Below are 115,343 nucleotides of genomic sequence, written 5' to 3' on the forward strand. Positions count from 1 at the left end.
CTGCCGGAAATAAATATTTAGACATATGATACACCTCCTTAAGTGTATTATTTTCATTTAGATGCAGGATTATTTCAACCCTGCATCTTTTAAAATGCTTTTGAGAGTGCCGCCGGCAACTTCAGTGTTATGCCTTGGCACAGGGAAGGTCTTATTAGTTATGGGGCTATAATAAATAAATATCATGCTTTTTCCCATGACGGTAAAGACGAATTCCATTACTTTTAAGTAGTTTTAACAATTCACTTGTTTTTATTATCTTCCCTCACTCTCTATAAATATTAGAACACGTATTAACACGTATGTAAAGAAGAATTTATAAATTATTTAAATTAATTTTGGAGGCGGCAGATTGGAACAGCAGCTTTTCAAATTGGCAGCAGGCAACGGTATTTGGTCTGCGTTATTTGTGTTTCTCTTTTTATATGTACTGTATGACAGTAAAAAGAGGGAGAGCAAGTATCAGGAGACCATAAAGGAAAATCTGGATATTATAAAGGAATTATCTCAGAAATTCGGAATAGTGGAAGATATTCAAAATGATGTTACCTGTATAAAGGATGAATTAAAAAATAAATAAAGGAAAACTAAAGGAATTCTATAATTTTTGATTAAATTAATCTATATTGACTATAAATCGAGAGGGCTTCTATTAAAGCAAAATACGTTAAGAAAGCCTTGTTGAAATTTATTTAAGGTTAAGCTTTTATTAATGCAAAATTTTCTTATGTTTTATAAAAAAATTTTAAATTAAGGATAGTAAAATTTAATTTTAATATCTATTTATATATTGCAGGGTAAAATAATCCTGAAATAAAAAAGGGGGATTTATTATGGCGAAAGTATTTTTGGATGCAGGTCACGGAGGCAGAGATCCTGGGGCAGGAGGAAACGGAATACAAGAAAAAAATATAACACTGCCGGTGACGTTAAAAATAGGCGATATATTAAAGAATCATGATGTAAATGTAGGTTACTCAAGAACTACAGATATATTCGTGGAATTAGAGGACAGAGCTTCACTGGCAAACAACTTTGGAGCAAATGTATTTGTTTCGATTCACTGCAATGCTTTTACGGATTCTTCGGCTAAGGGAATGGAAACTTACAGCTATCCTGGGAGTACTTCAGGGGGAAAATTATCGAAAGATGTACACGACAGTATAATTTCGGAAGGGGTATATACTGTGGACAGAGGGATGAAAACGGCCAATTTTGCGGTTCTAAGGCTGACAAATATGCCGGCGGCTCTGATAGAAACAGCGTTTATAACAAACTCTCAGGATGCCAATATATTAAAAAACAGACAGGATGAATTGGCATTAGCCATAGCAAAGGGTATACTGAAAAATTTGGGAATACCCTACAGAGGAACGACTCTTTATAAAGTGCAGGCAGGGGCTTTTGCAATAAAATCAAATGCAGATAATCTTGCCGCTGAGCTTCAGGAAAAAGGATACGATGCTATAGTAGTTTATGTGGGAGGATTATATAAAGTACAGGTGGGGGCATTTAGCATAAGAGAAAATGCGGATAATTTAGCAGCAGAGTTAAGAAGTAAAGGCTATGATGCTATAGTAGTATCATAAAATGAGTGCTGATTAAGAGCCTATGTTTTAGATTGCAGGAGGGAAATAAATATGTATAATGATTTTATGACTTTAGAGACTTTGGGGACCTTTGCCGGTCTGGTAGCGGCGGTAACTTTAATAGTTCAGTTCTCAAAATCAATAATCAAAAATAAATTTGGAGATGCTTTTGTAAGACTTTATACTTTCTTGATTGCCCTTGTACTTGCCTTTGTATTTGCAAGAACGGGACAGGGGATTCAAGGAGTTGTTCTGACAATAATAAATGCTGTCATTATTTCTGTATCGTCTATGGGAACCTATGAGATTATAACAGATCCGAAATCAGAAAAGACAAGAGTGAAGTCGAACATAAAATTTTAATATAAGAAATAAATTATATAGCTGAAAGACGAGAAAAGCTGGTCAGGATTAATTCCTGGCCTTTTTTTATAACTCATAGGAAAATCATAATTTTCTTAAATGTATTTCCCGCAAAATGGGTTTCAAAAAAGGCCTTCTTAATTTATTAAAGGCGGTTTAACATAAAAAATTTATTTAATATTACTTGGAATATGATGTTAACTTAGTATATAATTTGATTGAAGAGTTCGAGGACAGGTATTCGAAGATGCTGATAGAAAATTAAGCTTGTCAGATTTGAGTTTAAATCAAAGGGGGAGAACATGGATATATGAGAGATATTCTATTCGGCGACAAGAAAGGAATTATCAAATTTTTTATCGGAATTGTTTTTTCCGCAGTAACTACGATTCTTTTGCAGTTGATCTTTACCGTCGTACTTTATGCTGTTTCGCCTGCTTCACAATTGAGCTTGAAGGCGGTTCTTTTTATTTTAATCACAATAAGTATTTTGAATCCGATACTTTATCTTATTTCAAGGATTTTCAGGACCGGTTTCATTCGTGATGCGTTAAGTGAAATCCGAAAGAAAATTTTTGAAATCGTTTTACATAAGAGTTACAAAGAATATTTCGAACATCCAACTTCCGAATACCTGTCAAGGCTTACTAACGACATTTCTCAATTTGAAAGCAATTTTTTTCCTGTGCTGCTTGAAAACATTTCGGCAATTCTTGTTTATATCTTTTCATTCGGAATAATTTTTATAAATAACAGAAAAATCGCATTGGGTTTGTTCTCAGCGAGTATGCTTTTTTTAGTCCTTACCTTCTTCTTAAGGAAATATACAAAAGAATTACAGTTAGGAGTAAATAAAACGAACTCAAAGCTTATGACAATCTTCTCCGATTTTTTAGGCGGACTTCAGGAATTGAAGATGAATCTTGTTGAGAAAGCTTATGCTGACAGGATTAATTGGAATGTGGAACTTAATGAAAAAGTCAAGTTTAATCAACAATTTCTCTATTCTATCCTAAGGATTGGCAAAGAGTTTTTCAGTATTGTCACTCCGATTATTATATTCTATATTGGGATAATACATTTTGACTTAGAAATCAGTTCAAAACTTTTGTCTATAGTTTTACCCTTTTCAATTTCAATGTTTTCGTCAATTTCCGAAATAGGTTTTTCATACAACAGAATGAAGGCTGCATATGACATTTTAGACGGATATATTTCAGAAAAAACAGCAGATGATTATGATATCGGAAGGGATTTCAGATTTGAGAAGGAAATTGAAATCAAGGATTTTTCATTTGCTTACGACAGCAGAAAAATATTACAGTCCTCCGATTTTGAAATTGAAAGGGGAAAGAAATACCTTCTTCTGGGGAAAAGCGGTTCGGGGAAATCTACATTTTTAAAGTGCATATCCGGTATGAATAAATCTTTTTCAGGTGAAATCAAGTATGACGGCTGTGATATAAGAAAAATAAGCCTCAAAAAATATTTTGAAAACATATCCTTCCTCATCCAAGATGTCTTTTTATTCAATGATACCGTTGAAAATAACATTAAGCTCTATAAATCTGAGAGTGAGGAGCTGTATCAGAAAATCATCCGATTGATGGGTATAGAAAAAATCACTTCGGACAATAATCCGTATTTAACATTATCAGGAGGGGAAAAAGAGAAGGTCTCACTGGCAAGAGAATTGATAAAAGAACCGAAATTGATTCTCCTTGATGAAATGACAAAAGGCCTTGATGAGGAGAACTCAAGAAGAATAGAGGATATTATTCTGTCGGGAGATTTTACCGTAATAAATGCAACCCATAAACTTATAAAGGATATTCACATTAAATATGATTATGTAATTCAAATTGTTGATGGGAAAATACGGCTAATGGATTCGGCTTCATATTGGAGGGATAGAGATGAAAAATAATAAAAAGATAATTTTATTCCTTGTCATTTATATTATTTTTATTTTAATCCTCAATATAGTTAAATACAAAGCATTACTTTTCATGGGGGATTCCGTTGATTTTTTGATTGGCAGAAGCTCAAGGGTACTCAAGACGGTTAGAAATTTTCTCCTGTTGGAGATTATGGTGCTGATAATTTCCATGGCTGCTGATTACTTCAAGCTGAATGTGAAGAAAAATACAATGAAATTCTTAAAGTCCGGTTATCTGAATATGATATTAGAATCTGATTCCTTCGGCTTAAAAGAAGCCGGTATAGGAAAGTTTTTATCCAATTTTACAAACGATATGGCTGCCGTAGAATCAGATTTTTGCGGAAATCTTCTTGATATGATTTATCATATTTCAAATTTTGTATTGGGGATTGTAATTCTTATGAAGATTGATTATAGATTTCTGATTGCAATTTTGTTTATATCCGTCGGAATTTCCGTTTATATAATAAAAACCGCATCATTCCTTCAAGAGAAATATGGTGAAAAAAGCGAGATATTTGGCCAATATACCTCTTACGTCAAAGAAATACTTTCAGGTTATACGATCATCAAAAATAACAACTTATTTTCAAGGGTTAAATCCGACTTCGAAACCGTCAATAAAAACGTTCAGGATAAGGGCTATGAAATAGACAAATTCCTAACATACATATCAGCCATATATCAGCTCATATACATTTTGAGCTTTTCAGTACTCCTTGTCATGTCACTTTATATGTATAAGATCGGTTTGATTACGATAGGAACGATTATCATAATTTCGAACTCCTCCGACAAAATCATATCCCCTACGGTAATGGTAACAGTTTCAATTCCGAGATTAAAGGGAGGGTATTCGATTCTAAAGAGAATAACCGCAAAATTCGGAGTAAAAAATGATGTTACTGAAAAGAAAAAACTTAGGGGTAAAGTAAAAAGCGTTGAATTTAAAAATGTTCAATATGATGCCGGAGGCAAGGAGATAATCAAAAATTTTACCTATACTTTCAATACCTCCTTGAGCTATTTTATCTATGGGCTTTCCGGGTCGGGAAAATCAACAATAGTCAAGCTCTTAACCGGATATATTTCTCCCGATTCAGGGGAAATACTGATTAACGGAGATTCCATTTCGGGTATTCAAACAGATGATTATTACGGCAGGATTCAATATGTCCCTCAGGATATCTTCCTGTTTGAGGATACGGTTTTAAATAATATTACAATGTTTTCTAAGTGTGAACAGGAGAAGCTCAATAAGGCAATTGAAATGTCGGGCCTTAACAAGTTTATTTCCGAATTGCCTGCCGGATTGAATACTGTTATTACGGAAAACGGAACAAATATTTCCGGAGGGGAGAAAAGGAGAATAGGGATTGCAAGAGCGATTGTAAAAGATCCCGATTTGATTGTTCTCGATGAACCCTTTGCGGATTTGGATTCTGACATTGTTGAAGGGATCGACGGTGCTTTATTGAAGCTGAAGGATTCGGGGCTTATAGTTATCAGTCACATTCGGTCTTCCCATTTCAATTCTTATAATAAAAAAATTGAGATCCTCAATGGTATGATTTCGAAATAAAGTGCTTTTTATAGCTTTAAAAAATAAATTCTAAATATTGGAGCAATATCGGTTTTTATGGTACTATGTATATGAATAAGCATAATATCATATCTGTAAAAAAATTCAAGAATGATTATATAAACTGTGAGGAAAAAAGCAATAAAACTCTATGAGAATCAAGATTAAGGAATGTATAGAAATAGGGAGGAAGTTAGATGAATAAGGTATTGATTGTAATTGATATGCAAAATGACTTTATAGATGGAGCATTGGGAACGAAAGAGGCAATGGGTATTCTTCCGGATGTAATTCAAAAGATAAAGGATTTCGAGGGCAATATTATATACACCAGAGATACTCATAAAAAAGATTATTTATCCACTCAGGAAGGCAAATATCTGCCCGTGGAGCATTGTATAGAAGGCACATACGGATGGGAGCTGCAAAAAGATATTAAACAATTAATGGAAGATACGAAAAGTACCGTATACAACAAAAATACATTTGGTTCAAAAGAACTGGCTCAGCAGTTGGTAAAAATGAACGAAAATAAGCCAGTGGAAGAAATAGAATTAATAGGACTTTGTACCGATATTTGCGTGATTTCCAATGCATTAACAATAAAGACATTCCTGCCGGAAGTAAAAATATCGGTAGATGCAAAATGTTGTGCGGGAGTGACTCCGGAAAGCCATCAAAATGCTTTAAATGCAATGAAGATGTGTCAGATTCAGATTATAGATTGATTTTGAAATATATGTAGTTAGCGGAGCCGGTTTTCTGACCGGCTCCGTAACTTTGATAACTTTAATTATATGCTTCTATACATTTTTGTTTATCTTTATTTTTGAGAAAATAGTCTACAGAACAATTTAACAATTCCTTTTCGAAGGCTGCAGAAGAATAGCAGTGGTCCGCATTTTCAATTATATGAACTGAACTGTTGGGAAATACCATATTATAGCAGTATGAATTTATCGGCAATACGTCGCAATCTCCGCTTCCTTGAATTATCAAAACCGGATTCTTATAGTTTTTGGCATATTCCAAAGGATTAATATACAATAATTCGTTGAAGAAGTCTTTGCCTACCACATCTCCTAAATAGTCTATATCATTACCCTTAATTCCTTTGAGAAATTCATCGTGGCTAAGTAGATTATAGAAGTTCCAAAAGGGATTAGACACCGGTGACCATAATACAAGCCCGTCACTATTAACTTTAGATGCCAATATTGAAGCTACACAGCCGCCCATGCTGAATCCTAAGATATATAGTTTTTCTGTATTGAATTCTTTTTTATAATATTCTATAACGTTTATTCCGTCTTCTATTTCTCCGCTTATGGTCATATTTTTGAAATCGCCTTCACTATCCCCTGAACCTACAAAATCGAATCTTACGACGGAGTATCCTATTTTTGATAATCTTTCCGAAAGTTTTTTGTACATCCTATGAGGTTCTATTTTTGTGCCGACAAATCCGTGAATTAAAACTACCAAATTTTTTCCTTTATTTTCATCTTTATCATATTCTAAAATGCTTAATATTTTATATCCTCTGCTTTCAATCCAAGTACTTTCTTGCATAATATGCCTCCTTCATAGATGATTAATATAAATTATATTTACCCTATGTGTCAGGATAGTTGTCATATGAAATAAGACGATAGGCAGGAGGTGGAAATTTTCCACCTCACTGTTCTATTCAATTATCTGTTATTTAATATCTATACTATTTTTGCATCTTCGCGACTAAAATATTCCTTGGTTTGTGCACGTACTACCTTTATTAACAAGAGCACGGAAACCAAATTTACTAAAACGGCGAAACCGTTTGCAGTATCGGTTAGTGCAAATAAGAAATCAGACCCTAACAGTGAGCCTATAAAGCACAATATTAAGCTTACAATTTTGTATGGCAGAATGCCTTTTGTACCTGCCACATATGCCATACCTGTCTGCCCGTACCAGCTTCCTCCGAAAATTGTTTTAACAGCAAATGATGCAATGGTTATGGCTACTATAGCTTCACCCACAAACCCCAAATTTTTAGAAAATGCATGGACAACTAAAGTTACCCCGTCTTCGCCGGTTTTCCAAACACCTGTTACTAATATAACAAGTGCTGTAAAAGTACATACTATATAGGAAACGATAAATACTTCGGATATTCCGTATAGTCCTTGCTCGCAGGGATGTTTTGCCTTTGCTGTAGAGTGAGCCATAGGCGCACTTCCGCAGCCCGCTTCGTTTGCAAGTAAACCTCTTGCTACTCCGTATCTGGTTGCCGCCATAATTGTCGATCCTGCAAAGCCTCCGACAGCAGCTTGTCCGGTTAATCCGGATTTAAATATAAGAGCAATTGCACCAGGTATCTTTGTAATATTTAATATTAGTACAATCAATCCACCTGCAACGAAAAATGTGGTCATTACGGAAACCGACGCATAAGCAGCTTTGCTTAAACGATCCAATCCGCCTAAAATAACCAGAGCCACAATTATTGTTGCAATTATTCCTGTTACTATAGGAGGAATATTGAAGGCTGTTTTTAAAGAACTTGCTGCGGAACCTATTTGAACCATATTTAAACTTATTAATGATACCACCGATATAATAATAGCAAATATATAACCTGCCCACTTAGCGTGTAGTCCGTTTTTATATACATACATCGGACCACCTCGATATATTCCATTTTCATCTTGTTGTCTGTAAACAAGAGAAAGCACTACTTCCGCATACTTTAATCCCATTCCCAATAATCCTGAAATCCACATCCACAGTACGGCACCGGGACCACCCATGGCAATAGCTGTACCGACTCCGACAACGTTACCTACTCCAATGCTTGACGATAAAGCCGTAAATAATGCTTTTACCGGAGATATGTTTCCTGCTACTTCTTTTTGGTCTTTCTCGGCTTTTGTACCTTTAAAATAGGATTTAAAAGTCTTTTTTAATGCTAAACCTAAATATTTTTGGATGCCGCTCGTAGCAAATAATACAATTATACCGGTGCCTAATAATGCTATTAAAACCCATTTACTCCATAATTCGTTGCCCAATGCATAAATAAAATTTTCAAATGCCACAATCATCATCTCCCTAAATTTTTTATAATTTATAGGTCAGTATAATATTTTTTTAAATCTATAGCCGAGGCAAAGATGTAAATTTTAAACTTTGTTTTCAATAATTATTAAAAACGTTTGCTCATGAAAGGATAATTTTTGATATAGACATTACTGTACCGACGAATCATGTCCGCTACAGCAAAGTTTTTGCAAACCATTCTTCAGTTGAATCAAGGAGCTGTTTTTCATGTTCAAGTTTGTCATATGTGTGGCCAGCTCCTTCTATAAAATGAACCGTGCTATTTAAGTTAGTAAAAGATTCCCTGTATCTATATGCGTTTATTGGAGAAATAGCTGTATCGGAAGTGCCCTGAATCAATAGAATAGGGTTTTGATAAGTTTTTATTTCTTCAACAGGGTCAATTTGGGCTAATTCTTTAAAGAAATTTCCCTTTAACGCATCACCGTCGGGTATACAAATCGTTTTCCCATCCAGTCCTTTAAGAAATTCTTCTTCTCCTATATAATTTAACAAGTTCCAGTATAGGTTAGAAACCGGTGACCATAATACCAATGTTTTGATTTCTTTTATTCTTGCGGCCGTACAAGCAGCCACGCAACCTCCTAAACTGTATCCCAGCAATCCTATATCTTTAGCGTTTTTATTATGTTTCAGCCAATCTATACATGTGATTACCTGGTTTATTTCTTCGGAAACAGTTATATCTTCAAAATCACCTTCACTGTCTCCATATCCCAGGAGGTCAATTCTCAAGGAATTTATTCCTTTGTTTGCTAATCGTCTGCCAATTTTTATAAACATTCTATGTTTTTCTGCTTTAGCGTCTCCGATACCTTGAATCATGATAATCCAAGGAGATGTTTTTTTATCGGATGTTTCGTGTAACATTCCTATCATATTTTGATTGTTATGAGTGATAACTACCGGCTTTTCCATATCAACTCTCCTTTATATAAGATTATAATTATGCTGTATCGCATTATTATACATGGATACGTTAAATTCGCACAAACATACTACAACATAGTACGGCATACTGTAATATAGAACGTATATATTAATATAATATTAGCATGCTTATTTCTTAAAATCAATAGTTTTAAAAAAATAAATTTTGTAAAAATTTCGTATATTTTTTAAATTTGTCCTATTGATTAATAATTATATTCATGATATAATTTTGGTACTATATAATAATACGGCGTACTATATAGAAGAACACACTATATATTATTTAAATGGGAGAAACAAAATGAAAAGCAACAGCTGAAAAATTATTTAATCAGCGGGGAGGGTTATGCAGAGAACAAAGAGGAATTGGGTTATATTGTATCGAGTCTATCATCTTTTGTTTCAAGAATGAAAAAGGACTTGGCTGAAGATGGGGAATACTCTTGTAGAACTGACTGATAAAATATCAGAAAAATCTGGGTTTCAGTTAAATTTAGCGTATGGTTATAATAATATATTTTAGGAGGAGAATTAATATGAGTAAGAAAAAAACAATATTAGATTTTTATCAGATGAAGAAAAACGGTGAGAAAGTATCGTGGGTAACTGCCTATGATTTTCCGATGGCATCTTTCGCTGAGCAAGCGGGGATTGATATGATACTTGTGGGGGATTCTTTAGGTATGGTTGTATTAGGATATCAAGGAACTATTCCGGTTACAATGGATGATTGTATTTCTCACTGTCAAGCAGTTAGAAGAGGTGCACCAAATACATTTGTTATAGGAGATATGCCTTTTGGATCTTATCAGATATCAGATGAGGACGCAGTTAATAATGCATGTGGATTTTTAAAGGAAGCGAATGTAGATGCAATTAAATTAGAGGGCGGAAGAAGAGTTATTAGTAGAATTAAAGCGATTTCCGATGCTGGGATTGTCGTGTTCGGTCATATAGGTCTTACGCCTCAAAGTTCCGGACAATTGGGAGGATTTAAAGCACAGGGCAGAACAATTGACAGCGCCAGAGAGCTTATTAAAGATGCTTTGGCAATTGAAGAAGCCGGAGCAAGGGCATTATTGTTAGAAGCGGTTCCGCCTGAAGTTACAGAGTATATAAGTAAAAAACTCAGCATACCGGTTTATTCCATAGGAGCAGGAGCTCCATGTGATGGGCAGTTGATTATTTGTGGGGATATGTTGGGGTTGTTCCAAGCGTTTACACCAAAGTTTGTAAAGAAATATGCAAACGTTGCAGAGATTATAACAGAAGCTTTCAAGGAATATATAAGTGATGTAAAAAATGTGAAATTCCCGGAGGACAAGCATGTATATCATATTAAGGATAGCAAGGAGCAGTTCGAGGCTTTATTCAAAGAATTTGAACAATAAAAGAAACAAAGTTTTATATAAGATTAATCTGCCATTTTACCTATATAGGTAAAATGACAGATTAGTATAGGCAAAGACAATGCACAAATTGGAAAATATAATTGAGGATGGTGAATGAGAATGACAGCTAACATATTTGCAGATAGAGCAGGAAGATTAAAAGGGGAAGCGGCCTTTGAAATTCTTGCTAAAACGAAGGAATTGGAGGCGCAAGGGAAAAATATTATTCATTTTGAAATAGGGGAGCCTGATTTTGATACACCGAAAAACATCGTAGAAAAAGGGAAGGAAGCTTTGAATTTAGGATATACCCATTATGCAACGACGCAAGGATATCTTCCTTTGAGAGAAGCAATTACAAAATATGTAAAAAAACATAAAAATATAGATACAAACCCTAAAGAAATAGTTGTTACACCCGGTGCAAAGCCCGCTATATTTTATACATTTTTAGCCCTTGTAAATCCCGGAGATGAAGTTATTTATCCTGATCCCGGATATCCCACGTACGGCAACCTGATTTATTTTTTGGGAGCTGTTCCCGTTCCTATACAGATAAAAGAAGAAAAAGGATTCAGATTGGATATAGAGGAGCTTAAATCAAAGATAACAAATAAAACAAAACTTATTGTGATTAATTCTCCTGCAAATCCTACAGGAGGAGTCTTGACTCCTGATGACATTGATGAAATTGCCAATGCAATAAAAGGGAAAGGAATATATGTATTATCGGATGAAATATATGACAGGATAGTATATTCGGGCGAAGTAAAATCCATAGCCTCCATACCTGAGTTGAAGGATTGGACAATAGTAGTTGATGGGTTTTCTAAAGCTTATGCCATGACCGGCTGGAGGTTAGGATATGGCATAATGAATGAAGAGTTAGCAGAAAAGATGAGCAAGCTAATGGTTAACAGCAATGCTTGCGTCGCAACCTTTACTCAAGTGGCGGGAGTTGAAGCGCTTTTGGGGCCCCAGGATGAAATAGATAAAATGATTGAAGAATTCAGGAGAAGAAGAGATCTGATAGTAGACGGCTTAAATTCCATAAAAGGATTTAAATGCCTGAAACCTAAGGGAGCATTTTATGTATTTCCTAATATCACGGGAACCGGAAAGAGCAGCAAAGAGCTGGAGAATTATTTATTATATGAAGCAGGGGTTTCTGTGTTGGCAGGAACCGGCTTCGGGGAAGTGGGGGAAGGTTACCTGAGATTGTCCTACGCCAATTCAATTGAAAACATACAGATAGCCTTAGAGCGTATAGATAAGGCAATGAAGTCTATATAATTAATGACTCGACAAAACGGTGAAAATTCAGTAACTTAAATTTAAAAGATATAAAACTTCCTTTTCAGTTTATGTTTATTTAGCTGAAAAGGAAGTTTTATATATAATGGATTTGGATTATGCTGCTTTTATCTAATTTAGTTATAGGGATTGTAGAACAATTGAAAAGAATTTTTCTATAACTTTGATTTTTTGAATATGTTGACATTAAATATTTTTTCATATAAACTATAACTACTAATCAGTTCAAAAGTTAATTTCAAATTTAAAGTATAATAAGGAAACATTTGTAAAGATGGTGGTATGATAAATGTTTAATGAAAAGTTTGTTAATGAATTAAAACATTTCGGCATATTTTTAGTTATATATACTTTAATTTTTATTCTGTTTGTTAAAACAATTTCTTATACTTTTCCTTTTTTTATATCATTTGGAATAGCCTTTTTAATTCAGCCTTTAGTCAGATTTTTTAGAGACAAATTAAAATTAAAAAAAGGGCTACCCTCTTTTTTAGCATCCCTTATAATATATTCGTTATTTTTTTTAATTGTATATTTATTTTTTTCTAAGGCAATAAACGAATTAAAACTTCTTCTGATAAATATTTCTGCAATAGATATAGATAAAATTTTAAAACCAATACAGGATTTTATTTCAAGAGTAGGTGTATATTTTGAAGATATAGATCCGTCCTTTGTGGAAGAAAACAGCGAAAACATATCCAATATTGTTAAAGGCGGCTTTAATATATTGGGAAAGGGCTTAAACGGCTTAGTGTCCATTGCTATGCGTGTGCCTATGGGAATTACAGCATTATTTGTTATCATTATTTCCACTTATTTCTTTTCAAGGGATATGGATAAAATAAATGAAAAGGTAAAATCTATTTTTTCAGAGAAAGCTAAAATAAAAATGAGCAACATTAAGCATGAAGGAATTGACATGATTACTAAATATGTTAAATCTTATTGTTTAATTTATTTTTTAACCTTTTTGCAAACCCTTATAGGTTTTTCCATATTTAGAATCAAATATGGATTAGTCTTAAGCATTGTCTGTGCAATAGCCGATATTTTGCCGATATTAGGGCCTGGGTTAATATATATACCTTTAGCAATCATATATTTTATTATGAAAGAATATTTTGTTGCATTGGGAATTATAATATTGTATTTGATAATAAGTGTAGTCAGACAAGTGATAGAACCCAAAATCGTGTCTGTTTCTCTTGGGATACATCCCGTTTTAGTATTGGCGATTATGTTTATTGGATTAAAAGCCTATGGATTTTGGGGATTAATTTATTTAACAATGCTTGTTGTTTCTTATAAAGTATTAAAGGCATCCAATGTATTTTAATAAAAATAGAATGTAATATTTCTTATGGGAGGGAAGATTATGCAAGAAATATTTAACAGAAGAAGTATTAGGCGATATGAAAATAAGACTGTGACAGATGAACAAATAGAGCAATTGTTAAGAGCCGCGATGTATGCTCCTTCAGCAGGAAATGAGCAGCCATGGCATTTTGTTGTAATAAAAGACAGAGAAACGTTGAATAGAATAATGAAGATTCATCCTTATACTCAAATGTTAAGGGAAGCATCTTTGGCCATAATACCATGTGCAGATACAAGTAAGGTAAAATATAATGGTGTATTTTGGCCTCAGGATATGGCAGCTTCTATACAAAATATTCTTCTTCAGGCAAATGGCATAGGGCTGGGTACCTGCTGGTGCGGAGTATATCCAAGAGAGGAGCTCATGAATCCCATCTCTGAGATAATAGATTTGCCAAAAGGTGTTAACCCCTTTGCAGTGGTCGCAGTAGGTTATCCTGCAGAAAAGGGGATGGCAGGAGAGAGATTTAAGAGAGAAAAAGTACATTATGAAAAGTGGTAATATTTTTGCTGGACGATCTTCATTAATATAGACTAATTTCTATCTTAGTCTATATTTTGTTTATAGGATACGAACTTTAAAAGAGATATTTTATTATAAATAGACATATATTAGTAGAACATTATATTAAAAACGTTTTCAATTTTGAACAGCATATTTTCGTGATAAATGGTATAATAAAAGAGTAAACTCTTTATAAGGGGGATTGATTTTAATGAAGAGCAAGAATGTCATGGTTTGCGTGACCCAGCAAAAAAATTGTGAAAGGCTGATTCTAAGCGGATATAGCATGATCAATAAAGATAAAGATAGGTTATATGTAATACACGTTGTTAATGAAAAAGAAAATTTTTTAGAAAGTCAAAATGATGGAGAAGCCTTAGAATATTTATTTAATGTATCCAAAAAGGTAGGCGCAGATTTGACTGTTTTAAGGTCCAAGGATATCGTAAAGACCATGGCGGAATTTGCTAAAAGAAATGATATTACTCACATATTAATGGGGCCATCCCCGGATATTGATGCGGCTGACAGCCAGAGCATTAATTATAAACTGAGGAGGGCTTTGGATAAAGTAGAGTTTATAATATTATAATTATAAAATGTTATAATATTATTCTTGATTTCTAAACACAAGAAATAAATTAATAGAGTATATATTAGGTTATGGAAAAAGGCCTCTATTAAATATAAATACATATTAAGGAGGCCTTTTTTGTACACTAAGGTAAATCATATTCCTTCCATAATTAAGTCAAATGCCATGTCTAAAATTTCATCTGCTTTTTCAGGAGCAGATCCTCCCTGAACGGTCTGACTGTTTCCTCCTCCCTTAATTTCCGGAATACTATTTTGTATAGCTTTTAGAATTCTTTGCATATTTACTTTAATCAATTTGTTTCTGCTGAATATAAATTGACACTTTTCTTGATTTATAACTGTAAATAGCGTCAGCACATTTTCGTTTTCCTTTAAATAAGAGGATATAAAACTTACCTCCTTAAAATCTGTATCAATAAATATTTTTTTGATTATTCTTACGCCATTTTTTAATTGGCTCTCTTTGAGCAAGTTCTTCGCTTTATATATGAGGAGTTCTTCCCTTAAATCCCTGTTATCTTTTTCTAAATTTTCGTATTCCGTAAATAATTTTTCAAATTTGTGTAGGACATCTTTATCCTTTGTGGACAAAATATTGGAAATTTTGTTGATATAGCTGTTTTTCCATGAATAATCGTTTAATGCTCTAAATCCGCATGAGAACTCTATCCGAATGTTTCTTTTCTGCTTTTCCCACTTTCTTATTTTGACAATCCCTATTTCTCCGGTGGCCTTACAGTGGGTACCGCAACAAGGACAAAAATCAAATCCGTCTATTTCTACAATTCTGATATTTGAATCAACTGTAGGCTTTTGTCTTACAGGTATTTTGCTGACATCATCCTTTAGAATTTCATAAGTTTTTATGGGAAGATTAGAATATATGACTTTATTAGCAAAGGTCTCCACTTTTTTTGCTTCTTCTTCATTGAAATCGGAAATATCTATATCAATATATGAATATTCACTTCCTATATGAAACCCTAAAGTCTTTCCGTTATATAATTTATAGAATACCGCAGAAAGAAGATGTTGTCCGGAGTGTTGTTGCATATAATCGAACCTTAAATTCAGATCGATTTTCAGGTGAACTTTATCGCTATTAATATTTTTTTCTATGACATGAACTATATCTCCGCCCTCTTCAAATACATCGATTACGTCTATATCATTTATTTTTCCTTCGTCCTTAGGTTGTCCTCCCGCCAAATTCGGGTAAAAAATTGTCCTGTTAAGCTTAAGATAAAATTTATTTTTTAAGTATTTTTTCTCTGTTATTCTTGCATCAATTTCACTTAAATATGGATTTTCCAAAAATATTTTTTCAGTCATCGTATTCACCCCTACAGTATTGTTTAAAAACATTTTACCACTATATTTGATATAATAACAATAACAGATAAATTATAATTTCCATTTTAAATATGATATAATATATGAAATATGAATGAAGGGGTAATGATATGGGTAAATCAAACGGATATTATTTTGTTATATTAGGTTTAATACTTATGATATGGGCTTTAAACAGAATTCATAGAGACAGAAAAAAATAATTTTAAATATGGTTTTTAGGGGATCAAAGGATGAAAAGACCATTTGTTTTTATTGCAGTTTCCTTCGCCTGCGGAATAGTATTTTCCTATTTTTTTAATCTTAACTTTACGACATTAAAAATAATATTTGGAATATTGATACTGATACTGCTCTTTTTTATAAAGTTTGATAAGAGGAGTTTAATTATTATTTTCATTTTATTATTTATTGCCGGAGCTTTTAATACATATAACAAGCTGAATAGCAGCTATTTATTAAATTATGTTGGTTCTCAGATAAATATAAGAGGAATTATAAAAGAAGTAACTTTAAGCTCTGATGAAAAAAAGCGATATATTTTAGATACTGAAGAAATAAGGATTAAAGGCCAAAGACATCTTATAAAAGAAAGAATGTCTTTAAACGTCGTCGGTAAAAATGAATTAAGTCCCGGAGATGAAATATATTTTCCATGTGACTTAAAGGAAGTAAAAAGAAATACAAATCCTAAATTATTTAATTATAAGCTTTATATGATGACGCGAGGCATATATGTTACAACTACCGTAAGAGATTATAACTTGGCTGAAACAGGTAAGGAAAAGCTCAACAGGATGGAATACCTATCTTTGAAATTTAAGGATAAAGTGGAAGATACATTCCAAAGAACCCTTTCCCCTTCTAATGGAAACTTAATGAAATCCATATTATTAGGAGAATATGATTATCTGAAGGAAGATGAAATTTTAAAGTACAGGGAATTGGGACTGGCTCATATTTTAGCTGCTTCCGGACAACATATAGGAATTATATCCTTTATAATAATTAAGATTCTTGCTTATTTGGGAGTTGAAAGAAAAATTAATATTTTAATTACGTCTTTTATTGTATGGATGTATGGCATGTTTATAGGGTTTCCTCCGTCCATATTAAGGTCCTTAATAATGTTTTCAATCATTTTGTATTCCCAGATGTCTTTCAGAAGATATGATAATATCAATACGTTGTTTTTTGCTATGCTTGTAATTCTTGGATATAATCCTTTATTCCTGTTTGATATAGGGTTTCAGATGTCATTTATCGCTACCTTATCCTTATTTGTTTTCACATCAGCCATAAGACATAAATTTTACCCTTTCAGCAGAGGGTTGTTATCTTCTTTATCCGCCATTTCAGCAATTCAGGTAGGCATTATCCCCGTTAACTCATATTATTTCAACAATATATCTCTTGTCAGTATCCTTGCAAATTTTATATTACTACCACTGTTTTCACTTATATTAATAGGAGGATTTTTTCTTCTCATTTTTTCTTTCATTAATATGAATATCGCCGTTTACGCAGGGAAGTTACTTGAAGCAGTGATGAATGTTCAAAACTGTATTTCAGATGTTTTGATGGAAGCTTCTCCAAAGCCCTTTAAAGTTTTTTCCCCGAATGTATCGGAGATGATAATATATTATTTTTTATTATTAAGTATTTTTAGGATAATAAGATTAGATGTCTTTGATTTCAGAATAAGAAAGGCAATCTTCTTTTATTCCCTAATTTTAATATTATTTTCTTCTATTCTTGATTTTACAGATAAAAGTATGAGAGTGGAGTTTATAGATGTGGGACAGGGAGATTCCATATTGTTGCGAACAAATAACGGAAATTACTTAATTGACACGGGAGGAAATATCTTTGGGGATTTTGATGTGGGAGAAAGAGTAGTCCTTCCATACCTTGTTAAAGAGGGAATATTTAATTTGTCAGGGGTATTTATTACTCATTTTGACGAGGATCATTGCAAAAGCCTTCCTCTTCTTATGGAAAATATGGATATAGATAAAATTTATATAAGCCATTGTCCGGAGGATAATAAGATATTTAATGATATGAGCAAAAAGGCGGCAGAAAAAAAGATTCCTCTTATAGAGCTTAAGGGAGGAGACAATATTTATATAGATGATAAAATTTATATAAATGTTATCAGCCCTAAAGGGGATTTAAGCAGCAGAACGGATAAGGAAAATAATTTTTCTTTGGTGTTTTTCTTAAATTATTATAATAACAAGATTCTTTTTACGGGTGATATTGAAAAAGAAGTAGAGGAGCTTATAATCGAAGACTGTACTCCTGCAGATTATTTAAAGGTCCCTCATCATGGAAGCATGACTTCCTCTACAGACGAATTTATTAAAAAATTAAGTCCCAAATATGCTTTTATATGCGTAGGGCAGAATTCATACAATCACCCCCATGAGGTAGTATTGGAAAGGTATAAAGAACTGGGAACGAAACTGTACAGAACTGATGAAATGGGACTTATAACTTTAGAAATGGATAGAGCAAATGTAATCATAGATTATTTTTTGAAAGATAAAATGGATCTATGGGAATGTATAATAAAATACGAAAGGGAAATTAATTTTGGTATAATATATATATTATTGGAGTTTATATTCTTAAAGATTTATGTTTCTTTGGAAAAGGAGTTAAAATATTATGAATTATGAAGAGTTGATGACGGATATTAAAAGCAGGAAATTAAAAAGGTCATATATATTTTATGGGGAAGAAGAATATTTGATGGACTATTCCCTGAAATTGCTGAAAAAAGAGTTTGTTGATAAAGACTTGGAATCATTGAATTATGTTGTTATCGAAGGGAAGGAAGCGGATTTTGATATGATATTTAATGCCTGCGAGACCCTTCCATTTATGTCGGAAAAGAAGATTGTGGTAGTTAAGGATTTGAATATTTTTTCACGAAAAAAATCGGATGAGGGTAGAACCGTTAAAAATAGTTCCTTTGCGGAATTAGGAGATTATATTCAAACTTTGGACAATTATGTATGTTTAATATTCATAGAAAAACAAAGTGGAGTTGATAATTCGTTAACTTTGGTAAAAAAAATAAAAAAAGTTGGAGATTCGGTTAACTTCTCACGATTGAAAGGAAAGATTCTCAACGATTTCGTAAAAAAAGTTTTTGAAGAATATGGCAAGGTTATTGATTTATCGAATATCAGATATTTTATAGATTCATCTTCATATTTTGGAATGAATACGGACAAAAATTTATACGATTTAAAAAATGAAATTGGAAAGATATCAGAATATGCCGGGAATAAAAAGAAAATTTTAAAGGAAGATATCGATGTAATAATGAGCAGGACTTTAGAAAACAATATATTTAAGCTTCTTGACAATATTGCTCAAAAAAACACGGATGATTCTCTGAGACTTCTCAATGAAATGTATCTTGCCGGGGAGCCGATACTTAGAATTCTTTATATGATTATAAGACAAATAAGGTTTATGCTTATGTATAAATTGTCGAAGAAAATGGGATATGATAATAAGAAGACTTTGGAAAAGCTTAATATAAAGGAGAGAGAATTTGAAAATATCAGAAAAAAAAGTGAGAATTTTTCTGAAGAACAGCTAAAAAAAGCATTAAATTTTTGTGCTGACGGAGACAGAAACATAAAAACAGGAATAATGGAAGAAAAATTGGCGTTGGAAATGCTGGTAGTTCAATTATGTGTTTATAATCAATAAAACTTCGGATCTTCCGAAGTTTTATCTTTACACTGCTTCATTTACTTTCTCATTTAATCTTCTGCTTAATCTGCTGACTTTTCTTGATGCAGCATTCTTATGAATAGTGTTTTTTATAGCTGCTCTCTTTAACTTTTTATCTATAAGTTTAAGTAATACTCTTGCTTCTTCTATGTTATTATCATTAAGAGCTTTATCAAATTTTTTGATATATGTTTTAATTTCGGATTTTCTGCTTTTATTTATAGCTGTTTTATTTTTAGTGACCTTTATTCTTTTGATTGCGGACTTAATATTTGCCAATGATTTCACCTCCTCTTAATCTAACAAAAAACATTTTACCATGAAGAAGTATAAATTGCAAGGATATTTAACTTTACAATACATAAATATGAAAATTAAACTTAAAATAAGGAGAGGAAAAGATAGGAGGGATTTTGTGTTTCAATTCAGAACAGATTTAGCCGTAGAAGACAGAGAATTTTATAGAGAAGGCAAAGATGGAGAAGTGCCGGGAGTGGAATTTAAACAATACGAGAAGAAAAACTACAGCATAACAAAAGTAAAGATATTGAATTCTCAGGGAGAAGAGAACATGAGAAAACCTAAGGGCAATTATATAACTGTGGAAGTACCCGAACTTAAAAATTCTGATGATGAATTAAAGGAAGAAATCAGTTTTTTAATTTCGAGGGAAATAAAATCTCTTTTTAATATCAATGAATTGACTAAAACTTTAATTGTAGGTCTTGGAAATTGGAACGTAACTCCGGATGCTTTAGGGCCTAAAGTAGTTGAGAAGATAATAGTTACCAGGCAGTATTTTGTAACATATGAAAAGGAAAAGGACGAAGCACTCTCCAACGTATCGGCAATATCTCCCGGAGTTATGGGAACTACGGGAATAGAAACAGGTGAAATAATTAAAGGGATAGTTGAAAAAACAAGGCCTGATTTGGTAATAGCAATTGATGCCTTGGCCTCAAGAAGAATGGAAAGAGTCAGTACCACCATTCAAATATCCGATACCGGAATAAATCCCGGAAGCGGAGTAGGAAATATGAGAATAGGATTAAACAAGGAATATTTAGGTGTACCCGTCATAGCTATAGGAGTGCCGACAGTAGTAGATGCGGCCACTATGGTAAACGATACCATGAATCTGATTATTTCTTCCATGAAAAAGGAAGCAAAGGTGGGAGAAGAGTTTTATAATCTCCTTGAAAATGTTTCAAAGGAGGATAAATATAGTCTTATAAGGGAGGTATTAGAACCTTATATGCCAAATGTTTTGGTTACCCCAAAGGAAATAGATTCTTTAATCACTAATTTGTCCTTTGTTTTGTCTAACGGAATTAATTTGGCTGTTCATCATGGGTTGACCTTTAAGGATTTGAATTCATATATCAGTTAATCTAACTTAATTTCATATATTGAATAAATGGAGAATATAATTTGTTAAGATACTAAAGGAATAAGGGGTGCTTAATTATGAATACCAAAAGGACAAGAACAGATTATATTCTCTATGCTTTTTTTCTTATGCTGATCTTTTTTATTGGGGCGAGTATAATCAATAATTTGTTTGTTATTTCAGATAACAAATCTGAGGAGATTTCTCCTAAAACTGTTAAAACATCTGATCTAATCATAGACCTTTTTTCGAAATCAAATTCATGGTTTAAATATTATTTGGAAAAAGAAAATAAGGAAAGTTCATCCATATATGAATATGTAAGGGGAAAATATTTTAATGTATCCATCGATATAAATAATTTTGTTAAATCTCAGTTTCCAGCACTGTTTTCTTTAGCAAATGATAAATTCACAGTATCCGACAACAAAGGGGAAGATAAAAGTAAAAGCCAGGAAGAAAAAACAAATGCGGAAACATTGGAAGATTTAATTCTCATAGAAGATGAACTGGAAAAAGAAGAAGGAAAACTGATGGAGGAAGACTCCAGTGCCAGTGTGGACGTAAGTAAGATTTCAAAGCCTTCTAACATTAATCCCATAAAAGTAGATAAAAGTAAGCCATACATAGTAATATATCATACTCATGGAACCGAAGGATATTTGCCAATAAAGGAAAATCAGTATCATACAACTGAAAGAAAATATAATATGCTTACTATAGGTGATGTGATGTACGAGACGTTGAATAAAGATGGGTATAATACTATACATATAGATACATACCATGATATTCCGTCTTACGGCCAGTCTTATTCCAGAAGTTTAAAGACCATTACTTCCAAATTGAAGGAAGAACCTAATCTCAAGGTGGTATTTGATGTTCATAGAGACGGAGTTTCTGAAGATGCCGCCTATATTGACAAGGCAAAATCCGAAGCCAAGGTAAAAGTTAATGGTGAAGATGTAGCGACTTTTTCTTTAGTTATAGGGCCTGATTCCCCTAACGTAAAAGAGGTCACGGAATTTGCAAAATATATAAAAAATGTTTCTGATAAAATGTATCCCGGATTATGTAAGGGAATAATAATAAAACCTACAGGAAGATTTAATCAGTTTGTAACGAATTATTACGCTCTAATAGAAGTGGGAAGCAATCTTAATACTATTGATGAAGCCAAGGCATCTTCCAAACTAATAGCAAAGATAATAGGGGTTGTTATGTCCAACATTATATCGGAATAATTTTTGCTTTTAATAATTTTTAAAAATGATATAATATATAAAGAGAATTGATGGGAGGAATATATGATGGAAGAAGAGAGGAAAAACAATAAAAACGATAAAAAGAGTGAAGCCATGGAATGGATAAAAAGCATAGTTTTTGCAGTAGTTATAGCACTGCTTATAAAGTCTTTTGTTTTTAACACTACTTATGTGTTGGGAAGTTCTATGTATCCTACTTTATATGAAAAAGATAGATTATTTACCGATAAAGTCTCTCTGTATTTTAAATCTCCGAGAAGGGGAAATATTATAGTACTTAAAGCTCCGGATGTTGCAAATAAGGATTATATTAAAAGAGTAATCGGAATTGCAGGAGATACGGTTGAAATAAAGGATGGGAAAGTATATTTAAATGGTAAGGTCCTTAAAGAAAATTATATATTAGGAGATTCTTATACTCTTACTTATGATAAGAGTAAGTGGGAAGTGCCAAAAGGGTATGTATTTGTCTTAGGAGATAATAGAGAACAGGGAGCAAGTAAGGACAGCAGATATTTTGGATGTATTCCCGTCGATTCGATAAAGGGAATTGCTAACTTTAGATATTTTCCCTTTGATGATAGGTTCGGAAAATTAAATTAGTATAAAAATTCTAAATTTACCCAATAATAATTTGGGTGATAAATTTGGAAACGAGGATGAGCAGAAGTAAAAGTAAAAAGAAAAATAGATCTTATTTTATTCTAAAGATGAGTCTAATTTTATGTGCTTTTGTATTTTTGTATTTCGGAGTTAAAGCTGTTAATATTTCTTTTTCTCAATTAAGGGGAGAGAAAAGTGATATTTTTTTTATTGGAAAAGAAGAGGGAAAAATTGAAATTCATTTGTTTGGAAAAGAATATTATTTAACATTAAAATGACCAATGAAATTGGTCATTTTAATTTACATGAATTTAATTCTTTGCTATAATTATTTATGATTATTTCCAAAGATTGAGGAGGAAGTTTATATATGGATAGGCAAAAGAGAATAAGAAATTTTTCAATAATCGCACATATTGATCATGGAAAGTCCACTTTGGCAGATAGGCTTATTGAAACTACAGGACTTTATACTGCAAGGGAAATGCATGATCAAATGCTTGATAGCATGGATTTGGAAAGAGAAAGAGGAATTACAATAAAACTAAAAGCAATAAGACTTATTTATAAAGATAAAAAAGGAGAAGAATATATTCTTAATCTAATAGATACTCCGGGTCATGTGGATTTTAATTATGAGGTATCGAGAAGCCTTGCAGCCTGCGAAGGTGCCGTACTTGTAGTAGATGCAACTCAGGGAATCGAAGCTCAAACTTTGGCAAACGTATATTTGGCTTTAGACCAAGATTTAGATATTATTCCCGTTATAAATAAAATAGATTTGCCAAGTGCAAGGCCCGAAGAAGTTAAAAAGGAAGTGGAAGACGTGATAGGGCTGGATTGCGAAGAAGCCCCTCTGATTTCTGCGAAGGAAGGTATTAATATTGACAAGGTATTAGAACAAATAGTAAAAAATATTTCTCCTCCAAAGGGAGATGAAGATGCTCCTCTGAAAGCTCTTATATTCGATTCTTATTATGACAGCTATAAAGGAGTGGTCGCATATGTAAGAGTATTTGACGGATGCATAGAGTCGGGAATGAATATAAAAATGATGTCTACGGAAAAAACTTTTGAGGTAGCGGAAGTGGGAGTTACCGGTTCGAAACACATTCCTGTTGAAAAACTGAGAGCGGGAGATGTAGGATATGTAACGGCGAGTATTAAAAATGTGAAAGATGCAAGAGTAGGAGATACCATTACGGAAGTTGAAAATCCAACTTTAAAGCCCCTTCCGGGATACAAAAAAGTTGTGCCCATGGTTTATTGCGGGATTTATCCGTCGGAAGGAGAAGATTTCAATACGATAAAAGATGCCTTGGAAAAGCTTCAGGTCAACGATGCAAGCCTGACCTTTGAACCTGAGACTTCCCAAGCTTTAGGCTATGGTTTCAGATGTGGATTTTTAGGGCTTCTTCATATGGAAATAGTCCAAGAGAGGCTTGAGAGGGAATTTAATTTAGGGCTTATAGCTACAGCTCCGAGCGTTATATATAAAATTAAAAAGAGCGACGGAAAGATGTTGACTATCCAGAACCCCACTAATCTTCCCGAACCGTCGGAAATTGAATACATGGAAGAACCCATTGTAGATGCATCCATTATGACTCCCGACGAATATGTGGGAGCAATTATGGAATTGTGCCAGAACAGAAGAGGTATATTTAAAAATATGGAATATATAGAACAAAACAGAGTGGTTATGCATTATGAAATGCCTCTGAACGAAGTAATATATGATTTTTTCGATGCTCTAAAATCAAGAACAAAAGGATACGCTTCTCTTGATTATGAATTGAAAGGATATAAGGAGTCCCAACTGGTTAAATTGGATATATTAATAAATTCGGAACTGGTAGATGCCTTTTCTATTATCGTCAACGAAGATAAAGCATATGAGAGGGCAAGATATATTGTGGAGAGACTTAAAGACGTTATACCGAGGCATCAATTCGCCATACCGATTCAGGCAGCAATCGGTTCTAAAATAATCGCCAGGGAAACGGTAAAGGCTTTGAGAAAAGATGTTTTAGCTAAATGCTACGGAGGAGATATTACAAGGAAGAAAAAACTTCTTGAAAAGCAGAAGGAAGGCAAGAAAAGGATGAGACAAATAGGTTCGGTGGAAATACCTCAGGAGGCCTTTATATCTGTGCTAAAATATGATGAAAAAAAATAAATTTATAATTTTTAAATGGAATGTATGGCTGATACGTTCCATTATTTTCATCAATTTATGCTTTTCGTAAAATGAATTTCAAGAAAGGCTTTCTTACTATAGTTTAAGGGGGTAAATAGATGGATGATTTAGCGTTATATGTACACATTCCCTTTTGTTTAAAGAAATGCAATTATTGTGATTTCATTTCTTTTCCCAATAAATTTGATTATGTTGAAAAATATACAGATGCTTTAGTAAAAGAAATTCGGCTTTATTCCTCTGTTGGCAAAAAGTTTAAGCTAAATACCGTATTTATCGGCGGAGGGACTCCTTCATCAATTAACAGTATATATATTGAAAAAATAATGGATGGCATATATAAATATTTTGATACAAATGAATTAAAGGAAGTTACGATAGAAACCAATCCTAAAACCCTTGATAAAGAAAAATTAGTAAGATATAGGGAATCGGGTATAAATAGGATAAGCATGGGAGTTCAGACTTTAAATGATAATTTGCTGAAAATATTAGGCAGAATTCATAATACAGAAGACTTTTATAAAAATTATGATTTAGTAAGGAATTTAGGTTTTAATAATGTGAATCTGGATTTAATGTTTGGATTGCCCTTTCAGACTTTAGAAGATGTCATATATACTCTGAAGGAAGTAATAAAATTAGAGCCCACTCATTTATCCTTTTACGGACTCATTGTTGAAAAGGGAACGAAATTTTATGATTTGAATAATAGGGGAAAGCTGAATTTGCCGGATGAAGATTTGGAAAGAGCAATGTACCATAAGGGAATGGAGTATCTTGTTTCCAATGGATATGAACACTATGAAATATCCAATTTCGCAAAAAAAGGGTATGAGTGTAAACATAATCTTTTTTATTGGGAATTAAAACCTTATATAGGACTTGGAATAGGAGCTCATTCCAATATTTTTGGAAAAAGATATTGGAATTTTGCTGATATTAAAGAATATATATCTTCTTTGGACAACGGAAGTTTTCCCGTGTCAGGAGAAGAGGTCATAGATAAAGATATGGAGATGGCTGAATATTGCATATTAGGGTTAAGGCTCATTAGAGGAATAGATAAAAAGAATTTTTTGGGCAGATTTGGAATTGATATAAAAGAAATATATGGGAAAATTATTGAAAGACACGTAAAAGGCGGATTATTATACGAAAATGAAAATAGAATTTATCTCACTAAGAGAGGATTGGATTTATCAAATATTGTAGAAGTAGATTTTCTTCCATAAACAACAATAAGTTTTTGAAAACCTATTGACAAAATGTATAAGTAGTGATAATTTTAAATCGTAAGTATTAGCACTCAACAGATAAGAGTGCTAATAAATATTAATATCTTAAAAATATTTGAGGTGGTAAAATGTTAGATGATAGAAAGCTTAAAGTACTTTATGCCATTATTAGCAGCTATATCACTAATGGAGAGCCTATTGGTTCAAGAACGATTTCAAAAAAATATAATCTTGGAGTCAGCTCTGCCACCATCAGGAATGAGATGTCAGACTTAGAAGAACTGGGATATTTGAATAAACCCTATACTTCTGCAGGGAGAATTCCGTCTGATAAGGCTTATAGATTATATGTCGATACTTTGATGAAAAATATAAGATCTGATATTGATTCACGGGAAAAAGCGGAAATCAAAAATAATTTAATGAAGGAAGTTATGGAAATTGATCAACTGATTCAGAATTCGGCAAAAATATTATCTAAAATAACTAACTATACTTCAATTGCTATAACACCTCAGATCAATCAAAGCACTTTAAAGCATATTCAATTAATTCCAATAGATAACAATGAAATACTGATTATAATAGTAAATGATTCTGGGATTGTTAGAAACACTATTTTTAAAATGGATGAAAATATTTCGGAGGAACAGTTGACAGCTATATCAAATTTTCTGAATTCAAAACTTAAAGGATTAACATTAGATAAAGTTTCCAAAGAAATAGATACTGTTATGCTTAAAGAATTATACGATTTCAGAAATGTGGTAGGAAATATTATACCTATTATAAATCAGTCTTTAGACGAAATTGAAGACGTGGAGATTTTTGCTGATGGTATGATGAATATATTTAATTTTCCGGAATACAAGGACATAGCAAAAGCTAAAACACTTTTGTCTTTTATTGAAGACAAGGATTTGATGGTGGATATATTGTTGAAAGATTTCTATAACGATATTGAAATTACAATTGGTGATGAGAATTCTTATGATGAGCTTAAAGACTGCAGCTTGATTACGGCTACTTACAAGTTTGATGGAAATACCGTTGGAAAAATAGGCGTTATAGGGCCTACAAGAATGGATTATATTAATGCAATAAATGCTGTAAATCTTTTATCCCTTAATATAAGCGAAATACTCGATAAGTATTTTCAAAAATAATTAAGGAATTTTTGTATTATTGATATATAGGAAGAGGTGATCTGATGGAAAAAAATGAGAAAGCTAAGGAAGATGAATTAATTCAGAAAGCGGTAAACGAGGATGAAGATAATTTAAAAGAAGAAAAAGCGGAGGAAAAAGGAAAGAAAAAACATGAGGAGAAAGAACAAGGGAAAAAAATATTGCAGGATATGAAAAAGGAAATCGAAGAAAAGGATAAAGGCATTCAAGAAAGGGATAAGAATATTAAAGAGCTTACTGATAAATTTATCAGACTTCAAGCAGATTTTATGAATTACAAAAAAAGAAGTGAAAAGGAGAAAGAAAGTATAATTTCTTATGCCGCTGAAGATATAATAACAAGTATTCTTCCGGTATTGGATGATTTTGAAAGAGCCTTGGTTACTATAGAAAATAAAGAGGATTCTTTTTATAAAGGAGTTGAAATAATTTATAATGAACTGTTAAAGATTTTGAAAAAAAATGGATTAAAGGAAATTTCCTGTTTAAAGGAAAAATTTGATCCCAATTATCACCATGCAGTTTGTCAAGAAGAAAATGAAAATTATGAAGAAGGAAGCATAATTGAAGTATTTCAAAAGGGATATATGCTAAATGATAAAGTCTTAAGACCAAGTATGGTTAAGATAGCTAAATAAACGAAATCAATTTAAGGAGGTAAATAATACATGGGAAAGATAATAGGAATTGACTTAGGAACCACAAATTCATGTGTAGCGGTGATGGAAGGAGGAGAAACAGTAGTAATAGCTAATGCCGAAGGAAACAGAACAACTCCCTCTATAGTTGCATTTACAAAAGACGGAGAAAGATTAATTGGTGAAACAGCTAAAAGACAGGCTATTACAAATCCGGACAGAACCATAATGTCTATAAAGAGAAAAATGGGGAGTGATTATACCGTTAATATCGATGGTAAAAATTATACCCCTCAGGATATATCGGCTATGATTTTACAAAAATTAAAAACAGATGCAGAAAATTATTTGGGTGAGAAGGTAACGGATGCAGTAATTACCGTTCCTGCATATTTTACGGACAGCCAAAGACAGGCAACAAAGGATGCCGGAAGAATTGCAGGATTAAATGTTAAGAGAATTATAAACGAGCCTACGGCTGCAGCTTTGGCTTATGGAATGGATAAAGAATTAGAACACCAGAAGATAATGGTATTTGACTTAGGTGGAGGAACATTTGATGTATCCATATTGGAACTTGGAGACGGAGTGTTTGAAGTTATAGCAACGAGAGGAAATAATCATCTCGGCGGAGACGATTTTGACCAGATTTTAATGGATTATATAGCAGAACAATTTAAAAAGGAACACGGCATTGATTTAAGAAATGACAGAATGGCATTACAAAGATTGAAAGAGGCTGCCGAAAAAGCGAAGAAAGAACTTTCAAGCGTAGTTACTACCAATATTAATCTTCCGTTTATTACTATGTCTCAATCGGGACCTCTTCACCTTACTATGGATATAACAAGAGCTAAATTTGACGAGCTGACCAGAGAATTAGTTGAAAAAACTCTTGAGCCGACAAGATTGGCATTAGAGGATGCTAAATTATCTCCCAATGATATAAATAAAGTTTTATTGGTAGGGGGTTCGTCAAGAATACCTGCTGTTCAGGAAGCAGTTAAAAAGCTTATAGGAAAAGATCCCAGCAAAGGAGTAAACCCTGATGAATGTGTAGCTGTAGGAGCTGCTATACAAGGTGGAGTGTTAAGCGGAGATGTTAAAGACTTGCTTCTTTTGGATGTTACCCCCTTATCCCTTGGAATTGAAACAATGGGAGGAGTATCAACCAAACTTATTGAAAGAAATACAACGATACCTACGAGAAAAAGCCAGGTGTTTACTACGGCCGCAGATGGGCAGACTGCTGTAGATATTCATGTTCTGCAGGGAGAAAGACCTATGGCAGCAGACAATGTTACATTGGGGAGATTCCAATTAAGCGGTATACCTCCGGCACCAAGAGGAGTTCCTCAGATAGAAGTTACTTTTGATATTGATGCTAACGGTATTGTAAATGTCAGCGCAAAGGATTTGGGAACAGGTAAAGAACAGAGAATTACCATTACCGCCTCAACTAATCTTAATGAAGATGAAATAAAGAAGAAAGTAAAAGAAGCGGAAAGGTTTTCGGAAGAGGATAAGAAGAAAAAGGAAGGAATTGAAATTAGAAATAATGCGGATAGCTTAGTGTACCAGACAGAGAAAACCATGAAAGATATGGAAGGAAAGATTTCTCAAGATGAAAAAACAAAAATAGAAGGAAAGTTACAAGAACTTAAAAAAGCCCTTGAAGGAACCGATAATGATGAGATAAAGAAAAAATCAGAAGAATTGACTACCGCATTTTATTCAGTGTCTCAGAAGATGTATGAGCAAGCTTCCAAAAACCAGACCAATCAAGGAACACAGAGCAATAGCGGCGACGGTGGGAAAAAGGATGATGTAGTTGACGCTGATTATGAAGTAGTGGATGATGATGATAAGAAAGATAATAAAAAATAATTTTCAAAAACCAAAGCTAAATGGTATCATTTAGCTTTGGTTTTTGATACAATATTTAAGATAAAGCTGTGAAAGTTGGTGAAGATATTTGGCAAAAAAAGATTATTATGAGATATTAAATGTATCAAGGGATGCTACTCAAGATGAAATAAAGAAATCCTTCAGAATATTGGCAAAAAAATATCATCCTGATTTAAATCCGAATAATAAGGAAGCAGAACAAAAATTTAAAGAGATAAATGAAGCATATGAAGTTTTAAGTGACCCAAACAAAAGAAGCAGATATGATACCTTCGGGGAAGAAGGAGTAAACGGACAACAAACAGGAGGTTTTGGGCAAGGATTTGGAGGATTTGAGGATATATTTGGAGATATATTTGATGCATTTGGAGGAGGATTCACATCTTCTACCAAACGGCAAGGGCCCAGAAAAGGGGCAGATCTTAGATATAATTTGGATTTAGATTTCTTGGAAGCTGTATTTGGGACTGAAAAGGAAGTTAAAATCAGGAAAACCCAAAAGTGTTCCAATTGTAACGGTACAGGTGCCAAACCTGGTACAGGTAAGGAGACCTGCCATAAATGTCACGGAACGGGGGAAGTTAGATTTACTCAAAGTACTCCTTTTGGACAGTTTGTGAGAGTAGCTACCTGTGATGAATGCGGAGGAACGGGAGAAATAATCAGAGAAAAATGTAATGTTTGCGGAGGAACAGGAAAAGAGACAAAGACAAAGAAGATAAAGATAAAAGTCCCTGCAGGTGTAAATACAGGGTCTGTAATTTCCATTAAAGGCGAAGGAGAAGCCGGGGATCGGGGAGGACCTGAAGGAGATCTATATGTTTATTTAAATGTCAGAGAAGATAAGCTTTTTACGAGAGAAGGAAATGATATTTTCTGTGAAATACCGGTATCCTTTGTCCAATCTGCATTGGGAGCAGAAATAGAGGTTCCTACTTTAGAAGGAAAAATTAAATATGTTATCCCGGAAGGCACTCAGACCGGAACTCAGTTTAAGTTGAAAAATAAAGGGGTTCCTAATGTAAGAGGATATGGAAGAGGAGATTTTTATTTTAAAATTAAAGTGGAAGTTCCGAGGAAACTTACGGAAAAACAGAAACAGATTTTAATGGAATTTGCAGAAGAATCAGGAGAAAATATTCGGGGAGAGAAAAAAGGATTTTTCGACAAAGTAAAAGATGCTTTCGGTAATTGAAAACAATATAACCAATTCCAATATAGGGGTTGGTTATATTTAGTTGACGAAAGAGTTAAATATGGATATAATAAGGGAAGATTTATCTGTGATCAAAGGATGTGAGATGATGAAATGGACGGAAGTTCAAATTAAAACTACTACGGAAGCTCAAGAGGCAGTCTCAAATATTTTATACGATTTGGGAGTTGGTGGGCTATCCATTGAAGACCCTCAAGACGTTTTAGATTTCATGAAAAGTGATGAGGACTGGGATTATATTGATCCGTCACTTATAAAAGATGATTTTGAAGGAGTTATTATTAAGGGATATTTTCCTGAAAGTGAAGATTTAATTGATAAAATCGAATTGATAAGACAAAATATTGAGAAAATTCCCCAGTATAATTCAGACAAAATTTTAGGAGAAATGACAGTAACGGAGGTATATGAAAAGGATTGGGAAGATGCATGGAAAAAATATTATAAACCGAAAAAAATAGGTGAGAAAATAGTCATTAAACCAACCTGGGAAGAATATAAGAAACAAGGACATGATATAGTTGTTGAGATGGACCCGGGAATGGCTTTTGGTACAGGGACACACGAGACCACAATTATGTGTGTTAAAATGTTGGAAAAGCATATAAAGAAAGACTGTAAGGTATTTGATATAGGTTGCGGCAGTGGTATTCTTAGTATTGTCAGTGCAAAATTGGGAGCTTCTAAAGTAATCGGAGTAGATTTGGATGAGGTATCCATTGAGTCATCAAATAATAATATTTTACTTAACAATGTGGAAAATATTGTAGAAATAAAAAAAGGAAATCTTTTAGATGGAATAAATGGAAATGCAGATATTATAGTCGCTAATATTGTTGCTGAAGTAGTAGTGACGTTGTCAGAAACAATTAAGGATTACCTGTCTAAAGACGGAATATTCGTTGCATCGGGAATAATAGGCGAAAAAATGGAATATGTAGAGAAAAATTTCAAAAAAAACGGCCTTGAAATCATCGAAACGGAAAAAACAAATGATTGGATTTGCATAGCTGCAAAGATAGGTAAGGATGAGATAATTGAATAGATTTTTTATTAAAAACGAACAGGTATCGAAGGATATTTTATATATTGAGGGAGAAGATGTAAAACATATAAGAGATGTTCTTAGATTAAGAACAGGAGATAAAATAGAAGCGGTATGCGAAGGATTTATTTATATAGGGAAGATACTCCGGATCGAAAAAAATTTAGTTACGGTAAAAATAGCGGAAATATTTAAAGGAAATGGAGAACCTTCTTTTAATATTATTTTATATCAAGGCATACCTAAAGGCGAAAAGATGGATTTTATAATTCAAAAATGTACAGAATTGGGAGTAAAAGAGTTCTTTCCTCTTTTGACCGAGAGAACAGTAGTTAAGGTAAAGGATAAAAACAAAGAGAAATCTAAAATAACAAGATGGACGAAGATTGCCAAAGAAGCTGCACAACAATCAAAAAGAGATTTATTCCCAAAGATTGACGATATTATTTCATTTGACGATATGATTGAACTTATAAAGGGAGAAAATATCATAGTTCCTTATGAAGAAGAAAAAAATAATAGAATTAGAGATGCAATAAAGAGTATAAAAAATGGAAGGGTTAATTTGATTATCGGACCGGAAGGCGGATTTGCACAGAAAGAGATAGAGACTTTAAGAGGGATTGGAGCCAATACGGTGACTTTAGGGCCGAGAATACTTAGAACTGAAACGGCAGGAATTGTAGCAGCATCTATATTGTTATATGAGCTGGGAGATATATAGGAGTGGTTATATGAAGAGAGTGTCCATATTCACTTTAGGTTGTAAAGTAAATCAATACGAAACAGAGGCAATGGAGGAACTTTTTCAGCAAAGGGGATATGATATTGTTGAAAATGGAAAAGAAGCTGAAGTATATGTGATAAACACTTGTACTGTTACTAATTTGGGAGACAGAAAATCCAGGCAGTTTATAAGAAGGGCCAAAAAGCTCAATGAAAATTCGGTAGTAGCAGTAGTAGGTTGTTATGCTCAGATGTCACCGGGAGAAGTAGAGAATATGAAAGATGTAGATGTAGTAATAGGAACTGTAGGAAGGGAAAAAGTGGTGGATCTGTGCGAAGAGGCCATGAAAAATAAAAAAAAGATAAATATAGTGGGAGATATAAAAAATTTTAGAAAATTTGAAGATTTAAATATCGACGAAGTTAAGCTTAGGACAAGAGCATATATTAAGATTCAGGATGGTTGTAACCAGTACTGCAGTTATTGTATTATTCCTTATGCAAGAGGGCCTGTAAGGAGCAGATCCTTAGAGAGTATATTAAAAGAAGCGGAAAGGCTTAGAGATAAGGGATTTAAGGAAATTATCCTTACGGGAATCCATATAGCGAGTTATGGTAAGGATTTGAAAGATGTTGATTTATTAAATGTATTGGAAGAATTAGATCAGATTGAAGGCATAGAAAGAATAAGATTAGGCTCTTTGGAGCCTACTTTAGTGGATGAGAAGTTTATGAATAAAGTTTCTTCAATGAAAAAAATCTGTAATCATTTTCATATTTCTCTTCAAAGCGGAAGTGATTCGGTACTGAAAAGGATGAATAGAAAATATAGTGGAGAACAGTATAAAAAAATAGTTAATATCATTAGATATTATATGAAGGATGTAGGAATAACTACCGATATAATAGTGGGATTTCCCGGAGAAACGGAAGAGGAATTCAAAGAAACCTGTAATTTTGTTCGGAAAATCGGGTTTTCAAGAATCCACGTGTTTAAGTATTCTCAGAGAGAAGGAACTCCCGCAAGTAAATTTAAAAGCCAAATTGACGGCTATGTTAAACACGAGAGAAGCGAGATACTCATTAAAATAGGAAATGAAATGAGAGAAGATTTTGAAGAAAAATTTATTGGAAAGTCCATGCCTGTCCTTTATGAGGAGGATGCTAAGGATAAAAAGGGCTATGTTGAAGGCTATACGACAAACTATATGAGGGTTATATCAAAAAATAGAAAAAGCTTAAAAGGAAAAATCGTTTCAACTAAAATAATTAAATTGGCCGGAGAAAAATTAATTGGAGAAATAGAGGAATTTTAAGCTGAATGTAGAATATAATTATTATTCAATTTTTTAGGGGAGGTGAACGGGGTGAAAAACTGTATATTTTGTAAAATAGCGAGTGGAGAAGTTCCTTCGGATATTATATATGAAGATGATAAAGTAGTGGCTTTTAATGATTTAAACCCACAATCTCCTGTACACTTTTTAGTTATTCCTAAAGAACATATTTCTTCAATTAAAGATATAAATGAAGAAAATATATCCATAATAAGTCACATTTTTCTTGTTATTAAAAAAATTGCTCATGAAAAATTATTGGATGAAAAAGGATACAGAATAGTTAATAATTGCGGAGAATTTGGAGGTCAGAGTGTCGATCATCTTCATTTTCATGTATTAGGAGGCAGAGAAATGTTATGGCCTCCGGGCTAAAATATTGTTGCAGAAGTATTAAGAATAATGTATAATATATTAGTGCCGAATTCCGCTTATACTTATAAAGTATAAGCACTCTTGGTGTAGCAGAGGGGAGGGAAAAGTAAATGGCAGAGATAAGAGTAGGAGAAAATGAATCATTAGATAATGCCCTAAAAAGGTTTAAAAGGCAATGTGCCCGTTCTGGCGTTTTAGCTGAATACAGAAAAAGAGAACACTATGAAAAACCAAGTGTAAGACGTAAGAAAAAATCAGAAGCGGCTAGAAAGAAGAATAGGGGTAGATTTTAAGAGGGTGATATTTTGTCATTAAAAGAAAAACTTATGGAAGACTTTAAAGATTCCATGAGAAATAGAGATGTTGTAAGAAAAAATACCATTACTATGATTAGGGCAGCTGTTAAGCAAAGAGAAGTAGATGAGAGAATCCAATTGAAAGATGAAGATATAATAGATATAATATCGAAGCAGTTGAAAGAAAAAAAGGAAGCTATAGAAGAGTTTCAAAGAGGTAAAAGGCAAGATTTAGTTGATCTTACAGAAAAAGAAATGAATATTCTTTTGAAATATTTGCCTGCTCAATTGACGGAAGAGGAATTAGAAAAAGTTGTTAAACAAACTATAGATGAAGTTGAAGCAAAATCCATAAAAGATATTGGGAAGGTGATGAAGTCGGTAATGCCTAAGATAAAGGGTAAGGCTGACGGAAAAGAAGTAAATAGAATATGTAAGAAATATTTGGAATAACCCAGGTTTTACCTGGGTTTATTTATGCTCAGATAAAATTTAATATTTTTATTGTATTTTGTTTGGGTAATAATATAATATAAATAACTGGAGGTGATAAATTGAAAAAATGGAAGATGATATTTTTTATAATTATGGCATTATTGATAATAAGTTCTTTTGTTTATGGTGAAGGATATTCAACAAATGTTAATGAAGGATTCAGAGATAAACTTGCTTCAATTATTTCTAATCCGTTTATAAGTACATTATTTTTAACATTGGGATTTGTAGGAATGGTTATAGAAATATTTACTCCGGGGTTTGGAATTGGAGGAGTTATTTCCATTGTTTTTTTCGGATTATTTTTTGGAGGCAATATTATTGCCGGAAATTCCCATTGGGCAAGTTTACTTTTTTTTATAATAGGTCTTATTCTTCTTGTTGTTGAAGCAATGGTTCCGGGGTTTGGATTGCCGGGAATCAGTGGAATAATTATGTTGGCAGTAGGGATAATTATGGCTACCGGAGATATTTCCAGTGCTGTAATGAGTTTAAGTGTAGCTTTAATGGTTACGGTCGTAGTCGCCGTAGTATTTATTAAAATAGGATACAAAAGCCCTTTATTTAATAAAATAGTGCTTGAGACTAAATTTACGAAAGAAAAAGGATATAACAGTTCATCTTTGCAGGAACAACTTTTAGATAAAGAAGGAGTGGCAATTACGGATCTTCGTCCATCTGGAATAATTGAAATTGATGGAACAAGAATAGATGCTCTTTCAGAAGGAAACTATATTGATAGAGGAGCTCAAGTGAAGATATACAAAGTAGAAGGCTCTAAAATATTTGTGAGGAGGTTGTAATATGTCAGGATTTGTTGTTACGTTAAGTATAGCGATTATTATTATTCTTTTTGTTATTTTGTTTTTTACTTTTATACCTGTTGGATTGTGGATAACAGCCTATTTTTCCGGAGTTAAGATAAGTATGGGAACTCTTATAGGAATGAAGTTGAGGAGAGTAGTGCCTTCCAGAATAGTAAATCCTCTTATAAAGGCTACAAAAGCAGGATTAAATTTGGGAGTTGATCAGTTAGAGGCTCATTATCTTGCAGGAGGTAATGTGAACACTTTAATAGATGCGTTAATAGCAGCAGAGAGGGCAAATATACCCCTTGGATTTGAAAGAGGGGCGGCAATAGACCTTGCGGGAAGGAATGTATTGGAAGCCGTACAGGTAAGTGTAAATCCCAAGGTAATAGAAACTCCTCAAATCTCGGCGGTGGCTAAGGATGGAATAGAAGTAATGGTAAAAGCAAGAGTTACGGTTAGAGCTAATATTGAAAGGTTGGTAGGAGGAGCAGGTGAGGAGACGATAATTGCCAGGGTAGGAGAAGGAATAGTTACTACGGTTGGCAGTTCTGTTTCTCATAAAGATGTACTGGAAAATCCTGATAGCATATCTCAAACTGTTCTTGAGAAAGGGTTGGATTCAGGTACTGCTTTTGAGATACTTTCCATTGATATTGCAGATGTGGATATAGGAAGAAATATAGGTGCCAAGTTGCAGACAGATCAAGCTGAAGCAGACAAGAGAATAGCTCAGGCTAAGGCAGAAGAGAGAAGAGCAATGGCCGTTGCAAGAGAACAGGAAATGAAGGCCGAAGTTCAGTCAATGAAAGCAAAGGTAGTGGAATCGGAAGCGGAAGTACCTTTGGCTCTTGCCAATGCATTAAAAGAAGGCAAATTAGGTGTGATGGATTATTATAATATGAAAAATATATTGGCAGATACGGAAATGAGAAACGCCATATCAAAAATTCAAACGGAAGATAAACCTTCCAACGAATAGGATGTGAGCAAATGGGATTTGAAGCATTGATATTTGCATTTTTTATTTTTATAATTCCCGCATTGCTAAAGAGTTCACAGGAAAAGCAAAAAATCGATAGGGAAAGATTAGATCGTCAAAGAAGGAAAAGAATACCTAACCAGGTTTATAAGAAAGAAACTGATAATTATCAAAAAAGTGTGGAAAATGTGGAAGAGGAAGAAGAATTTCAAAGTAACGATATAGAAGAGTATACTCAAAGTACGGTTGAAATAGAGAAATCCGAAAATGCGGAAGTTATGCAACAGGAAGAGAAAAAACCTAAAATAGAAACAAAAACTGAAAAGTTAAGCAGGAGAAATTTTAAGGAAGATGTCATCCGGGGAATTATATTTTCGGAGATTTTATCTAAACCTAAAAGTTTGAGATAACAAAGAGCAGTCTTAGAAGAGAATCTGAATTCTCTTCTGAGGCTGCTCTTCTTTTGTGTAATACCTTTAAAAAATAGAGCATAAATTTTAGTATGGAGGAGGGTTTAAAAAAATGAAAGAAAAGATTAAAGATATGAAGCTTAACATGTCCGAAGCACTGGAACTACCGAAAGATATCGTCATGGATCTTCCCAAGATTACAGTTATAGGAAATATAGAATTATCCCTGTTAAATCATAAAGGGATAGTGGAATACACTCAAAACGTTATAAGGATTAATACAAACAGCGGAGTAGTTAAAATTACAGGAGAAGAATTGGTAATAAAGACTATATTGACAGAAGAAATAATAGTGACAGGATTAATTGACAATATAGAATTTTTAAGTTAGGGGTGCGGGCATGTTAGCTATTAAGATATGGAATTATTTAAGAGGATATGTTATTATTAGAATTGAAGGGTTGACATTAGAGAAGTTTCTGAACTTGGTCGCTCAAGAAAACATATATATTTGGGATATAAGAAGAATTGATTATACAATAGTAGAAGCGAAGGTAAGCATAGAAGGTTTTAAGTCCTTAAGAAATATTGTAAGAAAAGTGAAATGCAAAGTATATGCCTATGAAAAAAGAGGATTACCTTTTTTAATGGGTAAAATGAAAAAGAGGAAGATGCTGGGAATAGGATTTATAATATTTTTAGGAATTATATTTTTTTTAACCTCCTTTATATGGGAAATTGAAATTTTAGGGAATGAAAAAATTGATGACACGAAAATTAAAAATATACTTAAGGAAGAAAATATATATGAAGGGGTTTTAAGATATAAGATAGATGAGGATAACGCAAAGAATGTTCTTTTGGAAAAGATTAATACATTTTCTTTTGTTTCAATAGATATAGAAGGAACAAAGCTGATTGTTGAGGTGAAGGAACAAGATATTCCACCAGAAAACATAAGCGACGATACACCATGCAATATTGTGGCTGATAAGAAAGGAATAATAAAAAAGGTAATTGCAAAAAATGGCAAAAGCGTAGTCAAGGAAGGGGATGTGGTAAATAAGGGACAAATTTTAATAACAGGAATAATAAAAAATGATAGATTTGAAGGAGAAATGCTTGTTCATGCGGAAGGAGAAGTATATGCAGTTACACGGTATACTCATACCGTAGAAGAACCTATAGAAAAGTCAATTAAGGAAGAAACGGGCAATTCCTATGAACATAGAGAATATAAATTTGGCAAAAAGATAATTAAATTTGGCTCGGCTGATATTCCTTTTAAGGAATATATAGAAGAAGTGGAAGAAAACAATGTTTTTACTATAGAGCCTTTCAATTTTCCTATATCGATTATTACTCATAAATATAAGGAAGTAGAAATTAAAAAAGTCAAACAAAATGTAGATTCCTTAAAAGAATCCTGTCAAGTATTGGCTGTAAAGGAAATAAATAAAGTTTTGCCTGAGGATTCAAAAATAGTCTCAAAAGATGTAAAATATATTGAAAACGAGGATAAACTTACAACCATAGTCATAATAGAGGTAATGGAAAATATTGGTAAAAAACAAATTATAACTTACTAGGGAGGGTAAGATTTGAACAAAGAAATTGTTGAAAAGAGCTTGGCGATAGATAATAATTCTCTTATTCCAGAGTTGTTCGGAAAGTTTGATGAAAATATTAAAGTTATTGAAAAGGAATATAATGTAGAGATTTTATTAAGAGAAGGGCAACTGAAAATAATCGGAGAAAAAATTTCAGTTGATCTTACCGAAAAATTGCTGTTTAAATTAGTCGAGATGTTAAAAAAACAAGGAAAGATTTCCAATCAAGAGTTATCTTATGCCATGCAATTGGTATACGAAGGAAATGAAGATAAAATACAAGAATTGTTAGATGATATTATTTGTGTTACAGCTCAGGGCAAGAGTATAAGGCCTAAAACTTTAGGGCAGAAAAAATATATCGATTCTATAAGAAAAAATGATATTGTATTTGGCATAGGCCCGGCAGGTACGGGTAAAACATATTTGGCCATGGCAACAGCCGTTAATGCTTTTAAGAATGGGGAAGTTAACAGGATAGTCCTTACAAGGCCGGCGGTGGAAGCAGGAGAGAGCCTGGGATTTTTGCCGGGAGATTTACAGGAGAAAGTTGATCCTTATCTAAGGCCTATATATGATGCATTATTTGATATTCTGGGATTTGAAACATACGGTAAGTTTGTGGAAAAAGGCCTTATAGAAGTGGCACCTTTAGCTTATATGAGAGGAAGAACTCTTGATTCTGCTTATGTGATATTAGATGAAGCTCAGAATACTACAAATGAACAGATGAAGATGTTCTTAACAAGATTGGGATTTGGGTCAAAAGCGATAATCACGGGAGATATTACTCAGATAGATCTTCCAAAAGGGAAATCTTCCGGATTAAAGATAGCATCTAAGATACTGACCGACATTAAAGGATTGGAGTTTGTTTATCTCGGTAAAAATGATATTGTACGCCATCCTTTAGTTCAAAAAATTATATCTGCCTATGAAAAATTTGATAAGAGTGAGAACTAAGGTCAACAGGGAGGTATCCCAATGGAAAAGAAAAACATAAAAATTTCGATAAGAAATATATTTTGTAATACACTAAAGAGTAGTAAAATCACATATATTATATTGCTAATGGTATTTACTTTTCCAATGCTTTTAATAATTATAGGGAAAATAGAACCCCAAAAATTAAATATTTCTATAGGGGATGCAGCCCCTTATGATATTAGATCTCCTAAGGATGTTGTAGACGAGCTTACTACGGAAAGGCTGAAGAAGGAAGCTTCGGACAACGTAGAGCCCGTATACAGAGTCAATCCGTCAGTTCAGATGAAGATGAAAAGTGATATACAAGATTTTTTTAATATTATAAGGGATGTTAAGTCCTATGAGAATATAAGTGTAAGCAAGAAAGCAAATTTAGTGAAAGATCAAGGAAATATAGAATTGTCTCAGAGAGAATATTTAACAGCAGTCAGGATGGATAATAAGACATTAAATTCTTTGGAAAATAATATTTATGATATAATCAATCAGATAATGAGTCTTGGAGTAAAAGAAGATGCATTGGATTATGAAAAGCAAAATGTAATTGATGTATTTAAATCTTTGGATATGGGAACAGATGAGATGAATCTGGGGATAGCTATTGTAAATAACACAATGAAACCCAACAAATATTTGGATGCCGAAGAAACTCAGAAGGCAAAAGCTGAAGAGGCTGAAAAAATAGAGCCTATAGTAGTTAAAGAAGGGCAGATAATAGTCAGAAAAGGAGAAAAAGTAAGTCAAAATGCCTATAATGTAATTAAAGAAGCAGACCTTCTGAAAGAAGAAGGGAACTTCCAAGTTAGTACTATAATGGGAACTTTGCTTTTAATTCTTCTTATGGAAGGAATAATTGGCATATACCTTTATTATCTTGACAAAGATGTGTTGAATACTTCCAAGGGGTTTATTTTAATATTAATAATAATATTAACAGTAATAATCTCAATGGGAGTCAACAATATCTCCCCTTATATTATGCCGGTGGCCACTGCCGCTATGCTTATAGCAATAGTTATAAACTCCAGGTTGGCCTTAATAGTTAATTTGCTTCTTTCATTTCTTATCGGGTTAGTAATGGGGACTGATGAAAGCATAATGTTTATGTTTATGATTGGGGGAAGTGTGGGAGCATTCAGCGCCATGAAACCTGCTCAAAGATATAATATATTTTTAAGCGGATTGATAATAGGTGTAGTTAATATATTAGCAATTGTATCCTTTTCCTTGATTAAGAAAGTTGAAGTTATAGATATTATTATAAGATGCGGCTATGGGCTTTTAAATGGGATACTTTGCGCGATACTTACGATCGGAACTTTGCCCATATGGGAAAATGTATTTAAGATATTGACACCTCTTAAACTATTGGAACTTTTAAATTTAAATCAGCCTTTATTGAAAAGGCTTCTTATGGAAGCACCTGGGACTTATCATCATAGCATAGTGGTTGGCAATTTAAGCGAAGGGGCTGCGGAAGCTATAGGAGCAAATGGATTGTTAGCAAAAGTAGGAGCTTATTATCATGATGTGGGAAAACTTAAAAGGCCTTATTTTTTTAAGGAGAATCAAATAGGGATGGATAATCCCCATGATAAACTGAATCCCACATTGAGTACCATGATAATAACGAACCATACGAAGGACGGTCTTGCCTTAGCTGAAAAATATAATATTCCTAAGGAAATAAAGGATATTATACTTCAGCATCATGGAGATACTATAGTAGCATATTTTTATTATAAGGCATTAAAAGAAGGAGACCCTAAGAATGTAAAGGTTCAAGATTTTAGGTATAAGGGGCCAAAACCCCAGACTAAAGAAGCTGCCATTGTGATGCTGGCTGACTCCTGCGAGGCTGCCGTAAGATCCTTAAAGGAACCTAATAAAGGAAAAATTGAAGAGATGGTGAGAAATATAGTAAAAGGGAAATTAGATGATGGGCAGTTAAGAGAATGTGATTTGACATTTAAGGATCTAAACACGATTACTAATACTTTTTGTAACATACTTTTGGGAATTTTTCATGACAGGATAGAATATCCCGATATAAAATTAAAGGATATTAAAGGAGCGGAGTAAATGAAAGTATATATTGATAATAGACAAGATACTCAAGAAATTGATGAAAAAACAATAGATTTATTGAAAGATGTAATTGAAAAATGTTTAGTAGTAGAAGGCAGAGATTTAAATTATGAAATAAGCCTTTCTTTTGTGACTAATGAAGAAATCAAAAATTTAAACAAAGAGTATAGAAATGTGGATGCTGTTACTGATGTTCTTTCTTTTCCCATGGAAGAAGACAGCAACGGATTTTATACTCCTATGCTGGGGGATATAGTAATCTCCACAGACAGGGCATTCCAGCAATCCAAAGAGTACGGACATTCCTTTTCAAGAGAAATATCATATTTAACAGCTCACAGCATGTTTCATCTTATGGGATATGATCATGAAACGGAAGAAGAGAAGAAGACTATGAGAGCTAAAGAAAAAGAAGTAATGAGATCCTTAGGGATATTTAAAGAAACCAAAGAAGAATAAGGTGGATATAATGAAATCAAAGAGTCTGATAAGTAGTTTTAATTATGCTGTTCAAGGTATCATCCATACTTTAAAAACCGAAAGAAATATGAGGATCCATTTTTCTATTGCAATTTTGGTACTATTTATAAGTTTATTTTTAAATATAAGCAGAATGGAAATGATTCTGCTGTTTTTTACCATAGCATTAGTTATAATATGTGAACTGATAAATACTGCCGTTGAAGCAACTGTGGATTTAATCACGAAGGAATATAATTGGCTGGCCAAAATAGCCAAAGATGTGGCTGCAGGTGCAGTGCTTATTTCAGCCATAAATTCCATAGTAGTGGGGTACCTTTTATTTTTTGACAGATTGAATCCTTATTCTCATAAATTGATTTTAAGAATTAAAAATTCTCCTGTACATCTTACTTTTATTGCTTTGGTAATCACAATAATTATAATTGTGGTGATAAAGACAAAGACAGAGACAGGTACGCCGTTTCAAGGAGGAAAAGTCAGCGGACATTCTGCTGTTTCCTTTTTATGCGCAACAGTGATTTCCTTTCTTGGAGATAACGTACTGATTTCCGCTTTGTCTTATTTCATGGCGGTTTTAGTGGGAGAAAGCAGAGTAGAGGGGAAAATACATAGTCCTTATGAAGTAATCTCAGGGGCAATATTGGGGATTTTTATAGGTATAATTATATTTCAAATCACATAAGGGGGATATTTTATGAAAAGAAATTGGTTAATAGCAGTAACGATAATCCTTTTGGTCTTTAATATGATAGGATGTGGCAAAGATGATCCGGAAATTGGGAAAAACAATAAGGATGAACAAACCGAAAAAGACGAATATGTTAAAAATGGAATACCGTCTCCCCTAAGCGGAATATATTCTTCTGAAGAAAAAGTTGACAGGAGACCTGTAGCGGTAATGTTTGACAATCATCCCGGCGCTAGGTGGCAGTCTGGATTGAAGGATGCGGAGATAGTATATGAGATGGTAGTTGAATATCCTTATACGAGATATATGGCAATATACTTGATTAATGATCCTGTTCTTTTAGGGCCTATAAGAAGTTCAAGACCTTGTTTTGTTACAACTCTTTTAGAATATGATCCTTTATATGTAAGGGTGGGAGGAAGTGAACAAGCAAAAAACGATATTAAAAATTTAAAAGTTGCAGATATAGATGGTCTTACAAGTTCTAATGAAGTTTTTTACAGATATTCTAAGACTAATAAAAAATCTCCTCACAATTTATATTCAAATATGGATATAATAAGAAAAACGGGAATAGAAAGAGGATATCGTGAAAAAGGAGATTTTGAAGGATTTAAATTTAATGAGAATGATACAGATTTAAATGGAAGGATTGCTAAAAATATTTTAATAAAATATAATAAGGATAACAGTACGAATTATGTATATGATGAAGGTGAAAAGAATTATATAAGATATAAAGACGGGAAACTTCATGTTGACGAATTTGACAACTCTCCTATTACTGCTAAGAATATTATTATACAAGAGGCTAAAACTAAAACTATAGATGATGCAGGGAGAGTTGAAATAGATTTAGTGGGAAACGGAAAGGGAATTTATATTACAAACGGGGAAACTGTTGATATTACTTGGTCTAAGAAAAACAGAAGTTCCAAAACTTATTTTTATGATGAAAAAGGCCAAGAACTTGTTTTAAATACTGGAGTTACATGGATACAAGTTGTTAATACCAATCCGGATATAACTATAGAATAGGAGTGATTTTTTGATAAAAGAGGAATTAATCAGGCTTGCATTTGAAGCTAAAAAAAATGCTTATGCTCCCTATTCTCATTTTCATGTCGGAGCTGCGGTTCTTACTGAGGACAATAAAATATACACCGGTTGTAATATAGAGTCTGCTTCATATACTCCTACCATATGTGCGGAAAGAACAGCAATATCAAAGGCTGTATCTGACGGTCAAAGGAAAATAAAGATAATAGCTATTGTGGGAGACGCGGGATTTACATATCCCTGTGGGGTATGCAGACAAGTTATTAAAGAGTTCGGAGAAGATGCTATTATTATAGTTGCCAAATCGGAGAAGGAGTACAAGGAATATTCACTGGAAGAACTCCTCCCCTATAGTTTTGGACCGGAAAATTTGTTTAATGATAAAAAGATGGAGTGATGAAATGTATAAATCAGGATTTGTAACAGTTATAGGAAGACCAAATGTCGGTAAGTCAACATTATTGAATACCATCTTGGGTGAAAAAGTATCTATTATTTCTGATAAGCCTCAAACAACAAGAAATAAAATTCAATGCGTTTATACTGAGGAAAACCTGCAGATTGTTTTTTTAGATACCCCGGGAATACACAATCCTAAAAATAAATTGGGAGAATATATGGTTAAGATGTCAAGGAGTACGTTAGAGGAAGTGGATATCATTACATTTATGGTTGATGATAGTAAATATATCGGCTCTCTTGATGATAAAATAATAAAGGATATAAAGGATATTTCTACTCCCAAAATTCTTCTTATAAACAAGATAGATAAAATTAATAAAGAAGAATTAGGGGATATAATCAATACTTATGATAAAATGGGCCTTTTTCAGGAAATAATTCCAATATCGGCTTCTGAAAATTTAAATGTTTCCTCATATCTGGATGCTGTTAAAAAATATTTAAAGGAAGGACCTCAATATTTTCCTGAGGATATGATTACGGATCAACCCGAAAGGCTTATAATTTCTGAACTGATCAGAGAAAAAGTTCTTTATTATTTAGATGAAGAAGTTCCTCATGGAATATTTGTAGCAGTTGATATGATTAATGAAAGAAAGGAAAAGAATTTGATTGATGTTTATGCTACGATATATTGTGAGAAGGAATCACATAAAGGAATAGTAATAGGGAAAAACGGAAGAAAATTGAAGGGTATAGGGAAATCTGCCAGAGAGGATATTGAAAAACTTTTGGGCAGCCAGATCAATCTTCAACTATGGGTAAAGGTAGAAAAGAATTGGCGGGATAAGGAAAATAAAATTAAATATTTTGGATATCAATAGTGTATAGGAAGTGAATAAATGTTTGTAAAATCCGAGGGCATAGTGCTGAAAGAAATCAGGTTCAGAGAAACAAGCAAGATAGTTACTATTTTTTCAAAAGAATACGGAAAAGTACATGGCATGGCCAAGGGAGCCTATAGGCCGAAAAATAATCTTATAAGTATTACTCAGCCTTTCTCCTATAGTGATTTTTCATTTTTTAAGGGAAAAAACTTTTATCATATAAATCAGGGAGATTTAAAAAATTCCTTTTATCCTTTAAGAGAAAATATATATAAGCTCTTTTACGGTTCATATATGTTGGAATTAGCAGATTCTTCAATAGTCGAGGATGAATCAAACGAAAAATTATTTCAGCTTCTTTTAAAAGGCTTGACTGTTCTTTCAGATTTGAAGGGAGATTATTTAAAGTTTATATTGGCTTATGAAATTAAATATATTTCTTTTTTGGGATATAAACCATATTTAGATAAATGTGTACTGTGTGGACAAAAATTGGAAGGAAGGGATATGATATTCAGTATAATTTCCGGCGGGATATTGTGCGGAAATTGTGTTTATGAGGATTTGAACGGTTTTCGTATTAATCTTTCCATGTTAAAGACTTTAAAATTGTTGTTGTACACCCCTCTTGACAAGCTAACGGATTTTAAAATTAACAAAGATATAATGTTTATTTTACATGATATTATGGTAAAATATATACTGTATAGTATTGAAAAAAATAGCTTTAATTCTCTAAATTTATTTAAATCTATTGAAAATAGAGGAGGAAATTAGATGGAAATTACCCTTGAAAAAATCGACTCTGTAGTGGAAAGAACAGGAGTAAGTTTTAAGGAAGCTAAGGAAGCATTGGAATTAAAAGATGGAAATGTAATAGAAGCTGTTATATATCTTGAAAGTAACAAAAAGACCATAGGAGAAGATGTGGCAAGTAAGGGAGAACAGATACTTGACAGGATAAAAGAAGTATTAAAAAAAGGAAATGTAATTAAAATAATTGTCAGGAAAGACGGGAATGTAATTATGAATATCCCCGTTACTGCCGGAGCAGTAGGAACTATTCTTTCGCCTCCTCTTGCAATCTTGGGGGTAAGTGTTGCTTTGCTTTCCAAGTGTACCTTTGAGATTATAAAAGAAGACGGAGAGATCGTAAATATAAATGAAGAAGTAGAAAAGAAAGTAGATAAGGTAAAAGATAATTTAAAAAATAACTGACCTTAGTTTTTTTATTGACAGATTAATGATTTTTTGCTAAATTATTAATCATAGAATATTTTATAAACTACAGGAGTACCTAATTATTTAATAGGTGCCTAATAGTTTACGAAAGGCACTTCTTAGTAATCTATTGTGGGTAAGAGTTATAGTAACATAGCCGAAAGCCTACTGCTTTAGCTGTGGATGAAGGCTTATTCTGCTTAGTATCAGAGTGCTGAAGTAACCTTTCGTCTCTAAAAGGGATGTAAAGGTTTTTTTTTGCTCTTTGTTATATGATGAAATTTAAATTTTAAGGAGGTAAACAAAATGTATTTTCAGGATTTAATACTGAAATTACTTGAATATTGGGGGGGAAGAGGTTGTCTTATTTCGCTGCCCTATGATGTAGAGAAGGGTGCGGGGACTATGAATCCGCGTACGTTTCTGAAATCTTTGGGGCCTGAACCTTGGAGAGCTGTGTATGCAGAGCCTTGCAGAAGGCCGGCAGATGCTAGGTATGGAGAAAATCCCAACAGAGTATATCAGCATCACCAATTACAAGTTATATTAAAGCCATCTCCCGAAAACGTTCAGGATTTATACCTGGACAGTTTAAAAGCCATGGGGATAGATGCTCTGAAACATGATATAAGATTTGTAGAAGATAATTGGGAAGCGCCTACTCTTGGAGCATGGGGGTTAGGATGGGAGGTGTGGCTTGATGGAATGGAAATTACTCAATTTACATATTTTCAACAGATAGGAAGCATAGATTGTGAATTGGAGTCCGCAGAATTAACCTATGGACTTGAAAGAATTGCTATGTATCTGCAGGATGTGGACAATATATTTGATATCAAATGGAATAAAGACATAAACTATGGAGATTTATTCAGGACTGCAGAATATGAACATTCTGTCTATAGTTTTGAATCCGGTGATGTGGATGCTTTGCTTAACCTATTCAATATATATGAAAAAGAAGCTACTAAAATATTGGAAGCGGGATTGGTTTTGCCAAGTTATGATTATGTATTGAAGTGTTCTCATGTTTTTAATATTCTTGATGCTCGGGGAGCTATAAGTGTTACCGAAAGAACTCATTATATGAGCAGAGTTAGAAATCTTGCCAATTCGGTGGCTTCTCAATATTTAAAACAGAGAAAAGAAATGGGCTTTCCTTTTCTAAATGAAGGAGGAAATTCAAATGAATAATAAATATCTATTGGAAATAGGAGTAGAAGAGCTGCCGGCAAGGTTTGTACAGATAGGATTAAATCAACTTAATGATGAAGTATTGAATATGCTTAAGAATAAGAAGATTGAATTTGAAAAAATTAGTCTTTATTCTACTCCAAGAAGACTATCTTTTGTATTGGAAGGATTAAAGGATAGGCAGGAAGATTCCGTTGAATTGATTAAGGGGCCTTCAAAGAAAATTTCTTTTGATGAGGAGGGAAAACCCACTAAAGCCTTTGAAGGATTTCTTAGAGGACATAAAGCCAAGATAGAGGACTCCTTTGTAAAAGAATACAATGGAGAAGAATACATGTATTTGAATAAAAAAAGTGAAGGCAGACCGGTAGAGGAAATACTTATTGAAACTATTCCAAATATAATAAGAGGAATAACTTTTCCCAAGTCCATGAAATGGGGAGGGAAAAATTTGAGATTTGCAAGACCTATAAGGTGGATTTTATCAATTTTTAATGATAATATTCTTTCCTTTGATTTAGAGGGAATTAAAGTTTCTAATATCACAAGAGGTCATAGATTCTTGGGAAGCAGTTCTATAGTTATCAATAACGTAGATGAATATGTTGACAAACTTAATGATAATTATGTAATAGTTGATAGAAATAAGAGAAAAGAGATTATAGAATATGGCTGTGAAAGATTAGCAAGAGAAAAAGGAGGCAATATCCTTCCGGATGAAGGACTGTTGGATGAGATTACCGACATAGTGGAATACCCTACTCCTCTGATAGGTAAAATAAAGGAAGAATATTTGAGATTACCAAGAGAAGTTATCGTCACTCCAATGAAGGACCATCAAAGATATTTTCCGGTGGTCGATGACAAAAAAAGATTGCTGCCTTATTTCATTACAGTGAGAAATGGAAATGAAGATTATATAGATGTGGTGGCAAAAGGTAATGAGAAAGTTCTTGGAGCCAGACTGGAAGATGCCAAATTCTTTTACCAAGAGGATGTAAAAAAACCTTTAGAAAGTTATGTAGGGGAATTAAAGGGAATAGTTTATCAAGAAAAACTGGGGAATTTATATGATAAAACCTTAAGGATACAGAAGTTAGCCGTAAAAATAGGGGATTATCTGGAAGTAGGAGATGAAACTCAGAAAAATATTGAAAGAGCAGGTTATCTTTCAAAAGCGGATTTGGTAACTAAAATGGTTGGAGAATTTACAGAGCTCCAGGGATTTATGGGAAAAGAATATGCCGCTTCTTCCGGGGAAAACGAGATTATAAGCCTGGCAATATACGAACAATATCTTCCGAGGTTTGCAGGAGACGAACTTCCCACTACTACAGCAGGAGCAGTTTTAAGTATTGCTGATAAACTTGATAATATATCAGGTTGTTTTGCTATAGGAGTTCAGCCCACAAGCTCGCAGGATCCTTACGGCCTGAGAAGACAAGCAATTGGGATTATAAACATTATTTTGGATAAAAAACTTAATTTATCTTTAAAGGAATTAATAGATTTTTCTCTTTATGTATATGTTGAGGAAAATGGATTGGCCTTTGATTATAAAAAAGTTAAAGATGAGATAATAGAATTTTTTAATGGAAGAATTAAAAATATGTTTATCGATATGGGAATTAGATATGATATAGTGGATGCAGTACTGGGCACAGGAATTGACGATGTGTATGATTTAAGAATTAGGGCAGATAAGTTGAATAACTGGATTAAGAAGGATAATTTTGAACAAATGCTATTTGCGTTTAACAGAATTTCTAACTTGGCTGAAAAAGCTGTATCTAAGGATGTAAAAAGAGATTTGTTTACAGATGAGGAAGAAATACAATTATTTGAAAAATTTAATAGCATTGAAGACAATGTTAAGAATTTCTTAAGAAAAAAAGAGTATGACAAAGCTTTGGAACAATTAAGTGTTTTGAGAGAGCCCATTGATAATTTCTTTGATCATACTATGGTTATGGTTGAAGATGAAAAAATAAGGAATAATAGATTGGGTCTGATAAAGCGTATTTCTGATACGATGCTTACTATATGTGATTTATCCAAGATTGTTTATAAATAAATTTCCAAATCGGAAATTTATTTATAAACAATGGGAAAATCGTAATTTATCTTAGTTTATATTTTCCGTAATGGATTTCAAAAAAGGCTACCTTAATTTATTAATATTTTAATAGAAGCCTTTTTTATATATATTAATGGGTGTGTATCTTGATGGGTGGTGGTTTATATCCAATTAAATGAAAGACAAGAAAAGATAATAGATATCGTGAAAACAAGTCAGCCAATAACTGGGGAGGCAATAGCAAAAAGATTAAAGCTTACAAGGTCTACTTTAAGACCTGATTTATCCATACTTACTATGTCAGGAATATTAGATGCACGCCCAAAAGTCGGGTATTTCTATACGGGGAAAACTGCGTTGAATTTTATATCTGAAAGAATAGAAAAGATCAAAGTATCGAAAGTGAAATCCGTTCCTGTGGTAGTTGATGAAAATACAAGTGTATATGATGCTATAGTTACTCTTATGGTTGAAGATGTTGGAACATTATTTGTTACTTCCGACGGATTTTTATCCGGGATAATATCAAGAAAGGATTTTTTAAAAAATGCAATAGGGGGAATTGATTTAAACAGGATACCTGTAGGAATGATAATGACTCGAATGCCTAATATCATAGTGACTTTTTCAAATGATAGCATATTGGAAGCGGCGTCAAATATAATAGAACATGAAATAGACTGTTTACCGGTGGTTGAAGAAGTGAGGACTGAAAAGGGAGAAAAGAAATTTAAGGTTGTGGGAAGAATATCTAAGACAACAATTACAAGGATTTTTGTTGAACTGGGAAAGGATATTTAGGAGGAAAATTAATGGAAAATAATATAGTTCTGTATGTCTTGTCAGATTCCGTAGGAGAGACGGCGGGGCAGGTGGCAAAGGCAAGTATAAGTCAATTTAGTCCGGTAAAATATGAAGTGAGAAGATTTCCATATATAAATGACGAGGATCAAATAAATGAAATAATTGATGAAGCGAAATCAGAAAAAAGTGTTATTATTTTTACTATTGTCATCGAAAGATTAAGAAAATTTGTAATGGAAAAATCGGCTGAAAATAATATTCCTGCAGTGGATCTGATGACCCCTGTTTTGGATTCTATTGAAGATGTATTGGGATACAATCCGAAAAGACAAGCGGGATTAATACGTAGGTTAGATGCAGAATATTTTAAAAAAGTAGAAGCAGTGGAATTTGCAGTCAGATATGATGATGGAAAAGATACCAGAGGAATTAAAAAAGCCGATATAGTACTGATTGGAATTTCGAGGACATCGAAGACTCCTTTAAGTATGTATTTGGCTCATAAAAATTTCAAAGTTGCAAATGTTCCTTTAGTTCCTGAAGTACCTCCACCTGATGAATTATTTGAGAAGGATCCAAGAAGAGTATTTGGACTTATTGCAAATCCGGAAAAATTGAATAAAATTCGCCAGGAAAGATTAAAGACTTTAGGCCTCAATAATAATGCCAATTACGCCAACCTTGAGAGAATAAAAGAAGAACTTGAATATTCTAAGAGGATAATGGGAATGATTCAATGTAAAGTAATAAATGTTTCCGATAAAGCAGTAGAAGAAACATCAGGCTTTATAATTGATATAATGAGAAAAAATTTTGGAGAAGAATTAGAGCAATGAAGTGCTGAAAAAATCAGCACTTCATTGTTTTTTTAAAAAAATTTACATTAAAATGGTATAAATAATAGAGGATTATGGATAATTATGTTGTATATATTTATATAATATAATCTTAAAAATATTTATAAATGAGGTATATAATTTTATGAATATTAGAATGGAAACAGAAAATATTGAAAAGAAAATATTATCTCAATATGCAACTCTTAGCATTAACACAAAAGGAAGAAAATATGAAGAAAAGAAATGTGAGATAAGAACGGATTTTCAAAGGGACAGGGATAGAATTATCCATTCGAAGTCTTTTAGAAGGCTTAAACATAAAACTCAAGTGTTTATAGCACCGGAAGGAGACCATTACAGGACAAGACTTACCCACACTTTAGAAGTTTCCCAAATATCGAGAACTCTTGCCAGAGCGTTAAGATTAAACGAAGATTTGACAGAAGCTATTGCATTGGGTCATGATTTAGGGCATACCCCTTTTGGTCATACAGGAGAGAAAGTGCTGAATTTTCTTCATCCTAAAGGATTTGAACATAACGTCCAAAGCCTCAGAGTGGTAGACTATCTGGAACATGAGGGAAAGAAAATAGGATTAAATTTAACTTTTGAAGTAAGAGATGGGATACTACATCATACGGGAGAAGAATTGCCTATGACTCTTGAAGGAAAGACGGTGAGGTTTGCCGATAGAATTGCTTATATAAATCATGATATTGACGATGCCATAAGGGGAAATATCATATCGGATGAAGATTTACCGAAAGATGTTATTGATGTTCTCGGTAAAACCCATGGAGAAAGAATAAATACTATGATTGTGGATATTATTAATAATAGCATTGGTAAAGATGAGATTTCTATGAGTAAGAATATAGGGGAAGCTACCGAAAAATTGAGAAATTTTATGTTTCAAAGGGTATATTTAAATAAAGATGCTAAATCTGAAGAGAATAAGGTAGAATATATAATTACTCAAATATATAGATATTATTTAAAACATTCGGAAGAACTTCCAGAAGATAAAATGGGAATATACCAGAATAGCCTAAATCCCATAGAGGACAGAGTATGTGATTATATTGCCGGAATGACTGATAAGTATATATTGAATGTGTTTTACAGTATTTTTATACCGAAACCTTGGGAAAAACTTTAAAAAAGAAGGAATATAAATCTTTATGTCGAATATAAATAAGGGTTTTTTGCTTTTCCACGAAAAATCGGAAAATTAGGGTGATAATTATGTCAGATTTCATAAATGAAAATATATTAGAAAAGATAAAAGAAAATAATGATATATTAGATGTGGTTTCTCAATATGTCCATCTAAAAGGGACAGGCTCTAATTATGTAGGACTCTGTCCCTTTCATAGCGAAAAGACTCCATCTTTTACAGTATCTCCATCTAAAGGAATCTTTCACTGTTTTGGGTGTGGGGAAGGGGGAGATGTAATCAGTTTTATAATGAAAATAGAAAATCTGTCTTTTGTTGAAGCGGTAAAATTCTTAGCTGACAAATCAGGAATTTATATTGAAGAAAAAGATAAACCAATGGAGAAGGAAAGGAATAGATTATTTCAAATAAATAGGGAATCTGCTTATTTCTTTTACAGAAATTTAATGAATAACACCGATGCCAGGAAATATTTATATAAAAGATCCATATCTGACACTACTATTAATTTATTTAAGTTAGGCTTTGCTCCTAAAAGCTGGGATAGTTTAGAGAAGTATTTAAAAAGCAAGGGGTATAAGGAATATGAAATTGAAAAATCGGGTTTAATAATTAAAAGAAAAGATAAATCAGGATACTATGATGAATTCAGAAATAGAATAATCTTTCCCATATATGACAGAAAAAATAGGATAATAGGCTTTGGAGGAAGAGTTATCGATGACAGTCAACCTAAATATTTAAATTCTCCGGATTCTTTAATATTTTCCAAAGGACATAATTTATTTGCAGCAAATCTGTTGGAGAAAAAATCACATAATGAAAGGATAGTATTGGTTGAAGGATATATGGATGTTGTTTCTTTATTCAATAAAGGAATTTTTTATGCTGTAGCAAGTTTAGGAACAGCCCTGACGAAAGATCAAGGAAAGCTATTATCTAAACTTGGGGATAATATATATATATGCTACGATGGAGATGAAGCAGGTCTTAAAGCAGCAGATAGGGCTATAGATATATTGAAGCAAGAAGATATAAAGGCAGAAGTAATTGTCCTTGCCGATGGAAAAGATCCAGATGACTACATTAAAAGTTATGGAAAGGAAAAATTTGAATCTTTGTTTGAAAATGCTTTGGACTATATTGAATATAAAATATTTTTTTATGAACGAAAATATAATTTAAATGATACCGAAGAAAAAATAGCTTTTACAAGGGATGTAGGAAAATTTTTAAAGGATGTAAAAAGTCCCATTGAATTGGATGCTTATATGGAAAAAATATCTCAAAGGACCGGTATATTAAAAGAAGCTATTAAAAAAGAAATTTTTGGATACAATTTAAATATTGAGAACAAATCAATTGTTAATAATAGGTATATTAATAAAAAATATAAAAATAATAAGGATAATATTGTTCCTGTTGTAAGTATGCTTCAACCAGCTCGTTTAGAAGCTGAGCGTACTATTGTCAAATTAATGGTTAATAATAGAAAGGTATATGAAAGAGTTAAGAATTTTTTAAAACCGGAAGATTTTGTTGATGAAGATTGCAAAAAATTAACTTTTTTCTTATTTGAAGTTTATGAAAAGGAAAAGGATATAAATACCAAAGAAATTATTAAAAAATTAGAAGGAAAAACGGATGTTCGTATAGAAAATATACAAAAGATAATTCATATGGACCCTAAGATTTTACCTGAAAACATGGGAACGATAGTTGAAGATTTAATTGAAACTATTGTTACTTCTAAATTAAAAATGAGAAGAAGTTATTTAATAGAAAGGATTAGTAAATTGGATTCTAAAAATGATAAAAAAGAAAATGATAAAGAGATAGTGAAAAAATTATGCAAAGAATTATTGGAATTGGACAGGGAATTGAAGCTACATCAATAGTTTTGTTGAAAGGAGGGAATTGCGATGAATCATTTAGAAAAGGAAGAAAACAAAAAAAATGGCTTGGAAGCTGTTAAAAAATTAGTAAGAAAAGGTAAAAAAAATGGGATGCTCACTTATAAGGAAATAATGGATAGTTTAGAAGATATAGATATAGATACGGAGCAAATTGATGAGATATATCAAAGATTAGAAGATATGGGGATAGATATAGTCGGCGATAAAGAAGCAGATTTGCTCTTAGAAAAGGATGATGTAGGAGAAGATGCTGAAGAACTGAAAGAAGAAGATTTATCCCTTCCCAAAGGAGTTAGCGTAGATGACCCTGTGAGAATGTATTTAAAAGAAATAGGTAAAATTCCTCTTTTGACTGCGGAGGAGGAAATAGATTATGCTAAGAGAATGGCAGAAGGAGATGAAGAAGCTAAGAAAAGGCTGGCAGAAGCTAATTTGAGGCTTGTAGTAAGTATAGCCAAGAGATATGTAGGAAGAGGAATGTTGTTCCTTGATTTGATACAAGAAGGCAATCTGGGCTTAATGAAGGCAGTTGAAAAATTTGATTATAGAAAGGGATTTAAATTCAGTACCTATGCGACCTGGTGGATTCGTCAAGCTATAACACGTGCTATTGCCGACCAGGCAAGGACTATCAGGATACCTGTTCATATGGTAGAAACCATAAATAAACTGGTAAGAGTTTCAAGACAGTTGGTTCAGGAATTGGGGAGAGATCCTCTTCCAGAGGAAGTAGCCAAAGAAATGAATATGGATGTGGAAAAGGTAAGAGAAATTATGAAAATTGCTCAAGAACCTGTTTCATTGGAAACTCCTATAGGGGAAGAGGAAGATAGCCATTTAGGCGATTTTATACCGGATGATGAAGCACAAGCACCAGCCGAAGCGGCTACTTATACTCTTTTAAGAGAACAATTGGTAGATGTTTTGGATACTTTGACGCCGAGAGAGCAAAAAGTCTTAAGATTGAGATTTGGGTTAGATGATGGAAGAGCAAGGACTTTAGAAGAAGTGGGAAAAGAATTTGACGTTACAAGAGAGAGAATAAGACAAATTGAAGCCAAAGCTTTAAGAAAATTAAGACATCCCAGCAGAAGCAAAAAATTGAAGGATTTTTTGGAATAATTGAAGATTCGCTATAGCGAATCTTTAATTTTATAACTAGTGAAAGGAGAAAAATATGAAATTATCCCCAAGACTTACTACTATATTAAACTTTGTTCCCCATAATTCAATAGTAGGGGATATAGGCACGGATCATGGATATATACCTGTGTATTTGATTTATAACAGAATAAGTAAGAAGGTGATAGCTACAGATATAAGTAAGGATTCCCTTGATAAGGCCAAAGATTATTCAAAGAAATGCGGACTCGAAAAGGATATTGAGACCAGGGTAGGAGATGGGCTGGAAATATTAAAACCCTTTGAAGTTGATACTTTAATAATAGCAGGTATGGGAGGGCTTCTTATAAATGAGATATTGGATAAGGGAAAGAAGATAACGGATAGTGTAATAAATTTTATATTTCAACCTATGGGTGCTTCTGATGAACTGAGAAAGTATCTGATCAATAACAATTTTAAGATAATAGATGAAAGATTGGCAAGAGAAGGAGATAAATATTACGAAATAATATTTGCGCAAAGAGGCAAATCTTATATTAGCAAAGATATATATTATGAAATAGGAGAAAAGCTTTTTATAAATAAGGATCCCTTGTTAAAAGAATTTATAATAAAAAAAATAGAAGAATATGAAAAGATAATTAAATACTTGAATTTAGGGTCCTCTGAAAAAAGTCGGGAAAGGGAAAAATTTCTTCAAAATAAAATCGAAGATTATAAGGAAGTGATCAATTATTATGAAAGCTTATGAAATAATTAATCTGATGGATGAATGGGCGAAACCTTACTATATTGATAAATGGGACAATACCGGATTTCAAATCGGAGACGGGAATAAAGAAATAAAAAAAATAATTTTATCCTTGAATATAGATGATGTTCTTTTGGAAAAGGCTCAGAGTGCAGGGGCAGACATGATAATAACTCACCATCCGATTATTTTTAAGCCTATAAATAATATAATTTCTTCAGATTATAAAGGAAGATTAATAATGAATATAATTAAATCAGATATAGTTGTATATAATGCTCATTCAAATTTGGATATTTGTAAAAACGGAGTAAATGATAGACTGGCAGGTATTCTTAACTTAAAAAATTCTGAGGTGCTGTCTTCTTTATATCAAGAAAAATTTTATAAATTAGTTGTATTTGTCCCCGAAGGGTGTGAGGAAAAAATAAGGGATGTCTTAGGAAAGGCAGGAGCAGGATGGATAGGGAATTATAGTAATTGCACTTATAATATTGACGGTATGGGAACTTTTTTACCCTTAGAAAATACTCATCCCTTTATAGGTCAGAAAAATGTTTTGGAAAGGGTTAAGGAAAAAAGAATAGAGACAATAGTAAGGGAAAGAGAAGCTGACAGGATAATTGAAGAGATGATTAAAGCACACCCCTATGAGGAAGTTGCTTATGATTTGTATCCTTTAGAAAACAAGGGAGCGGATTATGGTTATGGAAGAGTAGGAGATATAGAAGAGATATCAATGAAGGCGTTAATTGAAGAAATTAAAAGAAAACTGACTGTGAAAAATATCAGAGTATATGGAGGTGAAAATAAGAAAATAAATAGAATTGCAGTATGCGGAGGAAGTGGAGGAGATTTTATCTATGATGCCTATAGAAAAAATGCACAGGTTTATATAACGGGAGATATTAAATATCATGAAGCACAGCTGGCAAAAGAATTGGGATTGATTTTAATAGATAGTAATCATTATGATACTGAAAAAATAATACTCCCCGTTATAAAAGAATATATTTTAGAACATACAAATGAAAAAATAGAAGTTGATATTAGTGATATTAACAGTTATGGTTTTCAAGAGTATTAAATATGGAGGTGAAATGTATGAAACAAATTGAATTTTTGTGGGAATTACAACAGCATGAACATAAATTTAACTCCATAAAGAAGAAATTGGAGGATTTAGCGAGAAAAGGCCATATTAATAATATAATAATTGAACTAAAGGGTATAGAATCAAGCTTAAAGGAAAAGAAAATTACCATATTTGAAAATGAAAAAAGAATTAATAAGAGCAATAATCAGTTAAAAGAGCTGACTTTTAATCAAGATGAAATTGAGAAAAATTTGTATAACGGAACTATTACCGATTTAAAGCAACTTCATTATATGGATATGGAAAGCAAAAGAATAAGGGAAGAAATTAATAAATTGGAAACGGATACTTTGGAAATGATGGAAGCCATCGAAGAATTTAAGCAAGATATAAAGAATATGGAGGACCAATATGCGTCAGTTAAAAAAGACTTTGAAGAAAAGGTTAAGGAATATAATGCTGCAACTGATCAACTAAGAAAAGAAGCTAAGGAAGAAATGGATATTATATATAACATAACATCAAAAATTGAAAAAAATATTTATGATCAATATGCTTTGATAAAGAAAAATAAAAAGTATGCAGTAGCAAAGGTTTCAAAAAATGAATGTAGCGGATGTCATATGATAATCCCCTTTTATATATTGGAAGAACTTAAAGGTGAAATAAACATAGTTTGCTGTGAAAATTGTGGGAGAATACTGTATTATAACGGAATTAACGAGGATATATAAAGAATAAAAAATAAAAATTTCCATATATTATATTTGCATTAAGCATGATTTTGTGCTATAGTGTTAATGCTAATAAATTAAATAATTTGAGTAAGTCAGATAGTCGCGTGTAATTTACATGAGGAAAGTCCGAGCTCCTTAGGGCAGGATGCTGGGCAATACCCAGTGGGGGTGACCCCAAGGAAAGTGCAACAGAAATATACCGCCAGAGCCCTTTTTCGGCAACCATACTGAATTTGTGGTGAGAGCAGTGAAATGTGAGACTGACTGGCAAGGATGGAAAGGCGAGTTAAAAGCTTCACCAGCAATTAGGCGACTAATTGGCTCTGTAAACCCCATCTGGAGCAAGACCAAGTTAAGGATAAATAGAGCAGTGGCCCGCTGCTTTCCTAATGGTAGGTCGCAAGAACCTATTGGCAACAATAGGTCATAGATAGATGGCTATCTAATACAGAACTCGGCTTACAGACTTACTCGAATTATAAAACACAACACAAGGGGACGGTTCTCTTGTGCTATTTTTTTGTTGTATAACACAAAGGGACTATTCTTTTTGTTTGATTCTAAGTATTTTTTTATGCTGCTCCATTGAAGTCCAAAGTGATTAGAGAGCTAAATAGACATGATAATTCCGGTACTGCTTATAATTCTCATCTATCTTAGCGTGCAATCATTTTCATATGGAATACGGAATAGATCATCTTTATTAAATATTGTCAAACCGTCTCTCTTATATAATGAATTGTATTTATATTCCCTTGCTGAATTTATTATATTCTTCATATATTCCAGTCTTCTTCCTATGAATCCATTAATTTATTTAAAACATATTATTCTATTAAAACTAATCCATAGCAGTTTTTTTCACCTTCTCTATCTTTTAAAACACCAATCGGAAAGCCGTTCATCTTTACGGTTTCATATACATCTATGCCACAGGATTCCATTGAAGGTCTTGCTTCTGAAGGATGCTTACATTTTTCCATATTACATTTTTCACATAGTTGACAAGGACCTGCGCCGAATCCCAAAGCCTTGTAATATCCCGACAAGAAAAATTTTTTTTCTAATTCCACTATAATTTTGGCTGTGGAAGAGAGGTCAGATTTACATTGAACGAGTATTGCCCAATCATAACAATCGACTATTTCTTGCATTTTCTTATAGGTTGGAGTATTTGGGGGACAACAGAGATTTGAATTGTAATTACTGCAGCCGTATTTACATTTCATTATGGTCCATGGAGCAGTTTTTATGGTATTTGTATTAATTACCTTTGCATCATAGGCCCCCAGTTCTTTTGCATCTTCAATATATCGAAATAAGTTTATTCCCATATAACATGCCTCCTAAAATAAAATAACTACTATCATATTAACATACTAATATTTAACCATGCAAGAAGGGTGTAAAGACAATCTATATTGATACATATCAGGAATTGTGTTATTATTTATATGCTAATAAACTGAAATCATAATAGACGTAAGGAGTTGTAATTATGTTGAATTTGTTTTCCAGAACGGAAATGCTTATAGGAACGGAAGGAATAAAAACACTTAAAAATAGTAAAGTAGCTGTGTTTGGTATAGGAGGAGTCGGTTCCTATACGGTGGAAGCTCTTGCACGATGCGGAGTTGGTAATTTAGTACTTATTGATGACGATGATATTTGTTTAACCAATATAAACAGGCAAATTCATGCAACTATAAAGACGGTAGGAAAAGCAAAAGTAGAAGTTATGAAGGAAAGGGTTCAGGATATAAACCCTAAAGCCAATGTTACGGTTTATAAGGAACTGTATAATAAAGATAGCAGTGAAAAACTTCTTAAAGAGGATTATTCCTATGTAGTAGATGCTGTAGATATGGTTTCGTCAAAATTGGATTTGATTGAAAACTGTAAAAAAAAGGGTATAAATATAATAAGCTGTATGGGAGTAGGAAACAAATTAAATCCTACAATGTTAGAGGTCAGTGATATTTATAGTACTTCGATATGTCCTTTGGCAAAAGTAATGAGGCGAGAACTTAGAAGAAGAAATATCGAAAGCTTAAAGGTGGTTTATTCTAAAGAAATTCCTTTAGTTCCCAGAAATGAGGGGGGAAATTGTAAAACGGAATGTATATGTCCCAATAAGAAAAGAACTTGTGCAGCAAGAAGACAAATTCCTGGGAGCATATCTTTTGTTCCGTCGGTAGCAGGACTGATTATTGCTTCCGAAGTGGTAAAAGATATTTTGGGAATAATAAAAGAAGATTAAACAAACTTTATATATAGTGGCAGGGGTGATTTTTTGAATAATAAGGATGAGAATAGAAAGAAATTTGTTTTTAAAGAAATTATAGAAGGTCCTAAGGGGAAACTTTTAAAAGGTTTATTTGCTGTGACAATATTGGTGGTATTGATATATGAACTTAAGGGAGAAATAAGAAAAATAAATTTTCTTCAAACTCTTAAAATATTAAGGAACCTTGATGATTCGGCGATAATATTAATTTTTTTGTCCGGTGTGGGAGCTATTTGTTTTACGACTTTATACGATTTTATGGTAAATAAATATTTTTCCTTAGGAATAAATTTTAAGAAGATGTTTGAAATAAGTTGGATTTCCAATTCAATAAATTTGTTCATAGGGATGGGCGGATTACCGGGAATGAGCGTAAGAAGCGTATTATATAAAAAAGAAGGTATAGAAACAAAGAAAATTATAAAGTCAAATGCTTATATCCTTATATCTAACATAACGGGACTTTCAGTGTTGATTCTTCCGGGAATTTTCAAAGTTTATGATTTTTCTCAATTTTTAGAGGGAAGAAAGTGGTATTTTTTAATTTTATTAGCCTTTGTAATGTACATACCTTTATATTTTTTTATCGATAAAATTCCTTTTTTAAAGAAAAAAATATTTGAAGATAACGAACCAGTTTCAAATAAATTTAAATTTCTTATGATATGTTCTTCCGTAGTAGATTGGATAGCAGCCACAGTTTTTTTCTGCGGAATTAATATGTATTTTTCAAGAAATATTTCTATGATGAAGATAGTTCCTTTGTATTTAATCGGAATAACCGTAGGACTTATCAGTTTCTTGCCAAGCGGAGTCGGAACATTTGATTTAACGGTACTTGCCGGATTAAAACAGATTGGAGCAAGTCCTGAAAATGCCTTGGCAGCAATATTATTATATAGACTATTTTATTATGTATTGCCCTGGGCTTTTTCCACTTTAGTATTTATAACAAGGATTGTTCCAAATAAAAGAAAGGATAAGAAGAATGGAACAAAAAAAATTGGAGGAGATCTTGGAGTAAAAGCTTTATCGGGTATGGTTATTTTTTCAGGTATGGTTTTGATATTATCTGCGGCAACTCCCGCAGTAATGACCCGATTTAAAATAGTCAGAAGTTTTCTGTCTATGCATGTTCTCAGATTTTCTAAAGAAACATCCGTAACCATCGGCATTATACTTTTAGTACTTTCCAGGGGAATAAAGGATAAAGTGAAAATTTCATATAATCTTACCCTTTCTTTTTTGATATTAGGAGCATTGATGACTTTCATAAAGGGGTTGGATTATGAAGAGGCTACAATATTGATTGTCATAACTGTAATGCTTTATTTGTCCAGAGATTGTTTTTACAGAGAAACTGCTCCGGTAAAATTTAAAGAAGTTCTTGGCTTATTTATCGGAACTGTGGTTGTGAGTTTTATATACGTATTTATAGCCTATTCTTTCCATAGACATCTTCCTTTTATTCATAGAGTATATAAATTCAGAATACTTTTTGAAACAGCAGTCATTCTTTCTGTAGCATGGGTTATATTGGGAATTTATTTACTGACCAGAGTTAAAAGAAGAAAGTTTTATTACCCTACAGAAGAAGACCTGGATAATTTAAAAGAATTTTTAAAAAATCATAAAGGAAATATAATGACTCATTTATTGTTTTTAAAGGATAAATATTTTTATTATACAACAGATAGGGAGATGCTTATACCATTTGCCGCGGCTAAAGATAAGCTGGTAGTGTTGGGAGAACCTATAGGTAATCAGGATAAACTGAAAGAATCCATAGTGGAATTCCGAAAATTTGCGGATACTTACAAATTAGTTCCTACTTTTTATGAAATATCCGATAGAAATTATTCCGTTTATCATGATTTAGGATATGAGTTTTTTAAACTTGGAGAAGAAGCGACTATCGATTTAATTAGCTTCAATCTCTCAGGAAAGAAGAAAAAGGATTTAAGAATTGCTAAAAATAAGGTGGAAAACGGAGAACTGGATTTTCAAGTGATCTATCCTCCATTTTCCCAGGACTTTGTTGAAGAACTAAAAGAAGTATCGGATGAATGGCTTGGCCGTAGAAAAGAGAGAGGGTTTTCTGTGGGATGGTTTGATGAAGAATATTTAAACCGTACTCCTATAAGTATTATAAAACGTGAGGGAAAGATTATAGCTTTTGCTAATATTATGCCTCTTTATGATGATGAGACTATATCCATTGATTTAATGAGATCTAAAAATGATATTCCCTCGGGAACCATGGATGCTTTATTTATATATCTTTTTCAATGGGCTAAAGATAATAATTATAAGAAGTTTAATTTGGGAATGGCTCCATTGTCCGGAGTAGGCACGAATGTATATTCCTTTAATGAGGAAAAACTGGTAGGGCTTCTTTATCAGCATGGAAAGAAATTTTATTCTTTTGAGGGATTAAGAAAATATAAAGAAAAATTTCAGCCAAATTGGGAAAATAGGTATTTAGCTTATCCTAAGGAATTAAATATTACAATATTTCTTCTTGAGCTTGTAAAGTTAACTTCATATGTAAATAAAAATAGAACCAAATAGATAATTTTGCATAATATATATTATGTATTTTTCTTGATATCTTTAAGATTTTGTAATATAATATTTTTAATAAACAAAAATTAAGGATGTGATGCTAATGCAAGGGAAAAGGAATTATCTTTGGATTTTAGTATTAATCGGTATGATTTCTATTTCCAGTTTGGCTGACACAGGGATTTTTGTAAAGGACTTTTTTACGAATGATAATAAAAATAATCCTTTATTTGCTGAGGCTGAAGAAGTAGAAATTAAAGAGGAAAATGAAAGTACATATATAATTGAAAAGAATTCTATAGGTTATGAAATTCCAAGAGAATATATCCTTAAGGTTCCTGTAAATAAAAATTACATAGTTATTGATAATAGTATAAATATAGTGGACAAACCTGACATTAACGGAAAAGTGTTAGTTTCTTTGAAAAAAGGAGATATTGCATATCTTGAAAGAATATCTGGAGATTTTGGATATTTCAGCCTTAATAGCGGTACAAAAGGATTTGCTTTATTAAAAGGGTTTGAATTGTATAATAATGAACAAAAAGCAGATGCCTTATTGGGGATTTCAAAGGTTTCAACAGTGCTAAAGAGCAATAACGTTTATTATGTTCTTGCAAAGGGCGAAGAAGTTTTACTAAGGAAAAACGGAGATAATAGTTTCGTTGTTGTTGATGAATATGGGAATGAATTTAAGGCTCCGGAAGGTTCCGTTGAAATTTCTCAAAAAGCAAATATTTCTTCCAGATCTATGATTTCAAGAAGGAGTTCAAGTTTAAGTAAAATCGTTTCCACTGCATATAGTTTGGTGGGCAGCCCTTATGCCTATTCAGGTACAGGTGAAAGAGGATATGATTGTTCGGGATTTACATATTCGGTATATAAGAAGAGTATAGGAATTGAACTGCCCAGGTCCTCAAGAGATCAGGTAAATATGGGATTATCTGTAAATAAAAGTGATTTGATTCCGGGGGATTTACTATTTTTTAATACTTCAGGAAGTGGTATATCTCATGTAGGATTGTATGTTGGTGACGGGAAGATGATCCATGCATCCAGTGGTGCAAAGAAGGTTCAAGTCACATCAATATCTGAAAGCTATTATGTCAAAAGATATATTTCTGCCAAAAGGATAATAACCAACTGATTTTAGTTATAGGTTATAAAAATTTTTTTAAATAGAGTCAATTATGACTCTATTTTTTATTTTTATACAAAATTAGTCTTTTTTCTTTGAAGGAAAAAAACTGTTTAATATAGAATAAACAAAAGAAAAATGAAAGTCTTGGGAGGGGAGATATTGTGCAGTTATTATTTGATTCCTTTAATGAATTTCTGATAATCAAATTTAAGGGAGAATTAGACCACCATAGCACGGAGGAAGCAAGAAAGATAATAGATGACCATTACTTTAAGGATAATAAAAAAAAGGTAATATTGGATTTAAGGGATGTGGTATTTATGGACAGTTCAGGAATAGGGCTGATAATGGGTAGATATAAATTATTTAAGGAAAGCGGAGGAGAAGTATTTATTGTCAGCTCTAATCCTTATCTGGACAGAATACTTCAGATGTCGGGGATCTTTAAGATAATGAAGATTTATTCGTCCATAGATAGTGCTATAGATAATAATTAGGGGAGTGAGAATATGGAAAGAAAAAACTTTATGAAATTAACTTTTCTTAGCAAATCTACTAATGAAGCTTTTGCGAGGGTATCCGTAGCTTCTTTTGTGGCTCAGTTGGATCCTACCCTTGAAGAGATTTCGGATATAAAAACGGCAGTATCGGAAGCTGTAACAAATGCCATAATACATGGATATGAGAACCAGGAAGGGATAGTTTCTATAGAGACCACTATAGAAGAAAATAAGATCGAAATAGTTGTTGAAGATTATGGGAAAGGAATTGAGGATGTAAAAAAAGCCATGGAACCTTTCTATACTTCAAAACCGGAGCTTGAAAGATCAGGCATGGGTTTTACGGTTATGGAAACATTTATGAATAGCCTGGAAGTATATAGTGAAACCGGAAAGGGTACAAAAGTAATCATGACTAAAGTGCTCAATAATTCTATTAATAAGGAGTAGATATTATGGAAAAGGGTAATAAAGGGAATACTTTGCTTAGTCATGAAGAATCTGTTAATCTTATTAAACTGGCTCAAGCAGGAGATGAAGAAGCAAAATCCATCCTTATAGATAAAAATATTGGGCTTGTAAAGAGTGTATTAAGGGGGTTTACCAATAGAGGATATGATACGGAAGATTTATTTCAAATAGGATGTATCGGACTTCTAAAGGCCGTGAATAAATTTGATTTGTCTTATGATGTGAAGTTTTCAACTTATGCCGTACCAATGATAATAGGAGAAATAAAAAGATTTTTAAGAGATGACGGAATTATAAAGGTCAGTAGATCTTTAAAACAGATTTCCATGAGAGCAAGAATAGCCCAGGAAAAATTATCTAAAGTTTTAGGAAGAGAACCTACAATTCAGGAAATAGCCTGTGAAATTTCTGTAGATAAGGAAGAAATAGTAGAAGCTTTGGATTCTACATATCAACCGGAATATCTCAGTGATGTTATACATGAAAAAGATGGCTCACCTTTGTATTTAATTGACAGAATAAGTGACGATTCTGATGATGAAAAGGAACTAATAGATAAAATAGTATTGAAAGAAGCTCTTAGAGAATTAAAACCAAGAGACAGACAAATAATAATATTAAGGTACTTTAAAGACAAAACTCAGGTAGAAGTAGCTGAAATTTTGGGGATTTCTCAGGTGCAAGTATCGAGGATCGAAAAGAAGATATTAAACAATATGAGAGAGATGTTGGCTAAGGCATAATTTTATGCCTTATTTTTTTTGAATTAAAAAACAAATAATGCAAATAATAAATATTGAAACGGAGTGATGAAAATAATGAAAATAATCTCAAAAAAATTCATATTTATCCTTTTGATAATAATTTTTTCCTTATCTATATTAGGAATTACAATGTATAAGGCAAAGGATTCGGATAAGGGAACTCCTAAAAAAGCTACTTTTGTTAAAAGTGAGGAATATATTTATGGATAAGGAACAGGCATTTATAAAGCTGGAATCAAAATGTACTGTCGATTTAAATACCCATGTTTATTTAAGAGATGTAGCAGAAGTATATTGTAAAAATGCCAGTATCCAAAAATATCTGGAAGGATTAAAAATTTATGATGGAAGAGACAGAGAGGTTTCTGATAGTGTTTCCGCAATTGATATAACTAAAAAGATTATGGAAGGGAAAGATAATATAGATGTAGTTATGTTAGGAGAACCGGATGTGCTGATTAAAATTATAAACAGCAAGACAAATGTCCTGTTAGATTATATAAAAGTCACCATGTTATGTATAATACTTTTTTTAGGAACTGCTTTTACTATAATTAATTTTCAAGAAGACGTTAACATGGATGAAACAATGGAGAAAATATATTATTTTTTAACGGGAAATCATAATGAAAGTCCTCTTATGCTGTTAATTCCCTATTCTTTAGGTACAGGATTAGGAATGGCGGTTTTTTTTAGCAGGATAATCAGCCACAGTAAGAGAAAAAAAGATGAACCGGGGGCCATGGAAGTGGAAATGCATCTGTATGAAAAAGATATAGATGACTATGTTTTAGAAGATATAAAAAATAAAAAGTAATTTAAACTGATGGGGGAATATCGATGCAACTATGCTTACTAATTGTTGTAGGAATTTCTTCAGGTATTGTAGTGGGAGGTGCTTTTGCTGCATTACTCTCTTTGCTTAAGATTATACCGAGGTTTTGCCAACTATCCGGAACGGAAAAACACATAAAATTATATCAATTTATTTTAAGCGTATCTACCGGAATATTTAGTTTTATGTATTTTTTGGAAATTGATTTTAAGTTACATAAATATTCTATTGTCTTTTTTAGTGCTGTATTTGGTATTATATTTGGAATTGTATTGGGAATATTTGTAGGGGCTTTAGCCTCTGCTCTTGCCGAAACATTAAATGTAATTCCTGTTGCAACAAGAAAACTCAGGGTAAAAAATTATATGTTCTATATAATTACCTCAATGGTACTTGGAAAAATATTTGGTTCTTTGATATACTGGTTATTTTTAATATAAAAGGAGAGGAGAATTTTAAAATGGATAAATTAAATAAAAAGGAATATAAAAAATATGTAAAGGAAAAAGTACCGAAACCTACATATGCCAGAAACATATTTTGGGCTTTTATAGTAGGCGGATTAATATGTACATTGGGCCAGGTAATTACAAATTGGTTTTCTCATATGGGTGCTAGTGAGAAAATTGCAGGTTCGGCTACTTCCATAACCCTTATATTTTTGGGAGCTCTTCTTACAGGAATAGGAGTTTATGATAAGATAAGCAAAAAAGCTGGAGCCGGCGCAGCCGTTCCTATTACTGGATTTGCTAATTCTATAGTTGCTCCTGCAATGGAATTTAGAAGGGAGGGTTTAATTTTTGGTGTAGCGGCCAAGATGTTTATTATAGCCGGACCGGTACTTGTATATGGAATAGGAACTTCCGTTGTAGTGGGATTAATATATTTATTACTTACAAAGGGGTTGTAGAAATGGAAAACAAAAGAATGGGGAAACGCACAATCAAACTTGTCAATTCTCCTTCAATTATTAACACTGCTACTATAGTAGGACCTAAAGAAGGAGATGGTCCTTTAAGAGAATATTTTGACATAATATTGGAGGATGATTTGTGGGAACAGGAGTCCTGGGAGAAATGTGAAAAGAAGATGCAAGAGGAAGCAATCAGACTTGTGTTAACTAAAGCAAATCTTACCGAAAATGAAATAGACTATCTTTTTTCCGGTGATCTGTTAAACCAAATCATCTCATCTGCTTATGCTGCCAGACAGATTTCCATACCGTTTTTCGGACTTTATGGTGCATGTTCGACTATGTCCGAATCTTTAAGTTTAGGAGCAATGTTAATAGACGGAGGCTTTGCAAACAATATTATATGTTCTACATCAAGCCATTTTAGTACAGCTGAGAGGCAATATAGATTTCCGCTGGAATATGGATCTCAGAGGCCTTTCTCATCTCAATGGACCGTAACCGGTTGTGGCGCCAGCCTTCTTTCTTCTTCAGGAGAGGGTCCTTATATTAATTATGTTACAACGGGGAAAGTCATAGATCCAGGGATTAATGATGTCAACAATATGGGGGCGGCAATGGCTCCGGCGGCAGTAGACACAATCATGCAACATTTTAAGGATACCGGTTTTAATCCTGATGATTATGATATGATTCTTACCGGAGACCTGGGAGCAGTGGGAAAGAGCGTTTTATTGGATATTATGGATAGCCAAGGCTATGATTTATCAAAGGTATATGATGATTGCGGAATGAAAATATTTGATAATTTAAGACAGGATGTTCATGCCGGAGCCAGTGGATGTGGATGTTCAGCTTCTGTATTTAACGGATATATATATAGTGAATTGAAATCAAGAAACATAGATAAATTACTTCTTGTATCCACAGGGGCTCTTCATTCATCTACCAGTACTCTTCAGGGTGAAACTATCCCGGGAATTGCTCATGCCGTATCTATAAGTAATTTTAAGAATTAGGAGGTTAAATCAAATGGAATATATAAGAGCTTTTATTGTGGGGGGGCTTATATGCGTCGTAGGTCAAATCATATTAGATACAACACGGCTTACAACGGGACATATTCTCGTCATGTTTGTTACGTCGGGGGTAATTTTAACTGCAGTGGGTTTATATGAACCCTTAATGAAGTTTGGAGGAGCCGGTGCTTCTGTTCCTATTACCGGATTCGGTTACTCTTTATGTAAAGGAGTGATGGAAGGAGTGGACAAAAAAGGTTTTATTGGAGCTTTTACAGGAGGAACAGAGGCTACGGCAGGAGGAATAGCAGCCTCTATAATATTTGGGTATATTATGTCTATAATATTTACTCCCAAAACGAAAAGCTAAGGAAAATTAATTTTCCTTAGCTTTTTTTCTTAAGGAGATACATTATTTTGATCGGTATTGCCGTTATTGTTCCCATTATTGCCGTTATTATCATCATCATCCCAATTATTGTTATCGCCATTTCCATTCCCGTTGTTGTTTTCATTATTGCCGTTATTGTTGTTCTCATTGTCGTTATCATTACCGTTATTATCATCATTTCCATTATCATTATTGTCGTTTCCGTTATTAAACCAATCATTCAACCAATCATTTACACTGTTTTCCTGATTATGGACATCACATACTTCCGTCGGGGCAGTATATTTATAATCATTAGGAAGAATTCCACCGTGTTCCGCAGGTTTATACGGAGGATTTCTTTTTATGAAAACTCTTTTTTCTACATTTCCGGGAGGACAATATTTGTTAGCAATTTTATTTGTTACGGTATCAATGTCTAACTCTACGTGGACATCGCACTGCTCGGTAGGCACAGTCCCCTTTACGAAAATTTCACTGCGGACGGTACTGCCTCTTGGATCCCGGGCACATAAACTTGTAGGCAATTTTCCCGATTGGGTACATATTTGAGCGGTCACTATGCTATCAGGTTTTTCAAAATTCTTTTTTTCCAAGCCTTCGTGAACATCGGTCATTATTTTTTGCCACAATGTTGCTGCCATGGAACTTCCCTTTGTTAAAGTTATTTGAGGAGAATCATTTCCGATCCACACCCCCGCCACATAGTAGGGAGTAAAACCTACAAACCAAATATCAGCTTGGTTTTGAGTAGTACCGGTTTTGCCGGCAGTAGGCATATTAGGAATTTGTGCCCTTCCGGCTATTCCGTTAGTAACAGTTGTCCTCAATATATCAGACATTACGAACGCTACACCTTCTGATACTACCTTATTTCTTTGAGGAGTATTTTCTATAAGCACATTGCCATCCTTATCCAATATTTTAGTAAAAGATAGGGGCTTTGTATAAGTACCTCCGTCTGCAATAGCTCCATAAGCCGCGGTTAGCTCCAAGGGAGTAAGACCTTTCGTCATTCCGCCCAGCCCTAATGCTGATAAATTTTCATCATTATTTTTTTTATTTTCAGCACTTGAAACGAAACTGTCATTTTTAGGATCATCCGGGTTTATAATCCCCAATTTCGTTAAATATTCCATTGAAGTTTTTATTCCTATATCAGACAGTGTTTTTACAGAGTTTACGTTAATAGATTGTTCTACGGAAGCTCTTAAGGTAGTTATTCCTTTATATCCCTTATAGGAATTTCTAGGCCAAATATTCCCGTTATGATCATAATATGGAACATCATCGATAGGAGTAGCCGCAGTATAACCGTTATCTAAAGCAGGAAGATACACTGCAATTGGCTTAATGGAAGAACCGGGCTGTCTTCTGGAAGAAGTAGCTCTGTTTAACAATTTTGCTCCTTCGATATCCCTTCCGCCAACTAAAGCCTTTATTTCTCCTGTCCTATAATCCAATATAACCGTTGCGGATTGAGGCTGTACAACTCCATCGCTGCTTCTGAAAAAGTATTTTGAATTTATTAGAAGGTTTCCTTTTTCATCAATGGAATAAAAATCTTTATTTTCATTTAAAAATTCCTTTGAAATCAGAAATTCTTTATTGTCACCTTTAGTGAGACTTTTTTCAGGTACAGATAAAGCCCCAACATTATGAGTCACGAGATTTTTCTTTTCATTAATATTGTAATAATCAGAGATGGTGATGCTATTGTTGTAAACGGAGAACTTTTTATTATTTATTTTTAACCCTGTATCTCCTAATTCAAAAGTTCCTTTTTCAACTATTAAATCATAATTTTTATTAAATAAATTTTCTTGTTTATAATATATGATGTTATTATTTTCGCCTAAAATGTTTTTATTTTTATCGAGTTTCCAATCAATAAGTATGGGTGCTTTAGCACTTTTTACATTGAAAAGTTCTTCAGTAAAATTCTTATATATTTCCTCTAATTTATGCTGCATGTCGACATCCATAGTTGAATATATTCGTAATCCTCCGGTAAATAACTCATTCTCGGCGTCTTCCTTTGAATACCCTAATTCATTTACTAATGCATCGATTACCTGGGATTTTACATAATCAGTAAAATATGAAGAGATGCCGGTGATTTTTTTTCTTCCTGGCTTGAGCTCGGTTTTTATGTCCTCCTTTAATGCCTCTTGATATTCTTCTTCACTTATATAGCCTAATTCTTTCATTTTCATGAGGACAATTTTTTGCCTTTCAACTGCGTCTTCGTTATATACGGCAATATATTTCTCGCCTAAAATATCCAATTCTCCAACTTCGTATTGAGTTGAGCTGTCGAAATTTTCCGGCTTTACTGTTTTGTATGGGGGATATTTATAAGGGCTTTTAACTACTCCCGCAATTAATGCACATTGGGCAAGTGTCAGGTCTTCCACATTTTTTGAAAAATATGTTTGGGCAGCCCCCTGAGCACCGTAAGCTCCTTGGCCTAAATATATTCTATTTAAATAAGCCTCCAAGATTTGATCTTTTGTCAGTACTTTCTCAATTTGTAATGCTAAATATGCCTCTTTTATTTTTCTGTCCCATTTAACGTCATTATTTAAGTATAGGTTTCTTGCTAACTGCTGAGTTATAGTACTTGCACCTCTTACGATTGCTCCGGCTCTAATGTTATCTATCGTTGACTTGACAATACCCTTTGGATCTATTCCTATATGTGATCGAAATCTTTCATCTTCGATGGCAATAAAAGCATTTTGTAAATTTTTTGGTATTTTATCTAAATCCACAACAGTTCTATATTCTTGAGTTTGAATTTTTTCAATCTCATTTCCTTCAGGATCTAAAATAAAAGATGTTTGACTTAAAATTGAATCGATATTTGTAGGATCGATCTTTGGTGCGTCTTTTGCTATTGCTATAACTATACCTCCTACTGCGCCTATGGCAGAAACTATAAGTAAAAATAAAATTAATAAAAATATCTTAAGTTTTTTTCCTTTCTTTTTCTTTTTTTGTGTTCTTTTATTTTCAGCCACGTAAATACCTCCTTAATACGAAAAGGCATATATAATTAGGTTAATTATATCATAGAAATTAATTGTTGTTAATAAATAGTTATATAATGAAAATTTAATAAATACAAATAAAGTCTGATATGTTATATGCATATATTTATAGTGTAGAGGGGGAAAATATGTTGAGATATAATCCTTATTTCAGGAAAAAGCAATGGATACTTTGGCTCATAATAATAATAGGAATAATATTATATATTTTTAATTTCATTGATAAGAACATAAGACCTACGGTTCTTACGCTTTCGGAGATAAAAGCCCGGGCTATAACTACCGAAACTATAAATAAATCCGTTAAGAAAAAAATAGGTAAGGATATTAATTATAACGACCTAATATTTGTAAGGTATGGTACAGACGGAAAAGTTGCATTAATGCAGGCAAATACCATATTGATGAATAATATTGCGGCCGAAGTGGCTCTGGAAGTACAAAAAGAACTTACCGATATATCTGCTTCAAAGATAGAGGTACCATTAAAAAATGTTTTTGATACTCAAATTTTGAGGCTTCCAAGCATTAAGTTAACGATTGTACCTCAGGGGGCTGTTTCTGTGGATTTTGCCACGGAATTTAAGCAATCCGGGATAAACCAGACAAGACATAGAATTTATTTAGTTATAAATACGAGTATACGCATGATAGTACCGCTAATTTCCGATGACATTGAAATCACGACAAATATTCCTATAGCGGAAACCATAATAGTAGGAGATGTACCGGAACAGTATATAGAATTACCAAAAGAGGAAGATGCAATAGAAATAGTTGATTAGATAACTATTAAAAAACATGATATAATTAGTAAGAATACTTTTTGAAGAATGAAGGTGATAATTTTGGATATAGAAAATATTTACGAGAAGGAAAGAGTACTTATTGCAGGTATATATTTTGACAAGGAAGAAATTGGCATTAATAACTCTATGGATGAATTACAAGAATTAGTTGAAGAAGCAGGAGGAGAAGTAGTTTTAAGAGTTATTCAAAAAAAGGATCACATTGATTCGGCTTTTTTTGTTGGAAGAGGAAAAGTAGAAGAAATCAGAAATTATTGTGAGGATTTAAAAATAGATACTGTGGCTTTCAATGATGAACTTTCCGGTGCTCAAATAAAGAATTTGGAAGATGCCATCGACAGAAAAGTCATTGATAGAACAAATTTAATATTGGATATATTTGCCAGAAGGGCTGCAACTAAAGAGGGGAAACTTCAAGTTAAACTTGCCCAACTCCAATATATGCTGCCGAGACTTATAGGAATGAGAGATTATCTTTCCAGAGAAGGCGGAGGAATCGGGACAAGAGGCCCTGGAGAACAAAAACTTGAAACTGATAGAAGGCATGTTTTAAGGGAAATTACAAATATTGAAAAGCAATTGAAGAGTATTGAGAAAATAAGAGAAGTAAAAAGGAAAAAGAGACTTGCTTCTAATCTTCCTATAGTAGCTTTGGTGGGATATACAAATGCGGGAAAATCTACTTTACTTAATAAAATATTGGAGATAAGCGGTGAAAGTTCAGTTAAAGATGTATTTGCTTATGATATGTTGTTTGCCACTTTGGATGTTTCATATAGAAGAGCTAAATTGCCTAAAGGTCAATATTTTCTTATAACGGACACTGTTGGGTTTATAAATAAACTTCCGGTGAAATTGGTCGAAGCGTTTAAGGGGACCCTTGAAGAAATAAAATATGCGGATTTACTTCTTCATGTTGTAGATGTTTCGAATAGGGATGTAGACATTCAGATAAAAACCACTTATAATATACTTAAAGAGATGGGAGTAATTGATAAACCTATAATAACCGTATTGAACAAGATAGATAAGGTCGATATATATAATACTTATTACGATCAGAATATTGTTAAGGAAAAAGTATTTATCTCTGCAGAAAAGAAAATAAATTTAGGTATTCTTATGGACACTATAGAGAAGATGATTCCGCAAAAGTTTTTTTATGTTGCTTTGAAAATTCCTTATGACAAACAAAATCTATTATCCAATATATGTGAAAACTACAATACTGAAAATTTGAAATACGAAGAAGATGGAGTTTACTTAAATGTATCCCTAAATTCAATAGATTTTGAAAGGTATAAGGAATATATTCTGTTTTAAATAAATAGAATGAATTATTCATTCTATTTATTTAAAATATTAATTCATAATTATTATTGATATTTGGATTATTATTGGGTATTAATAATAATAAAGAAGGAATAAAAAAAGTGGAGGTGTTTTATTATGATAGTGAGAAACTGTGCAGGAGGAGTGGTTTTTCATGGACATAAGGTATTTATCCTCAAGAATGACAAAGATGAATGGGTACTTCCAAAAGGTAAAATTCGTAATGGTTTTCTTCCTACGGAAACTGCATTGGAACGTGTGGAATGTGAAAGCGGTATCGTTGATGCCGAGATTATTTCCACTGCAGGGGAAACCAATTACGAATTTTTTTCTTATTCGAGGCAACAACCGGTGTTTAATGTGATAATATGGTATATTATGGAGTGTAATGATGAGAAATTTATGATTAATAAAGAAGAGGGATTTACGGGAGGTGGATTTTTTGACATAGATGAAGCCGTTGAAAAAATTACCTATAGTCAGGATAAATCTTTGGTTAGACTGTCTTATAAAAAATATCTGAAATTAAAAGAATTCCCAATAGGCGATATAGAAAAAGAAGAGGTGCTTGTTTAGAATAGACATGGATATGAAAATTTATTAAAAAGGAAAAATCAATAAATAATTTCTGTTTAAAATATTTTATTGGCTTTTCCTTTTGTTCTTTGATAACATTGTTTTCGGAGATGATGAGAAAATGGAAGAACGATATAAAACTATACATAAAAAAGGAAAAGATGAAATTACAATAAATAAATCCAGATTTATCGGACATGTTTTGCCGATTTCTTCCGAAGAAGATGCTCTTGATTTTTTAAACGAGATAAAAAGTATCTATAAGGACGCTACTCATAATGTATATGGTTATGTATTTGGGGAAAATAATAATATACAAAGATACAGCGATGACGGAGAACCTCAGGGTACTGCAGGAATACCGATTTTAGAGGTAATAAAGAAGGAAGATTTAAGAAACGTGGCAGTAGTAGTGACAAGATATTTCGGAGGAATAAAACTTGGAGCCGGAGGACTTATAAGAGCATATACAAAAAGTGCTAAAATTGCTATCGAATCGGGAATAATCGTTGAAAAAGTACTTCATCGAAAATTAATAATAAAAATAGATTATAGCATATATGGCAAGGTTGAAAATTTTTTTTTAAGCAGGGGAATAATAATTTCAAATGTAATATTTAATGAAGCCGTTAATATAGAAGTATTTGTAAGTTTTTTTGAAAAGAGTTCTTTTATATCATCTGTTATTGATTTATGTAACGGAAGGGTGGAAATTGAAGAGTTGGGAGAGAAATATCTGTCCTTAAAGGACTGTAAAAAAATCGATTAGCATGATAGAAATCAGATACCAAGGGTATAAATAAAGTGAATATAATGGACTAAAGAAGGTGAAATGATGGAATATCCAAATATGCATAAAGATGAAATGCTCAATAAAAAAGTATGGGCGGTAATAGGTGCAAGTTCCAATAAAGAAAAATTTGGATACAAAATATTTAAAAAATTAGAAGAGAAAGGCTATGATGTCTATGGAATAAATCCCAATGTTGATAAAATCGATGGAAAGAAGATATATAAGACCGTAAAGGATTTGCCCGTAAAGCCTGATGTGGTGGATTTTGTAGTTTCTCCCCAGATTACAGAGGGGATGTTGGAGGATCTAAAAGATATGGGAATAGAAAACCTGTGGTTTCAACCGGGTTCATATAGGCAATCTACAGTGGAAAAAGGAGAAAAATTGGGATTTAAACTGGTTTACAACGATTGTGTATTACGAAGTTTACACTAATGGAAATGGAGCTTTCATACGGTTTACAAAAAAGCAATTAATATTATTGCTTTTTTGTTTTTGAAAAAAGTTCGTAAATCCCTATTATCAATAAGAATATGGAGAAGTATTTGCTTAAGGCTTTAGAATTGATTTTACCTGCAATAAAGGAGCCCAAAACCGCTCCTATAAGACCGTAGCCTATTATTTTTAATGATAATTTATATTTTATGTTTTTATTTTTTAAATGAGTGATCAAGGCCACGATAGCAACGGGTATAAACACTATTAAATTTATTCCTTGAGCTTCCTGCTGAGTCAACTCGGTAAAAATTAATAAAGAAGGGATAAGTATTACTCCGCCGCCTATTCCCATACCGCTGATTATTCCCGAAAACAACCCTATAATAAATAATTTCATTTTATCATCATCCTTATAGCTGCAAATATTATTAAAGAACCGAATATTTTTCTTAATATGTTAATTGGTATCTTATTTAATAATTTGGACCCTATAAAACTGCCTATAACTCCACCGAAAGCTACAAATAATGCTATATTTAAATGGATGGATTTATGTGTATAATAGATTATGGTACTTACTATACTTAAGGGAAGTATTACGGATATTGCGGTAGCATGAGCTTTATAGTCATCAACTCCGAGAAGAAAAACTAAAGCAGGAACTACTATGGTTCCTCCTCCTGAGCCGAATAAACCGTTTAAAAATCCAGAGATAAGACCTATAAGGAGAATTTTTAAGTTTACTTTTTTCACATTATTATGCCACCTATATAATTAATATTAATCACTATATACTTTTTCCTAAAAGAATTTAGTTATTCATGAAGATTAAATATCCAATTGATAAAAAATCCCATGCTATAAAAGCATGGGATTTTGAAGTATAGATTTGCATTACTTTGCAAGTTCGTAAATTGCATGGGCATATATTTTAGCATTAGCGACAAGGTCGTCTATTTCAATATATTCATTAGCCTGATGGTCAAGATCCGGTTTGCCTGGGAATATCGGACCGAATGCAACTATATTTGGCATCTCTTTAGCGTATGTTCCTCCGCCTATTGCAAGAAGGTCAGCCTTTTTCCCGGTTTGCTCTTCATATACCTTCTGCAATACCTTGATAAGCGGATGGCTTGCAGGAAAATAAAGAGGTTTTTGATGTGTCATGTTCTCAATATTTATTCCGGTACCTTCAAGTTTTTTATTAAAAGGATTTATTAGATCTTCAACCTTGTGCGTTACAGGATACCTTACATTAAGAGAGAGCTTTATCCTGTTACCCTTCATTTCAACGCATCCTACGTTAAACGTAAGCTTGCCCGACTCCTTGTCTTCAAGATAAACGCCAAATGATTTTCCGTCTGTTTCTTCCCCTACATATTTATTGAAGAAATCAATATAATCCTTTAGTTCGCAATTGCCAAGAGGAAGAGTAGCAAGAAAAGCGAACATACGCATTACCGCATTCTTTCCGCGTTCCGGAGAACTGCCATGAGCTGCAAAACCGTAAGATTTTACAACAATATCTTTTCCGCTAATTTCTGCTTTTATGTCAAATCCTGTCTTATTTGAGAAATCAACCGCAAGTTTTTTAAGCTCCTCAGCGCTGTCTCCGTCCATGATACATTCGCAATAAGCAGGAACCGCATTAGGTGCTGTACCGCCTTTAATTGATTTTATGTTATAACCCTTTTGGCATCCTTCCTTTAAATCTTTTACAACATCAAATATTGTTATGCCTTTTTCTGCATATATTATCGGGTATTCGGCATCAGGAGTAAAGCCAGAAACAGGGGCTTTTTCCTTCTTCATATAATACTCGACTTCTTTGCTTCCGGTTTCCTCGTTTGTGCCGAATATCACCCTTACTCTTTTTGAAAGGGGCATATTAAGGTCCTTTATTGCCTTGAGCCCGTAAAGTGCCGCCATTATAGGTCCCTTGTCATCCAGAGTTCCCCTTCCGTATATTTTTCCTTCATGTATTTCGGCGGCGTAAGGTGGATATTTCCATCCGTCTCCTTCCGGAACGACATCAAGATGTCCCAGTACAGCAACATAGTCGTCACCATGGCCATATTCTGCATATCCTATATAGCCGTCCATGTTTACTGTTTTGAATCCAAGCTCTTTTGAAATATCTAGTGCGCAATCAAGTACCTTTCTCGGACCTTCACCAAAAGGCATTCCATCTTTTGGCTCTTCTTGAACACTCTTAATTTTGACAACTTTTTCTACAGACTTAATAAGGCTGTCTTTAAGTTCGTCGACTTTTTTATTTAAATCCATCAAAAAACACCTCCCTGATTATTTTAACTCTTTTTTCATCCTGCTGGTATCTAAATTTTTATGAAGATATTGAAAATGATGTACATAGGTGTATATAATTGAACAAATGATAGATAATATTACACATGTGAAATTAAGATAGGCCAGAAAATGAGCCAATGAAAATTATAAAATTCTTTACTCAATAAATTGTATTTGATATAATAGAAATATTATTTAGGAATATATTTAACTGGGAGGGATTATGATGAAAAATGTAGAGCAGGTATGTGATGAAGTAGTAAAATGGTTAAGAAGTAAGGTAGAGCAGGCTAATAAAAAAGGGTTAATTTTTGGTTTAAGTGGAGGAGTGGATTCTTCTGTAGTAGCGGCTCTTTCCAAGAGAGCATTTCCTGAAAACACTTTAGGACTTATAATGCCCTGCCATAGCAATAAAGAAGATGAGAAGTATGCACATTTAATTGCTGAGAAACTTAATATCAATGTTAAGACAGTTGATTTAAGTAGTGTATATGATGAATTTATTTCAAAAATGGATTCGAAAACAGACAATAATTTGGCACAGGCCAATGTAAAGCCCAGATTGAGAATGATAACCCTGTACTATTTTGCCCAATTAAATAATTATCTTGTAGCAGGGTCAGGAAATAAAAGCGAAGCGACAGTAGGGTATTTTACAAAATATGGAGATGGAGGAGTTGACATAGCTCCGATAGGTTCTTTTGTAAAAAGAGAAGTAAGAGAAATGGCAAGATTTTTGGAAGTTCCGGAAGTAATAATTGCTAAGCCTCCTACAGCAGGTCTTTGGGAAAACCAGACTGATGAAAAGGAAATGGGGTTCAGCTATGATATTTTAGACGATTATATATTGTACGGAAAAGCTCCCGAAAATTTCAAGAACAGAATTGATGAGATGAATAAAAAAAGCGAGCATAAAAGAAAGAATCCCGAAGTTTTTACTTTAGACAATAAGTAATATTAAAATATATTGCAATATATTATTTTATGTGGCAGAATAGTAATGGGTATATTTAAAGGAGGTAGAAATAGTATGTCAGGTCATTCTAAATGGTCAAATATTAAGCACAGGAAAGGTAAGGAGGACGCAAGGAAGGGAAAAGTATTCACAAAATTAGCTCGAGCTATAACTGTGGCAGTAAAGGAAGGCGGCTCCGAACCGGAATATAACCCATTGTTAAAAGCTGCTATTGAAAAGGCTAAAATTGAAAATATGCCTAATGATAATATAGATAGATCAATAAAAAAGGCTGCTGGAGATCAAAATGAAAATTTATTTGAAACAATAAATTATGAAGGATATGGTCCTGCAGGAATAGCAGTATTAGTTTCTTGCCTTACTGATAATAGAAACAGAACAGCATCGGATGTAAGACATTCTTTTGACAAATTCGGAGGAAATTTAGGGCAGTCGGGATGTGTTTCTTTTATGTTCGATAAAAGGGGACTTGTTGTTATAAAAAGGGAAGACAATATTGATGAAGAGGAATTGATGCTTAAAGCCATTGATATGGGTGCAGTAGATTTTTCAAGCAATGATGAGGAATTCGAAATATTGACTAATCCTGAAGATTTTAATATTATAAGAGATAAATTGAAAGAAGATGGATATGATTTTGTTACGGCAGAGATATCTTATATTCCTCAGAATACAATAAAATTATCCGAAGAAAAAGATATTAAAAACATGGTAAAAATGATAGAATCCCTTGAAGATAACGATGATGTGCAGGAAGTTTATTACAATTGGGAAATACCTGATGATTTAGAAGTTGAATAATATATAAAAATTTATGTTACCATTTAACTTTTTATGAATAATATGAATAAGATGAAAAGTAATTCCTTATTGAATAAATATAATTTTAAAATCTAATAATACTATTAATAGAGCACTAAGAAAAGGAGAGTATTTATGGCAGAGAATGTAAATTTTGAAGAGATAAAAGAAAAATTTAAAAACGCATCTGTAGACGATAAAATTCATATTTATACTACAGTAAAAGGATTAAGTGTGGAACAGTATAAAGAACTGTTAAAGATGTTTCCCATAAAGTATATAGACAAATTAGAAAAAGCAATGTCATAAAGGGCCCTAATAGGGCCTTTACTTTTATTCAGTATCTTTTTTAAATATTGGATATAGGAGGGAAACTTTTATGAAAAAAAGAATTTGTTCAGCATTACTATTTATTTTTATGCCTTTATTCATACTTCTATTTAGTTTCCAGATAAATGTTTTTAATATTAAATATTTTCTTAAAGAATATGAAAAATATAATATTTCTCAGGAAACCCATATGAATATGGAAGAATTGGAAAAGACAACTGTTGCTCTGATGAAGTATTTGGCTGGGGTTACAAAAGAATTGAAATATTCTGAAAAGTACAGCAATAATGATATTATACATCTTAAAGATGTGAGGGTTTTATTTCAAAGGGGAATTTTTTTAGAAGGGCTATCTTTGTTTATATTATTATGGACAAGATATTTTTTACGTAAAAAAGACAAGAAGCTATTAAGAGATACGGTTAAGGTGTCTTCGGCTTTTTCCATTATACTTCTATTATTGTTGATAATATTATCCATTTATGATTTTAATAGGTATTTTACTTATTTTCATTTAATACTCTTTGATAATGATTATTGGCTTTTGGATCCTAAGACAGATTTATTGATTAGAATGTTTCCTGAATCATTTTTTATAGATATTTTCAGAAGAATTGGGATATTATTTATTGCAATTTTGTCAATAATACTGATATATGAAATAAAAAATGAGAGGGCGGGAGATTAATTGGATTTCGATAAAAAAGATATACTAAAAAAATATATAGAAGATTTGAAAAGAAAGAGATATATAAATAATTATTATATAGGCAAAATAAAAAAAGGAAAAAGTACAGAAGCAGATTTTTTGGATGGTTTCTTTTTAAGAATCATTATATTCATAGGAACGATAATCATTTTATATGCAGAAACGGGGTATTTTATTTTCAGCATTGTTGTTTCAGTCCAAATAACTATATTGTTTTCGTTGTTAATTTATAATTTCAAAAACAAGAAAATGAAAAAAAAGATTGCTCAAATAAATGAGGAACTGGTTAAAAAGAAGATATTGAAAGATATAAATAATTTAAGCAGCAATGAATTTAAGGAATATATAAAAGATATTTTAGAAGAATATTATAATACAACTTTTTTTGAATATAGTAACCATTTGGACTATTTATTTACTGTTGATAATGAAATATGGGGAGTTTCATGTTTTAAAAAAAGCCAGGACGATAGGATAGGATTAAAAGATATAAACGGTTTTATGGAGGAACTAAAAAAAACCGAGGCCAGTAGAGGATTAATAGTTACAAATTCATATTTTACCGAAGAATTAAAGGAAAGAGGATATATTCATATAAAGTTAGTTGATTTTGACGAAATCATTGAAATTATTAAAAAAATAGGCAAATTACCTAAAAAAGAGGAAATAGAAGAAATCATAGTGAACAAGAGAAAAGAGAAGTTATCCAAAAGGGTAAATATGAAAGAACAATTTTTTTCTAAACATAATATATTAAGATTTTTCTTTCTTGGGATAATTCTTATTCTGATGTCAAATCTAACAAGATATACAAAATACTATACCGTTGTTGGAGGAATATGTATAGCTTTAAGTATAATTTCAGGGAGCTACAATTTATATTTTTTTATTAAAAATCACGATTTTAATTTACAGAAATGACCTTTTGTTATATAATTAATTAAACAAAACAGAGTAGGTAAAAAGCGTAAAGTGTTAAGGGATGGGAAGTTGCCTTTAAACGAAAGACTATGTCTGCGGTTTTTTACTGCGTCCGCTGTTCCATTAAAGAGGAATTCCTTCTCTTTAGTGAAACAGGTTTCTGTTACTAAAGAAGGGGGAATATATATGAAGAAGGTACAGCCTTTTAGTACTAAGGCATTGGTTTCTGTTAGCCTTTTAACGGCTATGAGTATAATATTTACAAGATTTTTTTCTTTTATCATACCTATTGCAGGCCTTCCGGCATTGAGATTCGGCCTGGGAGAAGCACCTTTGATGATGGCAGGCATGGTATATGGTCCTGCTTTGGGAGGATTAGGTGGCTTAGCTGCAGATCTGATCGGGGTAGTTGTTAACCCTCAGGGAGCGTATTTTCCGGGGTTTACTTTAAGTTCAATGCTCTGGGGCATTTTACCGGGATTATTTTTTTATAAAAGAAATAATAAAAATATTAATATTAAAGGTGTTTTCATTGTAGTTTCAATAACTTATTTTATTGTTTCTATATGTTTAAACACCTACTGGCTTTCAATTATGTTTGGAAAAGGGTTTTTGGTATTGGTCCCGGGCAGACTTTTAAGCAGTGTTGTAGCTATACCTTTAGATTCTGTGATGGTTTCCACCTATCTTAAATATTCAAAAAAATATTATGCGGGATGGTGATGGAATGAGCAAGGTTTTAGCTTTAATGGGAAGTCCGAGAAAAAATAAAAATACAGACAGGGCATTAGAAGCTATGCTTACAGGTATGAGAGAAATAGGTCATGAAGTAAAAAAGATAAATATCATAGATAAAGACATTTCTCCTTGTGTGGGATGCGGATATTGTGAAAAAGAAGGGGAATGTGTTATAAAAGACGATATGGACGAAATATATGAGGGATTTGACAACAGTAATATTTTTGTTATTGCATCTCCTCTTTATTTTAATACGGTCAGCAGTTTTATGAAAAAAGTAATTGACAGATGTCAGAAAGTCTGGGCTTTCAAATGCAATCATAATGATACCAAGTATAAAGGCAAAGATAAAAAAATGGGTATATTTATAGGCGTGGGTGGTGCCGACTTTTATCATGATCAATTTTCCGCAATGGTGACTACTATGGATTTGGTGTTTAAAGTTATTGACGCTAAGTATATAGGAAACTATTTTATTTCCGGAACGGATAAGAAGAATGTTTCCGATAGAAGCGATGTAATGGATGAGCTTTACAACATAGGAAAAAATATAGATAGGCAGGAAAGTTTTTATCTCTACAGATGATACTGGGATTAAAATTTATATAATAAACCTCTTAATTTTAATGAGGTTTATTTTTTGTATATTTTTGTTCTTTTTAAATAAAATTAATTTATGATTGTTTGATTTTCAAATTTTAAAGGAATATAATTAATGTGTTAAATTGTTTATATTATTATTTTATGTAGAGTAGGGAGGAAAAGTTTATGAAAACAAAATTACCAATAGCTATGTCCAACAGGCATATACATCTAACGAAGGATGATTTGAACAAATTGTTCGGAGACGGATACGAATTGACGAAAAAGAAGAATTTGACTCAACCGGGACAATTTGCGGCGGAGGAAAAAGTCGATATTATAGGACCGAAGGGAACTTTAAGGGGAGTAAGAGTTCTTGGTCCTGTCAGAGCAATGACGCAGATTGAAATTTCCGTTTCGGATGCTTTTGTGTTGGGTGTTAAGCCAATGGTTAAAAACTCCGGAGATTTGGTCGGGACTCCCGGAGCTAAAATAGTCGGAACTAAAGGAGAAATTCAAATTGACCAGGGAGTAATAGTTGCAGCCAGACATATTCATATGTACACAGATGAAGCTAAGGAGTATGGACTGGAAGATAAAGATGTCGTAAGAGTTAAAGTCGGAGGAGTAAGAGGACTTGTATTTGAAAATGTACTGGTGAGAGTAGGAGAAAGGCATAAATTAGAAATGCATGTTGATATAGAAGAAGGAAATGCGGCAGGGATTAAAAACGGAGATATAGTAGAAATAATTAAGTAAAGGGGTGTACTATATATTATGATGGATATTGCCCGATTTATAGATCATACTTTACTGAAGCCCGATGCTACAGAGGAAATGATTGAAAATTTATGCAATGAAGCAAAAAAATATAATTTTTATGCGGTATGTATTAATCCTTATTACGTAAAATTAGCAAAAAATATTCTTAGGAACAGCAATGTAAAAATTGCAACGGTTATCGGATTTCCTTTAGGGGCCAATACCGGTAAAATTAAAGCTTTGGAAGCCGAAGAATCAATAAAGGACGGAGCAGACGAATTGGATATGGTCATAAGCATAGCTGCTCTGAAGAATAAAGATTACGATAAGGTAAAAGAGGATATTGAAGAAGTGGTTAAAAAAGCAAAAGGTAATGCATTGGTAAAGGTTATTATTGAAACCTGTTTATTGACTGAAGATGAAAAGGTTAGGGCGTGTAATTTATCCTTAGAGGCAGGAGCAAATTTTGTTAAAACATCAACAGGATTTAATGGCAAAGGTGCAACTGTTGAAGATATAAGGCTTATTAAAAGTGTTGTGGGAGATAAGATGAAGATAAAGGCTTCCGGCGGAATAAGAGATTATGAGACAGCTATAAAGATGATAGAAGCGGGAGCGAACAGGATAGGTGCAAGTTCATCTGTAAAGATTGTACAAGATAGTATAAAATAATCTGTATTTTTAAAATAAAGGGGTGTCGCACTAAGCATTTAGTGTGAAGCCCTTTTTATAACCAATAGGAAAATTACATCTTCAATAAAATTGTAGGATTTTACAGCAATACCGCTAACCCTGAAACAGAACCCACAGGGTATGAACTGGGAAGGAATGCGGTGGTTATCCCTTCAGAACCCGTGAAAAACAGCAATGTACATTGTCCATGCTCTACGGTATTCTTATAATTATATCTATAGGATCAGTTATAGGGAGTTTTGCCGGATTTAAGACAGCGGATTTTGTCATGTCGAAATCAACGGACATGGAAACGGAACTGTACAGCACGGCTTTCAGCAACTGGGTAAACAATTCCGATAAGATGGCGAATTCAAGTGAAATCAGTGTATCGGTGAATCCACTGACACCGGTTTTCGTATGTCTTACGGTGATTTTTGTATCACTTATCATTTCACTTATATTTATCAAAAATAACTTAAAAGCGGAACCCCTTGAACTTTTAAGTAAAAGCGAGGAGTAAACCGGCGAAAGAGAATAGATTAGCAAATAGCCCTCATCTTAGAAAGGGAGGGTTATTTGCTGTTTTCATTTTTTATACATTGAATCTGAATACCACCACATCCCCATCCTGCATTACATAATCTTTTCCTTCCGAACGAATGAGGCCTTTTTCCTTAGCGCAAGTATATCCTTCACATTCTAATAAATCCTTATAATTAATGACTTCGGCTCTTATAAATCCCCTTTCCATATCGGAATGGACTTTTCCGGCAGCCTGAGGTGCTTTTGTAGCCTTTTTAATAGTCCAAGCCCTTACTTCTTTAGGTCCGGCTGTAAGAAAACTCATAAGTCCCAACAGATCATAGCTGACCTTTATAAGTTTATCCAATCCGGATTCCTTAATATTTAATTCTTCCAAAAAAGTTTCTTTTTCGGATTTATCCAATTGAGCAATTTCAGATTCTATTTTTGCAGAGATGACCATAACAGATGAATTTTCTTTCTTTGCATATTCCTTTACTTCCTTTACATATGAATTTTCATCGCCCTTTATCAAATCGTCTTCGGAGACATTACATACATATAAAACAGGCTTCAGAGATAATAAATTTAATCCCTTAATGATATTTAGCTCCTCTTCATTAAGATTGAGGTTTTTCAAAGGAAGTTCCTTTTCTATTGTGTTTTTGATTTCCTTTAAAATATTGATTTCCTTTTCGTAGCTTTTATCGCTTTTTAACATTTTTTCTATTTTGGAAAGCCTTTTGTCTACTATATCTAAATCAGCAAGCATTAATTCCAAAGTTATGATTTCAATATCCCTTACAGGATCTATTTTTCCTTCCACATGAGTTACATTTTCATCTTCAAAGCATCTTACGACATGAACGATTGCTTCAACTTCACGAATGTGAGAAAGAAATTTGTTTCCCAATCCTTCTCCTTTACTTGCTCCTTTAACCAATCCCGCTATATCTACAAATTCTACCGTTGCGGGAGTTATTTTTTCCGGTTTCATTAAATGGGCCAATTTGTTTAACCGTTCGTCAGGCACGGGAACAATTCCTACATTTGGCTCTATAGTACAGAAAGGATAATTTTCAGCATCTACTTTTGCTGATGTTAAGGCATTAAACAGTGTGCTTTTTCCTACATTTGGCAGTCCAACTATACCGAGTTTCATTTGAATCTTCCTTTCAAGAATTAATATTATTCATGAAAATAATTATATATCAACTGTTTGATATATTCAATATAGCATATTTAATACAAAATTAATATTGCTTTAACATTCTCGTAACATGATACATGTAATATTATATTGAATTAAATAATATCTGTTTGTGTTTCATTCCCCCTCTTAATATATGCCTCTGTAAATCACAGAGGCAAGTTATTTTTATAACCAATAATAAAATCATAATTTCCATTAGTTTACACTTGGCCCAAATGGGTTTCAACAAAAGATTTTAATTTACTATTTTCAATTGAAGCCCTTTTTATATAATATTTTTAAGTTTTTATTATAATTTTTGGAGAAAGTGTAAAACTAAAGATGAAGGGAGGAGGATATTATGAAAAAAATACAAAATAGATTTATATTGATGTTTTTGGTGTTAATTATGGCTCTGCCTCTATACGGCTGTAATGAGAAGGAAGCAGAGGATTTAAAAGAGGATAAAAGCATTAGCAGTCTTTCTGTAGTAAATAATTCTCAACTCATTGAAAGAATTGAGAATTTAGCTGATTGTGTTGTTGATTTATTCGGCATTGATGATGCGGTAGTTCTTATTTACAAGGATAAAGCGGTAGTGGCAGTAGTTCCTGCTGAGGATTTTATCTTTTCGGATGAGCAGGAGAAATTAGTCAAAGATACAAGTCTTTCAAGCGATACTAAATTAAAAGAGGCATTTGTTACAAGTGACAGAAAAAAATTTGACAAAATAGAAGGTATAGTAGATAATATATGCAACGGAGAAAATATTGAAAAATTCAGCAGTGATATTGAAAAGATAATTAATGAGATTGAAAAGGAATAAAAAATCTGGTCTTAGGACTGGATTTTTTCATATAATAAATATTAACAATATTTTTTTGGGTAATTTGGGTATTATAAAAATATATTTGTGTAAAAGGAGGTAGAATAATTGATTTTAATGAAGGAGAGAAAGAATATAGGAAAGGGGATAAATCTAAACCTAATAAGGACGGATAAATTTAAGACCAATTTAATAAGTTTCTATATAATAAGGCCCTTAAACAGAGAAGAGGCCACACAAAATGCTTTATTTCCAATGGTTCTAAGAAGAGGAACAGAGAGATTTGACACTAATTTAAAATTGGAAAGAAAACTTGAAAATATGTATGGAGCAAGTCTAAGCGTTGGGGTCAGAAAAGTGGGAGAAAGGCATATAGAAAGATTTACTGTAGAAAGCCCCGAAGAATCTTATGTGGAAGACAAAGAATATCCTATTGAAGTTATTAAATTATTAAAGGAACTGATATATGACCCCGTAACCGAAAATGGAGTATTTAAGAAAGATTATGTAGAGCAGGAAAAGGAAAATCTGAAAAAAATAATAGAAGGAAAGATAAACGATAAAGGTCAGTATGCAATAGAAAGATGCATAGAAGAGATGTGCAAGAATGAGAAATACAGTACTTATGAATATGGCTATATAGAAGATATTGAGAAGATAAACAGCTCCACTTTATATAAATATTATTTGGATGTATTGAACACGTCATACATAGAGATATTTATGGTGGGAAATTATAAAGAAGATGTCGCTGAAGAATTAAAAAAACTTTTTTCTGTAGAAAGAAAGACAATAGTTCCGATTCAGAGAGAAAAAATATTAAATCTTGTTCAGACTAAAAATATGATTCATGAAGAGATGAATGTAAACCAGGGGAAAATTGCGGTAGGCTGCAGAGCAGGTATTCCTTATGAAGATCCCCTTTATAATGGATTGATATTAGCCAGTGACATATTGGGAGGAGGAGCTAATTCCAAATTATTTAGGAATATAAGGGAAAAGGAAAGCCTTGCTTATTATATCAAATCTACGGTTTATAAATTTAAATCCATTATGGTCATTGATGCCGGGATTAACTTCGATGATTTTCAAAGAGTGTTGGAACTTATCAGAAGTGAATTAGACAACATGAAAAAGGGATTGTTTACAGAGCAGGATATTGATATATCCAAAAAATCAGTTTCTGCATCAATTAAATCCTTAGTGGACAGTAATTATTTGATTTCCGAGTTTTTCTTAAGTCAGATTCTTTCAAAAGATGAGAGGAACCTTGAAGATATATTAAAAGATATAGATGATGTAAAAAAAGATGAAATAGTGGAAGCCTGCAATAGAATATATTTTGATACCATATATTTTTTAACAAAGAATAATTATTTATAGATGGGAGGAAAGGTGCTTGAGTATAAAAACTTATGAAAACATTCATATAAAAGAAAAGGTTCTGTATGATAAAAGTAACAATGGATTAAAGGTATACTATATTCCTAAAGAGGGTTATAGTAAAAAATTTGCTGTATTTGCAACTGATTATGGCTCAAATGATAAAATAGAAGAATCACCTGAAGGAGTGGCACATTTTTTAGAACATAAAATGTTTGAGGAACCCGACGAAAACATATTTGATAAATTTTCTTATTTAGGGGCAAATGTTAATGCCTATACTAATTTTAACCAAACAGCTTATCTCTTTTCCTGTACTGATAATTTTTATGAAAATTTGAAACTTCTTATCCATTTTGTACAAGACCCGTATTTTACCGATGAAAACGTCGAGAAGGAAAAAGGAATAATAGAGCAGGAAATAAAAATGTATGAGGACAGCCCTAATTGGAAAGTTTATTTTAATTGCCTTAAGGGAATGTATATTAATCATCCGGTGAAAAATGATATTGCAGGTACAGTGGAAAGCATTAAAAAGATAAATAAAGAAATACTGTATAAATGTTATAATACTTTTTACCATCCTCAGAATATGGTTCTGGTTATTGCCGGGGATCTTTCCTTTGAAAAGATAATGGAAACTGTTAATAAGCGGGAAGCCCAAAAGGGCAGTATTGAAGGAAAAATAGAGAGGGTGCAGGCTAACGAACCGGAAAATATTCAAAAATCCTATATGGAAGAATATCTTCCTATATCCATTCCACTTTTTTCAATAGGATTTAAGGATAATTTTGAATCAGTCAATGAAAGTGGAGAAGAACTGATCCTTAGAGATATATCTACTAATATAATGCTTAATATGATATTTGGAGAAAGCTCTTTGTTATTTCAATCCTTATATAATGAAGGACTTATTGACAACAGTTTTGGGTCATATTATACTGGATATAAGGATTATGGGCATTCTATAATAGTAGGGCAGACTCTTAAACCCAAATTGGTTTTTGAAAGAATAGAATCCCATATAGAGGACCTTAAAAGGAAGGGCCTTTCAAGAGAGGATTTTGAAAGAATTAAGAGAAAATATATTGGAAATTTTTTGACCGGGTTGAATTCCATAGAATATATTGGAAGCAATTTTGTAAACTATTATTTTATTGATTTTATATTTTTAGATTATTTGAATGCTATGAATAAAATTAATTTTAAAGATATAGAAGATAGATTTATATCTCATTTAAGAAAGGATAACTTTACTTTTTCTGTTATAAAACCTGTAAAATAGCGTTGGATGGTGAGGAGGCTTTATGTTGAATCTTGTTGCTTTCGAAATATTTGGATTTCCTATAAGATGGTATGGAATATTTATATCCTGTGCGGTAATAATCGGAGCGTATTTAGCTTTAAAGGAAGGAAAAAGAGTAGGGATTGACGAGGACACCTTGATAGATTTATTTATATTTGCTGTTCCTATTTCTGCAATAGGAGCCAGAATATACTATGTCATTTTTAGCTGGTACTATTATAAGGACCATTTAAGAGAAATATTTAATTTCAGAGGAGGCGGGCTTGCAATACATGGTACAATAATTGCGGCCGTATTGGTTGCAATTATATTTTGCAGAAAAAGAAAATTAAGTTTTTGGAAAATTACAGATATCTGTGCTCCAAGCATCATATTGGGACAATCAATTGGAAGATGGGGAAACTTTGCTAACCAGGAGGCTCACGGAGGGCCTACGAATTTACCATGGGGAATAATAATTAACGGACAAAAGGTACATCCTACATTTTTGTATGAGTCCATATGGGATTTGGCGGTTTTTTTCTTTTTACTTTGGTATAGAAGAAATAAGGAAGAAACGGTAGGAGAAACTTTTCTTTTGTATCTGGCGTTGTATTCGGTAGGCAGGTTCTGGATAGAAGGTTTAAGAACAGACAGTTTAATGTTGGGAAATATAAGAGTTGCCCAGTTGGTAAGTGTGATCACCGTAATCGGAGTGGCTATCATTTTTAGATATAGAAGGAAAAATGTTGATATGAAGTACATGTAAAAGTATTTGGTTCAGGTGTTCTCATATTTCAGTGGCGAAATATGAAGAAAGTTTAATAAATATGTATAAATATAGTACAAAAGGCCTATAAATAATAGGCCTTTTTTTTTACTTCATAGAAGGAATTTAAAAATATATATAGAAGTATATAAATGTGGTTTAAAGTGGATGGAAGTGGGAGAAATATTCCTAAAGTGGAGTGAGTAAAATGTTTATCGGAGAATATAAGCATTCCCTGGATAGTAAGGGAAGATTGATAGTTCCTTCTAAGTTTCGCGATTCTTTGGGAGAAAATTTTATTATGACCAAAGGGCTTGATAGTTGTCTTTTTGTTTATCCTCAGGAGGGCTGGGTTCAATTAGAAAACAAACTTAAATCCCTACCGTTGACAAATAAAGATGCAAGGGCCTTTGTAAGATTTTTCTTTGCCGGGGCCAATGAGTGTACAATCGATAAACAGGGAAGAATACTTATTCCGTTAAGTTTAAGGGAACATGCCAAATTAAATAAGGATGCGGTAATAATAGGAGTATCAACCAGGGTAGAAATATGGAGCAAAGAAGAATGGAATAAATATAATGAAGATGACAGTTTAAGTTATGAAAGAATTGCAGAAAAGATGGCTGAACTGGGAATATAAATGGGAGTTGATATTTTGGATTTCGAACATACCCCTGTATTGTTAAATGAAGTAATAAAAGGATTAAACATAAAAAAAGACGGAATTTATGTTGATGGGACTTTGGGTGGCGCAGGTCATTCTTTGAAAATAATTGAAGGACTTGATAATGGAAAGTTAGTGGGGATAGATCAGGATATGGATGCTATAAATAAAGCAAAAGATGTCCTAAAAGATTATTTAGAAAGAGCAGAAATAATTCATGATAATTTTAAAAATATTCCTCAGATATTATCGAATCTGAATATTGACAAGGTAGATGGAATCTTCCTGGATTTAGGAGTATCTTCCTATCAGTTCGATGAAAGAGAAAGAGGATTTTCCTATCAAAAAGATGCGCCTTTGGATATGAGAATGGATAGAGAAAATAATTTAAGAGCCTGGGATGTAGTCAACAAATACAAGGAAAAAGAGCTTTCCGATATTTTATGGAAATACGGAGATGAAAGGTGGTCAAAGAGAATAGCAAAATTTATAGTTGAGGAAAGAAGAAATAGCCCAATTGATACCACTTTTCAGCTTGTATCAATAATCAAAAAGGCAATTCCAAAAGGGGCCAGAGCGTCAGGACACCACCCTGCAAAAAAGACCTTTCAGGCTATACGAATTGAAGTTAATAAAGAACTGGAAATTTTAAAAAAATCGATTCCTGCATTATGTAATCTTTTAAAACCTAAAGGAAGGATATGCATAATAACATTTCATTCCTTAGAGGACAGAATTGTCAAAGAGAATTTTAAAGAACTCAATACAGGATGCATTTGCCCTAAAGATTTTCCTATATGTGTATGTAATAGGAAAAAGGAAATAGAAATTATCACCAAGAAACCTATTGTTCCAACGGAAGATGAACTGAGTAAAAATCCAAGAGCAAGAAGTGCTAAACTGAGAATCGGCGAGAAAGTTTGATGTTCTAAAAGAAAGGAGGGATGAATAAATTGTTAGTAGCTAAAAAAGAAGAAAAGTATTATTATGGAGAAGATCGCGTTTATGAAAATAAAGTACAAAGAGAAAAGAGAAAAGCTAAAAGAAAAGCTCAGACCAGAAATAAATTGAAATTATTTTTATATGCATTTATTTTTCTTGCGGCCTGTTTGTCCATTTTATTCAGATATACTCAGCTAACTCAAATGAGAGTTGAAATATCTAAATTGGAAAGTGAAAAAAATACATTGGAGAAAGAAAAACAGGAAAAACTTTCTGAATTGGAGGAAGTGAAAAATTCCGCTAAAATAGAAGAAGATGCTACAGCTAAATTGGGGATGAATTATCCCACTGAAGCTCAAATAGTATATTTAGATGTCAATGAAAATAAGTTAAAGGAAGAACAAAAAGAAGATAGTAACGTTGCAGTAAAAAAATACTTTAAGAATATTCTGAGCGCAATAATAAATCTATTTTAAGGGGGTTGGTTTCTATGACAACGCCTAGTTATTCTACTAAGAAAAGGTTAGTCGTAATATTTTTTTCGGTAACAATAATCGTATTTGTTCTTGTTATTAGATTGGGATTTTGGCAGATTGTAAGAGGAGAGGATTTAAAAAAGGAAGCTCTTGAACAATGGACTAAAGGTATTGAGATAAAAGCTAAAAGAGGAGTAATATATGACAAAAATGGTAAAAAATTAGCCATGAGCATTAGTGCTTATACTGTTTGGGCCAGGCCTGCCGATATAAAAGAACCGGAAAAAACGGCCAAATTAGTTGCGGATATATTGAATCTTGATGAAAAAACAGTATATGATAAGATTACCAAAAATCAGAGAACAGAAAAAATTAAACAGTGGATAAGCAATGACGAGGCAACAAAATTACGTCAGAGTTTAGTAAAGGATAAAATTACGGGAATTGAAATTATAGATGATAATAAAAGATATTATCCTTATGGAAATTTTGCAAGTTATATTTTGGGATTTACGAATATTGACAACGACGGACTATATGGAATAGAAAAGACCTATGATAAATTTTTAAAAGGTACTCCTGGTAAATGGGTAAAAACTACTGATGTTGCCGGAAGGCAATTACCCTTTGGAGGAGAAAAAATATTTGATGCCAAAGATGGTTTAAGTGTAGTCCTTACTATAGATGAAACAATACAGCATTTTGCTGAAAAAGCGGCTACGGAAGCTCTTGTGCAGAATAAAGCTAAAAATGTTTCCGTAATAATTATGGAACCTAAAACAGGGGATATATTGGCTATGGCAACAAAACCCGATTATGATCCCAATGAGCCCAGAGAGCCGTTAAATGAGGAAGAAAAAAAAGAATGGGATAATTTGTCACAAGAAGAACTTCAAAAAAAGTGGTATGATATGTGGAGAAACTTTTCTATAAATGATGCTTATGAACCGGGCTCTACCTTTAAGATAATCACATCTGCCATAGCTTTGGAAGAAAATGTGGTAACTCCTGACACTCCTTTTTATTGTAACGGTTTTATAAGAGATATTCCGGGAGTAGTTTTAAAGTGCAGCAGGTGGTATAATCCCCATGGAGCTCAAACATTTGCTGAAGGAGTTCGGAATTCATGCAATGTTGTCTTTGTAAATGTAGGAAGGAAAATTGGAAAAGAAAAGATGCTTGAATACATAAAAGCATTTGGTTTTGGTGAAAATACTGGTGTGGATTTAACAGGAGAACAAGCGGGAATCATACCTAAAAGTGTAAGCAGTATAAAGGAAGTAAATCTTGCCACCATTTCTTATGGGCAAGGAATTGCGGTAACCCCTATGCAACTTATTACTGCCATTTCTTCCGTAGCTAACGGGGGAAATTTAATGAAGCCCAGAATAGTAAAGGAGTTAGTAGATGAGAAGGGTAACGTCCAGCAGGAAATAAAGCCGGAAGTAAAAAGAAAAGTGTTGTCGGAGGAAACGTGTAAAACTTTATTGGGCATATTGGAGTCCGTAGTATCCGAAGGAACCGGGAAAAGTGCTTATATACCCGGATATAGAATCGGAGGCAAGACCGGTACGGCTCAAAAGGTAATTGATGGTAAATATGCTCCGGGGAAATATATTGCTTCTTTTGCGGCAATAGCTCCCACGGATGATCCGAAGATTGCAGTTCTTTTTATAATCGACGAACCGAGTAATGGGGCATATTATGGAGGCGTGGTTGCAGCACCTATTGCTGGTGAACTTGTAGAGGAAACATTAAAATATCTGGGAGTAGAACCTAAATATTCCGAGAAGGAAAAGGAAGAACTTTCTACAAAGGTAGTAGTTCCGGATGTAACGAATAAGACTATTTCGGAGGCAGGAAAGATTTTAAGTAATTTAGGATTTAAATATAATACGGAAGTTGCCGAAGTAACGGAAAATTCCGTTGTAATAGATCAGTTTCCCCTTCCCGGTACCGAAGTGACCAAAGGCTCTATAATTGATATATATTTAAAAGAAAAGAGAAAAGATAATGAAGCGATGATAATGATAGATTTAAAAGGTAAAAGCAGAGACGAAGCAGTCAAAGAGCTTGATGAATTGAATTTGAAATACAGGTTTACCGGTAATGGGATTGTAAAAGATCAAAAACCTAAGGCAGGAGAAGAAATTAATTCGGATACAGTTGTTGAAGTTGAACTTTCAGAAATTAAGGAATGATTTTATTAAAGGGCAGCTGATTAGGTTGCCTTTTAATTGATTGTTTATGATTTTGATTAAAGGCAGGTGTAAATATGAACTTAAGAGATTTAATTAAGGGACTAAGTTGTGAGACTATTACGGGAAGGAAAGATTTAGAAATTGAAGGAATAGATTCTGATTCCAGGAAGATTGGAAGGGGATATTTATTTGTAGCAATAAGTGGATATAGAGATGACGGATGTAATTACATAGATGCTGCATTAGACAAGGGTGCCGTAGCGGTAGTTACGGAAAAAAGCGTGAACTTACCGGATCATGTTACGGTAATAAAGGTAAAGGATAGCAGAACTGCCTTAGCCAAATTAAGCTCCAATTACTATAAAAATCCTTCTCATGATATGCATTTGATTGGGATAACCGGAACAAGCGGAAAAACCACTACTACTTATCTAATCAAAAGTATTATGGAAGAATCGGGTTTAAAGTGTGGAATTATTGGAACTATGGGTAATATTATAAATAAGGAAGTCGTAAAGACAGGCAATACTACTCCGGAATCTTTGATAATTCAAAAATATCTATATGAAATGTTAAAATCAGGGACTGAATACTGTGCCATGGAAGTATCATCTCACTCTATTTTTCTTAAAAGAATAGAATACTGTGAGTTTGAGATAGGATTATTTACTAATTTATCAAGGGACCATCTGGATTTTCACAAAACGATGGATGATTATTTTGAAGTTAAATCAAGACTTTTTTATAAAACAAACAAATACAATATTGTAAATTTAGATGACGAATATGGCAGGAGATTGATAGAAAAGATTGAAGATTCGAAAGTACCTTTATTGACTTATGGCTTTGACGCCAAGGGAGATATATTTGCCACAGATGTAAAATACAGCTTAAATGGAGTAAATTTTCTGTTAAATACTCCCAAAGGCTCAATCCCTATTAATTTTAATATTCCGGGGAAGTTTAGCGTATATAATTCTCTTGCTGCAGCAAGCTGCGCTTATGCTTATAACATAGATTTAGATAATATAAAAAAAGGACTGGAAAAAGTTCAAGGTGTAAAAGGAAGATTTGAAATAGTGCCTACTAAGAGGGATTTTTCCGTTATAATAGACTTTGCTCATACACCTAATGAATTAGAAAATTTACTTACTTTAATAGATGAATTTGCTCAGGGTAGAAAGGTAGTGGTCTTTGGAGCAGGAGGAAACCGAGATAAGACAAAAAGACCTATTATGGGAGAGGTAGTAGCAAATCATTGCGATCTGCCTATAGTCACATCGGATAACCCCCGAGATGAAGATCCCGAAAAAATAATAGATGATGTAATAGTCGGGGTTAAAAAAGTTACTGATAACTATATAAAGATTATCGATAGAAGAGAAGCTATAAAGTATGCGGTTGAAAATGCAAAACCTAATGATATAATAATACTTGCGGGAAAAGGGCATGAGACTTACACCATTATTAAAGGTAAGAAGCTGCCCTTTGACGAAAGGGAAATAGTAGAATATACACTTAAAGAGCTTAATCACGAAAGATAATTATAAGAGAGGAGAGCAACGATGGCTGATTATATCGATATTATCAGAGTTATAGTAATTTCTTTTATTATTACATTGATTTTAGGATTGATTTTTATTCCCTTACTAAGAAGACTTCATATTGGGCAAAATATAAGACAAGATGGACCTAAGACTCATCTTAAAAAGAAGGGGACTCCCACTATGGGAGGAATAATAATGATTATAGCACTTTTTATTACTTCCGTTACTTCCGGAATAATGAATAAGGATATGATAGTATTGCTCCTCTCTACTTTAGGATTTGGGTTAATAGGATTTGTGGATGATTACATAAAGATTGTTAAAAAAAGATCCTTAGGGTTAAAAGCCCATCAGAAGTTAATAGCTCAAATTATTTTAGCTGTTATTTTGGCTGTATATCAATCATATACTTCTGAGTTGGGGACAAAAATTATAATACCTTTTTTAAAAAGCAAATATTTGGATTTAGGGATGCTTTATATTCCGTTTATTGCTTTTGTAGTAGTCGGTACGGTTAACAGCGTAAACTTGACTGATGGATTAGACGGCTTGGCTTCAGGAATAACTATGATAGTAATGTCCTTCTTTGGAATGGTAGCTCTCAATCAAGGAATGAATTCCATGGCTGTCTTTTCGACGTCATTAGCCGGAGCTTGCCTTGGATTTTTAGTTTATAATTCCTATCCTGCCAAGATAATGATGGGGGATACGGGTTCAATGGCCTTGGGAGGAGCAGTTTCCGCTATTGCCATACTTTTAAATCTTCCGTTAATAATACCTATTGTAGGAGGCATATATTTTATAGAATCTTTATCGGTGATCATTCAAGTAGTTTCTTTTAAATTAACAGGTAAAAGAGTATTTTTGATGGCTCCTCTTCATCATCACTTTGAACAAAAAGGGTGGAAAGAAACAAAAGTTGTATTAGTTTTTTGGACAATAACAGTAATACTGTGTTTAATAGGAACAATAAGTTTAAAATAAATTGGAAAGATAGGTGATTAGACTTGTACTTGAAAGGGAAAAAAATACTAATTTTGGGGTTAGGGATAACAGGAGTTTCTACAATTAAAGCTTTATATAAGTTAGGTGCCGATGTTGTCATAAGTGATTTGAAAAAAGAAGAGGAATTAGAGAAATATTTAAAGGAGATTTCGTCTTATCCTGTTGAGTTACGTTTAGGAACTAATGATATATCCTTGGACAATATTGACATGATAATAAAGAGTCCGGGTATACTTCCGGATATACCTGTATTAAAAAGAGCTGAAAAGGCAGGAATAGAGGTAATAACCGATATTGAACTTGCCTATAGGATAATGACTGATAACAATTTTATAGCAATAACGGGGACTAATGGAAAAACAACTACAACTACTTTAACCGGAGAACTATTTAAAAAAGCAGGATATAATACTTATGTAACAGGCAATATTGGAGTGGGCATTCTCTGGAAGGTAGCTAATGGAAATAAGGATGACGTATTTGTCATTGAAGCAAGTAGTTTTCAATTGGCAAATACGAAACATTTTAAACCCAAAGTAAGCCTTATACTTAATATAACCCCGGATCATATGAATTGGCATAAATCTTATGAAAACTATATAAATGCAAAGAAAAAGATATTCATTAACCAAGATGAAAATGATTATACAATCCTTAATTACGATGATGAAATACTTAGAAAAATCGGCAGGGATGCAAGGGGAAAATTGATATGGTTCAGTACGGACAGTATTTTAAACAGAGGAGTATATATTGATGAAGATTATATAGTTATAAATGATGGAAAGACAATTAATAAAATAATGCCTTATAAAGAAGTTAATATACCAGGGAAGCACAATTTACAAAATGCCTTGGGAGCTGTCTCCATAGGATGGACAATGGGGATTCCCTTTAACATTATAAAAGATGTTTTATCCACTTTTGAAGGAGTGGAGCACAGGATAGAATATGTGACTGAGATAGACGGAGTAAAATTTTATAATGATTCTAAAGGAACTAATGCAGATGCCAGTATAAAAGCTGTAGAAACATTGGAAAATTCAATTATACTTATTGCAGGAGGCATGGATAAAGGCAATGAATTTGATGATTTTGTAAAGACCTTTGAAGGAAGAGTAAAAGATTTGGTACTCCTTGGAGAAACTAAAGAAAAAATAAAAAAAACTGCTTTAAAATATAATTTTAATAATATATTTATGGTAGATAATATGAAAGAGGCAGTGAAGAAAAGCTTCCGGCTTTCACAAAAAGGGGATAAAGTACTTCTCTCTCCGGCATGTGCCAGTTGGGATATGTATGAAAACTATGAAGTTAGGGGAAGGGATTTTAAAAAAGCTGTCATGGAAATAAAGGGGGATTCAGATGGCAAAGAAAAAATCCGTTGATTTTACTTTACTTTTAGCTACTATGCTGTTAGTTTTTATAGGAATAATAATGGTGTTCAGTTCAAGCTGGCCTGATGCTATATACAAAATGAAGGATGGTTATTTTTATTTAAAGAAACAGTTGATGGCAGGTTTAATAGGGCTTGCGGGAATGTTTTTTTTTATGAACTTTGATTATAAAAGGCTTGATAAGATGTCTAAATTGATATTTTTAATTACCATAATATCAGGACTTTTAATATTTTCTCCTTTGGGAGTAGAATATAACGGAGCAAGAAGATGGATAAATTTAGGGTTTACTACCTTTATGCCGTCTGATCTGATTAAATTCGGTTCTATTATATTTTTTGCTTCATTTCTGTCTAAAAGAAAGGAGGATATAAAAAGTATAAAAAAGGGTCTTATTCCTTCTCTTGTTGTAATAGGCATATCTTGCGGACTGATATATATTCAAAAAGCCTTAAGCACTACAGTTACTTTGGCACTTACTTTAGTAGCTATGCTATTTATTTCGGGGATGAGAATCAGCCATATGATTGTCTTGGGAATAGGAGGCACAGCTGCTCTGTATTTTTCCATAGTGTCTCATTCCTATAGGGTGGCCAGATATCTTTCTTTTAAAGATCCTTTTGCCTATAAATCGGAAGGCGGTTATCAGGTAGTTCAATCTTTATATGCCTTAGGCTCCGGAGGGCTTTTCGGATTGGGATTGGGAAAGAGCAGACAAAAGTTTTTTTATATCCCCGAGCCTTATAATGATTTTATATTTTCGATTATAGGTGAAGAGTTGGGTTTTTTGGGATGTATAACTATAATACTTCTTTTTGTACTGGTAATATGGAGAGGAATAAAAATAGCATTGAACGTGGAAGATCTTTTTGGCTGCCTCCTTTCTTCGGGGATAGTTGCTTTGATCACAATTCAGACTCTCATACATATAGCTGTAGTGACATCATCTATACCCCCAACGGGAATACCTCTTCCATTTATAAGTTATGGCGGAACTTCTTTGGCAATTTATATGTCGGCAATAGGAATTCTCCTAAACATATCCAGAAACACGAATCTAAGTGGAGGTGAGAAAAGATGAAGTTCTTAATTACCGGGGGAGGAACGGGAGGCCATATCTACCCTGCATTATCTATAGCAAATGAAATCAAAGAGAGATATAAAAATAGCGATATTCTTTATGTCGGAACAAAAGAAGGCTTAGAAAGCGAATTGGTCCCGAAGGAGGGTTTTAAATTTGAAACCATAAGGGTGGAAGGGCTTCCCAGAAAGCTGTCCAAGGAGAGCATTGTATCATCTGTAAAGTTAATACATGGTATATTCGATTCAAGGAAAATCATCAATAAATTTAAACCGGATATAATAATAGGTACCGGAGGATATGTGAGCGGACCAGTGGTCTATGTTGGAAGCAAAAAAAAGATACCCAGCATTATTCATGAACAAAATGCTTTTCCGGGAATCACAAATAAAATATTATCAAAATATGTTACTAAAATAGCTGTCAGCTTTCATGAATCTGAAAAATATTTTAAGTATCCGGAGAAAATAGTCTTTACAGGGAACCCCATACGTAAGAGTATAATGTCTGTTAATAAAGAGGAAGCTTTTAAGAAGTTGAACATTGATTCTGATGTTCCCTTTATATTATCTTTTGGAGGAAGCGGAGGACAAAAAAAATTAAATGATGCAATGTATTGGGTGGTTAAAAAAGTTGCTTCACATTCCGACGTTCAAATAATGCATGTAACAGGCAAGAGGTTTTATAGTGATTTTGCTGCAAATCTTAAGAAAGACGGAATAATATTAAAAGATAATATTAAAATTTTACCTTATTTTTTCGATATGCCTTTAGGGTTAAATACGGCAAACCTTGTGATTACCAGCGGAGGAGCAATAGCCATTGCGGAATTGACAGCTTTAGGCATTCCCAGTATAATAATTCCCAAGAGTTATACCGCGGAGAATCACCAAGTATATAATGGCAAAGCCATTGAAAAGGCAGGAGCGGGTTTGCTTATTCTTGAAAAAGACTTGACGGGAGAAAAATTATATGAAAGCATCATGAAATTAATAAAAGATAAGAATAAACTTTATGAGATGTCATTAAACAGTAAAAACATTGGTAGAACAAATGCGGCATCTAAGATAGTGGATATTGTAGAGACCATACTTAAATAAACCCAAATTTGTAACACCTTCGTATCACATGCATAATATATATAGATATATGAGTAGTTTACACATCCGGAGGTGCTGAAATGGGTAAGTATGTTATTAATGGCGGAAGCAGATTAAGGGGAGAGGTAAATATTTCCGGAGCGAAAAATTCGGTATTGCCGATTTTAGCTGCAACTGTAATAGGAAATAATACAAGTACAATATTTAATATTCCCGACCTTAGAGATGTAGAAATAATGGAAAAGATTTTACTTTATATAGGTTGTCGTGTAGAAAGGACAGATAATATTATATATGTTGATTCAACTTCTCTCGATAAAATAGATATACCGGAGGAATTAGTAAGAGAAATGCGCTCTTCCATAATACTTATGGGTGCTATGCTTTCTCGATGTGGCGAAGTGAATATTTGCTACCCGGGCGGTTGTGAAATAGGCCCAAGGCCTATTGATCTACATTTAAAAGCATTAAGACAGATGGGGGCACAAATAGAAGAATCCCATGGTTTTCTGTTATGTAGAAGTAATGGGTTAAAGGGATGTGAAATTCAGTTAGACTATCCGAGCGTAGGTGCTACAGAAAATACTATATTGGCAGCTGTTACGGCAGAGGGAACTACAGTTATAAGGAATGCAGCAAGGGAACCTGAGATTATAGACTTACAAAATTATTTAAACAAGTCCGGTGCCAAGATATTTGGAGCAGGCACCAGCGTCATAACGATTGAAGGAGTGAAGAAATTTCAGGAAGTAAAACATACGGTTATACCGGATCGAATTGTTGCAGGCACTTTTATGACCTGTGCGGCTATTACTCAAGGAGAAGTAATAATAAACAATGTTGAAATAGAGCATATTCAAGCTATTATGGCTAAGCTTAAAGAAGCAGGGTGTTTGATATACAGCAATTGTACTTCGCTGAAGGTTATTGGTCCTAATAAAATAGAACCGGTAGAGATGATTCAAACTCTTCCGTACCCGGGATTTCCTACAGATATGCAGGCTCAGATGATGGCACTTTTAAGTATATCAGGCGGCACAAGTATTATATCGGAGACTGTATTTGAAAATAGATTTAAACATGCTGAGGAGTTAATAAGGATGGGAGCGAATATAAAGATTATAGGCAAAGTCGCAGTAGTAAAGGGAGTTAAGGAGTTGACGGGAGCAAATGTTTCGGCGAAGGATTTAAGAGGAGGTGCCAGCTTGGTATTGGCAGGTTTAGCAGCTAAGGGAACTACAGTAATAGATAATATATTCCATATGGAAAGAGGATATGAAAATTTAGATGAAAAATTAAGAGCCCTTGGGGCAGATATTATTAAAGTATCATCGTAGCAGGGCAGCTTTTGCTGCTTCCGTTAAAATGGACAACCTTATATTGGAGGCAGAAAACCATATGAATAAAATAGGAATAAATAAAAAAATTGAAAAGAAAGCTAAAAGGAAAAAAGTAGGCATAATATTTATTATATTTATATTATTTCTTTCAATATTTTTAATGATTACTTTTAAAACTAATTTTTTTCATATTAAAAGTATAGATATCAATGGAAATAAAAACCTATCCGATTTACAGATTATTAATGCTTCGGGGATTGTCCTTAAGGAGAATATAATGAAAGTAAATTTAAGTTATACTAAAAAAAATCTTCTTAGCATGCCTTATATAAAGGAAGTTAAAATTAAACGAAAATTACCTAACCGGATTATTATAGATGTAGTGGAAAGAGAAGAAAAGTTTCTTATTCCTTATATGGGTTCTTACATTTATTTGGATGAAGACGGATATATATTAAGGATAAGCCCAAAAGAGGGGGAAGACAAACTTCCTCTTCTAAAGGGGATATCAGTTGAGGAACCCCAAATTGGGGAAAAGTACAAGATTAAAGATGAAAAAAATTCAGCCGAAATTAACAGTTTTATACATGATTGCATTAAAATAAATATTATAGAAAGTGTTGCCGGCTTCGATTTTACTGATGAAAACAATGTTCTTATCAATTTAAAAAAAGGGATAGTAGTTGCATTTGGACCCTTAGATAATATAAAATATAAGTTAAGCTATTTGTTGGAAATATTAAATGATGTTAATAAGAAAGAAATTAAGTGTAAATATATTTACTTTAATAAAGGAGAAAATCCTATTATTGTAACCGATAACAATTAGGGGGATATAAATGAAAAAAGGTCAATTATCTATAGGTTTGGTTTGTATTTTGTTAGGGGTAATATTGTCCATTCAATTTAAAACCGTATCTGAGACGGTAGGAGAAGGAGTACTTCCAACTCAGAGAGCACAGCAGCTGGCTGCTGATCTTAAAAAATTACAAAAAGAAAGAGATGATCTCCAGAAGGAATTAGACACTTTAGAATCTAAGATAAAACAATACGAAAAGGGAGAGTCAGACAATAACTCATATACCGAGGGGTTATATAATGAGTTGGAGAAATACAGAACTCTTGCAGGATATATTGATATGAAAGGCCCAGGAGTAATATTCGAAATAGATGATCCTCCGATGGATGTACAGTTTGGTCAAGGAAATAGTATAGTATATGATACGGATATAATAATTCAAATCATAAGTATTTTAAACTCTGCGGATGCGGAAGCCATATCAATTAATGATCAAAGATATACTTCCTTTACCGAGATAGTTCAGGCTAATGATCATTTGGAAATAAACGGAGTTTCCGTAGGGCCGCCAATAGTTATTAAAGCCATAGGGGATCCTTCCGTGTTGGAATCTGCATTGTCTATAAAAGGCGGAATTAAATATTATCTTGAGAATAATACGGATTATAAAGTTCAATTAAAACAGGACCAAAACGTATCAATACCAAAATATAGAAAAATCAAGAATTTTACTTTTGCTAAGCCGGTTCAGGAGACAGCTAATTAGTATGGGAGGATAATTATGGGAAGATTATCGAAGATTAATGTTATATTTTTTGTATCATGCCTATCTATCGGAATGGCGTTATCTATGCAGGCAAAGCAGCACCTGGAAAGCTATACTCCTGTTACTTTGAAGTCCATACAAGTTTCTAAGAATGATATAGCTGCTCTTAATGGAGAAATTGGAGAGATGAAAGAACTGGTTGAAAAAAAGAAGAAAGAACTTAGCTTAGTGAAAAGTGTAGATAAAGGAAATAAAAGCATAGAAGAACTGTTAACAGAAGAAGTATCTGATGCAAAGGCCCAATCCGGATATACGGATATGGAGGGTCCGGGGATAGTAATAAAGATGAGAGATAATCAGGATAAAGAAATAGTCGGATACTCAGTTGATTATGATATTATTCATGATGTGGATATTTTAAATATATTTAATGATTTAAGAAGTGCCGGGGCTGAAGCTATCAGTATTAACGGACAGAGGATTATGTCTACGTCGGAGATAAAATGCGGAGGTCCTATAATAAGAGTAAACGGGAAAAGCGTAGGTACCCCTTTTGTGATAAAAGCCATAGGGGATCCTAAATTACTATATGCCGCTATAAATGCTCCAAACAGTTATGCTTATAACTTAAAAAATGTTTTTAAAATTGAAGTTGAATCGCGGATAGAGGATTCGGTTGAGATACCGGCTTATTCTAAAGATGTTGATTATAAATTTGCAAAACCTGAAAAAGAAGGTGAATAATATGTTTTTTGCTTTAATTGGAATTTTGATTGGAGTTATAATTGGTTTATTATTGCCTGTGACTTATAATCCCGCTTATGCTCTTTATATTTCTGTAGCAGTACTTGCGTGTCTCGATTCTGTTTTTGGAGGTATAAGATCAAATTTAGAAAATAAATTTGATACTAAAATATTTATTTCAGGCTTTTTCGGGAACGCTCTATTAGCAGCTTTTTTGGCATATGTTGGAGACAGACTTGGAGTCCCATTATACTATGCGGCGATTTTTACCTTTGGAGGAAGATTATTTGATAATTTTGCAAGGATGAGAAGAATTATCATATCGAAGAGACGCAAAGAGGAATAATTATAGAAAGGTCACATTTTATAAGCCAATTTTGCTGAAAGGAGGAGAATTGTATGGGGGAACTGATTACTTCAGTTGATATAGGAACATCTAAAGTTTGTGTAATAATTGCCGAGATAGATAAGAGTAAGCAAATTCGAATAATCGGAGTTGGAATCAGTCCTTGCTATGGTGTAAAAAAGGGCATCGTGGTAGATATAGAAGATACGTCGAAAGCCGTTTCTTATGCATTAGAGCAGGCAGAGAATATGGCAGATATAGAAGTTGATAATGCTTATGTTAATATTGCCGGAGGATACACAAAATTTACAAAAAATAAAGGAGTTATAGCTGTTTCTAATGAAAATAGAGAAATAAATTCCGATGATGTAAAAAGAGTTTTAAATTCAGCAACCATAATATCAATTCCTCAAAATCAGCAAATAATAGATATTATACCATTACAGTATATAATTGACGGATACGATGAAATAAGAGATCCCATAGGAATGACGGGAATTAGACTTGAAGCTGATGTAGATATTGTTACCGCTTCCGCTACTACTGTGCTTAATATTGTTAAAAGTGTAAATGGAGCAGGATTGGAAGTTCTTGGAATAGTAGCTGAACCATTAGCCACATCCGAGTCGGTACTGACTGAGGATGAGAAAGAATTAGGTGTATTACTTATAGATATAGGAGCAGGAACTACTGACGTGTCCTTATTTAAAAATGGGAGCCTGATTTATAATTTCTTAGTACCTATAGCCGGGAACCACATAACTAATGATATATCAATCGGTTTTAGAATACCATATAAGGAAAGTGAAGATATAAAAAGAAAATATGGTTTGAATTTTAATCCGAATGTTAATAAAAAAAGGATTATTGAGGTAACTCCTATCGGTTCTGATGAAAGAATAAATATTACTAATGCGGAATTGAGTGAAATAATTGAAGCAAGGGTTAATGAAATAATTGAAATTATCTATAAGGAATTGTTTAAAAGAGGATTTGTCAAAGACATATTGGCCGGAATCGTATTGACGGGAGGTGGAATTGGCTATTTTCCAAAAGGAGTAGATTTAACGAAGAAAATGTTTGAGCTGCCTGTAAGAATAGGCAAACCGGATTACATAGGAATACAAGAGCCTATTTATTCAACTGCAGCTGGGCTTATAAATTATTCTTTAAAGAGGAAATTTAATTATTATGTAGAATATAATAATGTACATAATAAGAAGACAAGCAGTAAAGCAAATTCTAATAAAGGATTATTATCATTTTTAAAAAAAGTCTGGGAGGAATATTTTTAAGGGGGTTTATGAGGTGTTTGACTTTGATATGGAAGTAGAAGAATATGCGAAAATAAAAGTAATAGGTGTAGGCGGCGGTGGCAATAACGCATTAAACAGAATGATTGAATGTGGTGTTAAAGGAGTAGACTTTATTGCGATTAATACCGATAGACAAGCCCTTTTTGCGTCAAAATCCGATACGAAAATTCAAATTGGAGAAAAGCTCACTCGAGGATTGGGAGCAGGAGCAAACCCTGAAATAGGAATGAAAGCAGCAGAAGAGAGCAGAAATGAGATTTCCGATTCCATCAAAGGTGCCGATATGATATTTATTACAGCAGGAATGGGTGGAGGAACCGGTACGGGAGCTGCACCTATAGTTGCTGAAATAGCAAAAGAATTAGGGATTTTAACAGTAGGGGTTGTAACAAAGCCATTTACTTTTGAAGGCAGAAGAAGGATGATTCATGCGGAAAAAGGCGTTGAAGACTTAAAGACCAAGGTAGATACTTTAGTTACCATACCTAATGATAGACTGCTTCAGGTGGCGGAAAAAAAGACCACTATGGTTCAGGCTTTCATGATGGCAGATGAAATACTTAAACAAGGCATACAAGGTATTTCTGATTTAATAGCGGTTCCGGCACTGATTAATCTGGATTTTGCCGATGTAAAGACTATAATGTTAAATCAAGGAATTGCTCATATGGGTATAGGCAGAGCCCAAGGAGAAAATAGGGCCGTTGAAGCCGCTAAGCAAGCTATTCAGAGTCCGCTCCTTGAAACATCTATAGAAGGAGCAAAGGCGGTTCTTTTAAATCTTACAGGTGGAGCAGATCTTGGTATATTTGAGGTTAATGAAGCAGCAGATTTAATACGAGAATCCGTAGATCAAGACGCAAATATTATTTTTGGAGCAGGAATAGATGAAAGTTTAAAAGATGAAATTAAGATTACGGTTATAGCCACAGGATTTGAAAATCAGAAAAGCGAAAGAAAGTTTCTTAAATCCGATAAACTCGGAGCAGATTCGAGGGTTAAAGCTAAGGAAGAAGCTGCCACATCTCAGTATGATTTAGATGATTTGGATATACCGACGTTTTTAAGGAGAAAAGATAAATAAATAGTATTTTGTCTAAAAATCGTTTCTTTAAGGGAGAAACGATTTTTTTCTTTATATAGGATATGACATTTTTTTTTCCTTCTTAGAAGTATAATATACATAAATTATGAGACAAGTGAATAGAAGTATATTATGAATATTTTAAAGGGGGGTCTGATGGTGTATGTGTATGTTGAATACTTACTCTTAGAGAATGCAATTATAAATTTTATTATATTATATGTTACAAATAAAGTTACAAGAACAAAAACAAATAAAATTAGGATTTTAATTGCGGCAATTGTTGGTTCCCTTTATGCACTAGTGGTATTTTATCCTGAATTCCATTATCTAACGAAATTTTCAGTTAAGGTGTCTGTTTCAATATTGATGATAGTTATAGCTTATAATCCGGCAAAGCTTAAAACGTTTATAAAACTCCTTGCTTATTTTTATATAATTTCATTTATTTTTGCAGGAGCGGGATTAGCTGTATTTTATATTTTGAAAAATAGTGATTTGACTTATCACAAGATATATTTTATAAATGATTTTACGTCTCAACTTCTTATTATAAGCATAACATTTTCCGTATTATTAATAAGATATGTTTTTAACTATTTTAATTTAAAACTTAATAAAGAAGATGTATTTACGGAAGTAGCCGTGACTTTGAGAGGAAGGAAGGCAATATTTACCGCTTTGGTAGATACGGGAAATTCTCTTAAAGAGCCTATAAGTCAAAAACCTGTAGTTATTGTGGAATTTGAAGCTATTAAGAATATACTTCCGTTAAAATTACAAAATTACTATATGAAAAATAAAGGTTTTAATTTAGATGATTTTACAAATATAATGATGGAATTGAAAGATGAAATAAAATTAAGGTTTATACCTTTTAAATCCATAGGGAAAGACAACGGCATACTGATTGGATTTAAACCGGATGAACTGGATATTTTAAATGAGAAGATAAATAGAAGAATAACTCAGGATATAGTAATAGCGATATATAACAACAAAATGTCAGATGGGGAAAAATATAAAGGATTGCTTCATCCGGAGATCTTATATAAGGGGGTATAAAAATGTTTATAAACATCAAATATAAAATTAATAAATTTCTTTTTAAGATACTTTATAGATTGGGAATCAATAATATACATTATATTGGAAGTGGAGAAGTTCTTCCTCCGCCGTTAAAACCGGAAGAGGAATTGTATTATGTTTCCAAATTAAAAGAAGATGCCGATGTTAAAAGTGTATTGATAGAGAGAAATTTGAGGCTCGTAGTGTATATTGCAAGGAAATTTGAAAATACGGGCATAAATATAGAGGATTTAATATCCATAGGAACTATAGGACTTATAAAAGCAGTTAATACTTTTAATCCTGATAAAAATATAAAATTGGCGACTTATGCTTCAAAATGTATTGAAAATGAAATACTCATGTTTTTGAGAAGAAATAGTAAATCAAAGGCGGAGATATCCTTTGACGAACCATTAAATGTTGACTGGGATGGAAATGAACTTTTACTTTCGGATATATTGGGAACAGAAGGAGATACTATATTTAAATTTTTAGAAGAAGAAGTGGATAAAGAACTTCTCAATGAAGCAATCGACAAATTGTCAAATCGGGAAAGGAAAATAGTGGAATTAAGGTTTGGCCTTAAAAACGGAAAGGAAAAAACTCAAAAGGAAGTGGCGGATATGCTTGGAATATCTCAATCCTATATATCACGGCTTGAAAAAAGAATAATAAAAAGGCTTAGAAAAGAAATGATGAGAATGGTTTAATTAGTGAATAAAAAAAAATCTACAGGTAATAATTTTATTTTAAAGGGGCAAAACTTATTGAAAGGAATGAAGTGGATGCATACCAATAAAGTAGAAATTTGTGGAGTAAATACTTCAAAATTACCTGTCCTTACCAATGAAGAAATGCAGGAACTATTTAAAAAAATAAAACAAGGAGATATGGAAGCAAGAAATAAGTTTATAAATGGGAATTTAAGATTGGTTTTAAGCATTATACAGAGATTCAACAGAAGAGGTGAGTATGTAGACGATTTGTTCCAAGTAGGGTGTATCGGCCTTATAAAAGCTATTGATAATTTTGATACCAGCCAGAACGTTAAATTTTCAACTTATGCGGTGCCTATGATAATAGGAGAAATAAGAAGGTATTTAAGAGATAATAATCCCATAAGAGTAAGCAGATCCTTAAGGGATATTGCTTATAAAGCCCTTCAGGCAAGAGAACACCTTATATATAAGAATTCAAAGGAGCCGACTATAACAGAAATTGCGGGAGAATTAGGTATTCCAAAAGAAGAAGTGGTTTTTGCTTTAGATGCCATTCAAGAGCCTATTTCCTTGTTTGAACCTATATACCACGATAGTGGAGATGCAATATATGTGATGGACCAGGTTAAAGACGAAAAAAGTGAAGATGAAGTTTGGCTTCAGGGAATAACGTTGAGGGAGGCTTTAAGCAAATTAAACAGCAGAGAAAAACTGATATTGAATTTAAGGTTTTTTGAAGGCAAGACTCAAATGGAGGTTGCAGAAGAAATCGGCATCTCTCAAGCCCAAGTATCAAGACTTGAAAAAAATGCTCTTAAAAGTATGAAAAAATATGTGTAATTAAAATAATACCTCACCATTTTTAGGAATATTTCTTATATATATTAAAGTATATATATAGTAAAGAAAATAAGAAAAGGATTGGTGAGGTATTATGTTGAGGTTATCTGATATGCGTCAAAAGGAAGTAGTTAATATTGATGATGGTACAAGAATCGGATTGATATATGATTTTGAAATAGATTTAAATTCGGGAGATGTATCGGCAATAATTATACCGGGAGAGGGAAAGATACTCAATTTTTTTGGGAAAAGCCAAGACTTGATTATTCCCTGGGAAAACATAATTAAAATAGGAACCGATATAATCCTGGTGGACTTAAAATATAGCAGAAAATAAGGGATTAGACAATTTGAATTTAATATATTATAATCAACTTAGATAATAATTAAATGAGGTGAGAAGATGAATTGTCCCTTTTGTGATTACTATGAGACAAAAGTAGTGGATTCGAGGCCGACGGATGAAGGACAAGCCATTAGAAGAAGAAGAGAATGTATAAAATGCGGGAGAAGATTTACTACTTATGAAAAAATTGAAGAGATACCATTGGTCGTAATAAAAAAAGATGGAAACAGGCAAGCTTATGATAGAAATAAATTACTTACAGGGATAATTAAAGCCTGCGAAAAAAGGCCCGTGTCTATGGCTGTTATAGAAAATATGGTAAATGATATAGAAAAACGGCTGTATAATTCTATGGAGAAAGAGATAACCAGTAAATATATAGGGGAAAATGTAATGAATGAGTTAATAAAAGTTGATGAAGTGGCTTATGTGAGATTTGCATCTGTATATAGACAATTTAAAGATCTGAATACTTTTATGGATGAATTGAAAAAGATATTGGATAAGGAAAAATAATACTGCTTTCGGAGGAGTTCAATATGGATTTCATAGAAAAATCTTATAAAGAAATGATCTATTACGAAATACCTTTTTTTAATGAGAATAAAAATGTTAAAACTATTTTTACATCAAGAATTGGATTTAATAAAGGGAATATTTTAAATAATTTAGCTTTGCTGTTTGATGAACCTGAAAATAAAATTGTATTTTCTAACCAAGTTCATGGGAATAATATATCAATAATTAAGGATATAAATTTTTATAACGAAACAGAAAAACCTAAGGGAGTAGATGGACTTCTCACAGATAAAAAAAATATAGTATTGGTTACTGTTCATGGAGACTGTGTTCCATTATTTTTCTTTGATAAGAAAAGAAAAATTATAGGATTGGCTCATGCAGGATGGAGAGGAACTTTATCGGATATTGGTGGTAAGATGATTAACTTAATGAAAAGAGAATTCGGTTCCGAACTTTCTGATATTATTGTGGGAATTGGACCTTCTATCGGGCCCTGCTGTTATGAAGTCGGGGAAGAAATCTACGAATCATTTGTCGGTAAACATCTTTTTTTAATTGAATGTTTTGAGAAGAAAGAAGGAAAATATCATTTGAATCTTTGGAGAAGTAATGAATTGCTTATTTTAAGAGCAGGAATTCTTAAACAAAATATTGTTAATAGCTGCCTATGTACCAGTTGCCATAATGACAGATTTTATTCCTACAGAAAAGAGAGGACAATGGAGCGAATGGCGGCCGGAATTAAACTAATGGGATGAATAGGAGAATAGACTATGTATGAAAAAATACTTGTTGTTGATGATGAGGAGCATATTGTTGAACTTCTTAAATATAATCTGGAAGCTAACGGTTATGCTATAAAATCAACTTATAGCGGCAGGGAAGCTTTAAACATGGCAGAGAAAGAAAAATTCGATTTAATAATATTGGATTTAATGCTTCCCGAAATTGATGGTATTGAAGTTTGTAAAAGATTGAAAGAGAATAGTGATACCGCGAATGTTCCGATTATTATGCTTACTGCCAAAAGCGGCGAAATAGATAAGGTTTTGGGCTTAGAAATAGGGGCGGACGATTATATAACGAAACCTTTCAGCGTGAGAGAACTTCTGGCAAGGGTCAGAGCTTTATTGAGGAGAGTCAGCAAGAAAACGGAAATAAAAGGGAAAGTTATCATCGATAAAAGGATAATCATAGACCTGGATAAGCATGAAGTTTATAAGGATGATAAATTAGTTGATTTGACTCTGAAGGAATTTGAACTCTTGAAAGTCCTTTTGGAGAGTAAGGGAAAGGTATTTTCCCGGGATATGCTTTTAAATATGATCTGGGGTTATGATTATTTTGGGGAAACAAGGACAGTAGATGTGCATATAAGAAACTTAAGAAAAAAGATTGAAGATGATGATAAAAATCCTAAATATATAGAAACTGTAAGAGGAGTGGGCTATAAGTTTAAATAGGAGGGAAAATGAAAAAGAAGATATTTGTAATTCTTTTATTATTGTCTTTGATAGCAATAACGATTTTGTTTGTTGAATTTTTGAGTTCTCAAAGGATTGTTTACGGTACGGTAGCAAACATCAAACTTGCTTATTATATTTTTGTATTTATATTTATAGGATTCCTTATGACACTTTTAACTTATTTTTATAGAAATAAGGATTTTAAAATATTATCTAAGGAATTCAATGAGGTAAACAAGCAATTAAATAGTACTATATTGCAACTTAGGGAAAATAATATAAAGTTTAAATCCATTTTGACAAGTATTACCGACGGAGTAATTGCGGTGGATAACAATAAGAATATAATTTTTATTAATTCTTCTGCCGAAAAAATTTTTAAAATGGATGAAGAAGAAAGCATAGATAAAAATTTGGATTATATCATTAAAGACGAGAAAGCACAGCAGGTATTTTATGAATTATTAACAAAAAACGGAGAAGAAAGGGAATATGAAATTTCGGGACTCGATCACAAGGTGATGAAAATCAATTCTAATTTTATTTTTGAAGATAAGAACTCCAGGGAAAAACTTGGAACAATCTTTGTAATACGGGATATAACCGAATTAAAAAAACTCGAGAGTATAAGAAAAGATTTTGTGGCAAATGTAAGCCATGAATTAAAAACCCCTTTAACTTCTCTGAAAGGATTTATAGAAACCCTTAAGAGCGGTGCAATGGAGGATCCCTCAGTATCTGATAAGTTTTTAAATATTATGGACATAGAAGTAAACAGAATGAATGCTTTAGTGGAAGACCTTCTGATGCTGTCTGAAATAGAAAGTGAAAAAAGGAATGCACTGGATGAATATTTTCATATAGAAGAAGTAATTGATGAGGTATTTCAGGTTTTGAATATTAAAGCTGAGAAAAGGAATATTGTATTGTCCCGGGGAATAAAGAAAGGGATACCTGCTATATATGGAAATTTTAATTATTTTAAGCAGATGATATTAAATTTAACCGATAATGCAATAAAATATACCCAAAAGGGTGGAAAAGTAGTTGTCAAAGCGCAGAAAATCAGAAGCCACGTTGTCATAGATGTAATTGATACAGGTATAGGAATAGCGCCGGAGGATCAGAAAAGGATATTCGAGAGATTTTACAGAGTTGATAAATCAAGATCTAAGCAGATGGGAGGAACAGGATTAGGTCTTGCAATAGTAAAGCATATAGTATTAATGTTTAAGGGGACGATAACGATAAACAGCAAGCTTGGAGAAGGTTCAATTTTTACTGTAACCATACCTTTAGATGGGAAAGACTAAAAATAAATATATAATACAAGGGATGATACCATGAAGAAAAATATTCTCAATGACATAATACTGCAAAGTATTTTGCAGTATTCTTATATTGGAATCCATGTTATAGACGAGGAACGGAAAACCATAATTTATAATGAGGCTATGGCAAAAATAGAAGGATTGGAATCTCAAAATGTAATCGATAAAGACTTACTGTCTATATTTCCAAGTCTGAACGAAGAAACGAGCACACTCCTTAGCGTAATGAAAACTAAGGAACCTATTATTAATAAAACTCAGACATATTTAAATTATAAAGGACAAAAAATAACAAGTGTGAATTCAACAATTCCAATATTCTGTAATGGAAAAACTGTGGCGGCATTGGAAATAGCAGAGGACGTTACTCATATCAGAAAGCTCTCCGATCAGCTTATTGATCTTCAAAATGATCTTGTTACAACAAACAAAACTAAAGGAAATATAGGAATCAGAAAATATAAATTCAGCGATATTATAGGAAATAACGATAAAATGAAAATA

120 protein-coding genes, 1 other RNA gene and 1 riboswitch (1 of these 122 running past the window's edge) are annotated in these 115,343 nt (G+C 32.8%); of the genes, 109 read left to right on the plus strand and 12 right to left on the minus strand.

Annotated features, from left to right (window positions below):
- Nucleotides 1-69: 69 nt before the first annotated feature.
- Nucleotides 70-219 (minus strand): type II toxin-antitoxin system HicA family toxin, encoded by a 150-nt coding sequence (locus tag PP176A_RS16710; RefSeq protein WP_373419496.1) that lies wholly within the window; start codon nucleotides 217-219, stop codon nucleotides 70-72.
- A gap of 133 nt (nucleotides 220-352) precedes the next feature.
- On the opposite strand from PP176A_RS16710, the gene PP176A_RS02980 reads away from it, so the two are divergent.
- From PP176A_RS02980 to PP176A_RS03005, 6 genes are all read left to right on the plus strand, one after another.
- Nucleotides 353-580 (plus strand): BhlA/UviB family holin-like peptide, encoded by a 228-nt coding sequence (locus PP176A_RS02980; protein ID WP_071138975.1) that lies wholly within the window; start codon nucleotides 353-355, stop codon nucleotides 578-580.
- A gap of 253 nt (nucleotides 581-833) precedes the next feature.
- A complete protein-coding gene (locus tag PP176A_RS02985; protein WP_071138976.1) occupies nucleotides 834-1,589 on the plus strand; it encodes an N-acetylmuramoyl-L-alanine amidase in 756 nt (251 codons plus the stop codon).
- A gap of 51 nt (nucleotides 1,590-1,640) precedes the next feature.
- Entirely contained in the window at nucleotides 1,641-1,952 is a 312-nt protein-coding gene (locus tag PP176A_RS02990; RefSeq protein WP_071138977.1) for a hypothetical protein, read from the plus strand.
- A 310-nt stretch (nucleotides 1,953-2,262) separates the two neighbouring features.
- On the plus strand, nucleotides 2,263-3,879 hold the full coding sequence (locus PP176A_RS02995) for an ATP-binding cassette domain-containing protein (protein WP_071138978.1): 1,617 nt from the start codon (nucleotides 2,263-2,265) through the stop codon (nucleotides 3,877-3,879).
- On the plus strand, nucleotides 3,869-5,476 hold the full coding sequence (locus tag PP176A_RS03000; protein ID WP_071138979.1) for an ATP-binding cassette domain-containing protein: 1,608 nt from the start codon (nucleotides 3,869-3,871) through the stop codon (nucleotides 5,474-5,476). Before PP176A_RS02995 ends, PP176A_RS03000 begins: the two co-directional genes overlap by 11 nt.
- Nucleotides 5,477-5,673: 197 nt before the next feature.
- The gene (locus PP176A_RS03005) at nucleotides 5,674-6,204 is read left to right on the plus strand and encodes a cysteine hydrolase family protein (RefSeq protein ID WP_071138980.1); all 531 of its coding nucleotides are present in this window, start codon (nucleotides 5,674-5,676) and stop codon (nucleotides 6,202-6,204) included.
- Nucleotides 6,205-6,265: 61 nt separating this feature from the next.
- Here the strand turns inward: PP176A_RS03005 and PP176A_RS03010 are convergent, their stop codons facing one another.
- The 3 genes from PP176A_RS03010 to PP176A_RS03020 form a co-directional block, all read right to left on the minus strand.
- Complete coding sequence (locus PP176A_RS03010) at nucleotides 6,266-7,048, minus strand: alpha/beta hydrolase family protein (RefSeq protein WP_071138981.1); 783 nt, start codon at nucleotides 7,046-7,048, stop codon at nucleotides 6,266-6,268.
- Nucleotides 7,049-7,188: 140 nt separating this feature from the next.
- Nucleotides 7,189-8,556, minus strand: a complete 1,368-nt coding sequence (locus PP176A_RS03015) for an alanine/glycine:cation symporter family protein (protein WP_159429025.1) — start codon at nucleotides 8,554-8,556, stop codon at nucleotides 7,189-7,191.
- 175 nt (nucleotides 8,557-8,731) lie between these two features.
- Nucleotides 8,732-9,496 (minus strand): alpha/beta hydrolase, encoded by a 765-nt coding sequence (locus PP176A_RS03020; RefSeq protein WP_071138982.1) that lies wholly within the window; start codon nucleotides 9,494-9,496, stop codon nucleotides 8,732-8,734.
- Nucleotides 9,497-10,047: 551 nt separating this feature from the next.
- On the opposite strand from PP176A_RS03020, the gene panB reads away from it, so the two are divergent.
- The 5 genes from panB (at nucleotide 10,048) to PP176A_RS03045 (ending at nucleotide 14,693) form a co-directional block, all read left to right on the plus strand.
- Nucleotides 10,048-10,902 carry a 3-methyl-2-oxobutanoate hydroxymethyltransferase gene (gene panB / locus PP176A_RS03025; protein ID WP_071138983.1) on the plus strand — a complete coding sequence of 285 codons (855 nt, stop codon included), beginning with the start codon at nucleotides 10,048-10,050 and terminating at the stop codon, nucleotides 10,900-10,902.
- Between the two features lie 120 nt (nucleotides 10,903-11,022).
- Nucleotides 11,023-12,195, plus strand: a complete 1,173-nt coding sequence (locus tag PP176A_RS03030; RefSeq protein WP_114218096.1) for a pyridoxal phosphate-dependent aminotransferase — start codon at nucleotides 11,023-11,025, stop codon at nucleotides 12,193-12,195.
- Nucleotides 12,196-12,505: 310 nt separating this feature from the next.
- Nucleotides 12,506-13,555 (plus strand): sporulation integral membrane protein YtvI, encoded by a 1,050-nt coding sequence (gene ytvI, locus PP176A_RS03035; RefSeq protein ID WP_071138985.1) that lies wholly within the window; start codon nucleotides 12,506-12,508, stop codon nucleotides 13,553-13,555.
- 39 nt (nucleotides 13,556-13,594) lie between these two features.
- Nucleotides 13,595-14,098 carry a nitroreductase family protein gene (locus tag PP176A_RS03040; protein WP_071138986.1) on the plus strand — a complete coding sequence of 168 codons (504 nt, stop codon included), beginning with the start codon at nucleotides 13,595-13,597 and terminating at the stop codon, nucleotides 14,096-14,098.
- A 214-nt stretch (nucleotides 14,099-14,312) separates the two neighbouring features.
- Nucleotides 14,313-14,693 carry a universal stress protein UspA gene (locus PP176A_RS03045; RefSeq protein ID WP_071138987.1) on the plus strand — a complete coding sequence of 127 codons (381 nt, stop codon included), beginning with the start codon at nucleotides 14,313-14,315 and terminating at the stop codon, nucleotides 14,691-14,693.
- Between the two features lie 137 nt (nucleotides 14,694-14,830).
- Here PP176A_RS03045 and PP176A_RS03050 read toward each other — a convergent pair whose 3' ends face one another.
- Nucleotides 14,831-16,030 (minus strand): alanyl-tRNA editing protein, encoded by a 1,200-nt coding sequence (locus PP176A_RS03050; protein WP_071138988.1) that lies wholly within the window; start codon nucleotides 16,028-16,030, stop codon nucleotides 14,831-14,833.
- Between the two features lie 254 nt (nucleotides 16,031-16,284).
- On the opposite strand from PP176A_RS03050, the gene PP176A_RS03055 reads away from it, so the two are divergent.
- On the plus strand, nucleotides 16,285-18,735 hold the full coding sequence (locus tag PP176A_RS03055) for a DNA internalization-related competence protein ComEC/Rec2 (protein WP_071138989.1): 2,451 nt from the start codon (nucleotides 16,285-16,287) through the stop codon (nucleotides 18,733-18,735).
- Entirely contained in the window at nucleotides 18,725-19,783 is a 1,059-nt protein-coding gene (gene holA / locus PP176A_RS03060; RefSeq protein ID WP_071138990.1) for a DNA polymerase III subunit delta, read from the plus strand. The genes PP176A_RS03055 and holA overlap by 11 nt, the downstream gene beginning before the upstream one ends.
- Nucleotides 19,784-19,810: 27 nt before the next feature.
- Here holA and rpsT read toward each other — a convergent pair whose 3' ends face one another.
- Nucleotides 19,811-20,086 carry a 30S ribosomal protein S20 gene (gene rpsT, locus PP176A_RS03065; RefSeq protein ID WP_071138991.1) on the minus strand — a complete coding sequence of 92 codons (276 nt, stop codon included), beginning with the start codon at nucleotides 20,084-20,086 and terminating at the stop codon, nucleotides 19,811-19,813.
- A 136-nt stretch (nucleotides 20,087-20,222) separates the two neighbouring features.
- On the opposite strand from rpsT, the gene gpr reads away from it, so the two are divergent.
- From gpr to rnpB, 41 genes are all read left to right on the plus strand, one after another.
- Nucleotides 20,223-21,197 carry a GPR endopeptidase gene (gene gpr / locus PP176A_RS03070; RefSeq protein ID WP_128752728.1) on the plus strand — a complete coding sequence of 325 codons (975 nt, stop codon included), beginning with the start codon at nucleotides 20,223-20,225 and terminating at the stop codon, nucleotides 21,195-21,197.
- Nucleotides 21,198-21,274: 77 nt separating this feature from the next.
- Nucleotides 21,275-22,441, plus strand: coding sequence for a stage II sporulation protein P (gene spoIIP, locus PP176A_RS03075; RefSeq protein ID WP_071138992.1), 1,167 nt, complete (start codon nucleotides 21,275-21,277; stop codon nucleotides 22,439-22,441).
- Between the two features lie 63 nt (nucleotides 22,442-22,504).
- Nucleotides 22,505-23,065, plus strand: a complete 561-nt coding sequence (gene lepB, locus PP176A_RS03080; protein ID WP_234958769.1) for a signal peptidase I — start codon at nucleotides 22,505-22,507, stop codon at nucleotides 23,063-23,065.
- Nucleotides 23,066-23,109: 44 nt separating this feature from the next.
- On the plus strand, nucleotides 23,110-23,343 hold the full coding sequence (locus PP176A_RS16160; RefSeq protein WP_071138994.1) for a hypothetical protein: 234 nt from the start codon (nucleotides 23,110-23,112) through the stop codon (nucleotides 23,341-23,343).
- 92 nt (nucleotides 23,344-23,435) lie between these two features.
- The gene (lepA, locus tag PP176A_RS03090) at nucleotides 23,436-25,244 is read left to right on the plus strand and encodes a translation elongation factor 4 (RefSeq protein WP_071138995.1); all 1,809 of its coding nucleotides are present in this window, start codon (nucleotides 23,436-23,438) and stop codon (nucleotides 25,242-25,244) included.
- A gap of 119 nt (nucleotides 25,245-25,363) precedes the next feature.
- Nucleotides 25,364-26,500, plus strand: a complete 1,137-nt coding sequence (gene hemW, locus PP176A_RS03095; RefSeq protein ID WP_071138996.1) for a radical SAM family heme chaperone HemW — start codon at nucleotides 25,364-25,366, stop codon at nucleotides 26,498-26,500.
- Nucleotides 26,501-26,631: 131 nt separating this feature from the next.
- Complete coding sequence (gene hrcA / locus PP176A_RS03100) at nucleotides 26,632-27,669, plus strand: heat-inducible transcriptional repressor HrcA (protein WP_071138997.1); 1,038 nt, start codon at nucleotides 26,632-26,634, stop codon at nucleotides 27,667-27,669.
- A gap of 44 nt (nucleotides 27,670-27,713) precedes the next feature.
- A complete protein-coding gene (gene grpE / locus PP176A_RS03105; protein WP_071138998.1) occupies nucleotides 27,714-28,328 on the plus strand; it encodes a nucleotide exchange factor GrpE in 615 nt (204 codons plus the stop codon).
- Between the two features lie 30 nt (nucleotides 28,329-28,358).
- Nucleotides 28,359-30,215 (plus strand): molecular chaperone DnaK, encoded by a 1,857-nt coding sequence (dnaK, locus tag PP176A_RS03110; RefSeq protein ID WP_071138999.1) that lies wholly within the window; start codon nucleotides 28,359-28,361, stop codon nucleotides 30,213-30,215.
- Between the two features lie 88 nt (nucleotides 30,216-30,303).
- Nucleotides 30,304-31,431, plus strand: a complete 1,128-nt coding sequence (gene dnaJ, locus PP176A_RS03115) for a molecular chaperone DnaJ (protein ID WP_071139000.1) — start codon at nucleotides 30,304-30,306, stop codon at nucleotides 31,429-31,431.
- 43 nt (nucleotides 31,432-31,474) lie between these two features.
- On the plus strand, nucleotides 31,475-32,497 hold the full coding sequence (prmA, locus tag PP176A_RS03120; protein WP_234958771.1) for a 50S ribosomal protein L11 methyltransferase: 1,023 nt from the start codon (nucleotides 31,475-31,477) through the stop codon (nucleotides 32,495-32,497).
- The gene (locus PP176A_RS03125; protein WP_071139001.1) at nucleotides 32,490-33,221 is read left to right on the plus strand and encodes a 16S rRNA (uracil(1498)-N(3))-methyltransferase; all 732 of its coding nucleotides are present in this window, start codon (nucleotides 32,490-32,492) and stop codon (nucleotides 33,219-33,221) included. The genes prmA and PP176A_RS03125 overlap by 8 nt, the downstream gene beginning before the upstream one ends.
- 10 nt (nucleotides 33,222-33,231) lie before the next feature.
- Nucleotides 33,232-34,539, plus strand: a complete 1,308-nt coding sequence (mtaB, locus tag PP176A_RS03130; protein ID WP_083381754.1) for a tRNA (N(6)-L-threonylcarbamoyladenosine(37)-C(2))-methylthiotransferase MtaB — start codon at nucleotides 33,232-33,234, stop codon at nucleotides 34,537-34,539.
- A gap of 51 nt (nucleotides 34,540-34,590) precedes the next feature.
- Nucleotides 34,591-34,935 (plus strand): histidine triad nucleotide-binding protein, encoded by a 345-nt coding sequence (locus tag PP176A_RS03135; protein ID WP_071139003.1) that lies wholly within the window; start codon nucleotides 34,591-34,593, stop codon nucleotides 34,933-34,935.
- Between the two features lie 110 nt (nucleotides 34,936-35,045).
- Nucleotides 35,046-35,228 (plus strand): 30S ribosomal protein S21, encoded by a 183-nt coding sequence (rpsU, locus tag PP176A_RS03140; protein ID WP_071139004.1) that lies wholly within the window; start codon nucleotides 35,046-35,048, stop codon nucleotides 35,226-35,228.
- Nucleotides 35,229-35,240: 12 nt separating this feature from the next.
- Entirely contained in the window at nucleotides 35,241-35,684 is a 444-nt protein-coding gene (locus PP176A_RS03145; RefSeq protein ID WP_071139005.1) for a GatB/YqeY domain-containing protein, read from the plus strand.
- 101 nt (nucleotides 35,685-35,785) lie between these two features.
- Nucleotides 35,786-36,529 (plus strand): NfeD family protein, encoded by a 744-nt coding sequence (locus tag PP176A_RS03150; RefSeq protein WP_071139006.1) that lies wholly within the window; start codon nucleotides 35,786-35,788, stop codon nucleotides 36,527-36,529.
- A gap of 1 nt (nucleotide 36,530) precedes the next feature.
- Nucleotides 36,531-37,517: a flotillin-like protein FloA gene (gene floA, locus PP176A_RS03155; protein ID WP_071139007.1), complete on the plus strand. Its 987-nt coding sequence runs from the start codon at nucleotides 36,531-36,533 to the stop codon at nucleotides 37,515-37,517.
- Between the two features lie 11 nt (nucleotides 37,518-37,528).
- Nucleotides 37,529-37,927, plus strand: coding sequence for a hypothetical protein (locus PP176A_RS03160; RefSeq protein ID WP_071139008.1), 399 nt, complete (start codon nucleotides 37,529-37,531; stop codon nucleotides 37,925-37,927).
- A gap of 112 nt (nucleotides 37,928-38,039) precedes the next feature.
- On the plus strand, nucleotides 38,040-38,318 hold the full coding sequence (gene yqfC / locus PP176A_RS03165; RefSeq protein WP_071139009.1) for a sporulation protein YqfC: 279 nt from the start codon (nucleotides 38,040-38,042) through the stop codon (nucleotides 38,316-38,318).
- A 10-nt stretch (nucleotides 38,319-38,328) separates the two neighbouring features.
- The gene (yqfD, locus tag PP176A_RS03170; RefSeq protein WP_071139010.1) at nucleotides 38,329-39,516 is read left to right on the plus strand and encodes a sporulation protein YqfD; all 1,188 of its coding nucleotides are present in this window, start codon (nucleotides 38,329-38,331) and stop codon (nucleotides 39,514-39,516) included.
- A gap of 12 nt (nucleotides 39,517-39,528) precedes the next feature.
- A complete protein-coding gene (locus PP176A_RS03175; protein ID WP_114218076.1) occupies nucleotides 39,529-40,500 on the plus strand; it encodes a PhoH family protein in 972 nt (323 codons plus the stop codon).
- Between the two features lie 21 nt (nucleotides 40,501-40,521).
- Nucleotides 40,522-42,606 carry an HD family phosphohydrolase gene (locus PP176A_RS03180; protein ID WP_071139011.1) on the plus strand — a complete coding sequence of 695 codons (2,085 nt, stop codon included), beginning with the start codon at nucleotides 40,522-40,524 and terminating at the stop codon, nucleotides 42,604-42,606.
- A complete protein-coding gene (ybeY, locus tag PP176A_RS03185) occupies nucleotides 42,607-43,071 on the plus strand; it encodes an rRNA maturation RNase YbeY (RefSeq protein WP_071139012.1) in 465 nt (154 codons plus the stop codon).
- A gap of 10 nt (nucleotides 43,072-43,081) precedes the next feature.
- Nucleotides 43,082-43,777, plus strand: a complete 696-nt coding sequence (locus PP176A_RS03190; RefSeq protein WP_071139013.1) for a diacylglycerol kinase — start codon at nucleotides 43,082-43,084, stop codon at nucleotides 43,775-43,777.
- Nucleotides 43,778-43,789: 12 nt separating this feature from the next.
- The gene (locus tag PP176A_RS03195) at nucleotides 43,790-44,821 is read left to right on the plus strand and encodes a DUF3048 domain-containing protein (RefSeq protein WP_071139014.1); all 1,032 of its coding nucleotides are present in this window, start codon (nucleotides 43,790-43,792) and stop codon (nucleotides 44,819-44,821) included.
- Nucleotides 44,822-44,831: 10 nt separating this feature from the next.
- On the plus strand, nucleotides 44,832-45,239 hold the full coding sequence (locus tag PP176A_RS03200) for a cytidine deaminase (protein ID WP_071139015.1): 408 nt from the start codon (nucleotides 44,832-44,834) through the stop codon (nucleotides 45,237-45,239).
- Nucleotides 45,240-45,243: 4 nt separating this feature from the next.
- Entirely contained in the window at nucleotides 45,244-46,128 is an 885-nt protein-coding gene (era, locus tag PP176A_RS03205; protein ID WP_071139156.1) for a GTPase Era, read from the plus strand.
- 18 nt (nucleotides 46,129-46,146) lie between these two features.
- Complete coding sequence (recO, locus tag PP176A_RS03210) at nucleotides 46,147-46,908, plus strand: DNA repair protein RecO (RefSeq protein ID WP_071139016.1); 762 nt, start codon at nucleotides 46,147-46,149, stop codon at nucleotides 46,906-46,908.
- A complete protein-coding gene (locus tag PP176A_RS03215) occupies nucleotides 46,909-47,349 on the plus strand; it encodes a DUF4342 domain-containing protein (RefSeq protein WP_071139017.1) in 441 nt (146 codons plus the stop codon). It abuts the gene before it with no gap.
- 309 nt (nucleotides 47,350-47,658) lie between these two features.
- Entirely contained in the window at nucleotides 47,659-48,546 is an 888-nt protein-coding gene (gene glyQ, locus PP176A_RS03220; RefSeq protein WP_071139018.1) for a glycine--tRNA ligase subunit alpha, read from the plus strand.
- Nucleotides 48,539-50,620: a glycine--tRNA ligase subunit beta gene (gene glyS / locus PP176A_RS03225; RefSeq protein ID WP_071139019.1), complete on the plus strand. Its 2,082-nt coding sequence runs from the start codon at nucleotides 48,539-48,541 to the stop codon at nucleotides 50,618-50,620. Before glyQ ends, glyS begins: the two co-directional genes overlap by 8 nt.
- A gap of 156 nt (nucleotides 50,621-50,776) precedes the next feature.
- Nucleotides 50,777-51,424, plus strand: coding sequence for a helix-turn-helix transcriptional regulator (locus tag PP176A_RS03230; RefSeq protein ID WP_306341338.1), 648 nt, complete (start codon nucleotides 50,777-50,779; stop codon nucleotides 51,422-51,424).
- 11 nt (nucleotides 51,425-51,435) lie between these two features.
- Complete coding sequence (locus tag PP176A_RS03235) at nucleotides 51,436-52,263, plus strand: pyruvate, water dikinase regulatory protein (RefSeq protein WP_071139020.1); 828 nt, start codon at nucleotides 51,436-51,438, stop codon at nucleotides 52,261-52,263.
- Nucleotides 52,264-52,408: 145 nt separating this feature from the next.
- A complete protein-coding gene (locus PP176A_RS03240; RefSeq protein ID WP_071139021.1) occupies nucleotides 52,409-53,425 on the plus strand; it encodes a deoxyguanosinetriphosphate triphosphohydrolase in 1,017 nt (338 codons plus the stop codon).
- 86 nt (nucleotides 53,426-53,511) lie between these two features.
- A complete protein-coding gene (dnaG, locus tag PP176A_RS03245) occupies nucleotides 53,512-55,341 on the plus strand; it encodes a DNA primase (protein ID WP_071139022.1) in 1,830 nt (609 codons plus the stop codon).
- A gap of 24 nt (nucleotides 55,342-55,365) precedes the next feature.
- A complete protein-coding gene (gene rpoD / locus PP176A_RS03250) occupies nucleotides 55,366-56,481 on the plus strand; it encodes an RNA polymerase sigma factor RpoD (protein ID WP_071139023.1) in 1,116 nt (371 codons plus the stop codon).
- Nucleotides 56,482-56,536: 55 nt separating this feature from the next.
- Nucleotides 56,537-57,235 carry a tRNA (adenine(22)-N(1))-methyltransferase gene (locus PP176A_RS03255; RefSeq protein WP_071139024.1) on the plus strand — a complete coding sequence of 233 codons (699 nt, stop codon included), beginning with the start codon at nucleotides 56,537-56,539 and terminating at the stop codon, nucleotides 57,233-57,235.
- A complete protein-coding gene (locus tag PP176A_RS03260) occupies nucleotides 57,222-58,322 on the plus strand; it encodes a Nif3-like dinuclear metal center hexameric protein (RefSeq protein WP_083381755.1) in 1,101 nt (366 codons plus the stop codon). Before PP176A_RS03255 ends, PP176A_RS03260 begins: the two co-directional genes overlap by 14 nt.
- 17 nt (nucleotides 58,323-58,339) lie before the next feature.
- Nucleotides 58,340-59,065, plus strand: a complete 726-nt coding sequence (locus PP176A_RS03265) for a zinc ribbon domain-containing protein (RefSeq protein WP_071139026.1) — start codon at nucleotides 58,340-58,342, stop codon at nucleotides 59,063-59,065.
- Nucleotides 59,066-59,152: 87 nt separating this feature from the next.
- Nucleotides 59,153-59,546, plus strand: an RNA gene (gene rnpB / locus PP176A_RS03270) — RNase P RNA component class A.
- A 349-nt stretch (nucleotides 59,547-59,895) separates the two neighbouring features.
- On the opposite strand, the gene PP176A_RS03275 is transcribed toward rnpB, so the two are convergent.
- A complete protein-coding gene (locus PP176A_RS03275; protein ID WP_071139027.1) occupies nucleotides 59,896-60,402 on the minus strand; it encodes a DUF2284 domain-containing protein in 507 nt (168 codons plus the stop codon).
- A 164-nt stretch (nucleotides 60,403-60,566) separates the two neighbouring features.
- On the opposite strand from PP176A_RS03275, the gene PP176A_RS03280 reads away from it, so the two are divergent.
- The 11 genes from PP176A_RS03280 to spoVAE all read left to right on the plus strand — a co-directional run bounded on the left by PP176A_RS03280 (nucleotide 60,567) and on the right by spoVAE (nucleotide 69,933).
- Entirely contained in the window at nucleotides 60,567-61,328 is a 762-nt protein-coding gene (locus tag PP176A_RS03280; RefSeq protein ID WP_071139028.1) for a tRNA threonylcarbamoyladenosine dehydratase, read from the plus strand.
- Between the two features lie 33 nt (nucleotides 61,329-61,361).
- Complete coding sequence (mprF, locus tag PP176A_RS03285; protein WP_083381756.1) at nucleotides 61,362-63,926, plus strand: bifunctional lysylphosphatidylglycerol flippase/synthetase MprF; 2,565 nt, start codon at nucleotides 61,362-61,364, stop codon at nucleotides 63,924-63,926.
- Nucleotides 63,927-64,023: 97 nt separating this feature from the next.
- A complete protein-coding gene (locus PP176A_RS16010) occupies nucleotides 64,024-65,067 on the plus strand; it encodes a C40 family peptidase (RefSeq protein ID WP_159429026.1) in 1,044 nt (347 codons plus the stop codon).
- 155 nt (nucleotides 65,068-65,222) lie between these two features.
- The gene (gene spoIIAA, locus PP176A_RS03295) at nucleotides 65,223-65,558 is read left to right on the plus strand and encodes an anti-sigma F factor antagonist (protein WP_071139029.1); all 336 of its coding nucleotides are present in this window, start codon (nucleotides 65,223-65,225) and stop codon (nucleotides 65,556-65,558) included.
- 12 nt (nucleotides 65,559-65,570) lie between these two features.
- Complete coding sequence (spoIIAB, locus tag PP176A_RS03300) at nucleotides 65,571-66,011, plus strand: anti-sigma F factor (RefSeq protein WP_071139030.1); 441 nt, start codon at nucleotides 65,571-65,573, stop codon at nucleotides 66,009-66,011.
- A 5-nt stretch (nucleotides 66,012-66,016) separates the two neighbouring features.
- A complete protein-coding gene (gene sigF, locus PP176A_RS03305) occupies nucleotides 66,017-66,775 on the plus strand; it encodes an RNA polymerase sporulation sigma factor SigF (RefSeq protein ID WP_071139031.1) in 759 nt (252 codons plus the stop codon).
- Between the two features lie 223 nt (nucleotides 66,776-66,998).
- Nucleotides 66,999-67,613 (plus strand): stage V sporulation protein AA, encoded by a 615-nt coding sequence (locus PP176A_RS03310; RefSeq protein WP_071139032.1) that lies wholly within the window; start codon nucleotides 66,999-67,001, stop codon nucleotides 67,611-67,613.
- Nucleotides 67,614-67,636: 23 nt separating this feature from the next.
- Nucleotides 67,637-68,071, plus strand: a complete 435-nt coding sequence (locus PP176A_RS03315; protein ID WP_071139033.1) for a stage V sporulation protein AB — start codon at nucleotides 67,637-67,639, stop codon at nucleotides 68,069-68,071.
- A 20-nt stretch (nucleotides 68,072-68,091) separates the two neighbouring features.
- Complete coding sequence (gene spoVAC, locus PP176A_RS03320) at nucleotides 68,092-68,541, plus strand: stage V sporulation protein AC (protein WP_071139034.1); 450 nt, start codon at nucleotides 68,092-68,094, stop codon at nucleotides 68,539-68,541.
- Between the two features lie 2 nt (nucleotides 68,542-68,543).
- Nucleotides 68,544-69,563 carry a stage V sporulation protein AD gene (gene spoVAD / locus PP176A_RS03325; RefSeq protein ID WP_071139035.1) on the plus strand — a complete coding sequence of 340 codons (1,020 nt, stop codon included), beginning with the start codon at nucleotides 68,544-68,546 and terminating at the stop codon, nucleotides 69,561-69,563.
- A gap of 13 nt (nucleotides 69,564-69,576) precedes the next feature.
- On the plus strand, nucleotides 69,577-69,933 hold the full coding sequence (gene spoVAE, locus PP176A_RS03330; protein WP_071139036.1) for a stage V sporulation protein AE: 357 nt from the start codon (nucleotides 69,577-69,579) through the stop codon (nucleotides 69,931-69,933).
- Between the two features lie 29 nt (nucleotides 69,934-69,962).
- Here the strand turns inward: spoVAE and PP176A_RS03335 are convergent, their stop codons facing one another.
- Entirely contained in the window at nucleotides 69,963-72,977 is a 3,015-nt protein-coding gene (locus PP176A_RS03335; RefSeq protein ID WP_071139037.1) for a penicillin-binding protein 1A, read from the minus strand.
- 158 nt (nucleotides 72,978-73,135) lie between these two features.
- On the opposite strand from PP176A_RS03335, the gene yunB reads away from it, so the two are divergent.
- The 5 genes from yunB (at nucleotide 73,136) to PP176A_RS03360 (ending at nucleotide 76,952) form a co-directional block, all read left to right on the plus strand.
- On the plus strand, nucleotides 73,136-73,792 hold the full coding sequence (gene yunB / locus PP176A_RS03340) for a sporulation protein YunB (RefSeq protein ID WP_071139038.1): 657 nt from the start codon (nucleotides 73,136-73,138) through the stop codon (nucleotides 73,790-73,792).
- A gap of 54 nt (nucleotides 73,793-73,846) precedes the next feature.
- Nucleotides 73,847-75,139, plus strand: coding sequence for a GTPase HflX (gene hflX / locus PP176A_RS03345; RefSeq protein WP_306341339.1), 1,293 nt, complete (start codon nucleotides 73,847-73,849; stop codon nucleotides 75,137-75,139).
- A 126-nt stretch (nucleotides 75,140-75,265) separates the two neighbouring features.
- The gene (locus tag PP176A_RS03350) at nucleotides 75,266-75,724 is read left to right on the plus strand and encodes an NUDIX hydrolase (protein ID WP_071139040.1); all 459 of its coding nucleotides are present in this window, start codon (nucleotides 75,266-75,268) and stop codon (nucleotides 75,722-75,724) included.
- 121 nt (nucleotides 75,725-75,845) lie between these two features.
- Entirely contained in the window at nucleotides 75,846-76,493 is a 648-nt protein-coding gene (locus PP176A_RS03355; RefSeq protein ID WP_071139041.1) for a YigZ family protein, read from the plus strand.
- 66 nt (nucleotides 76,494-76,559) lie between these two features.
- Nucleotides 76,560-76,952, plus strand: coding sequence for a CoA-binding protein (locus PP176A_RS03360; protein WP_071139042.1), 393 nt, complete (start codon nucleotides 76,560-76,562; stop codon nucleotides 76,950-76,952).
- Nucleotides 76,953-76,995: 43 nt separating this feature from the next.
- Here the strand turns inward: PP176A_RS03360 and PP176A_RS03365 are convergent, their stop codons facing one another.
- The 3 genes from PP176A_RS03365 to pepV form a co-directional block, all read right to left on the minus strand.
- A complete protein-coding gene (locus PP176A_RS03365; RefSeq protein WP_071139043.1) occupies nucleotides 76,996-77,352 on the minus strand; it encodes a sulfite exporter TauE/SafE family protein in 357 nt (118 codons plus the stop codon).
- Entirely contained in the window at nucleotides 77,349-77,708 is a 360-nt protein-coding gene (locus PP176A_RS03370) for a sulfite exporter TauE/SafE family protein (protein WP_071139044.1), read from the minus strand. The genes PP176A_RS03365 and PP176A_RS03370 overlap by 4 nt, the downstream gene beginning before the upstream one ends.
- Before the next feature lie 141 nt (nucleotides 77,709-77,849).
- Entirely contained in the window at nucleotides 77,850-79,241 is a 1,392-nt protein-coding gene (pepV, locus tag PP176A_RS03375; protein ID WP_071139045.1) for a dipeptidase PepV, read from the minus strand.
- A gap of 247 nt (nucleotides 79,242-79,488) precedes the next feature.
- Between pepV and nadE the strand changes: the two genes are divergently transcribed.
- The 10 genes from nadE (at nucleotide 79,489) to PP176A_RS03420 (ending at nucleotide 86,276) form a co-directional block, all read left to right on the plus strand.
- Nucleotides 79,489-80,217 (plus strand): NAD(+) synthase, encoded by a 729-nt coding sequence (gene nadE, locus PP176A_RS03380; RefSeq protein WP_071139046.1) that lies wholly within the window; start codon nucleotides 79,489-79,491, stop codon nucleotides 80,215-80,217.
- Nucleotides 80,218-80,292: 75 nt separating this feature from the next.
- Nucleotides 80,293-81,039, plus strand: a complete 747-nt coding sequence (locus PP176A_RS03385) for a YebC/PmpR family DNA-binding transcriptional regulator (protein ID WP_071139047.1) — start codon at nucleotides 80,293-80,295, stop codon at nucleotides 81,037-81,039.
- 135 nt (nucleotides 81,040-81,174) lie between these two features.
- Nucleotides 81,175-81,348 (plus strand): hypothetical protein, encoded by a 174-nt coding sequence (locus PP176A_RS16325; protein ID WP_170177313.1) that lies wholly within the window; start codon nucleotides 81,175-81,177, stop codon nucleotides 81,346-81,348.
- A gap of 70 nt (nucleotides 81,349-81,418) precedes the next feature.
- The gene (locus PP176A_RS03390; protein WP_071139048.1) at nucleotides 81,419-82,057 is read left to right on the plus strand and encodes a TIGR01906 family membrane protein; all 639 of its coding nucleotides are present in this window, start codon (nucleotides 81,419-81,421) and stop codon (nucleotides 82,055-82,057) included.
- Entirely contained in the window at nucleotides 82,058-82,999 is a 942-nt protein-coding gene (locus tag PP176A_RS03395) for a restriction endonuclease (protein WP_071139049.1), read from the plus strand. It abuts the gene before it with no gap.
- A gap of 27 nt (nucleotides 83,000-83,026) precedes the next feature.
- A riboswitch (THF riboswitch) is annotated at nucleotides 83,027-83,119 on the plus strand.
- A gap of 66 nt (nucleotides 83,120-83,185) precedes the next feature.
- Nucleotides 83,186-83,722: a folate family ECF transporter S component gene (locus PP176A_RS03400; RefSeq protein WP_071139050.1), complete on the plus strand. Its 537-nt coding sequence runs from the start codon at nucleotides 83,186-83,188 to the stop codon at nucleotides 83,720-83,722.
- Nucleotides 83,723-83,726: 4 nt separating this feature from the next.
- Nucleotides 83,727-84,323 carry a flavodoxin family protein gene (locus PP176A_RS03405; RefSeq protein WP_071139051.1) on the plus strand — a complete coding sequence of 199 codons (597 nt, stop codon included), beginning with the start codon at nucleotides 83,727-83,729 and terminating at the stop codon, nucleotides 84,321-84,323.
- 182 nt (nucleotides 84,324-84,505) lie between these two features.
- Nucleotides 84,506-85,078: a phosphate propanoyltransferase gene (gene pduL, locus PP176A_RS03410; protein ID WP_071139052.1), complete on the plus strand. Its 573-nt coding sequence runs from the start codon at nucleotides 84,506-84,508 to the stop codon at nucleotides 85,076-85,078.
- 21 nt (nucleotides 85,079-85,099) lie between these two features.
- Nucleotides 85,100-85,753 carry a deoxyribose-phosphate aldolase gene (deoC, locus tag PP176A_RS03415; RefSeq protein ID WP_071139160.1) on the plus strand — a complete coding sequence of 218 codons (654 nt, stop codon included), beginning with the start codon at nucleotides 85,100-85,102 and terminating at the stop codon, nucleotides 85,751-85,753.
- 289 nt (nucleotides 85,754-86,042) lie between these two features.
- Nucleotides 86,043-86,276: a hypothetical protein gene (locus PP176A_RS03420; protein ID WP_128752696.1), complete on the plus strand. Its 234-nt coding sequence runs from the start codon at nucleotides 86,043-86,045 to the stop codon at nucleotides 86,274-86,276.
- Nucleotides 86,277-86,348: 72 nt separating this feature from the next.
- On the opposite strand, the gene ychF is transcribed toward PP176A_RS03420, so the two are convergent.
- Nucleotides 86,349-87,440, minus strand: a complete 1,092-nt coding sequence (ychF, locus tag PP176A_RS03425) for a redox-regulated ATPase YchF (RefSeq protein ID WP_071139054.1) — start codon at nucleotides 87,438-87,440, stop codon at nucleotides 86,349-86,351.
- Nucleotides 87,441-87,831: 391 nt separating this feature from the next.
- On the opposite strand from ychF, the gene PP176A_RS03430 reads away from it, so the two are divergent.
- The 29 genes from PP176A_RS03430 to PP176A_RS03570 form a co-directional block, all read left to right on the plus strand.
- The gene (locus tag PP176A_RS03430) at nucleotides 87,832-88,296 is read left to right on the plus strand and encodes a YhcN/YlaJ family sporulation lipoprotein (RefSeq protein ID WP_071139055.1); all 465 of its coding nucleotides are present in this window, start codon (nucleotides 87,832-87,834) and stop codon (nucleotides 88,294-88,296) included.
- A gap of 117 nt (nucleotides 88,297-88,413) precedes the next feature.
- Entirely contained in the window at nucleotides 88,414-89,679 is a 1,266-nt protein-coding gene (yfmF, locus tag PP176A_RS03435) for an EF-P 5-aminopentanol modification-associated protein YfmF (RefSeq protein ID WP_234958786.1), read from the plus strand.
- A 16-nt stretch (nucleotides 89,680-89,695) separates the two neighbouring features.
- Nucleotides 89,696-90,964 carry an EF-P 5-aminopentanol modification-associated protein YfmH gene (gene yfmH / locus PP176A_RS03440; protein ID WP_200795986.1) on the plus strand — a complete coding sequence of 423 codons (1,269 nt, stop codon included), beginning with the start codon at nucleotides 89,696-89,698 and terminating at the stop codon, nucleotides 90,962-90,964.
- 25 nt (nucleotides 90,965-90,989) lie between these two features.
- Nucleotides 90,990-91,733 (plus strand): prolipoprotein diacylglyceryl transferase, encoded by a 744-nt coding sequence (gene lgt / locus PP176A_RS03445; RefSeq protein WP_071139162.1) that lies wholly within the window; start codon nucleotides 90,990-90,992, stop codon nucleotides 91,731-91,733.
- Nucleotides 91,734-91,941: 208 nt separating this feature from the next.
- On the plus strand, nucleotides 91,942-92,373 hold the full coding sequence (gene mraZ / locus PP176A_RS03450; protein ID WP_071139057.1) for a division/cell wall cluster transcriptional repressor MraZ: 432 nt from the start codon (nucleotides 91,942-91,944) through the stop codon (nucleotides 92,371-92,373).
- 15 nt (nucleotides 92,374-92,388) lie between these two features.
- Nucleotides 92,389-93,321 (plus strand): 16S rRNA (cytosine(1402)-N(4))-methyltransferase RsmH, encoded by a 933-nt coding sequence (rsmH, locus tag PP176A_RS03455; protein ID WP_071139163.1) that lies wholly within the window; start codon nucleotides 92,389-92,391, stop codon nucleotides 93,319-93,321.
- 20 nt (nucleotides 93,322-93,341) lie between these two features.
- Complete coding sequence (locus PP176A_RS03460; RefSeq protein ID WP_083381758.1) at nucleotides 93,342-93,815, plus strand: cell division protein FtsL; 474 nt, start codon at nucleotides 93,342-93,344, stop codon at nucleotides 93,813-93,815.
- Nucleotides 93,816-93,829: 14 nt separating this feature from the next.
- A complete protein-coding gene (locus PP176A_RS03465) occupies nucleotides 93,830-96,016 on the plus strand; it encodes a stage V sporulation protein D (RefSeq protein ID WP_071139059.1) in 2,187 nt (728 codons plus the stop codon).
- Nucleotides 96,017-96,090: 74 nt separating this feature from the next.
- Nucleotides 96,091-97,560 (plus strand): UDP-N-acetylmuramoyl-L-alanyl-D-glutamate--2,6-diaminopimelate ligase, encoded by a 1,470-nt coding sequence (locus PP176A_RS03470; protein WP_071139060.1) that lies wholly within the window; start codon nucleotides 96,091-96,093, stop codon nucleotides 97,558-97,560.
- A 21-nt stretch (nucleotides 97,561-97,581) separates the two neighbouring features.
- The gene (mraY, locus tag PP176A_RS03475) at nucleotides 97,582-98,547 is read left to right on the plus strand and encodes a phospho-N-acetylmuramoyl-pentapeptide-transferase (RefSeq protein ID WP_200795988.1); all 966 of its coding nucleotides are present in this window, start codon (nucleotides 97,582-97,584) and stop codon (nucleotides 98,545-98,547) included.
- A 23-nt stretch (nucleotides 98,548-98,570) separates the two neighbouring features.
- Entirely contained in the window at nucleotides 98,571-99,956 is a 1,386-nt protein-coding gene (murD, locus tag PP176A_RS03480) for a UDP-N-acetylmuramoyl-L-alanine--D-glutamate ligase (protein WP_071139061.1), read from the plus strand.
- Entirely contained in the window at nucleotides 99,934-101,046 is a 1,113-nt protein-coding gene (gene ftsW / locus PP176A_RS03485) for a putative lipid II flippase FtsW (RefSeq protein WP_071139062.1), read from the plus strand. Before murD ends, ftsW begins: the two co-directional genes overlap by 23 nt.
- Entirely contained in the window at nucleotides 101,043-102,146 is a 1,104-nt protein-coding gene (murG, locus tag PP176A_RS03490) for an undecaprenyldiphospho-muramoylpentapeptide beta-N-acetylglucosaminyltransferase (RefSeq protein WP_071139063.1), read from the plus strand. Before ftsW ends, murG begins: the two co-directional genes overlap by 4 nt.
- Before the next feature lie 80 nt (nucleotides 102,147-102,226).
- Nucleotides 102,227-103,483, plus strand: a complete 1,257-nt coding sequence (gene murA, locus PP176A_RS03495) for a UDP-N-acetylglucosamine 1-carboxyvinyltransferase (RefSeq protein ID WP_071139064.1) — start codon at nucleotides 102,227-102,229, stop codon at nucleotides 103,481-103,483.
- Nucleotides 103,484-103,544: 61 nt separating this feature from the next.
- A complete protein-coding gene (locus tag PP176A_RS03500; RefSeq protein ID WP_159429027.1) occupies nucleotides 103,545-104,315 on the plus strand; it encodes a cell division protein FtsQ/DivIB in 771 nt (256 codons plus the stop codon).
- Nucleotides 104,316-104,325: 10 nt separating this feature from the next.
- Nucleotides 104,326-105,051: a DUF881 domain-containing protein gene (locus PP176A_RS03505; RefSeq protein ID WP_071139066.1), complete on the plus strand. Its 726-nt coding sequence runs from the start codon at nucleotides 104,326-104,328 to the stop codon at nucleotides 105,049-105,051.
- A gap of 15 nt (nucleotides 105,052-105,066) precedes the next feature.
- A complete protein-coding gene (locus PP176A_RS03510; RefSeq protein ID WP_071139067.1) occupies nucleotides 105,067-105,795 on the plus strand; it encodes a DUF881 domain-containing protein in 729 nt (242 codons plus the stop codon).
- 1 nt (nucleotide 105,796) lies between these two features.
- Entirely contained in the window at nucleotides 105,797-106,141 is a 345-nt protein-coding gene (locus tag PP176A_RS03515; RefSeq protein ID WP_071139068.1) for a small basic family protein, read from the plus strand.
- A 53-nt stretch (nucleotides 106,142-106,194) separates the two neighbouring features.
- Nucleotides 106,195-107,436: a cell division protein FtsA gene (gene ftsA, locus PP176A_RS03520; RefSeq protein WP_071139069.1), complete on the plus strand. Its 1,242-nt coding sequence runs from the start codon at nucleotides 106,195-106,197 to the stop codon at nucleotides 107,434-107,436.
- Between the two features lie 13 nt (nucleotides 107,437-107,449).
- Nucleotides 107,450-108,541 (plus strand): cell division protein FtsZ, encoded by a 1,092-nt coding sequence (ftsZ, locus tag PP176A_RS03525; protein ID WP_071139070.1) that lies wholly within the window; start codon nucleotides 107,450-107,452, stop codon nucleotides 108,539-108,541.
- Between the two features lie 156 nt (nucleotides 108,542-108,697).
- The gene (spoIIGA, locus tag PP176A_RS03530) at nucleotides 108,698-109,606 is read left to right on the plus strand and encodes a sigma-E processing peptidase SpoIIGA (RefSeq protein ID WP_159429028.1); all 909 of its coding nucleotides are present in this window, start codon (nucleotides 108,698-108,700) and stop codon (nucleotides 109,604-109,606) included.
- A 2-nt stretch (nucleotides 109,607-109,608) separates the two neighbouring features.
- Complete coding sequence (sigE, locus tag PP176A_RS03535; RefSeq protein WP_071139072.1) at nucleotides 109,609-110,322, plus strand: RNA polymerase sporulation sigma factor SigE; 714 nt, start codon at nucleotides 109,609-109,611, stop codon at nucleotides 110,320-110,322.
- Between the two features lie 66 nt (nucleotides 110,323-110,388).
- Nucleotides 110,389-111,171, plus strand: a complete 783-nt coding sequence (gene sigG, locus PP176A_RS03540) for an RNA polymerase sporulation sigma factor SigG (RefSeq protein ID WP_441296102.1) — start codon at nucleotides 110,389-110,391, stop codon at nucleotides 111,169-111,171.
- 94 nt (nucleotides 111,172-111,265) lie between these two features.
- Nucleotides 111,266-111,511, plus strand: a complete 246-nt coding sequence (locus PP176A_RS03545; protein WP_071139073.1) for a YlmC/YmxH family sporulation protein — start codon at nucleotides 111,266-111,268, stop codon at nucleotides 111,509-111,511.
- A 66-nt stretch (nucleotides 111,512-111,577) separates the two neighbouring features.
- Complete coding sequence (gene nrdR / locus PP176A_RS03550; RefSeq protein ID WP_071139074.1) at nucleotides 111,578-112,036, plus strand: transcriptional regulator NrdR; 459 nt, start codon at nucleotides 111,578-111,580, stop codon at nucleotides 112,034-112,036.
- 23 nt (nucleotides 112,037-112,059) lie between these two features.
- A complete protein-coding gene (gene pgeF / locus PP176A_RS03555; protein WP_071139075.1) occupies nucleotides 112,060-112,800 on the plus strand; it encodes a peptidoglycan editing factor PgeF in 741 nt (246 codons plus the stop codon).
- Between the two features lie 15 nt (nucleotides 112,801-112,815).
- The gene (locus tag PP176A_RS03560) at nucleotides 112,816-113,505 is read left to right on the plus strand and encodes a response regulator transcription factor (protein WP_071139076.1); all 690 of its coding nucleotides are present in this window, start codon (nucleotides 112,816-112,818) and stop codon (nucleotides 113,503-113,505) included.
- Nucleotides 113,506-113,513: 8 nt separating this feature from the next.
- Nucleotides 113,514-114,821, plus strand: a complete 1,308-nt coding sequence (locus PP176A_RS03565; protein WP_071139077.1) for a sensor histidine kinase — start codon at nucleotides 113,514-113,516, stop codon at nucleotides 114,819-114,821.
- A gap of 30 nt (nucleotides 114,822-114,851) precedes the next feature.
- Nucleotides 114,852-115,343, plus strand: partial view of a sigma-54 interaction domain-containing protein gene (locus tag PP176A_RS03570; RefSeq protein ID WP_071139078.1) — the 5' portion only. 915 nt of this gene lie beyond the right edge of the window; the window shows 492 of its 1,407 coding nt (coding positions 1-492); it begins with the start codon at nucleotides 114,852-114,854; its stop codon lies off the right edge, out of view.

This window comes from Sporanaerobacter sp. PP17-6a (genome assembly GCF_900095615.1).
In the GTDB taxonomy this organism is placed as follows: Bacteria; Bacillota; Clostridia; order Tissierellales; family Acidilutibacteraceae; genus Acidilutibacter; species Acidilutibacter cellobiosedens.

Coding starts and splice junctions, on each gene's coding strand:
- grpE (WP_071138998.1), top strand. CDS start 27,714: ATGGAAAAAAATGAGAAAGCTAAGGAAGATGAATTAATTCAGAAAGCG.
- PP176A_RS03510 (WP_071139067.1), top strand. CDS start 105,067: ATGGGAAGATTATCGAAGATTAATGTTATATTTTTTGTATCATGCCTA.
- sigE (WP_071139072.1), top strand. CDS start 109,609: ATGTTTATAAACATCAAATATAAAATTAATAAATTTCTTTTTAAGATA.
- lepA (WP_071138995.1), top strand. CDS start 23,436: ATGGATAGGCAAAAGAGAATAAGAAATTTTTCAATAATCGCACATATT.
- PP176A_RS03545 (WP_071139073.1), top strand. CDS start 111,266: ATGTTGAGGTTATCTGATATGCGTCAAAAGGAAGTAGTTAATATTGAT.
- PP176A_RS03055 (WP_071138989.1), top strand. CDS start 16,285: ATGAAAAGACCATTTGTTTTTATTGCAGTTTCCTTCGCCTGCGGAATA.
- PP176A_RS03420 (WP_128752696.1), top strand. CDS start 86,043: ATGTCGAAATCAACGGACATGGAAACGGAACTGTACAGCACGGCTTTC.
- pgeF (WP_071139075.1), top strand. CDS start 112,060: ATGGATTTCATAGAAAAATCTTATAAAGAAATGATCTATTACGAAATA.
- ytvI (WP_071138985.1), top strand. CDS start 12,506: ATGTTTAATGAAAAGTTTGTTAATGAATTAAAACATTTCGGCATATTT.
- PP176A_RS03030 (WP_114218096.1), top strand. CDS start 11,023: ATGACAGCTAACATATTTGCAGATAGAGCAGGAAGATTAAAAGGGGAA.
- hemW (WP_071138996.1), top strand. CDS start 25,364: ATGGATGATTTAGCGTTATATGTACACATTCCCTTTTGTTTAAAGAAA.
- PP176A_RS03040 (WP_071138986.1), top strand. CDS start 13,595: ATGCAAGAAATATTTAACAGAAGAAGTATTAGGCGATATGAAAATAAG.
- dnaG (WP_071139022.1), top strand. CDS start 53,512: ATGTCAGATTTCATAAATGAAAATATATTAGAAAAGATAAAAGAAAAT.
- spoVAE (WP_071139036.1), top strand. CDS start 69,577: ATGGAATATATAAGAGCTTTTATTGTGGGGGGGCTTATATGCGTCGTA.
- PP176A_RS03180 (WP_071139011.1), top strand. CDS start 40,522: ATGGAAAAGAAAAACATAAAAATTTCGATAAGAAATATATTTTGTAAT.
- PP176A_RS03255 (WP_071139024.1), top strand. CDS start 56,537: ATGAAATTATCCCCAAGACTTACTACTATATTAAACTTTGTTCCCCAT.
- hrcA (WP_071138997.1), top strand. CDS start 26,632: ATGTTAGATGATAGAAAGCTTAAAGTACTTTATGCCATTATTAGCAGC.
- PP176A_RS03240 (WP_071139021.1), top strand. CDS start 52,409: ATGAATATTAGAATGGAAACAGAAAATATTGAAAAGAAAATATTATCT.
- rpsU (WP_071139004.1), top strand. CDS start 35,046: ATGGCAGAGATAAGAGTAGGAGAAAATGAATCATTAGATAATGCCCTA.
- PP176A_RS16010 (WP_159429026.1), top strand. CDS start 64,024: ATGCAAGGGAAAAGGAATTATCTTTGGATTTTAGTATTAATCGGTATG.
- PP176A_RS03050 (WP_071138988.1), bottom strand. CDS start 16,030: ATGACTGAAAAAATATTTTTGGAAAATCCATATTTAAGTGAAATTGAT.
- PP176A_RS03385 (WP_071139047.1), top strand. CDS start 80,293: ATGTCAGGTCATTCTAAATGGTCAAATATTAAGCACAGGAAAGGTAAG.
- PP176A_RS03160 (WP_071139008.1), top strand. CDS start 37,529: ATGGGATTTGAAGCATTGATATTTGCATTTTTTATTTTTATAATTCCC.
- PP176A_RS03310 (WP_071139032.1), top strand. CDS start 66,999: ATGGATAAGGAACAGGCATTTATAAAGCTGGAATCAAAATGTACTGTC.
- glyQ (WP_071139018.1), top strand. CDS start 47,659: ATGTATTTTCAGGATTTAATACTGAAATTACTTGAATATTGGGGGGGA.
- ybeY (WP_071139012.1), top strand. CDS start 42,607: ATGAAAGTATATATTGATAATAGACAAGATACTCAAGAAATTGATGAA.
- PP176A_RS03020 (WP_071138982.1), bottom strand. CDS start 9,496: ATGGAAAAGCCGGTAGTTATCACTCATAACAATCAAAATATGATAGGA.
- PP176A_RS03400 (WP_071139050.1), top strand. CDS start 83,186: ATGAAGAAGGTACAGCCTTTTAGTACTAAGGCATTGGTTTCTGTTAGC.
- PP176A_RS03005 (WP_071138980.1), top strand. CDS start 5,674: ATGAATAAGGTATTGATTGTAATTGATATGCAAAATGACTTTATAGAT.
- PP176A_RS03460 (WP_083381758.1), top strand. CDS start 93,342: ATGAATAAATTGTTAGTAGCTAAAAAAGAAGAAAAGTATTATTATGGA.
- PP176A_RS03350 (WP_071139040.1), top strand. CDS start 75,266: ATGATAGTGAGAAACTGTGCAGGAGGAGTGGTTTTTCATGGACATAAG.
- PP176A_RS02985 (WP_071138976.1), top strand. CDS start 834: ATGGCGAAAGTATTTTTGGATGCAGGTCACGGAGGCAGAGATCCTGGG.
- PP176A_RS03470 (WP_071139060.1), top strand. CDS start 96,091: ATGAACTTAAGAGATTTAATTAAGGGACTAAGTTGTGAGACTATTACG.
- PP176A_RS16325 (WP_170177313.1), top strand. CDS start 81,175: ATGGCAGAGAATGTAAATTTTGAAGAGATAAAAGAAAAATTTAAAAAC.
- nrdR (WP_071139074.1), top strand. CDS start 111,578: ATGAATTGTCCCTTTTGTGATTACTATGAGACAAAAGTAGTGGATTCG.
- PP176A_RS03505 (WP_071139066.1), top strand. CDS start 104,326: ATGAAAAAAGGTCAATTATCTATAGGTTTGGTTTGTATTTTGTTAGGG.
- holA (WP_071138990.1), top strand. CDS start 18,725: ATGAATTATGAAGAGTTGATGACGGATATTAAAAGCAGGAAATTAAAA.
- PP176A_RS03515 (WP_071139068.1), top strand. CDS start 105,797: ATGTTTTTTGCTTTAATTGGAATTTTGATTGGAGTTATAATTGGTTTA.
- PP176A_RS03000 (WP_071138979.1), top strand. CDS start 3,869: ATGAAAAATAATAAAAAGATAATTTTATTCCTTGTCATTTATATTATT.
- PP176A_RS03500 (WP_159429027.1), top strand. CDS start 103,545: ATGAATAAAATAGGAATAAATAAAAAAATTGAAAAGAAAGCTAAAAGG.
- PP176A_RS03405 (WP_071139051.1), top strand. CDS start 83,727: ATGAGCAAGGTTTTAGCTTTAATGGGAAGTCCGAGAAAAAATAAAAAT.
- murG (WP_071139063.1), top strand. CDS start 101,043: ATGAAGTTCTTAATTACCGGGGGAGGAACGGGAGGCCATATCTACCCT.
- lepB (WP_234958769.1), top strand. CDS start 22,505: ATGATGGAAGAAGAGAGGAAAAACAATAAAAACGATAAAAAGAGTGAA.
- PP176A_RS02990 (WP_071138977.1), top strand. CDS start 1,641: ATGTATAATGATTTTATGACTTTAGAGACTTTGGGGACCTTTGCCGGT.
- PP176A_RS03430 (WP_071139055.1), top strand. CDS start 87,832: ATGAAAAAAATACAAAATAGATTTATATTGATGTTTTTGGTGTTAATT.
- ychF (WP_071139054.1), bottom strand. CDS start 87,440: ATGAAACTCGGTATAGTTGGACTGCCAAATGTAGGAAAAAGCACACTG.
- sigF (WP_071139031.1), top strand. CDS start 66,017: ATGGAAAAGGGTAATAAAGGGAATACTTTGCTTAGTCATGAAGAATCT.
- ftsA (WP_071139069.1), top strand. CDS start 106,195: ATGGGGGAACTGATTACTTCAGTTGATATAGGAACATCTAAAGTTTGT.
- murA (WP_071139064.1), top strand. CDS start 102,227: ATGGGTAAGTATGTTATTAATGGCGGAAGCAGATTAAGGGGAGAGGTA.
- PP176A_RS03360 (WP_071139042.1), top strand. CDS start 76,560: ATGGAATATCCAAATATGCATAAAGATGAAATGCTCAATAAAAAAGTA.
- PP176A_RS03215 (WP_071139017.1), top strand. CDS start 46,909: ATGGAAATTACCCTTGAAAAAATCGACTCTGTAGTGGAAAGAACAGGA.
- spoIIP (WP_071138992.1), top strand. CDS start 21,275: ATGAATACCAAAAGGACAAGAACAGATTATATTCTCTATGCTTTTTTT.
- spoVAC (WP_071139034.1), top strand. CDS start 68,092: ATGGATAAATTAAATAAAAAGGAATATAAAAAATATGTAAAGGAAAAA.
- deoC (WP_071139160.1), top strand. CDS start 85,100: ATGGATATTGCCCGATTTATAGATCATACTTTACTGAAGCCCGATGCT.
- mraZ (WP_071139057.1), top strand. CDS start 91,942: ATGTTTATCGGAGAATATAAGCATTCCCTGGATAGTAAGGGAAGATTG.
- PP176A_RS03275 (WP_071139027.1), bottom strand. CDS start 60,402: ATGGGAATAAACTTATTTCGATATATTGAAGATGCAAAAGAACTGGGG.
- mtaB (WP_083381754.1), top strand. CDS start 33,232: ATGAAGAGAGTGTCCATATTCACTTTAGGTTGTAAAGTAAATCAATAC.
- yfmF (WP_234958786.1), top strand. CDS start 88,414: ATGAAGGAGAGAAAGAATATAGGAAAGGGGATAAATCTAAACCTAATA.
- PP176A_RS03260 (WP_083381755.1), top strand. CDS start 57,222: ATGAAAGCTTATGAAATAATTAATCTGATGGATGAATGGGCGAAACCT.
- ftsW (WP_071139062.1), top strand. CDS start 99,934: ATGGCAAAGAAAAAATCCGTTGATTTTACTTTACTTTTAGCTACTATG.
- PP176A_RS03195 (WP_071139014.1), top strand. CDS start 43,790: ATGAAAAGAAATTGGTTAATAGCAGTAACGATAATCCTTTTGGTCTTT.
- yqfD (WP_071139010.1), top strand. CDS start 38,329: ATGTTAGCTATTAAGATATGGAATTATTTAAGAGGATATGTTATTATT.
- PP176A_RS03265 (WP_071139026.1), top strand. CDS start 58,340: ATGAAACAAATTGAATTTTTGTGGGAATTACAACAGCATGAACATAAA.
- dnaK (WP_071138999.1), top strand. CDS start 28,359: ATGGGAAAGATAATAGGAATTGACTTAGGAACCACAAATTCATGTGTA.
- spoVAD (WP_071139035.1), top strand. CDS start 68,544: ATGGAAAACAAAAGAATGGGGAAACGCACAATCAAACTTGTCAATTCT.
- pepV (WP_071139045.1), bottom strand. CDS start 79,241: ATGGATTTAAATAAAAAAGTCGACGAACTTAAAGACAGCCTTATTAAG.
- PP176A_RS03280 (WP_071139028.1), top strand. CDS start 60,567: ATGTTGAATTTGTTTTCCAGAACGGAAATGCTTATAGGAACGGAAGGA.
- PP176A_RS16710 (WP_373419496.1), bottom strand. CDS start 219: ATGGAATTCGTCTTTACCGTCATGGGAAAAAGCATGATATTTATTTAT.
- PP176A_RS03355 (WP_071139041.1), top strand. CDS start 75,846: ATGGAAGAACGATATAAAACTATACATAAAAAAGGAAAAGATGAAATT.
- PP176A_RS03465 (WP_071139059.1), top strand. CDS start 93,830: ATGACAACGCCTAGTTATTCTACTAAGAAAAGGTTAGTCGTAATATTT.
- sigG (WP_441296102.1), top strand. CDS start 110,389: ATGAAGTGGATGCATACCAATAAAGTAGAAATTTGTGGAGTAAATACT.
- PP176A_RS03315 (WP_071139033.1), top strand. CDS start 67,637: ATGCAACTATGCTTACTAATTGTTGTAGGAATTTCTTCAGGTATTGTA.
- yunB (WP_071139038.1), top strand. CDS start 73,136: ATGTTGAGATATAATCCTTATTTCAGGAAAAAGCAATGGATACTTTGG.
- PP176A_RS03010 (WP_071138981.1), bottom strand. CDS start 7,048: ATGCAAGAAAGTACTTGGATTGAAAGCAGAGGATATAAAATATTAAGC.
- panB (WP_071138983.1), top strand. CDS start 10,048: ATGAGTAAGAAAAAAACAATATTAGATTTTTATCAGATGAAGAAAAAC.
- PP176A_RS02995 (WP_071138978.1), top strand. CDS start 2,263: ATGAGAGATATTCTATTCGGCGACAAGAAAGGAATTATCAAATTTTTT.
- yqfC (WP_071139009.1), top strand. CDS start 38,040: ATGAAAGAAAAGATTAAAGATATGAAGCTTAACATGTCCGAAGCACTG.
- era (WP_071139156.1), top strand. CDS start 45,244: ATGTATAAATCAGGATTTGTAACAGTTATAGGAAGACCAAATGTCGGT.
- recO (WP_071139016.1), top strand. CDS start 46,147: ATGTTTGTAAAATCCGAGGGCATAGTGCTGAAAGAAATCAGGTTCAGA.
- PP176A_RS03045 (WP_071138987.1), top strand. CDS start 14,313: ATGAAGAGCAAGAATGTCATGGTTTGCGTGACCCAGCAAAAAAATTGT.
- spoIIAB (WP_071139030.1), top strand. CDS start 65,571: ATGGAAAGAAAAAACTTTATGAAATTAACTTTTCTTAGCAAATCTACT.
- pduL (WP_071139052.1), top strand. CDS start 84,506: ATGAAAACAAAATTACCAATAGCTATGTCCAACAGGCATATACATCTA.
- PP176A_RS03560 (WP_071139076.1), top strand. CDS start 112,816: ATGTATGAAAAAATACTTGTTGTTGATGATGAGGAGCATATTGTTGAA.
- spoIIGA (WP_159429028.1), top strand. CDS start 108,698: ATGGTGTATGTGTATGTTGAATACTTACTCTTAGAGAATGCAATTATA.
- nadE (WP_071139046.1), top strand. CDS start 79,489: ATGAAAAATGTAGAGCAGGTATGTGATGAAGTAGTAAAATGGTTAAGA.
- mraY (WP_200795988.1), top strand. CDS start 97,582: ATGGCTGATTATATCGATATTATCAGAGTTATAGTAATTTCTTTTATT.
- PP176A_RS03190 (WP_071139013.1), top strand. CDS start 43,082: ATGAAATCAAAGAGTCTGATAAGTAGTTTTAATTATGCTGTTCAAGGT.
- PP176A_RS03565 (WP_071139077.1), top strand. CDS start 113,514: ATGAAAAAGAAGATATTTGTAATTCTTTTATTATTGTCTTTGATAGCA.
- rpoD (WP_071139023.1), top strand. CDS start 55,366: ATGAATCATTTAGAAAAGGAAGAAAACAAAAAAAATGGCTTGGAAGCT.
- PP176A_RS03235 (WP_071139020.1), top strand. CDS start 51,436: ATGGAAAATAATATAGTTCTGTATGTCTTGTCAGATTCCGTAGGAGAG.
- floA (WP_071139007.1), top strand. CDS start 36,531: ATGTCAGGATTTGTTGTTACGTTAAGTATAGCGATTATTATTATTCTT.
- PP176A_RS03365 (WP_071139043.1), bottom strand. CDS start 77,352: ATGAAATTATTTATTATAGGGTTGTTTTCGGGAATAATCAGCGGTATG.
- PP176A_RS03390 (WP_071139048.1), top strand. CDS start 81,419: ATGAAAAAAAGAATTTGTTCAGCATTACTATTTATTTTTATGCCTTTA.
- glyS (WP_071139019.1), top strand. CDS start 48,539: ATGAATAATAAATATCTATTGGAAATAGGAGTAGAAGAGCTGCCGGCA.